This is a genomic window from Halorubrum sp. BV1 (assembly GCF_000746205.1).
Classification (GTDB): domain Archaea; phylum Halobacteriota; class Halobacteria; order Halobacteriales; family Haloferacaceae; genus Halorubrum.
On sequence record NZ_JQKV01000002.1, the window covers coordinates 719,407 to 828,997 of the forward strand.

99 protein-coding genes, 2 tRNA genes and 2 pseudogenes (1 of these 103 cut by a window edge) are annotated in these 109,591 nt (G+C 67.4%); 57 read left to right on the top strand and 46 right to left on the bottom strand.

The window, feature by feature from the left end; genetic code table 11:
- From EP28_RS08175 to EP28_RS08195, 5 genes are all read left to right on the top strand, one after another.
- Nucleotides 1-1,548: the 3' portion of a hydantoinase B/oxoprolinase family protein gene (locus tag EP28_RS08175; RefSeq protein ID WP_049983504.1), read on the top strand. Its footprint begins 66 nt before the window's first position; the window shows 1,548 of its 1,614 coding nt (coding positions 67-1,614); the start codon falls outside the window, past its left edge; it ends in the stop codon at nucleotides 1,546-1,548.
- Nucleotides 1,549-1,676: 128 nt separating this feature from the next.
- On the top strand, nucleotides 1,677-2,942 hold the full coding sequence (locus EP28_RS08180) for an outer membrane protein assembly factor BamB family protein (RefSeq protein WP_049983505.1): 1,266 nt from the start codon (nucleotides 1,677-1,679) through the stop codon (nucleotides 2,940-2,942).
- 84 nt (nucleotides 2,943-3,026) lie between these two features.
- Nucleotides 3,027-4,682, top strand: coding sequence for a CTP synthase (locus EP28_RS08185; protein WP_049983506.1), 1,656 nt, complete (start codon nucleotides 3,027-3,029; stop codon nucleotides 4,680-4,682).
- Complete coding sequence (gene guaA / locus EP28_RS08190) at nucleotides 4,683-5,600, top strand: glutamine-hydrolyzing GMP synthase (RefSeq protein ID WP_049983507.1); 918 nt, start codon at nucleotides 4,683-4,685, stop codon at nucleotides 5,598-5,600.
- Nucleotides 5,600-5,971, top strand: coding sequence for a DUF7126 family protein (locus EP28_RS08195; RefSeq protein ID WP_049983508.1), 372 nt, complete (start codon nucleotides 5,600-5,602; stop codon nucleotides 5,969-5,971). Before guaA ends, EP28_RS08195 begins: the two co-directional genes overlap by 1 nt.
- A 37-nt stretch (nucleotides 5,972-6,008) precedes the next feature.
- Here the strand turns inward: EP28_RS08195 and EP28_RS08200 are convergent, their stop codons facing one another.
- Entirely contained in the window at nucleotides 6,009-6,212 is a 204-nt protein-coding gene (locus EP28_RS08200; protein ID WP_049983509.1) for a hypothetical protein, read from the bottom strand.
- 87 nt (nucleotides 6,213-6,299) lie between these two features.
- The gene (gene larE / locus EP28_RS08205; RefSeq protein ID WP_049983510.1) at nucleotides 6,300-7,259 is read right to left on the bottom strand and encodes an ATP-dependent sacrificial sulfur transferase LarE; all 960 of its coding nucleotides are present in this window, start codon (nucleotides 7,257-7,259) and stop codon (nucleotides 6,300-6,302) included.
- 147 nt (nucleotides 7,260-7,406) lie between these two features.
- On the opposite strand from larE, the gene EP28_RS08210 reads away from it, so the two are divergent.
- Complete coding sequence (locus tag EP28_RS08210; RefSeq protein WP_049983511.1) at nucleotides 7,407-9,437, top strand: MutS-related protein; 2,031 nt, start codon at nucleotides 7,407-7,409, stop codon at nucleotides 9,435-9,437.
- Nucleotides 9,438-9,457: 20 nt separating this feature from the next.
- Here the strand turns inward: EP28_RS08210 and EP28_RS08215 are convergent, their stop codons facing one another.
- From EP28_RS08215 to sucC, 5 genes are all read right to left on the bottom strand, one after another.
- Entirely contained in the window at nucleotides 9,458-10,759 is a 1,302-nt protein-coding gene (locus EP28_RS08215) for a tRNA (N(6)-L-threonylcarbamoyladenosine(37)-C(2))-methylthiotransferase (RefSeq protein WP_049983512.1), read from the bottom strand.
- Nucleotides 10,760-10,817: 58 nt separating this feature from the next.
- Complete coding sequence (locus tag EP28_RS08220) at nucleotides 10,818-11,126, bottom strand: helix-turn-helix domain-containing protein (protein ID WP_049983513.1); 309 nt, start codon at nucleotides 11,124-11,126, stop codon at nucleotides 10,818-10,820.
- Nucleotides 11,127-11,305: 179 nt separating this feature from the next.
- A complete protein-coding gene (locus EP28_RS08225) occupies nucleotides 11,306-13,801 on the bottom strand; it encodes a GAF domain-containing protein (RefSeq protein WP_080506087.1) in 2,496 nt (831 codons plus the stop codon).
- A 97-nt stretch (nucleotides 13,802-13,898) separates the two neighbouring features.
- Nucleotides 13,899-14,768, bottom strand: coding sequence for a succinate--CoA ligase subunit alpha (sucD, locus tag EP28_RS08230; RefSeq protein ID WP_049983514.1), 870 nt, complete (start codon nucleotides 14,766-14,768; stop codon nucleotides 13,899-13,901).
- Nucleotides 14,765-15,910 carry an ADP-forming succinate--CoA ligase subunit beta gene (gene sucC, locus EP28_RS08235; RefSeq protein WP_049983515.1) on the bottom strand — a complete coding sequence of 382 codons (1,146 nt, stop codon included), beginning with the start codon at nucleotides 15,908-15,910 and terminating at the stop codon, nucleotides 14,765-14,767. The genes sucD and sucC overlap by 4 nt, the downstream gene beginning before the upstream one ends.
- A gap of 149 nt (nucleotides 15,911-16,059) precedes the next feature.
- Here sucC and EP28_RS08240 point away from each other — a divergent pair, with 149 nt between their 5' ends.
- A complete protein-coding gene (locus tag EP28_RS08240) occupies nucleotides 16,060-17,388 on the top strand; it encodes a cytochrome P450 (protein ID WP_049983516.1) in 1,329 nt (442 codons plus the stop codon).
- A gap of 79 nt (nucleotides 17,389-17,467) precedes the next feature.
- On the opposite strand, the gene EP28_RS08245 is transcribed toward EP28_RS08240, so the two are convergent.
- The 4 genes from EP28_RS08245 to EP28_RS08260 form a co-directional block, all read right to left on the bottom strand.
- Nucleotides 17,468-18,877, bottom strand: coding sequence for a class II fumarate hydratase (locus tag EP28_RS08245; RefSeq protein WP_049983517.1), 1,410 nt, complete (start codon nucleotides 18,875-18,877; stop codon nucleotides 17,468-17,470).
- Nucleotides 18,878-18,964: 87 nt separating this feature from the next.
- Nucleotides 18,965-19,288, bottom strand: coding sequence for a BolA family protein (locus EP28_RS08250; protein ID WP_049983518.1), 324 nt, complete (start codon nucleotides 19,286-19,288; stop codon nucleotides 18,965-18,967).
- A gap of 74 nt (nucleotides 19,289-19,362) precedes the next feature.
- Nucleotides 19,363-19,956 carry a class I SAM-dependent methyltransferase gene (locus tag EP28_RS08255; RefSeq protein WP_049983519.1) on the bottom strand — a complete coding sequence of 198 codons (594 nt, stop codon included), beginning with the start codon at nucleotides 19,954-19,956 and terminating at the stop codon, nucleotides 19,363-19,365.
- Between the two features lie 62 nt (nucleotides 19,957-20,018).
- Nucleotides 20,019-20,264 carry a DUF8151 family protein gene (locus tag EP28_RS08260; RefSeq protein ID WP_049983520.1) on the bottom strand — a complete coding sequence of 82 codons (246 nt, stop codon included), beginning with the start codon at nucleotides 20,262-20,264 and terminating at the stop codon, nucleotides 20,019-20,021.
- A 150-nt stretch (nucleotides 20,265-20,414) separates the two neighbouring features.
- On the opposite strand from EP28_RS08260, the gene eif1A reads away from it, so the two are divergent.
- A complete protein-coding gene (gene eif1A, locus EP28_RS08265) occupies nucleotides 20,415-20,705 on the top strand; it encodes a translation initiation factor eIF-1A (RefSeq protein WP_049983521.1) in 291 nt (96 codons plus the stop codon).
- Nucleotides 20,706-20,762: 57 nt separating this feature from the next.
- Here eif1A and tmcA read toward each other — a convergent pair whose 3' ends face one another.
- The gene (gene tmcA / locus EP28_RS08270; protein WP_049983522.1) at nucleotides 20,763-23,144 is read right to left on the bottom strand and encodes a tRNA(Met) cytidine acetyltransferase TmcA; all 2,382 of its coding nucleotides are present in this window, start codon (nucleotides 23,142-23,144) and stop codon (nucleotides 20,763-20,765) included.
- 185 nt (nucleotides 23,145-23,329) lie between these two features.
- Here tmcA and EP28_RS08275 point away from each other — a divergent pair, with 185 nt between their 5' ends.
- Nucleotides 23,330-23,776: a UPF0179 family protein gene (locus tag EP28_RS08275; RefSeq protein ID WP_049983523.1), complete on the top strand. Its 447-nt coding sequence runs from the start codon at nucleotides 23,330-23,332 to the stop codon at nucleotides 23,774-23,776.
- Nucleotides 23,777-23,806: 30 nt separating this feature from the next.
- On the opposite strand, the gene EP28_RS08280 is transcribed toward EP28_RS08275, so the two are convergent.
- Together EP28_RS08280 and EP28_RS08285 are read right to left on the bottom strand one after the other, a co-directional pair.
- Nucleotides 23,807-24,532, bottom strand: coding sequence for a nucleoside phosphorylase (locus EP28_RS08280; protein ID WP_049983524.1), 726 nt, complete (start codon nucleotides 24,530-24,532; stop codon nucleotides 23,807-23,809).
- Nucleotides 24,533-24,828: 296 nt separating this feature from the next.
- Nucleotides 24,829-26,121, bottom strand: coding sequence for an amidase (locus tag EP28_RS08285; RefSeq protein ID WP_049983525.1), 1,293 nt, complete (start codon nucleotides 26,119-26,121; stop codon nucleotides 24,829-24,831).
- A 338-nt stretch (nucleotides 26,122-26,459) separates the two neighbouring features.
- Here EP28_RS08285 and EP28_RS08290 point away from each other — a divergent pair, with 338 nt between their 5' ends.
- The 11 genes from EP28_RS08290 to EP28_RS08340 all read left to right on the top strand — a co-directional run bounded on the left by EP28_RS08290 (nucleotide 26,460) and on the right by EP28_RS08340 (nucleotide 39,727).
- Entirely contained in the window at nucleotides 26,460-27,410 is a 951-nt protein-coding gene (locus EP28_RS08290; RefSeq protein WP_080506088.1) for an ABC transporter permease, read from the top strand.
- A gap of 2 nt (nucleotides 27,411-27,412) precedes the next feature.
- Nucleotides 27,413-28,450, top strand: coding sequence for an ABC transporter ATP-binding protein (locus tag EP28_RS08295; protein ID WP_049983527.1), 1,038 nt, complete (start codon nucleotides 27,413-27,415; stop codon nucleotides 28,448-28,450).
- A 1-nt stretch (nucleotide 28,451) separates the two neighbouring features.
- On the top strand, nucleotides 28,452-29,747 hold the full coding sequence (locus EP28_RS08300; protein WP_049983528.1) for an oligopeptide/dipeptide ABC transporter ATP-binding protein: 1,296 nt from the start codon (nucleotides 28,452-28,454) through the stop codon (nucleotides 29,745-29,747).
- 102 nt (nucleotides 29,748-29,849) lie between these two features.
- Complete coding sequence (locus EP28_RS08305) at nucleotides 29,850-30,833, top strand: ABC transporter permease (protein WP_049983529.1); 984 nt, start codon at nucleotides 29,850-29,852, stop codon at nucleotides 30,831-30,833.
- Nucleotides 30,834-30,947: 114 nt separating this feature from the next.
- Nucleotides 30,948-32,762, top strand: a complete 1,815-nt coding sequence (locus EP28_RS08310; protein ID WP_155118444.1) for an ABC transporter substrate-binding protein — start codon at nucleotides 30,948-30,950, stop codon at nucleotides 32,760-32,762.
- A 135-nt stretch (nucleotides 32,763-32,897) separates the two neighbouring features.
- Nucleotides 32,898-34,403, top strand: coding sequence for an amidase family protein (locus EP28_RS08315; RefSeq protein WP_049983531.1), 1,506 nt, complete (start codon nucleotides 32,898-32,900; stop codon nucleotides 34,401-34,403).
- A 39-nt stretch (nucleotides 34,404-34,442) separates the two neighbouring features.
- On the top strand, nucleotides 34,443-35,138 hold the full coding sequence (locus tag EP28_RS08320) for a thioredoxin family protein (RefSeq protein WP_049983532.1): 696 nt from the start codon (nucleotides 34,443-34,445) through the stop codon (nucleotides 35,136-35,138).
- Nucleotides 35,139-35,185: 47 nt separating this feature from the next.
- The gene (locus EP28_RS08325; protein WP_049983533.1) at nucleotides 35,186-36,427 is read left to right on the top strand and encodes a Zn-dependent hydrolase; all 1,242 of its coding nucleotides are present in this window, start codon (nucleotides 35,186-35,188) and stop codon (nucleotides 36,425-36,427) included.
- A 125-nt stretch (nucleotides 36,428-36,552) separates the two neighbouring features.
- The gene (locus tag EP28_RS08330) at nucleotides 36,553-37,737 is read left to right on the top strand and encodes a hypothetical protein (protein WP_049983534.1); all 1,185 of its coding nucleotides are present in this window, start codon (nucleotides 36,553-36,555) and stop codon (nucleotides 37,735-37,737) included.
- A gap of 110 nt (nucleotides 37,738-37,847) precedes the next feature.
- Nucleotides 37,848-39,191, top strand: a complete 1,344-nt coding sequence (gene hmgB / locus EP28_RS08335; protein ID WP_049983535.1) for a hydroxymethylglutaryl-CoA synthase — start codon at nucleotides 37,848-37,850, stop codon at nucleotides 39,189-39,191.
- Between the two features lie 80 nt (nucleotides 39,192-39,271).
- Nucleotides 39,272-39,727, top strand: a complete 456-nt coding sequence (locus EP28_RS08340; protein WP_049983536.1) for a 30S ribosomal protein S19e — start codon at nucleotides 39,272-39,274, stop codon at nucleotides 39,725-39,727.
- 176 nt (nucleotides 39,728-39,903) lie between these two features.
- On the opposite strand, the gene ppc is transcribed toward EP28_RS08340, so the two are convergent.
- Nucleotides 39,904-42,606: a phosphoenolpyruvate carboxylase gene (gene ppc / locus EP28_RS08345; RefSeq protein WP_049983537.1), complete on the bottom strand. Its 2,703-nt coding sequence runs from the start codon at nucleotides 42,604-42,606 to the stop codon at nucleotides 39,904-39,906.
- Nucleotides 42,607-42,815: 209 nt separating this feature from the next.
- Between ppc and EP28_RS08350 the strand changes: the two genes are divergently transcribed.
- Nucleotides 42,816-43,652, top strand: coding sequence for a Rieske (2Fe-2S) protein (locus tag EP28_RS08350; protein ID WP_049983538.1), 837 nt, complete (start codon nucleotides 42,816-42,818; stop codon nucleotides 43,650-43,652).
- Between the two features lie 53 nt (nucleotides 43,653-43,705).
- Nucleotides 43,706-44,116 carry a DUF8113 family protein gene (locus tag EP28_RS08355; RefSeq protein WP_049983539.1) on the top strand — a complete coding sequence of 137 codons (411 nt, stop codon included), beginning with the start codon at nucleotides 43,706-43,708 and terminating at the stop codon, nucleotides 44,114-44,116.
- Between the two features lie 45 nt (nucleotides 44,117-44,161).
- Here the strand turns inward: EP28_RS08355 and EP28_RS08360 are convergent, their stop codons facing one another.
- From EP28_RS08360 to EP28_RS08395, 8 genes are all read right to left on the bottom strand, one after another.
- Nucleotides 44,162-44,620, bottom strand: coding sequence for a DUF8060 family membrane protein (locus tag EP28_RS08360; RefSeq protein WP_049983540.1), 459 nt, complete (start codon nucleotides 44,618-44,620; stop codon nucleotides 44,162-44,164).
- Nucleotides 44,617-45,630: a DUF7490 domain-containing protein gene (locus tag EP28_RS08365; RefSeq protein ID WP_049983541.1), complete on the bottom strand. Its 1,014-nt coding sequence runs from the start codon at nucleotides 45,628-45,630 to the stop codon at nucleotides 44,617-44,619. Before EP28_RS08365 ends, EP28_RS08360 begins: the two co-directional genes overlap by 4 nt.
- A 96-nt stretch (nucleotides 45,631-45,726) precedes the next feature.
- Nucleotides 45,727-46,257 (bottom strand): DUF5817 domain-containing protein, encoded by a 531-nt coding sequence (locus EP28_RS08370; RefSeq protein WP_049983542.1) that lies wholly within the window; start codon nucleotides 46,255-46,257, stop codon nucleotides 45,727-45,729.
- A gap of 96 nt (nucleotides 46,258-46,353) precedes the next feature.
- Complete coding sequence (locus EP28_RS08375) at nucleotides 46,354-47,643, bottom strand: ATP-dependent ribose-1-phosphate kinase (protein ID WP_049983543.1); 1,290 nt, start codon at nucleotides 47,641-47,643, stop codon at nucleotides 46,354-46,356.
- On the bottom strand, nucleotides 47,640-48,605 hold the full coding sequence (locus EP28_RS08380) for a ribose 1,5-bisphosphate isomerase (RefSeq protein ID WP_049983544.1): 966 nt from the start codon (nucleotides 48,603-48,605) through the stop codon (nucleotides 47,640-47,642). The genes EP28_RS08375 and EP28_RS08380 overlap by 4 nt, the downstream gene beginning before the upstream one ends.
- A gap of 67 nt (nucleotides 48,606-48,672) precedes the next feature.
- Complete coding sequence (locus tag EP28_RS08385) at nucleotides 48,673-49,350, bottom strand: class II aldolase/adducin family protein (RefSeq protein WP_049983545.1); 678 nt, start codon at nucleotides 49,348-49,350, stop codon at nucleotides 48,673-48,675.
- Entirely contained in the window at nucleotides 49,347-50,060 is a 714-nt protein-coding gene (locus EP28_RS08390) for an HAD family hydrolase (protein WP_049983546.1), read from the bottom strand. Before EP28_RS08390 ends, EP28_RS08385 begins: the two co-directional genes overlap by 4 nt.
- A gap of 212 nt (nucleotides 50,061-50,272) precedes the next feature.
- Nucleotides 50,273-50,346, bottom strand: a tRNA-Val gene (locus EP28_RS08395).
- Nucleotides 50,347-50,406: 60 nt separating this feature from the next.
- On the opposite strand from EP28_RS08395, the gene EP28_RS08400 reads away from it, so the two are divergent.
- From EP28_RS08400 to EP28_RS08410, 3 genes are all read left to right on the top strand, one after another.
- The gene (locus EP28_RS08400; protein ID WP_049983547.1) at nucleotides 50,407-50,883 is read left to right on the top strand and encodes a DUF192 domain-containing protein; all 477 of its coding nucleotides are present in this window, start codon (nucleotides 50,407-50,409) and stop codon (nucleotides 50,881-50,883) included.
- A gap of 67 nt (nucleotides 50,884-50,950) precedes the next feature.
- Nucleotides 50,951-51,379 carry an SHOCT domain-containing protein gene (locus tag EP28_RS08405; protein ID WP_049983548.1) on the top strand — a complete coding sequence of 143 codons (429 nt, stop codon included), beginning with the start codon at nucleotides 50,951-50,953 and terminating at the stop codon, nucleotides 51,377-51,379.
- Nucleotides 51,379-52,035 (top strand): DUF4013 domain-containing protein, encoded by a 657-nt coding sequence (locus tag EP28_RS08410; RefSeq protein WP_049983549.1) that lies wholly within the window; start codon nucleotides 51,379-51,381, stop codon nucleotides 52,033-52,035. The genes EP28_RS08405 and EP28_RS08410 overlap by 1 nt, the downstream gene beginning before the upstream one ends.
- Nucleotides 52,036-52,088: 53 nt before the next feature.
- Here EP28_RS08410 and EP28_RS08415 read toward each other — a convergent pair whose 3' ends face one another.
- Genes EP28_RS08415 through EP28_RS08430 form a run of 4 tightly spaced genes read right to left on the bottom strand, consistent with a single transcriptional unit; the run spans nucleotide 52,089 to nucleotide 56,524 of the window.
- The gene (locus EP28_RS08415; protein ID WP_049983550.1) at nucleotides 52,089-53,237 is read right to left on the bottom strand and encodes an ABC transporter ATP-binding protein; all 1,149 of its coding nucleotides are present in this window, start codon (nucleotides 53,235-53,237) and stop codon (nucleotides 52,089-52,091) included.
- Nucleotides 53,238-53,239: 2 nt separating this feature from the next.
- A complete protein-coding gene (locus EP28_RS08420) occupies nucleotides 53,240-54,121 on the bottom strand; it encodes a carbohydrate ABC transporter permease (protein ID WP_049983551.1) in 882 nt (293 codons plus the stop codon).
- Nucleotides 54,118-55,170 (bottom strand): carbohydrate ABC transporter permease, encoded by a 1,053-nt coding sequence (locus tag EP28_RS08425; protein WP_049983552.1) that lies wholly within the window; start codon nucleotides 55,168-55,170, stop codon nucleotides 54,118-54,120. Before EP28_RS08425 ends, EP28_RS08420 begins: the two co-directional genes overlap by 4 nt.
- Nucleotides 55,171-55,174: 4 nt before the next feature.
- Nucleotides 55,175-56,524, bottom strand: coding sequence for an ABC transporter substrate-binding protein (locus EP28_RS08430; RefSeq protein WP_049983553.1), 1,350 nt, complete (start codon nucleotides 56,522-56,524; stop codon nucleotides 55,175-55,177).
- Between the two features lie 257 nt (nucleotides 56,525-56,781).
- Between EP28_RS08430 and EP28_RS08435 the strand changes: the two genes are divergently transcribed.
- The 6 genes and pseudogenes from EP28_RS08435 to EP28_RS08455 all read left to right on the top strand — a co-directional run bounded on the left by EP28_RS08435 (nucleotide 56,782) and on the right by EP28_RS08455 (nucleotide 61,715).
- The gene (locus EP28_RS08435) at nucleotides 56,782-57,831 is read left to right on the top strand and encodes an AAA family ATPase (RefSeq protein WP_049983644.1); all 1,050 of its coding nucleotides are present in this window, start codon (nucleotides 56,782-56,784) and stop codon (nucleotides 57,829-57,831) included.
- Between the two features lies 1 nt (nucleotide 57,832).
- Nucleotides 57,833-58,465, top strand: a complete 633-nt coding sequence (locus EP28_RS08440; RefSeq protein WP_049983554.1) for a protein sorting system archaetidylserine decarboxylase — start codon at nucleotides 57,833-57,835, stop codon at nucleotides 58,463-58,465.
- An 82-nt stretch (nucleotides 58,466-58,547) separates the two neighbouring features.
- A complete protein-coding gene (locus tag EP28_RS08445; protein ID WP_049983555.1) occupies nucleotides 58,548-59,876 on the top strand; it encodes a serine-tRNA(Ala) deacylase AlaX in 1,329 nt (442 codons plus the stop codon).
- A complete protein-coding gene (locus EP28_RS08450; protein ID WP_049983556.1) occupies nucleotides 59,873-60,874 on the top strand; it encodes an AIR synthase family protein in 1,002 nt (333 codons plus the stop codon). The genes EP28_RS08445 and EP28_RS08450 overlap by 4 nt, the downstream gene beginning before the upstream one ends.
- 89 nt (nucleotides 60,875-60,963) lie before the next feature.
- Nucleotides 60,964-61,101: pseudogene (locus EP28_RS14115) on the top strand (acyl-CoA dehydrogenase); the annotation flags it as partial.
- Nucleotides 61,098-61,715 (top strand): HAD family hydrolase, encoded by a 618-nt coding sequence (locus EP28_RS08455; RefSeq protein WP_049983557.1) that lies wholly within the window; start codon nucleotides 61,098-61,100, stop codon nucleotides 61,713-61,715. The pseudogene EP28_RS14115 and the gene EP28_RS08455, both read left to right, overlap by 4 nt.
- A 15-nt stretch (nucleotides 61,716-61,730) precedes the next feature.
- Here the strand turns inward: EP28_RS08455 and EP28_RS08460 are convergent, their stop codons facing one another.
- Complete coding sequence (locus EP28_RS08460; RefSeq protein WP_049983645.1) at nucleotides 61,731-62,036, bottom strand: DUF5822 domain-containing protein; 306 nt, start codon at nucleotides 62,034-62,036, stop codon at nucleotides 61,731-61,733.
- Between the two features lie 168 nt (nucleotides 62,037-62,204).
- Here EP28_RS08460 and panB point away from each other — a divergent pair, with 168 nt between their 5' ends.
- The 3 genes from panB to EP28_RS08475 all read left to right on the top strand — a co-directional run bounded on the left by panB (nucleotide 62,205) and on the right by EP28_RS08475 (nucleotide 66,219).
- Nucleotides 62,205-63,011 (top strand): 3-methyl-2-oxobutanoate hydroxymethyltransferase, encoded by an 807-nt coding sequence (panB, locus tag EP28_RS08465; protein ID WP_049983558.1) that lies wholly within the window; start codon nucleotides 62,205-62,207, stop codon nucleotides 63,009-63,011.
- A gap of 56 nt (nucleotides 63,012-63,067) precedes the next feature.
- Nucleotides 63,068-65,125: a DUF460 domain-containing protein gene (locus EP28_RS08470; RefSeq protein ID WP_049983559.1), complete on the top strand. Its 2,058-nt coding sequence runs from the start codon at nucleotides 63,068-63,070 to the stop codon at nucleotides 65,123-65,125.
- 107 nt (nucleotides 65,126-65,232) lie between these two features.
- Nucleotides 65,233-66,219, top strand: coding sequence for a tyrosine--tRNA ligase (locus EP28_RS08475; RefSeq protein WP_049983560.1), 987 nt, complete (start codon nucleotides 65,233-65,235; stop codon nucleotides 66,217-66,219).
- A gap of 6 nt (nucleotides 66,220-66,225) precedes the next feature.
- On the opposite strand, the gene EP28_RS08480 is transcribed toward EP28_RS08475, so the two are convergent.
- Both EP28_RS08480 and EP28_RS08485 read right to left on the bottom strand, forming a co-directional pair.
- The gene (locus EP28_RS08480) at nucleotides 66,226-66,984 is read right to left on the bottom strand and encodes a PDDEXK family nuclease (protein WP_049983561.1); all 759 of its coding nucleotides are present in this window, start codon (nucleotides 66,982-66,984) and stop codon (nucleotides 66,226-66,228) included.
- Between the two features lie 71 nt (nucleotides 66,985-67,055).
- Complete coding sequence (locus tag EP28_RS08485) at nucleotides 67,056-69,395, bottom strand: DEAD/DEAH box helicase (RefSeq protein WP_049983562.1); 2,340 nt, start codon at nucleotides 69,393-69,395, stop codon at nucleotides 67,056-67,058.
- A gap of 221 nt (nucleotides 69,396-69,616) precedes the next feature.
- Here EP28_RS08485 and EP28_RS08490 point away from each other — a divergent pair, with 221 nt between their 5' ends.
- The 10 genes and pseudogenes from EP28_RS08490 to pheT all read left to right on the top strand — a co-directional run bounded on the left by EP28_RS08490 (nucleotide 69,617) and on the right by pheT (nucleotide 81,363).
- Nucleotides 69,617-69,979 carry a hypothetical protein gene (locus EP28_RS08490; protein WP_049983563.1) on the top strand — a complete coding sequence of 121 codons (363 nt, stop codon included), beginning with the start codon at nucleotides 69,617-69,619 and terminating at the stop codon, nucleotides 69,977-69,979.
- Nucleotides 69,980-70,064: 85 nt separating this feature from the next.
- Nucleotides 70,065-74,102, top strand: coding sequence for an LAGLIDADG family homing endonuclease (locus tag EP28_RS08495; protein ID WP_049983564.1), 4,038 nt, complete (start codon nucleotides 70,065-70,067; stop codon nucleotides 74,100-74,102).
- A pseudogene (locus EP28_RS14570) lies at nucleotides 74,103-74,357 on the top strand (hypothetical protein); the annotation flags it as partial. It abuts the gene before it with no gap.
- 186 nt (nucleotides 74,358-74,543) lie between these two features.
- Nucleotides 74,544-74,882, top strand: a complete 339-nt coding sequence (locus tag EP28_RS08505; RefSeq protein ID WP_049983565.1) for a DUF7855 family protein — start codon at nucleotides 74,544-74,546, stop codon at nucleotides 74,880-74,882.
- 113 nt (nucleotides 74,883-74,995) lie between these two features.
- The gene (locus tag EP28_RS08510; RefSeq protein ID WP_080506102.1) at nucleotides 74,996-75,748 is read left to right on the top strand and encodes a DUF7856 family protein; all 753 of its coding nucleotides are present in this window, start codon (nucleotides 74,996-74,998) and stop codon (nucleotides 75,746-75,748) included.
- Nucleotides 75,749-75,772: 24 nt separating this feature from the next.
- Nucleotides 75,773-76,552, top strand: a complete 780-nt coding sequence (locus EP28_RS08515) for a DUF7857 domain-containing protein (protein ID WP_049983567.1) — start codon at nucleotides 75,773-75,775, stop codon at nucleotides 76,550-76,552.
- The gene (locus tag EP28_RS08520; protein ID WP_049983568.1) at nucleotides 76,549-77,199 is read left to right on the top strand and encodes a MinD/ParA family ATP-binding protein; all 651 of its coding nucleotides are present in this window, start codon (nucleotides 76,549-76,551) and stop codon (nucleotides 77,197-77,199) included. The genes EP28_RS08515 and EP28_RS08520 overlap by 4 nt, the downstream gene beginning before the upstream one ends.
- 177 nt (nucleotides 77,200-77,376) lie before the next feature.
- Nucleotides 77,377-78,021, top strand: a complete 645-nt coding sequence (locus EP28_RS08525) for a M48 family metalloprotease (protein WP_049983569.1) — start codon at nucleotides 77,377-77,379, stop codon at nucleotides 78,019-78,021.
- Between the two features lie 52 nt (nucleotides 78,022-78,073).
- Nucleotides 78,074-79,582, top strand: coding sequence for a phenylalanine--tRNA ligase subunit alpha (locus EP28_RS08530; protein WP_049983570.1), 1,509 nt, complete (start codon nucleotides 78,074-78,076; stop codon nucleotides 79,580-79,582).
- Nucleotides 79,582-81,363, top strand: coding sequence for a phenylalanine--tRNA ligase subunit beta (pheT, locus tag EP28_RS08535; protein ID WP_049983571.1), 1,782 nt, complete (start codon nucleotides 79,582-79,584; stop codon nucleotides 81,361-81,363). Before EP28_RS08530 ends, pheT begins: the two co-directional genes overlap by 1 nt.
- Before the next feature lie 10 nt (nucleotides 81,364-81,373).
- On the opposite strand, the gene EP28_RS08540 is transcribed toward pheT, so the two are convergent.
- On the bottom strand, nucleotides 81,374-82,537 hold the full coding sequence (locus tag EP28_RS08540) for an aminopeptidase (RefSeq protein WP_049983572.1): 1,164 nt from the start codon (nucleotides 82,535-82,537) through the stop codon (nucleotides 81,374-81,376).
- Nucleotides 82,538-82,667: 130 nt separating this feature from the next.
- On the opposite strand from EP28_RS08540, the gene EP28_RS08545 reads away from it, so the two are divergent.
- A complete protein-coding gene (locus EP28_RS08545) occupies nucleotides 82,668-83,057 on the top strand; it encodes a DUF2237 family protein (protein ID WP_049983573.1) in 390 nt (129 codons plus the stop codon).
- Between the two features lie 28 nt (nucleotides 83,058-83,085).
- Here EP28_RS08545 and pepF read toward each other — a convergent pair whose 3' ends face one another.
- From pepF to EP28_RS08560, 3 genes are all read right to left on the bottom strand, one after another.
- Nucleotides 83,086-84,885: an oligoendopeptidase F gene (gene pepF / locus EP28_RS08550; protein WP_049983574.1), complete on the bottom strand. Its 1,800-nt coding sequence runs from the start codon at nucleotides 84,883-84,885 to the stop codon at nucleotides 83,086-83,088.
- Between the two features lie 67 nt (nucleotides 84,886-84,952).
- A complete protein-coding gene (rimI, locus tag EP28_RS08555; RefSeq protein WP_049983575.1) occupies nucleotides 84,953-85,426 on the bottom strand; it encodes a ribosomal protein S18-alanine N-acetyltransferase in 474 nt (157 codons plus the stop codon).
- Nucleotides 85,427-85,535: 109 nt separating this feature from the next.
- A complete protein-coding gene (locus EP28_RS08560) occupies nucleotides 85,536-86,762 on the bottom strand; it encodes a mechanosensitive ion channel family protein (protein WP_394297599.1) in 1,227 nt (408 codons plus the stop codon).
- A gap of 102 nt (nucleotides 86,763-86,864) precedes the next feature.
- On the opposite strand from EP28_RS08560, the gene EP28_RS08565 reads away from it, so the two are divergent.
- A complete protein-coding gene (locus EP28_RS08565) occupies nucleotides 86,865-88,247 on the top strand; it encodes an ABC transporter substrate-binding protein (protein ID WP_049983576.1) in 1,383 nt (460 codons plus the stop codon).
- Between the two features lie 94 nt (nucleotides 88,248-88,341).
- Here EP28_RS08565 and EP28_RS08570 read toward each other — a convergent pair whose 3' ends face one another.
- The 8 genes from EP28_RS08570 to gpmI all read right to left on the bottom strand — a co-directional run bounded on the left by EP28_RS08570 (nucleotide 88,342) and on the right by gpmI (nucleotide 96,898).
- Nucleotides 88,342-89,193 (bottom strand): ABC transporter ATP-binding protein, encoded by an 852-nt coding sequence (locus EP28_RS08570; RefSeq protein ID WP_230455281.1) that lies wholly within the window; start codon nucleotides 89,191-89,193, stop codon nucleotides 88,342-88,344.
- Complete coding sequence (locus tag EP28_RS08575; protein WP_049983577.1) at nucleotides 89,190-90,152, bottom strand: ABC transporter ATP-binding protein; 963 nt, start codon at nucleotides 90,150-90,152, stop codon at nucleotides 89,190-89,192. Before EP28_RS08575 ends, EP28_RS08570 begins: the two co-directional genes overlap by 4 nt.
- The gene (locus EP28_RS08580) at nucleotides 90,145-91,464 is read right to left on the bottom strand and encodes a branched-chain amino acid ABC transporter permease (RefSeq protein ID WP_049983578.1); all 1,320 of its coding nucleotides are present in this window, start codon (nucleotides 91,462-91,464) and stop codon (nucleotides 90,145-90,147) included. Before EP28_RS08580 ends, EP28_RS08575 begins: the two co-directional genes overlap by 8 nt.
- Nucleotides 91,461-92,582: a branched-chain amino acid ABC transporter permease gene (locus EP28_RS08585; protein ID WP_049983579.1), complete on the bottom strand. Its 1,122-nt coding sequence runs from the start codon at nucleotides 92,580-92,582 to the stop codon at nucleotides 91,461-91,463. The genes EP28_RS08580 and EP28_RS08585 overlap by 4 nt, the downstream gene beginning before the upstream one ends.
- 140 nt (nucleotides 92,583-92,722) lie before the next feature.
- Nucleotides 92,723-93,661 carry a lipoyl synthase gene (gene lipA, locus EP28_RS08590; protein ID WP_049983580.1) on the bottom strand — a complete coding sequence of 313 codons (939 nt, stop codon included), beginning with the start codon at nucleotides 93,659-93,661 and terminating at the stop codon, nucleotides 92,723-92,725.
- Nucleotides 93,662-93,748: 87 nt separating this feature from the next.
- The gene (locus tag EP28_RS08595) at nucleotides 93,749-94,306 is read right to left on the bottom strand and encodes a cysteine hydrolase family protein (RefSeq protein WP_049983581.1); all 558 of its coding nucleotides are present in this window, start codon (nucleotides 94,304-94,306) and stop codon (nucleotides 93,749-93,751) included.
- Nucleotides 94,299-95,201, bottom strand: a complete 903-nt coding sequence (locus tag EP28_RS08600) for a YqcI/YcgG family protein (protein WP_049983582.1) — start codon at nucleotides 95,199-95,201, stop codon at nucleotides 94,299-94,301. Before EP28_RS08600 ends, EP28_RS08595 begins: the two co-directional genes overlap by 8 nt.
- Nucleotides 95,202-95,296: 95 nt before the next feature.
- Complete coding sequence (gpmI, locus tag EP28_RS08605; protein ID WP_049983583.1) at nucleotides 95,297-96,898, bottom strand: 2,3-bisphosphoglycerate-independent phosphoglycerate mutase; 1,602 nt, start codon at nucleotides 96,896-96,898, stop codon at nucleotides 95,297-95,299.
- Nucleotides 96,899-97,019: 121 nt separating this feature from the next.
- Between gpmI and EP28_RS08610 the strand changes: the two genes are divergently transcribed.
- The 3 genes from EP28_RS08610 to EP28_RS08620 all read left to right on the top strand — a co-directional run bounded on the left by EP28_RS08610 (nucleotide 97,020) and on the right by EP28_RS08620 (nucleotide 99,402).
- Complete coding sequence (locus EP28_RS08610; protein ID WP_049983584.1) at nucleotides 97,020-97,703, top strand: ArsR/SmtB family transcription factor; 684 nt, start codon at nucleotides 97,020-97,022, stop codon at nucleotides 97,701-97,703.
- Between the two features lie 59 nt (nucleotides 97,704-97,762).
- On the top strand, nucleotides 97,763-98,683 hold the full coding sequence (locus EP28_RS08615; RefSeq protein ID WP_049983585.1) for a DMT family transporter: 921 nt from the start codon (nucleotides 97,763-97,765) through the stop codon (nucleotides 98,681-98,683).
- Between the two features lie 128 nt (nucleotides 98,684-98,811).
- The gene (locus tag EP28_RS08620; protein WP_049983586.1) at nucleotides 98,812-99,402 is read left to right on the top strand and encodes a DUF7978 family protein; all 591 of its coding nucleotides are present in this window, start codon (nucleotides 98,812-98,814) and stop codon (nucleotides 99,400-99,402) included.
- Nucleotides 99,403-99,436: 34 nt separating this feature from the next.
- Here the strand turns inward: EP28_RS08620 and EP28_RS08625 are convergent, their stop codons facing one another.
- A complete protein-coding gene (locus EP28_RS08625) occupies nucleotides 99,437-99,889 on the bottom strand; it encodes an RNA-binding domain-containing protein (RefSeq protein WP_049983587.1) in 453 nt (150 codons plus the stop codon).
- On the bottom strand, nucleotides 99,886-100,524 hold the full coding sequence (locus EP28_RS08630; RefSeq protein WP_049983588.1) for an AAA family ATPase: 639 nt from the start codon (nucleotides 100,522-100,524) through the stop codon (nucleotides 99,886-99,888). Before EP28_RS08630 ends, EP28_RS08625 begins: the two co-directional genes overlap by 4 nt.
- Before the next feature lie 104 nt (nucleotides 100,525-100,628).
- On the opposite strand from EP28_RS08630, the gene EP28_RS08635 reads away from it, so the two are divergent.
- The 8 genes from EP28_RS08635 to EP28_RS08670 all read left to right on the top strand — a co-directional run bounded on the left by EP28_RS08635 (nucleotide 100,629) and on the right by EP28_RS08670 (nucleotide 108,322).
- Nucleotides 100,629-100,703: transfer RNA gene (locus EP28_RS08635), tRNA-Arg, on the top strand.
- 580 nt (nucleotides 100,704-101,283) lie between these two features.
- The gene (locus EP28_RS08640; protein WP_049983589.1) at nucleotides 101,284-103,329 is read left to right on the top strand and encodes a hypothetical protein; all 2,046 of its coding nucleotides are present in this window, start codon (nucleotides 101,284-101,286) and stop codon (nucleotides 103,327-103,329) included.
- A gap of 101 nt (nucleotides 103,330-103,430) precedes the next feature.
- Entirely contained in the window at nucleotides 103,431-103,778 is a 348-nt protein-coding gene (locus EP28_RS08645) for a hypothetical protein (RefSeq protein WP_080506091.1), read from the top strand.
- A complete protein-coding gene (locus EP28_RS08650; RefSeq protein WP_049983590.1) occupies nucleotides 103,778-104,182 on the top strand; it encodes a DUF8023 family protein in 405 nt (134 codons plus the stop codon). The genes EP28_RS08645 and EP28_RS08650 overlap by 1 nt, the downstream gene beginning before the upstream one ends.
- Before the next feature lie 148 nt (nucleotides 104,183-104,330).
- Nucleotides 104,331-105,998 (top strand): Env/VP5 family phage fusion protein, encoded by a 1,668-nt coding sequence (locus tag EP28_RS14120; RefSeq protein ID WP_049983591.1) that lies wholly within the window; start codon nucleotides 104,331-104,333, stop codon nucleotides 105,996-105,998.
- Between the two features lie 5 nt (nucleotides 105,999-106,003).
- Entirely contained in the window at nucleotides 106,004-106,537 is a 534-nt protein-coding gene (locus tag EP28_RS08660) for a DUF8063 family protein (RefSeq protein ID WP_049983592.1), read from the top strand.
- Nucleotides 106,534-107,370 carry a DUF8125 domain-containing protein gene (locus EP28_RS08665; protein WP_230455283.1) on the top strand — a complete coding sequence of 279 codons (837 nt, stop codon included), beginning with the start codon at nucleotides 106,534-106,536 and terminating at the stop codon, nucleotides 107,368-107,370. The genes EP28_RS08660 and EP28_RS08665 overlap by 4 nt, the downstream gene beginning before the upstream one ends.
- Complete coding sequence (locus EP28_RS08670) at nucleotides 107,363-108,322, top strand: hypothetical protein (RefSeq protein ID WP_049983593.1); 960 nt, start codon at nucleotides 107,363-107,365, stop codon at nucleotides 108,320-108,322. The genes EP28_RS08665 and EP28_RS08670 overlap by 8 nt, the downstream gene beginning before the upstream one ends.
- Nucleotides 108,323-108,494: 172 nt before the next feature.
- On the opposite strand, the gene EP28_RS14125 is transcribed toward EP28_RS08670, so the two are convergent.
- Both EP28_RS14125 and EP28_RS08675 read right to left on the bottom strand, forming a co-directional pair.
- Nucleotides 108,495-109,265, bottom strand: coding sequence for a hypothetical protein (locus EP28_RS14125; RefSeq protein ID WP_155118445.1), 771 nt, complete (start codon nucleotides 109,263-109,265; stop codon nucleotides 108,495-108,497).
- Between the two features lie 35 nt (nucleotides 109,266-109,300).
- Nucleotides 109,301-109,525 (bottom strand): hypothetical protein, encoded by a 225-nt coding sequence (locus tag EP28_RS08675; RefSeq protein ID WP_049983594.1) that lies wholly within the window; start codon nucleotides 109,523-109,525, stop codon nucleotides 109,301-109,303.
- Nucleotides 109,526-109,591 lie beyond the last annotated feature (66 nt).

The window sequence follows — 109,591 nt, forward strand, 5'->3', positions numbered from 1 at the left end:
ATGGGCCATGTGCTCATCCGGGGGGCGTACTCGCCGAACATCAAGGAGCGGCAGGACTGCTCGACGGCGATTTTCGACGCGGCCGGCCGGATGGTCGCGCAGGCCGAACACATCCCGGTTCACCTCGGCGCGATGCCCGACGCGGTCGGCGTCGTCCTCGACGAGGACCCGAAACCGGGAGACGTCTTCGTCGTCAACGACCCCTTTGCGGGCGGAACCCATCTCCCGGACATCACGCTGGTCTCGACTATCGCGCCCCGCGGCGAGGTGATCGGGTTCGCGGTGTCGCGGGCGCACCACGCCGACGTGGGCGGCAGCGCGCCGGGGAGCATGCCGCCGGGCGCACGGGAGATATACGAGGAGGGGGTACGGCTGCCCGCGGTCCGGCTCGTCGACGGCGGCGAGCCGAACGAGGCGGTGTACGATCTGATCCGCGCCAACGTCCGGACGCCGGACGAGCGCACGGCCGACCTCCGTGCGCAGCGCGCGGCGAACGACCGCGCCGAAGCGCGGATCGGCGAGCTGCTCGACGAGCACGGCTCGACGCTTCTCGACGCGTTCGACGCCGTCATCGACTACTCCCGCGAGCGCGTCGAAACCGAACTTGCGGCGCTCCCGGACGGCACGTACCGCGCGCGTGACATCCTCGAAGGCGACGGCGTGACGGACGACGACGTGCCGATCGCGGTGACCGTCACCGTCGACGGGAGCGCACTCGACGTCGACTTCGCCGGAACGGCGGACCAGGTCGACGGCAACCTCAACGCGCCGCTGTCCGTCGCGAAGAGCGCGGTCTACTTCGTCGTCCGCGCGGTGACCGACCCGGACATCCCGCCGAACCACGGGTGTTACGAGCCGGTGTCGGTGTCGGTTCCCGAGGGGTCGGTCCTCGACCCGGACCCGCCGGCCGCGGTCGTCGGCGGCAACGTCGAGACCAGCCAGCGCGTCATGGACGTGACGCTCGCGGCGCTCGCCGCGGCCGTTCCCGACGCGGTACCGGCCGGCGGACAGGGGACGATGAACAACCTCATCATCGGCGACCGTTCGGGCGAGTTCACCTACTACGAGACGATCGGCGGGGGTTTCGGAGCCCGCCACGACAAAGACGGCATGGACGGCGTGCAGGTCGGAATGACGAACACGCTCAACACGCCGGTCGAGGCGTTAGAAGCCGAGTACCCGCTCCGGGTCGAGCGGTACGCGCTGCGCCCGGGAAGCGGCGGCGACGGCCGACACCGCGGCGGACTTGGGCTCGAACGGACCGTCACCGTCGAGACCGACGCCACCGTGTCGCTGCTGACTGAGCGGCGGCGGACCGCCCCCGCGGGGCTCGACGGCGGCGAGGACGGGGCGACCGGGGCGAACCTCGTCGACGGCGATCCCGTGCCCGCGAAGGTCTCAATCGACGTCGCGGCCGGATCGACCGTCTCGGTCCGAACGCCCGGCGGCGGCGGACACGGCGACCCGGACGAGCGCGACCCGGCGGCAAAAAAGCGGGATCGACGCGACGGAAAAGTCGGTGGCCGGCGCGACGAAAACGGCGAATGACCGACGAGAGACTCGCCGATCGGTGACGACGACGCTGGCGCGGTGACCCCGCCCGACTCGCACATCGAGACGTCGCGCCGCCGAGTCGACCGAGGTGGATTTTTATCTCCCCCCTCGAATCACCGTCCATGCCCGAACTCACGCGCCGCGGCTGGCTCCGCGCCGCCGGCGGCGTCGGCCTCGCGGGACTCGCCGGCTGTAGCGCCCTCCGAGACACAGGCTCGCCCGACGTCGGCCCCGCCGACGGGACCGACGCGCCCGGCGACGGGATCGACCTGTCGAGCCGTCCCGAGTCGCCCGACGGACTCACGACGCAGTTTCGTCGGGGGCTGCGGAACGCGGGGACCGTCGACGCGACGATACCGGACCGCGTCGAGGTCGACTGGGCCGTCCCGGCCAACCGCGGCGACCACACCGCCTCGAAGGGCAGTCCGATGCGGGCACCGAGCGGCGCGATCCTCGTTGCCGACGACACGGGCCGGGTTCAGTCGCTCTCGCCGGACGGCGAGACGAACTGGTCGACCTCGATCTCCGATGACGACCGCGGCAGCCACGGGACGCCCGCGATAGCCGATGGCATGGCGTACGTGGGCACCTACGACGGCGTCGTCTCGGCGGTGGCGGTCGAGAGCGGCGAGATAGACTGGCAGACCACGGTCGGCGGCTCCGCCGCCGCCAGTCCGACCTACTACGAGGGGAAGCTGTACGTCGCCGTCGAGCACCCGACGCCGAGCGGGAGCGTCGTCGTGATGGACGCCGAGAGCGGCGAGGTCGAGTGGCGCGACCGCCGGCCGACCGACCACCCGCACTCGACGGTCGCGATCGACGTCGACCGCGACCGGTTCCTGTTCGGGTCGAACGACGGCTACTGTTACGCGTGGTCGCTCTCGGACCGCGAGCGCGTGTGGCGGTACGACACCGGCGGCGACTCGAAGGCCCCGATAGCGATCAGCCGCGGCATCGCCGTCGTCCCGTCGTGGGCGGAAACGGTCACCGCGGTCGACGTCGAGGACGGCTCGCAGATCTGGGAGTTCGAGACCGGCGGCTACGTCATGTGCGCGCCCGCGGTCCGCGACGACACGGTGTACGTGGGCAGCCACGACGGCAACTGTTACGCGCTCGATCTCGCGTCCGGCGAGGAGCTGTGGTCGACGCCGACGGACGGCTGGATCACCGGGAGCGCGGTCGCGACGACCGATCACGTCCTCGTCGGCTCGTACGACGCGACCCTCTACGCGCTCGACCGCGCTGACGGCTCGGTGACGTGGTCGATCGAAGGGCGCGGCGACGTGACGAGCGCGCCGCTCGTCACCGACGACGCGATCTACTACACGGAACGCGCGCCGGAGGACACGGACGAGGCCGGGATGTGCTACAAGCTGGTCGGCGTCTGAGTCGGGACGGGAGAAAACGACACGAACGTCCACCCGAAACGGAGGGTCCGAAACGGTTTTGCCGGGGCCTGACGGACGGTCGATATGCCAACGGATCCTGACACAGGGTACGACCCGTCTCTGGGTCGGAAGTTCATGTTCGTCACCGGCGGCGTCATGTCCGGGCTGGGTAAGGGGATCACCGCCGCCAGCACCGGGCGACTGCTCGCGAACGCCGGCTTCGACGTCACCGCGGTGAAGGTCGACCCGTACCTCAACGTCGACGCCGGGACGATGAACCCCTACGAGCACGGCGAGGTGTACGTCCTCAAAGACGGCGGCGAGGTCGACCTCGATCTGGGCAACTACGAGCGGTTCCTCGGAACCGACATGACGTTCGACCACAACGTCACCACGGGGAAGACCTACCAGCACGTCATCGAGCGCGAGCGCGCCGGCGACTACCTCGGCAAGACCGTCCAGATCATCCCGCACGTCACCGACGACATCAAGCGACGCATCCGCGAGGCAGCCGAGGGGAGCGACGTCTGTCTCATCGAGATCGGCGGCACCGTCGGCGACATCGAGTCCATGCCCTTCCTCGAAGCCCTCCGCCAGTTCGCCCACGAGGAGGACGACGAGGATATCCTCTTTACGCACGTCACCTTAGTCCCCTACTCGAAGAACGGCGAGCAGAAGACGAAACCGACCCAGCACTCGGTGAAAGAGCTTCGCTCGATCGGCCTCCAGCCGGACATCCTCGTCGGGCGCTCCGAGGACCGACTGGATCCGGAGACGAAAGAGAAGATCGCCCTGTTCTGTGACGTGCCCACCGACGCCGTCTTCTCGAATCCCGACGTCGAGGACATCTATCATGTTCCCTTGATGGTCGAAGACGAAGGGTTAGACGAGTACGTGATGGAGCGGCTCGGCATCGCCGACGAGGCGCTGCCGAAGGCCGACCGCTCGACGGAGTGGCGAGAGCTCGTCACCCGCGATCGCGACCGCGCGATCGACGTGGCGCTCGTCGGCAAGTACGCCTTAGAGGACGCGTACATGTCCATCCACGAGGCACTGAAGCACGCCGGCATCCAGACGGAGACGGAGGTGAACGTGCTGTGGGTCGACGCCGACGAGACGCGCGCGGAGCACGAAAAGCGGCTCGCGAGCGCGGACGCCGTCGTCGTCCCCGGCGGCTTCGGCTCCCGCGGCACGGACGGGAAGATCGAGGCGGTCCGGTACGCCCGCGAGAACGACGTCCCGTTCCTCGGACTCTGTTTAGGCTTCCAGATGGCGGTCGTCGAGCACGCGCGCAACGTGCTCGGTCTCGACGGCGCACACTCCGCGGAGATCGACCCCGACACGCCGCACCCGGTCATCGATCTGCTCCCCGAGCAGTACGAGACGGAGGACATGGGCGGGACGATGCGGCTCGGCGCACACGAGACCGACATCGAACCCGACACGCTCGCGGCGCGAGTGTACGACGCGGACTCCTGTACCGAGCGTCACCGCCACCGCTACGAGGTGAATCCCGAGTACATCGACGATCTCGAGACCGAGGGCCTGGTCTTCTCCGGACGCGCCGACAACCGGATGGAGATCGTCGAGCGCGAGAACCACCCGTTCTTTTTCGGGACGCAGGCGCACCCCGAGTTCCGGTCCCGCCCGGACCGCGCGAGCCCGCCGTTCGTCGCGCTGGTTGAGGCCGCGCTGGGATCGACGGACACAACCGAGCGGAACGCGGACGTGAGGCTATAGATGGTCGAGACGGAGGAGTTCATCGCGGAGGCGAAAGCGGAGATTCGGGAGGCGATCGGCGACGCCAACGCCGTGATCGCCTTATCGGGCGGGGTCGACTCGTCGGTCGCGGCGACGCTTGCGTACGAGGCGGTCGGCGACCAGCTCACGCCGGTGTACGTCGATACCGGACTGATGCGAAAAGGCGAGACCGCGGAGATCCGCGACACGTTCTCGTTTATGGAGTCGCTGCGGGTCATCGAGGCGCAAGACCGCTTCTTCGACCGACTCGCCGGCGTCACCGACCCCGAGGAGAAGCGCCACGTCATCGGCGAGGGGTTCATCGACGAGTTCGAGACGGTCGCGCGCGACGTGGACGCCGACTACCTCGTGCAGGGAACGATCTATCCCGACCGGATCGAATCGGAGGGGAACATTAAATCACACCACAACGTGGGCGGCCTCCCCGAGGTCGTCGACTTCGAGGGGATAGTCGAGCCGGTGCGCGACCTCTACAAAGACGAGGTGCGCGAGGTCGCCCGCGCGCTCGGCCTAGAGGAGATCATCTCCGAGCGGATGCCGTTTCCCGGTCCCGGGCTCGCCGTCCGGATCGTCGGCGAGGTCACGCCGGAGAAGGCCGCCGTCGCCCGCGAGGCGACCCACGTCGTCGAGGAGGAGTTAGAGGAGTACGACCCGTGGCAGGCGTTCGCCGCCGTCCTCGGGAAGGCCACGGGAGTCAAGGGCGACAACCGCGTCCACGGCTGGGTCGTCGCCGTGCGCTCGGTGGAGAGCCGCGACGGGATGACCGCCCGCGCACAGGAGATCGACTGGAGCACGCTCCAGCGCATTCAGAGCCGGATCACGGGCGAAAACGAGAACGTCGCGCGCGTCGTCTACGACGTGACGCACAAGCCCCCGGCGACGATCGAGTACGAGTGATGGCGGGGACCTCCTCCCGGTCCGACGGTCGGATCGCCATCGTCGCCGGTCCAGACCCGCACGGACTCGGAGACGAACTGACAGACTGCGGCGTGACGGTCCGCCGAATCGAGGGACTCGTCAGCGCCGAGACGCTCCGCGACGCCGGGATCGACGAGGCCGCGTACGTCGTCTTGACCGACGTCGAGGAGGCGACCGGCATCCCGGTCGCCAAAGAGATCAACCCCGACGTCCTCGCCGTGACGTACGCGGAGCGGTCGCTGCCGGAGTTCGTCGCCGGCGTCGCCGACCTCGCCGTCGACCCGGCGCTCATGGACGCAGAGATGGTCGCCGAGGAACTGACGCACGACGCGGCCGCAGACGACTCGTAGCCGGCCGGACTCGCCGCGTGCGGTTTCGGGTCCCTCCTTACTCACCGTCTACGTCCGCGAGAAACTCCACATCGCCGGCGATCACCGCGCTCGCTATCACTCCCACGCCGATCAGGAGCGCGACGACGCTGGTCGTCACCGCCACCGAGAGCGCGCTTCCGCCGACGGCGACGCCCACGAACGCACCGACGGCACCCCCGACGCCGCCCGCAATGATCGCGAGCGTCTGCGCCTCGCTCATAGCTGTAACTGTGCCAACATCCGGTATAAACGTTCGCGTCAGGTTCTCTCCGGTGATAACGGGTCCCGTCCGTGGACCGCCCGATCCTCAGCGCGGGTACGTCCGACCGATGTCGAGGTCATCAGGACCGTCCGCGGTGTCGGTGGCTGCGTCCTCCTCGTCGTCGCCGGGCGATACGTCCTCGTCACCGTCCGCGTCCGCGTTTCCGCCCGGACTCACGCTTCCGGTCCGGTAGCCGGCCATGTCGAGCGTGACGTACTCGAAGCCGACGTCGGAGAGGTGCTCGTGGACGGCCTCGGCGAAGGCGGGATCGAGGGCGCGCTCCAGTTCGTCGGGCGCGATCTCGACGCGCGCGAGCCCGTCGTGGTCGCGCACGCGGAACTGTTCGAAGCCCCACTCGCGAAGGATCCGCTCCGCCGTCTCCACGCGTGTCAGCCGCGCCTCGGTCACCTCCAGTCCGGTCGGGATCCGCGAGGAGAGACACGCCATCGAGGGTTTCTCGGCCACGGAGAGGTCGTACGCGTCTGCGATTTCTCTGACCTCCGCCTTCGTGATGGCCGCGTCGAGAAGCGGCGAGAACACGTCCAACTCCTCGACCGCTCGCAGCCCGGGGCGGTGCCCCTCGCCCGGGTCGTCCGCGTTGGTGCCGTCACAGACGGTGTCGATGCCGAGGTCCGTGGCCGTCTCGTACATCCGCCCGAGCCGCATCGTCCGGCAGTGGTAACACCGGTCGCCGTCGTTGGCGACGAAGTTCGGGTCGTCGAGCTCGGAGAAGGTCACCGTCTCGTGGCGGATGCCGATCTCCGTCGCGACCCGCTCCGCGTCCGCCAGCTCCGCGGCCGGGAGCGTCTCGCTTCGGGCGGTGCAGGCGACGGCGTCGTCGCCGAGGGCCTCGTGGGCGAGCGCCGCGACCACGGCGGAGTCGACGCCGCCGGAGAAGGCGACGAGGACGCCGTCGCGGGCGGCGAGCGCGTCGCGGGCGGCCGCCGCCTTCGCCGCCGTCTCCGCCGGGAGGTCGTCGCCGGCGGCGAGGGTGTGCTGACTCATGACCCCGGGTTCGCAGTCTGCGGGAAAAAACGCGTCGGCCGGGGCGGGACAGACGGCGACCGGCCGCAGGCGTGCAAGCGGACCGCTCCGGTCCGCGACCGTCCCGACCCACACGCTTTAGAGCGTTGCCGCGATATCCGCGGGTAGATGGAGTTGGAGGCGATCCCCGGCGTCGGCGCGAAGACGGCGGCGGCGCTGTCGGAGCTCGACGACCCTGTCGAGACCGTCGAGTCCGGCGACGTGGCCGCCATCGCTCGCGCGCCGGGCGTCAACGAGGCCCGCGCGGCGCGGATCGCCCGCGGCGCGATCCGACGACGACACGGCGACACGGGGCGCGTACTCGCGACCGACCGCGCCCGCGAGGTGTACCGCTCGGCGATCGACCTGCTGCGCGAGCGCACCGTCACCGACTACGCCGCGAAGCGGCTGGAGACGTTTTACCCGAGCGCGTCGGCCTCGCGGATCGCGGAGGCGCAGTCGCTCGCGGCCGCGGCGACGGAGCGCGACCCCGACCCCGACGTCCGCGACGCGCTCGCCGGCGTCGAACCGCTCTCGGACCCGCCGACCGTGCGCGTCCGCGACCGCTGTCTCGCGACCGCCGACGCCGAGACGCTCGCGCGCGCCGAGCGCGCGGTCCCCGAACTGTCGGTCGAAACGGTCGAAGACGCCCGAGATATCTCCGAACTCGCGCGGTCGTACGCGACGGTGATCGTGACAGACGAGGCGTTCGCCGGCCTCGACGTGGAGGGCGACGTCAAGGTCCGGCCGGACGCGTTGGAGACCCCCGCCGAGACGGTCCCCGAGCGGTTGCTCGCCTTCTTCGCGACGAACCGCGAGCGGCTGGAGGCGGCCGCCGCGGTCCACGAGGCGGCCGCGGCGGCCGACGACCCGATAACCGTGGACGGCCCCGCCGTCGACCTCGACCGGCTCCGGGACGCGCTCGCGCGGCTCGACGACGACGGGACGATAGTCGGGGACGAGGAACTCGCGCGGCTCTCCGACGCGGTCGACGATCTCGACGCGGCGGTGTCGACGGCAGCGTCCGTCGCCGACGACCGCCTGCGCGAGGCGATCCGCGAGCGCGACGTGACTATCGAGGGGACGGACTTCCTCTCTCTCGTCGAGCAGGGCGCGCGCGTCGACTCCCTTCTGGACCGCGAGCTGGCCGACGAGTACGACGAGGCGATAGCCGCCGCCCGCGAGCACCTCGCGGACGCCCTCCGGTTAGCGCCCGAGGAGGCCGAGCTCGCAGAGCCGATCTTCGACGGCGAGCCGTCGTTCCCGGTCGAACACGACGAGGACGCGGTCTCGCGGCTCCGAACCGAACTCGCCGCCGCCCGCGACCGGCGGGCCGCCCGCCTGAAAGCCGACCTCGCGGCCGACCTCGGCGATCTCAGAGAGCCGGTCGAAACGCTGGTGCGCGACGCGCTCGAACTCGACGTGGAACTCGCGATCGCGCGGTTTGCGAGCGACTTCGACTGCGTGATGCCCGCGGTCGTCGACCCCGAATCGAGCGGCGGTTCGGAAGACGCGACGGACGGCGGCTTCCGGATCGAGGGCGGGCGCTCGCCGCTTCTCGACGTCGCGTTCGACGACGTCGAGCCGATCGACTACGGGGTCTCGGGCGCGACGCTCCTGTCCGGGGTCAACTCCGGCGGGAAGACCTCCACCCTAGATTTGGTCGCGCTCGTCGTCGTGCTCGCGCAGATGGGGCTTCCCGTGCCCGCCGAGTCGGCAACCGTCGAGCGCTGCGAAGAGATCCACTACTACGCCAAATCGCAGGGCACTCTCGACGCCGGCGCGTTCGAGGCCACGCTCCGGGACTTCGGCGACCTCGTCGAGGGCGCGGACGGCCGGCTCGTCTTGGTCGACGAACTGGAGTCGATCACGGAGCCGGGCGCGTCCGCGAAGATCATCGCCGGCATCTTGGAGGCGCTCGACGACCAGCACGCGACCGCGGTGTTCGTCTCGCACTTGGCCCGCGAGATCCGCGACGCCGCCGACTTCGCGGTCGCCGTCGACGGCATCGAAGCGGCCGGGCTCGTCGACGGCGAACTCCGTGTGAACCGCTCGCCGAAGAAGGGACACCTCGCGCGCTCGACGCCGGAGCTCATCGTCGAGAAGCTCGCCGGCGACCGCGGCGGCGAGTTCTACGACGATCTGTTAGAGAAGTTCTGAGCGACGAGGAGGGAGCAAAGCTATGCCGTCGTCCGGGGGTGCTCCGCCGCATCGTCGGCGGAGCGGTCGCCGTCGACCGGGTCGCCGAACGCGTACACCGTGTTGTGTCCGGTCACGGTCACGGTCAGGACGTCGCCGACCGCGACGCCGCGTTCCGTCGCATTCTGGACGATTATCTGTCTGTAGGCGCTGTCGCGGCACTTCACCGAGTCGCCGGTCCCCTCCTCGACGACGAGCACCTCGAACTCGTCGCCGACCATCGACTCGTACGCCTCGCCGACGACCGTCATCTTCAGCGCCGACATCGCCTTCGAGCGCTCCTTTTTCACCGTGCCCCCGAGCCCCTTCATGTCCGCGGCGTCGGTGCCGGGGCGCTTTGAGAAGCGGGTGACGTTGATCTTCTCGGGGCGGACCTCTCGGAGCAGGTCCATCGACTGCTCGTGGTCGGCGTCGTCCTCGGTGGGGAAGCCGACGATGAAGTCGGTCGAGAGCGTCCAGTGGTCGAGCCGGTCGTCGAACGCCGCGACGACTTCGCGGAACTTGTCGACGCGGTGTTGCCGGCGCATGTCTTCGAGCACGTCGTCGGAGCCGGACTGGACCGGGGCGTGGATGAAGTCGTACAGCTTCGGGTTGTCGGCGAACACGTCGGCGAGTTCCTCGTGGATCCCGTGGATCCCGCCGGGGTTCGCCATCCCGAGTCGAACCCGGAACTCGCCGTCGATGTCGCAGATCCGATCGAGCAGCTCCGGGAGCTTTCGGTCGCCCGTGTCCCAGCCGTAGACGCCGGTGTCTTGTCCCGTGACGCGGATCTCCTTTGCGCCGGCGTGAACCAGCTCTCGGGCCTTCTCGACGTTCTCCTCGACGGGCGGCGAGTCGACGCGGCCGGTCGCGAACTTCGTGATGCAGTACGAGCAGTTGCTCATGCAGCCGCGCGCGATGGGCAGGATGCCGACGACGCCGTCTAAGACGGGTTCTGCGTCGGGCGTGGTCGTCGGACACTCGCCGTTGAGCGCGTACGACGGGACCTCGTCCCAGTGGAGGATCTCCGCGTCGAGTCCGGCCGCCTCGAACAGGTCGCCCTGCGCGAGCGCCATACAGCCGGTGACGACGAGGTCCGTGGTCTCTTCGGCCAGTTCCTCCGCTCGGCGCAGCATGTTCTGCTCCGTCTTCTCGACGACCGTGCAGGTGTTGAGGATGGCGACGTCTGCGTCCTCGGGGCTCGCTGCGGGGCGGTGGCCGCCGTCTCGGAGCGCCCGCTCGATCTCTCGGCTCTCGCCTCGGTTCGAGCTACAGCCGTAGGTTTCGATGTGATACGTCGCCATCGAGTACGCACGTTACCCGTCCCGCGGGCAAAAGCGCGACGGATCGGCGGAGATCGGATCAGTCCTCGGCGACCGCGGTCGCCGTCGGGGCCTCCACGTCGGGGTCGCCCGCGGATCCCGGATCGCTCGCCTCGGCCGCGTCGACCGCCTCGTACACCGACCGGCGCGCGTCGGTGGGACAGAACCCCTCTTCGACGAGGCCGACGTCGATCAGCTTCTCGACCGCGAACCGGACCGTGCGCGTCGAGAGCCGAGTCTCCTCCGCGAGCCCCGTCTGGTCGAAGCGGCCCTCGGCTTCGAGGACGTAGTAGACGAGCTTGGCGCTCGGCGGGAGCGGCGAGAGCAGTTCGCGGGTACCTTCGTCCATGTACACGCACACGGGCGAGTCGGTCATAATCGTGGTCCGGGTGTGCGCGACCCCCACACGTCCACGAATTGTTTATATACGGTCGCGGATCGCGGGAGACCCACACGGTCTCTCGCCGGCCGAATTCTGAACGCCGAACGACGTCCCAAACGCCGAACGACGTCCCGAACGTCGAACACCTAGCCGCTCGATACAAACTCGAAGCGCGCGCCGGACGCGGCCTCGTCGATCGCGAACTCCCATCCGTGCGCCGCCGCGATCTCGCGGACGATCGCGAGCCCGAAGCCCGTCCCCCCGGGGTTGTCGGACGTGCCGTACTCGACCGCCGCCTCGGGATCGATATCGAAGCCGGTGCCGTCGTCCGCGACGTAGAACCCGTCCGGGAGCGATCCCACGGTGACGGAGAGGCAGTCGGTTCCAGTCGAATCGGCCCGTGCCGGCGTCGCCGAGGCGTCGCCGTGGTCGAGTCCGTGTTCGACGCTGTTCGTAAACAGGTTCTCGAACAGCGTTCGGAGGCGCTCCGGGTCGGCCTCGATCGCGGCGTCGCCGTCGCGCACGTCGAGCGTCGCTCTCGTGGTGTCGACGGTGCGCCACGCGCGCTCGGCCGCCGCGGCCAACGAGACGGGCTCGGGATCGTCGACGGTCCGTCCCTGTCGCGCCAGCGCCAGGAGGTCGTCGATGAGCTCTTCCATGCGGTCGTGTGCGTCTGTAGCCTTGTCGAGGTTCGCGAGCGCGTCGGCGTCGTCGACGCGCTCACAAGCGAGTTCGACTCGCCCCGTGGCGACGTTGAGCGGGTTTCGGAGGTCGTGAGAGACGAGTCCGGCGAACTTCTCGAGGCGCTCGACCTCCCGTTTCAGGTCGTCGTCGCGCTCTCTGAGCTGTCTCGTCCGGTCGGCTCGATCGAGTGCGACCGTCACGTTCGCTCCCAAGACGCGCGCCAACTGGACCGCCGTGTCGTCGAAAAACCCCGCCTCGTCGGAGCCGAGCGGCATCACGCCGTGGTCACCGAGGGGAACGACGAGGATGCTTCGGAGGTCGCCGTACTCGATGACGGTCTCCGTCGCGTCGAGGTCGTCGACGGCGATCGGTTCGCCTCGCTCGAACGCCTCCCAGATGATCCCGTCGCCCGGTCCGAACGCGGGGCGGTCGCCGAGCGACGCCCGCGCCTCCGCGCTGAGCGCCGTCGGCAACAGGGCGTCTCGGTCGTCGTCGTACAGCCGAACGCCGCTGCTCGGGAACTCGAGGATGTCGATCGCCGCGCGGGTGGCGATCTCCGCTATCGCCTCGCAGTCGTCACCGCGGAGCATCGTCCGGGTCGTCTCGTGGAGCCTCCGGAGGATCCGTTCGACTCGTTTCTGTTCGCCGATGTCCGCGTAGACGGTGTAGACGACCGTCTCCCTCGGACGCTCGACGGGGATTACGTGTAGGATGAAGTCCCGAACTCCTTCGGTCGTGTGGCGGCGAACCTCGACTCGCGAGGCGGTCCCGCCGTCCGCGACGCCGGCGAGATCGACTCCGTCTGCGTCGTCCGGGACGATCGCATCGCAGATCGCCTGATAGCCGCGGTCGCTCGCGGCGTATCCGAACGTTGCCTCGAACGCGTCGTTCGTGGCTTCCAGCCGCCGACCGGCACCGGGTCGACTCACCGTCCGCGCGGCCGGCAGCGGCAGGTCGTCGAAGAGCGCGCTCAGCCTGTCGCGTTCGCCTCGGAGCTCGTCTTCCGTCTCGATCTGTTCGATGGCGTCGGCCGCGTGTGCGGCCACCAGTTCGGCGAACTCGACGTCGCGAGCGTCGAAGGCGTCGCAGTCTGCCGCGACCGCGTAAAACACGCCCTCTGAGCCGATCGGGACCCGGATAACCGATCGCTCCTCGACGTCGACCCACGTCTCGACGCCCTCGACGTCCGCCGGCGTCTCCACTCCGCGGTCGGCGTCTCCCGTCCGAACGCGCTCTGCGGGCTCGAACGCCGCGATCTCGTCCGGGTCGGCGCGCTCCGACCGCGCGGCGGGGCGGAGCCGATCCCCCTCCAGACGAGCCGTGACGCAGCGGTCGAAATCGAGGATCTCCTCGACCGCGTCGACGACCCGCTCGAACACCTCGGTCGTGTCGTGGACCGACGTGAGGTCACTCGCGAACCCGTGTATCGCCGTGACCTTCGCGTTCACTTCCCGGAGGTCTCGCTCGGCGCGGCGGCGGTCGAGAGCGTTCGCGACGCTGTTCGCGAGCACCTCGTACCGGTCGCGTCCGACCCCCTTCTGGAGGTAGTCCGTGACGCCGGCTGAGATCGCCTCGCTCGCGATCCCCTCCGATCCCCTGCCGGTGAAGAGCACGAACGGGAGGTCGGAATCGATCGACCGGACGGCCTCCAGCAGTTCGAGTCCGTCCAGCTCCGGCATGTTGTAGTCGCTGACGACACAGTCGACGCACTCGTCGCGCACGACGCCAAGCGCCGCTTCCGGGTCCGTGCGAGCGACGGTCTCGACGCCGTCGACGAGGCGGTCGACGTGGACGGCGGCGAGGTCGGCGGCACCCGGCTCGTCGTCGACGACGAGGATCCGACACCGGCCGTCGTCTCCGGGCGGCGGTCCGCGGTCCGTGTCGCGTCCGGATTGCCCCGGCCCGATCCCGAACTCACCGTTCGGTCCGTCGCGGCCGCCGCCGGATCCGGGGTTCATGCGATCTACAGACATCATGTGCTGTTTTATTTTTTCGCCCCGGAGACCAGTATTGAGAATCGGTCGAAAACGGACGTTTCGGCCGCCCGGCGGCGCGCTACAGGAAGTCCTCGACGTGGTCTGCGACTTCCTCGGGGGTGTCGCCGACGGGGACACCCGCATCGTTGAGCGCGTCGATCTTCGACTGGGCCGTGCCCGTGCCGGAGCCGGAGACGATAGCGCCCGCGTGGCCCATCCGCTTGCCCGGGGGCGCAGTGCGGCCGGCGATGAAGCCGGCGACCGGCGTGTCCATGTGCTCGCCGATGAACTTCGCGGCCTGCTCTTCGTCCTCGCCGCCGATCTCACCGCACATCACGACCGCGTCGGTCGCTGGGTCGGACTCGAACGCGTCGAGCGCGTCGATGAAGGAGGTGCCGATGATCGGGTCGCCGCCGATGCCGATCGCGGTCGACTGGCCGAGCCCGCGCTCGGTGAGGTTGTCGACGACCTGGTAGGTCAGCGTTCCGGACCGGGAGACGAGCCCGACGCGGCCCTCGCTGAAGATGTTGCCGGGGAGGATGCCGAGCTTCGCCTCGCCGGGCGTGATGATCCCCGGACAGTTCGGGCCGATGAGGCGGGTTTCGACCTCGCTCAGGCGCTTGTTCACCTTCGCCATATCTTGGGTCGGAATCCCCTCGGTGATCGCGACCGCGAGGTCGAGATCGGTGTCGAGCGACTCGAAGATGGCGTCGCCCGCGAACGCGGGCGGCACGAAGATGACGGACGCGTCCGCGTCTTCGGCCTCAACGGCCTCGTCGACGGTGTCGTAGACGGGGACGCCGTCGACCTCCTGGCCGCCCTTGCCCGGCACTGCGCCGGCGACGACGTTGGTGCCGTACTCGATCATCTGGCCGGCGTGGAACTTGCCTTCCCCGCCGGTGATTCCCTGTACGACCACTCTGGTGTCGTCGTCGACGAAAATGCTCATTGGGTCACCTCCTCCGCGTTCTGCACCGCGCGCTGGACGGCGTCCTCCAGCGTCTCCTCGACTTCGATCAGGTCGGTGTTTAAGATCTCCATCCCCTCCGCGGCGTTCGTGCCGGCGAGCCGGACGACGACCTTCTTCGGGATCTCGTCGAACTCGGCGAGCGCCTCGTTGATCCCTTTGGCGACCTCGTCGCCGCGGGTGATCCCGCCGAAGATGTTGAACACGACGGCGTCGACGTTGGGGTCAGAAAAGACCATGTCGAGCGCCTGCGTGACGCGCTCTGCTTTCGCGCCGCCCCCGATATCGAGGAAGTTGGCGGGCGAGCCGCCGTAGTAGTCGACCAGATCGAGCGTCGTCATCACGAGTCCGGCCCCGTTGCCGATGATACCGACGTTGCCCGAGAGGCGGACGTAATCGAAGCCGTACTCGCCGGCCTTCCGCTCTAAGTCGTCCTCGTAGGACTCCTCTGCCATCTCGGACAGGTCGGGCTGTCGGAACAGCGCGTCCTCGTCGATGTTCATGACCGCGTCGGCGGCGACCACGTCGCGGTCGCCCGTGATCATGACGGGGTTGACCTCGATCTCCGAGGCGTCGTTCGCCTCGTAGAGGTCGTACAGCGTCGAGAGGATCGACGCCACGTCGAGCGCGACGTCGGCGTCGACGCCGGCCTCGTAGACGACCTTGCGGGCCTGATACGGGTGAAGGCCGAACGCGGGGTCGACGTGCTCGCGGGCGATCGCGTCGGGGGTCTCCGCCGCGACCTCCTCTATGTCCACGCCGCCCTCGGTCGAGACCATCAGGACGGGTTCGCCCTCGCCGCGGTCCATGGTGACGCCGACGTAGAGCTCGTCGACGAAGTCGACGCCCGCCTCGACGAGGACCGAATCGACGGTGTAGCCCTTCAGATCCATACCGAGGATCTCCTCGGCGTACTGCTCGGCCTCGTCTCGGTCGGTCGCGATCTTGATTCCCCCCGCCTTCCCGCGGCCGCCGACGTGGACCTGCGCCTTGATCGCGGCCGGGTAGCCGATCTCGTCGACCGCGTCGAGCGCCTCCTCGACGGTCGTCGCGAGCCGGGACTCCGGCACCGGGATCCCGGCATCCGCGAAGATAGTCTTCGCTTGATGTTCGTGAAGTTTCATCCGTGTGGGATCGGTACCGACGGCGGCTTAAATGGTTCCGATCCGGCTCACGAACGGCCGGCCGACGCGGGGGCCGAGGCGACTCCGCTCTCGAACGGTGCCCCTGCTGACGGGGAAAGAGGTATACAGCACGCCCCTTGCACGAGCGTATGGGAACGGAACGAAGTGGGGAACCGCCGGGGCCGTCGGGCCTTCCGGTAGTGGGAAACGCTCGCCAGTTCGCGTCGGATCCACTGTCGTTCTACGAGGAGGTCGCGCGCGAGTACGGACCGATCGCCCGCTACGCGCTCGGCGGTCGGGTGTTCTACCAGCTGAGCGACCCGGAACTCGTCGAGCAGGTGCTCGTCCACGAAAACGACAGGTTCGACAAAGGCGAGGAGTACCGACGGATTCTCAACCCCGTCATCGGCAACGGACTGTTGATAAGCGAGGGGGAGTTCTGGCGCGAGCAGCGTCACCGGATGGAGCCGGCCTTCCACCCGGAGGCGCTCGCGGAGTACGCGCCGGTGATAGTCGAACACACGGAGCGGCTGCTGGACGACTGGCGCGACGACACGGTGCGAGACGTCCACGCGGACATGATGCAACTCACCGTCGAGATCGCGGCGAAGACGCTTTTCGACGCCGACATTCGGAAGTACGAGGCCAACATCTCCGACGCCCTCGAAGCGGTGATGGACCGGTCTGAAAAGCGGCTCGAACGGCCGATCGAGATACCCGATAGCGTTCCCACCCCCGGCAACCGACGGTACAAGCGCGCACTCTCGACGCTCACCGAGATCGCGACGGAGATAGTCGAGTCGCACGACGGGAGCGGAGACGACGTGGTCTCTCGGCTCCTGCGAGCGAAACCGAACGCGGACGGCCTCGACGACGAACAGATACGAGACGAGGTCGTGACGCTGCTTTTGGCGGGCCACGAGACGACCGCGCTCGCGCTGACGTACACCCTCTACCTGCTGGCGACGAACCCGGAACAGGCAGACCGGCTCGGTGCCGAACTCGACGAGACGGCGGGTCGCGGTCCGCTGTCGACGGACGTCACAGCGGAGCTGTCGTACACGAAGCGGACGCTCAGAGAGGGAATGCGCGTTTACCCGCCGGTACAGAGCGTGATACGGGAGGCCACCGAGCCGGTCGAGATCGGCGGCTACGAACTCGACGACGGGGTCGTCGTGACGGCACCGCAGTGGGTGATCCACCGCGACCCCCGGTTTTACGAGCGGCCCGAGGCGTTCCGACCGGAGCGGTGGGACGAGGCGTTCCGCGAGTCGCTCCCGCGGTTCGCGTACTTCCCGTTCGGCGGCGGGCCTCGGCGCTGCATCGGTGAGAACTTCGCCAAACAGGAGATGCGGCTGGCGCTCGCCACGATCGCGCGGGACTGGGAGTTCGAGGCCGTGACCGACGAGCTGTCGCTGTCGCCGTCGATCACGCTCCGTCCGGACGGGCCGGTGAAACTGCGAGTCGGCCGGCGGTAGCGAGCGTCGCCCTCCCGCCTCTGATCCACGTCCGGAATCGGTGCGGCTCGCGGAGGGCCGTCTCGTCCGTTCGCTCAGTTCAGTCGTCGTCGCCGAGGATGACGCGGTGGGTCATCGCCTCGGGGTCGAGCACGTCGTCCGCCTCCTCCTCGGTGAGGTAGCCGGCGTCGACGGCGGCCTCGCGGACGCTCTTGCCCTCTTTCAGCGCGGTCTTCGCCACCTTCGAGGCCTTGTCATAGCCGATCGCGGGATTTAGCGCGGTCGCGAGCGCCATCGACTGCTCGACGCGGGTCTCGCAGTGCTCCTCGTTGGCCTCCAGCTTCGCGACGAACCGCTCGCCGAACGTCGCCGCGGCGTTCGAGAGAAGCTCGGCGGATTCGAGGAAGTTGTGCGCGATCACCGGCTTGTAGAGGTTCAAATCGATCTCGCCGCGGGCCGCGCCGGCCGAGACGGCGGCGTCGTTACCGACCACCTGCTTGTGGACCTGGTTGACCGACTCGGCGACGACCGGGTTGATCTTGCCGGGCATGATCGACGAGCCGGGCTGGTTCTCCGGCTGTTCGATCTCGCCGAGGCCGTTTCGCGGACCCGACGCGAGCAGCCGGAGGTCGTTTGCCATCTTGTTCATGCTCCCGGCGATCGTGCGGAGCGCGCCGTGTGCCTCCGCCATCGCGTCGTGGGCCGCCTGCGCCTCGAAGTGGTTCTCGGCCTCGCGGAACGTCGTCCCCGTCTCCTCGGAGATGTACTCAGCGGCGAGCCCGGGGAACTCGGGATGGGTGTTGAGCCCCGTCCCGACGGCGGTACCGCCCAGCGCGAGTTCGCGCAGGTTCGACTGCACCGCCTCGGCGCGCTCTATTCCCTTCGCGACCTGCGTGCGGTAGCCGCCGAACTCCTGACCGAGCCGGATCGGCGTGGCGTCTTGCAGGTGCGTGCGTCCGGTCTTGACCACGCCGTCGAACTCCGCCTCCTTGGCTTCCAGCTCGGCGTGAAGCGTTTCGAGGGCGGGTACCAGGTCCTTCTCGACGGCTTCGAGCGAGGCGACGTGCATCGCCGTCGGGATCACGTCGTTCGACGACTGGCCGTAGTTGACGTGGTCGTTCGGGTGGACGACGCGGTCGCCGATCTCCGCGCCCGCGATCTCGGCCGCGCGGTTCGCGATCACCTCGTTGGCGTTCATGTTCGATGAGGTGCCGGAGCCGGTCTGGAACACGTCGACCGGGAACTGGTCGTCGTGCTCGCCCGCGATCACCTCGTCCGCGGCGGCGACGATCGCCTCCGCGGTGTCCTCCTCCAGCAGTCCGAGGTCGCGGTTCGCCTGCGCGGCCGCCTTCTTGACGACACCGAGCCCGCGGATGAACCGCCGGCTCATCGGAATCCCGGAGACAGGGAAGTTCTCGACGGCCCGCTGGGTCTGTGCGCCCCAATAGGCGTCGGCCGGGACCTGCATCTCGCCGAGGCTGTCCTCCTCCGTGCGGTAGTCTTCGCCCATGCCTGCGGCTTCCCGCGAGACCGGGTAAAAGCTACTGAAACCGCTCACCGTTCTCACGGCACGGGAGAGCGGCTACCATGGATCGGTTCAGGCCTCGTCGACCGGGAACAGCCCCGCGTCGCGGAGGTCGGCGTCAAGGCTTCCGTCGCCGTGTTCCGCGTAGGCGTCGGGCGTGTACGTCTTTATCTCCAGCGCGTGGACCGAACGCGTCATGTGGTCGCCGACGGCGTCGTACACGCGCTGGTGTTGGTCGACGAGCGACTCGCCCTCGAAGGCGGGCGAGACGACGAGGGCGGCGAAGTGCGCGTCCTCATCCTCGTCGTCGTGGATACGCGGATTGGTGACGCGAGCGACGGCGTCCGCGACGTTCGACTCGATGAGGTCTTCGACCGCTGCCGGATCGATGGTCATGGTCGGTTTCGGGTCCCGGCGGGCAAAAAGCGACCGCATGGGTCCAGCGTGCCGACCGGCTTCGCCCCGGTCGCCTAGCGCTCAAACACGAGGCCGTAGTGATACGGCGGGAGGTCGACCTCGCGGTCGAGCCGGAAGTCGGTCGCCGACTCGATGACGCGTCGCGTCTCTGCGGGACCGATCCGGAGGTCGGTCGGCGGGCCGCGCGGCTCTCCGCCGACCGTCGTCTCCGCTCGGGGGAGCGTCCGCCAGTTGACCACGACGAACCGACCGTCGGGCGCGAGCGCATCGCTCACGGCCGCGAGGAAGGCGTCGCGGTCGTCGATCCCGTGGAACGCGTTTGCGAGCAACGCGACGTCGACCGGCTCCGGGAGATGCGATCCGAGTTCGCGGGCATCCCCCCGGATCGGAACGACGGCGTCTATCCCCTGTTCGGCCGCGAGAGCCGCGAGTTCGTCGAGAAGAGTCTCATCGAGGTCGACGGCGTACACCGGTGCGGGGTCGACGATCCGCGCGGCCGGCAGCGCAAAGTAGCCGTTGCCACAGCCGATCTCGGCCGTGCGGTCGCCTCGTTCGAGGCCGAGCCGACGGAGCGTGTCCGCCGGCGTCGGCCAGAGCCGACCCCACCAGTCCCAGTCCGGCTGTCCGGTGTTCTGGAATCGTTCCATACCGGACGATAGCGAGGATGTCTGTGTTATGTGTTCCGGAGCGAAACAGCTCGGCGAACGACTCACTCCCCGGACGCGAGCCGACGCAGCCGCGGCAGCGCCTGCTCGTAGCCGAGTCCGACGACGCCGACGTACAGCGCGAGAAGACCCATCGCGATCCCCCACGCGCCGAGCACGAGGTCGCCGGCCGTGACCGCCGAGAGTCCGAACTGTTCGAGGACGACGCCACCTGCGGCCGCCCCCCCGGCACCGAGGGTGACGGCGACGAGTTCAGCGATCTCGACCGCGGCGGCGGGTACTTCGACCATGCTCCACCGACGGCGGCGGCGCAATATGACTCTTTTGGACCGACGGGATAGTGGATGAGCCGCGAACGCCACGCTGGAAGGAGAACGCCGTCGGCTTCGGCGACGGAGAGCGGCCCTTTTATTTTCGTGAGCGCGTATCACCGCGTACGCATGAGCAACGGAGACGGCGACGGTCGGAACGACCTCCGGATGCCCGACGACGACGAGGTGTTCGCGGAGGTCATAGAGATGCTCGGCGCGAACCGCGTCAGAGTCCGCTGTGCGGACGGCACGGAGCGGACCGCGCGCATTCCGGGGAGAATGCAAAAGCGCGTCTGGATCCGCGAGGACGACATCGTGCTCGTCGAGCCGTGGGACTGGCAGGACGAGAAGGCCGACATCTCGTGGCGCTACGAGAAGAGCGAGGCCGAACAGCTCCGCGAGGAAGGTCACCTGCAGTGATCTCCGCCGCCGCGACCGCAGCGAGTTGCTAACGACGTTTTTGTCCCCTGCGCCCCGTCACTCGGTCGTGAACCGCTCCCGCTCCGCGAGCGCGAGCTCCGTGCCGTAGCGTTCGACGAGCGGAACGTACGCGTCGCCGAGCGCGCGCATGCAGGCGGCCGTCGAGACGAACCCGAGGTCGTCTGCCACCGACGCCGCTTTCCGGCCCTGTAACACCTTCTGGACCAGCAGGCGCTCCTCGCGGTCGTCGAGTGCGGCGTCGTCCGCGCCGTCACCCTCGATCAGCGCCGCGAGCGCGAGGTCGCGGAACGCCCCCGGCGCGGTGTCGTAGGTTCCCGGCCCGAACGACGCGCCCACCACGGAGCGCCACTCCGCGTCCGTCAGGTCGATCGGGACCGGCGCGGCGCAGGCGCGCAGCGCGCCGCGGATCACGTCGGCGTCGACCTCGCGGTGAGCGTCCGAGAGGCCGTCTCGCTCCCGGTCACGGAAGGCGTCGGCGTGGCGATCGAGGAGAGCCGCTCCCGCCTCGCCGGCCGGCCGCAACATGACCGCCGAGTGCTCGCCGGAGGTGTCGTTACGGACGGTCGAGAGGTGTACCGTCCGGTAGCCCGCGCGTCGCCAGAACCGGAGCAGCCGAGGCGTCGCGCCGTACCCGACGGAAAAGTAGTCGACGCCGTCGCCGGCGGCGTCCGTGCTCCCGAACTCGGCGTCCGTACTCTCGACCCCCGCGTCCGTGCCCTCGAATGCTCCGCCCGTGCTCCCGAACTCGGCGTGTATCTCGGAGAGCAGCCGCGATCCGAACCCCTCGTCGCGGAGGGCGGCGTGGGTCGCGATCCGGACCGTCCGGATGCCCCGCGGTTCGGCGGCCGCCTCGTCGCGAAGCTGGCTCGTGAGCAGATCCGGCACCATGTTCCCGCGGACGCGCTCGCCCTCGTACATTTCGCTGCGGGTCGCCGCGTCCAGGCCCCCTTCACGCGCGAGCAGGGCGACCGCGACGACCCGGCCGTCGGCGACGAGCGCCCGCGCGAGAAGGTTCGGCGCGTCGAGTAACCGCGCAAGGTCGTTCGGCTCCGTTCTGTAGTGCGCGGCCACGAGCAGGCCGAACGCCTCGCCGAGGAGCGTTTCGTCCGCAACTAACTCGGTCGGATCGAGGGGCCGATACGTCGCGTCTGCAACCGCCGCCCCCGCGACCGCCTCCTCGACCGCCGGCCGCGCGTCGAGCAGGAGCGCGTGCGACGCCCACGCCTCGATCGGGTCGTCGCGCGCGTACCGGATCGGCTCGTCGAGCCGCACGTCTCGCACCGCGAGCCGGCTCGCGAGCAGGCGCTCGCGGAACCGGATAGCGAACCCCCGCCCGGACCCCTCGTAACCGTGGACCGTCGTACAGAAGGCGATCGACGGCGCATCGAGAAGGCGGTCGAGCAGTCGTACCGGCAGCGCGGCCGCCTCGTCGACGATCACGACGTCCGGGCGTCCGGGCATCTCCGACGCCTCCGCCGGCGGCAGGTAGCGGACGCGCCCACCGCCCGGGACATCGAGGTTGCGCGTCGCCTCCGCCGCCGCGGTCGCGGATGATTCTGTGTCGTCGGTGCCGTCGCGGCTCACAAGCTCTCGGGCGCGCGCGAACACCGCCGCGGCGTTTTGCGCCGCCGGCGCGGTGACGAGCACGTCCGCGCCCGAAAGCGCCAGCGCGCCGGCGGCGAGGCCCGCCGCGCTCGACTTGCCGCGACCCCGATCCGCCTCGACGACGACAGCGTTTCCGGGAGTCGAGAGCGGCTCGAACGCCCGCACGGCGCGCGCCTGATCGGCCGTGAGACAGGCCTCGTACGCCGCGGTCGGGAACGTCGCGTCCGGCGGTGCAGTCGGCGGCTGCGTCTCCGAGACCGTCTCGCCACCGCCCACGGAGTCCGCGGAGAGCGCGTCGCGGGAGAGCGCGTTGCGCCCCTCGGGACCGTCTCCCAGCGACACGATCGCGATTCCCGAGTGGGTTCGGAGCGTGTCGACCAGCCGCTCGCGGAAGCGGCCGGCCACGTCGTCGAGGGCGTACGGCGGAACCGCGAGCGACTCGTCGAAGCGGTCGCGCGTCGCGGGCCACGCGTCGAGCGCCGGCGCGACGAGGATCAAGAGTCCGCCGCCGTCGACCGCCCCGACACACCGGCCGAGCGCGTTCGGCACGAACTGCTCGTGGCAGTCGAGCACCACGGCTTCGCGGGTGCGACCGAGGAGCCCGTCAGCGCGCCGCGGCCGGTGCTCCTCGAACCGGAATCCCTCGCGCGTCGAGACGACAGAGACGTCGTCCTCGGTCGCTCCGAGGGCCGCCTCGACTGCCGTGTAGGCCGCGTCGATCCCGGTGTCGCGGTCGCCGGCGAGCACGAGGACGCGTCGCTCGTTCACCGCTTCGGCCGCTCGTTTCGCCCGCCGCGCCAGCGTCGCGATCATTCGTCGGTTGGCACTCGTTGTCCGGGACGGCGGATGTGTCTTGTCCTCCGCGGTGGGGAGATCGGATACAGCGGGTGAAGTGGGCGAAACAAGGTGGATACAGCGGGTGAGGCGGGCGGCACGAGAGACGATCCCAGCCGGGCCGAGGCGGGAGGCTTACGGCGGCGCGGAGCATCGGTTCGGGCATGACCACGGTCACGCTCGTCGGCACGCGGCTCGCAGACGTCGGCCGCGAGTTCGTCTACGAGGGCGAATCGCCCGACTGCGAGGGGTGTCCCTACCGAGGGCAGTGTCTCAACCTCACCGAGGGGACACGGTACCGCGTGACGGGGATCCGCGAGAACGCGCAGACGCTCGACTGCGCCGTCCACGACGCCGGCGTCCGCGCGGTCGAAGTCGAGCCCGCACCCGTTCCCGCCACCGTCCCGTCGAAACGAGCGTACGCCGGGAGCAAGGCCTCCCTCGCGGGACCGTGCCCGCACACGGAGTGCCCGAGCCACGGGTACTGCGTCCCCGACGGGGCCGACTTCGGCGAGGAGCGCGTGATAGATCAGGTGCTCGGCGAGCCGCCCCACGACGAGTGCGCGCTCGACCGCGACCTGACGCTGGTCGAGTTCCGCGCCGAAGAGTAGCCGCCGTGCCGATCGAATCGCGCCGCCAGACTACAGCGACGTGACCGCGTTCAGCGTGATCCGGATCGCGCGCTCGACGTTGTCCTTCGCTTTTTCGGGCAGTTCGTCGTTGGAGTCCGCGCCCTTCTGCGTGCCCGCGACGAGGTTGCCGTCGACGGTGCAGATGGCCCCCGCGCGCAGGCCTTTGCGTCGCGCGAGCGCGAAGACGGTCGCGGCCTCCATCTCGATGGCGAGCAGGTTTGCGTCGGTCCAGTCGTCGACGTACGCGTCGCTCTCGTTGTAGAAGGCGTCGTCGGAGACGATCGGCCCGACGTGGATCTCCTCGTCGTTGTCCTCGGCCGCCTCGACCAGACCGGTGAGTGCGCCGTAGTCGGGGACCGCGGGGTACACTTCGTCTTCGTACCGCTTGCTCGTCCCCTCCTCTTTGGCCGCGCCGGTCGCAACGACCATGTCGCCGACCTCCATGTCCGGCTGCAGCGCACCGCAGGTGCCACACCGGAGGAACGTCTCCACGCCGACCCGCGACAGCTCCTCGACGGCGATCGCGGCCGACGGGCAGCCGATCCCCGTCGAGCAGATCGTGAGGTCGACGCCCTCGTAGCTCGCGTTGACGACCCGGTACTCGCGGTTTTCCGCGACGAGTTCGCTGTCGTCACACAGGTCGGCGATCCGGTCGACGCGGCCCGGATCGCCCGGAATGATCGCGATCTCGTGTACGTCGCCGTCCTCGACAAGCAGGTGCGGTTGTTTCGCCATACGCGCGGAGACGCCCGCTCCGCGCAAAAACGGACCGGTCGGCGGACTGGTCGGATGGAGCTCGATTTCGGCGCGGCTCCGACCCGGACCAGATTCTGTATAGCGACATACTATACAAAATAGAATATCAGGTGTATGGGGAAAGTCATGTGTAATACTATCTAGCAAATAAATCTGCGTTCCCGGTTATCGCCGCGTCGGTCTACCCTGACGGAGTGACATCCGCCTCCGAAGTGCGAGGCGTTCTCTTCGATTCTCCGCAAGCCGAGTGCCTCGGGACGTGACCGCGAGGCGGTTCACAGACTGTCGGCGATGTCGTGTGCCCACGCGAGCAGACTCTCGTCGTCGCCGAACGGTGCGGCACACTGGAGTCCGAGCGGCAGGCCGTGTTCGGTCGTCCCAGCGGGCAGGCTGACGGTAGGAAGTCCCGCGTGCGTCCAGGGAAGGTTCATGACGGGATCGCCTGTGGTGTCGATTCCCTCCGGGGCCGGGCCGGGGGCCGACGGCGAGATCAGGAGATCGACCCCCGAATCGCGCATCAGGTCGTGTAGTGCCGAACGGAGTTGATCACGCCCGCTGCGGGCGGCGGCAACGTCACCGGTCGACACCTCACGCCCCTCTCGGAGGAGTTCGACAGAGGCGTCAGCGTACCCGTCCGAATGCGCCTCATACCACTCCTCGTGAGTGAGTGCGAACTCTGCGGCAACGAGGCGCTCGTGCCGGGAGTTGATCTCGTCGATGTGCTCGAACGCGTCGATCCGCTCAACGTCGTACCCCGCGCGTTCGAGCCGAGAAACGTGTTCCTCGAACGCGTCGAGTCCGATGTCACTCGCCTGCTGGAGGTATGGACCCTCCGGGACGCCGAGCGTCGGGCGATCGCGCGGTGCCGGTAGCGGTTGCCACTCATCACAGAGTAGTGCCGCGGCGATCGAAGCGCCCGCAGTGTCCTGCGTGAAGAACCCGACATGGTCGACCGAGGGCGTACAGGGAATCACGCCGTCGGTGGAAATCCGACCGAAACTCGGCTTCACCCCGACGATACCACAGAACGCCGCCGGACGGGTCACTGACCCGATCGTCTGTGTGCCGAGCGCGAACGGACAGAGCCCAGCGGCGACGGCTGCCGCCGACCCGCTCGACGATCCGCCGGGAGTGTGAGCCGGATCGTGCGGGTTCCGAGTCGGACCGGGTGCGAAGTAGGCGAACTCGGCCGTGACCGTCTTGCCGAGAACCAGCGCTCCAGCCTCGCGGAGGGTTCGCACTGCCGTCGACTCCTCGCCGGCCAGCACCTCGGGCGGGACGTCTGATCCCGCCCGAGTCGGCAGTCCGTCCACATGGAAGATGTCTTTCACCCCGATTGGAACACCGTACAGTGGCGGCCGCCTCGCGGGATCCGGGAACCGGGCTTCAAGATCCGCCGCAGCCGCCCGGAGTCGAACCCACCGGTCCTCCTCGGGGACGAGCGATTCGATCTCCGGTTCGACCGCCTCAACCCGTGATTCAACGGTATCGAGATGCTCGTCGATTCCGACCCGGTCTCGGCGCAGGTCATCTATCGCCGCCGCCAGCGGTGCGTCGTGAGTCACCATTTGACAGTGTTCCACGTAATTCGATTAATATGTTGTGACCCCGGAGGCACAGTATGGCACCTGCGTCCGCAAGCGTGCTGTTGCGGCAGGAGGAGTGGCCGTGGTGTTCGAGACGCTCGACCGGAACGTCCTTCACTGAACTGTCCCGGACGGCCACGGCGGCCGCAAACACCCCGTACCACTCTCGATGTCGACACCCATATTGCCGCTGATATGTTTGGTAGCCGCCTGAATATAATCCGGGCATGTGACCGGCACAGAATGTGGTAAAACGGATCCCAATCGACAGGATCAAACCAAGGACAACACTTTTGACTACCCTCGGGATTAGGTCGGGTATGCCAATACGTGACTTGGTCCCGACCACCAGCTCCGGGCCGGTGGACGCAGTAATGGACAACCACATCGTCCGAAACTTCGTCGGTGGATTGCGGGTGATGCTCAACGATAGAACGACCGCCGCGTACTTTTGGATACTCGTCGGGATCACGATCCTCGGCATCTTCGGTCCGATAGTCGCCCCCTACGGCATCGAGCAGACACACTACAGCCAGAGCGGCGAGGTACTGAGCGCCGCGTCGCCCTCGCTTGCGCATCCCCTCGGGACGACGTTCGCGGGCTACGACGTGCTTTCACGGCTCTTGGTCGGAGCCCGTCCGACCGTGATCACGGGCATTCTCGGTGGCGGGCTAATCCTCACGATTGGGACCACGATCGGGATCACTGCCGGCTACGTCGGCGGGCGCACCGAGACGATCCTGATGCGTTTCACCGACTTCGCGTACGGCGTGCCGCTCATCCCCTTTGGCATCGTGATGATCACCTTTCTCGGAGTCGGGTTTCTTTCTTCGATTCTCGTCATCGGCTTGATCTTGTGGCGGGGCGGGGCTCGGGTGATACGCGCTCAGACCCTACAGATCAAGCAGTACCCGTTCGTCAAGGTCGCCAAGGCGACGGGAGCGAGCAGACGGCGGATCATCATCAAACACATCCTCCCGAACGTAGCGCCGATGGCCATCTTCTTTCTGGCGCTCGGCGTCGGCTACGCGATCATGCTTCAGGCCAGCCTCACCTTCCTCGGCGTCGCGTCGCCGTTCACGCCGTCGTGGGGAGTCATGATCCGGAACGCGTTCAACTCCGGCTACATGTCTGAGGCGTGGTGGTGGTCGCTGACGCCCGGTCTCCTGATCGGTATCACGGTGCTCTCGACGTTCATGTTCGGACGGGGATACGAGGATCTCATCACGGCCGACGGCGAGTCGGTCGAATCTGATACGGTTGCCGCGTAAGTATGTCTGACACACTACTCGAGGTCGAAGACCTCACAATTCGGTACGAGACGGACGGGGGCGATATCACCGCGGTGTCCGATGCATCCTTCAGCATCGACGAGGGCGAGTTCTTCGGCCTCGCCGGCGAGTCCGGCTCCGGCAAGAGCACGACCGCGAAGGCGATTATCGGTGGACTCGATGACAACGGCTTCGTCGACAGTGGAACGATACGGTACCGCGGCGAGGAGATCCAAGACTTCAACGACGCACAGCTCAATGAGAGCCTCCGGTGGAAGGAGATCTCTTGGATCCCACAGAGTTCGATGAACAGCCTCGATCCGCTCCAGCGGGTGAGCAAACAGGCCCTAGAGATCGGCCAAGTCCACACCGACCTCTCCAACGAGGAGATTCGCGAGAAGCTCAAGGAGATGTTCGACGTGGTCGGGCTCCAGCAGAGCCGGATCGACGACTACCCACACCAGTTCTCCGGCGGGATGCAACAGCGCGCGATTATCGCGCTCGCGCTGTTTCTGGAACCCAGCCTCGTCATCGCCGATGAGCCGACGACGGCGCTGGACGTGATCATGCAAGACCAGATCTTCAAGTATCTCGGTCGGATGAAAGACGACGCCTCGACGAGCCTCCTCCTCATCACCCACGATATCAGCGTCATCTTCGAGTCGTGTGATAGCGTTGCGATCATGCACGCGAGTCAGATCGCCGAGAGAGGGTCGACGGAATCGGTCCACGACAACCCCCGTCATCCCTACGCCTTCATGTTCAAAGAGGCGTTCCCGGACATCCGCGAGCCGGACAGGGAACTGGAGGTGATCGAAGGCTATCCGCCAGAGTTGATCGGCGAGGTCTCGGCGTGTAGCTTCGCCGATCGCTGTCCGTGGGCGGTCGAAGAGTGTCACGAGAGCGCCCCGTCGCTCGAACCCGTCGGCGACGACGACGCGACCCACGCCGCGTCGTGTTTCCGATCCGACGAGGCGTACGAACTGTACGAGGAACACGGCGCGGTCGATCCGGCATCGCCGAAACAGGGGGACGACTGAAATGACGACTGACCCACCGCTACTGGAGATAGACGGACTGGAGAAGCACTTCGAAGAGAGCACGAACGTCTTCGATGTGCTCATGCGACGGGAGCCGTCGAAGATTCAAGCCGTCGACGGCGTTTCGTTCACCCTTGAACGGAACGACTCCATCGCTGTGATCGGCGAGAGCGGCTGTGGCAAGACGACGCTACTGTTGACGCTCATCGGCCTCCACGACATCACCGGCGGCGACGTGATGTACAAGGGAACGCCGATGTCGTCGTTCGACAAACGCGACTGGAAAGAGTACCGGAGCAACGTCCAGGTGATTTTCCAGGACCCGTTCAACTCGCTGGATCCGAAGATGACCGTCGAGGAGTCGCTGAGGGAACCGCTGGAGATTCACGGCATCGGTAACCGCGACGAGCGGGTCCGGGAGGTGCTGGAGGATGTCGAACTTCGCCCGCCGGAGAAGTACCTGCGTCGCAAGCCGATGAACCTGAGCGGCGGTGAGAAACAGCGCGTCGCCATCGGCCGTGCGCTGATGCTTGAACCCGATATCATCCTCGCGGACGAGCCGGTGTCGATGCTCGACGTGTCGACACAGGCGTCCGTCCTGCGGATGCTGAAGGGACTCATCGACGACTACGACGCCTCGATGATCTACATCTCACACGACCTCTCGACGGTGTCGTACATCTCGGAGGTCGTGAACGTGATGTACCTGGGACGGATCGTCGAGTCGGCGGCCACGGGGAGACTCCTCGACAACCCCAAACACCCCTACACGGAGGCGCTCGTCTCCGCAATTCCGGTGCCGGATCCCCACTACGACCGGCCGCGGACGGAGATGTCTGGCGCGCCACGCGACCCGATCGATCTGGGGGAGGGCTGTCGGTTCCGCGACAGATGCCCGGAGGTGATCCCCCCTGACGGGATCGATATCGATCAGTCGGCGTACCGAGAGGTAATGGCATTTCGCGAAGCGCTCGAACGGGACGAACTCCCGCTCGATCGCATCCGAAAGAGCCTGGATAATCCGAGCGATACGGACGCGTTTGCCACCGCCATCGGCGACGAGCACTTCTCGGCTGAGATGTCGGGCGAGAATGCGGTGACGGTCGACGCGGCGCTTGAAGACATCGCGGCCGGCAAGCCGGACGCCGCCATCGACCGCCTCAGTAAGCGCTTCGAGAGCGTCTGTGAACTCACACCCGACTCCATCGAGGACGAATCCGGTTGGCACGTCGCCTGCCACCAGTACTACGACCACGACCGACAGCCCACGGAAGACCATGCAATCACGACAGACTGACTCCCGACGACTCCGGGCGGCCGTACTCGACGGTCCCCGATCACGGAGCGCACGATCCGGCCGAACGACTCACGACGGCGGTTCGCGTCCGGAGGTGAGCCCATGTCGTCGATGAAACGATACGTCGCCGTTCGCAGTATTCAGACCGTCTTCACGCTGTGGCTGGTGCTCACCGCCCTGTTCGTGATGTTCCGGTCGATGCCGGGCGACTTCACGGCCCAGATGGCCGTGGCGGGCGCTAACGAAGAGGCGCTCGCGGCGCTGCGCGCCAAGTGGGGACTGGACCAGCCCCTCTACATCCAGTACTGGCAGTACATCACGAACCTCGCGCAGGGCAACCTCGGCGAGTCGCCGGTCTACCGCATCCCGGTCTGGGAGTTCGTCAAGATGCGGATATTTAACACGTTCATCCTCGTCGCGCCCGCGATGACGTTCACCTACATCCTCGGGGCGCTAATCGGGACTATCGCCGGGAGCAAGCGGGGCAGCCGGCTCGAGAAGTTCGGTCTCATCCCGGTCATCGGTGCGGGGTCGTTCCCGGCCTTTTTCATTTCGATCGTCCTGATCGTCGTCTTCGCGAGTTGGCTCAACATCTTCCCGACATCGGGGATGCTGTCGGCCGGCGGTAGCGACGCGGCGACGTGGTGGGGACCGTACGTCACTCCCGACTTCGGTATCCACTACATCCTGCCGTTCGTGGCTGTCGTCTGCCGATACCTGTTCATCCCCTCGCTTATCATGCGGACGAGCGTCGTCGAGGTGATGGACCAGGACTACACCGAGTACCACCGCCTGACCGGCCTGCCGATCCGGAAGCGACTGTCCCATATCGCCAAGCACGCTAGCCTCCCGGTGATCACCATCTACCCGGTCTCGCTCGCCCGGGCGCTCGGCGGCCTCGTGCTGATCGAGACCGTCTTCAACTGGCCGGGGATCGGGTTCACGCTCGTCGAGGCGGTGCTCGGTCGGGACTACCCCACCGTCCAGTTTGTGTTCTTCCTCGTTGCAGCCTTCGTCATCATCTCGAACTTCCTGATCGACCTGCTGTACGGCGTGATCGATCCGCGCATCCGCGTCGAGGACTGACACGCCTGCGCCGTTTTTTCGGCCGTAGAAGACATATAAATACATGCTATTATTTTATTTCCACCCACTCATGCCGGCGACAGTTTTATGCTTTCCGGGTATGCTTGTGAGCGTATGTCATGCGAAAATGACTCGAGTGGTGGCAGCGTGAACCGCCGCTCAGTCCTGAAAGCTATCGGTGCTGCAGGCGCAACCGGACTCGCCGGCTGTAGTGGACAGTCTGGCGGCGGTGGCGGGGGTGGCGGCGGCTCTGATGGCGATCTCGGCGAACGCGTCTCGACGCTGCAGATGGAATATTGGTCTGACTACGGCGGATTCACGACCACACAAGAGCAGATGGCACCGATCATCTCGAGCAGCGTCGAGGAACTCGGCGTCGGGATGGAGGTCGTTCCGGTAAGTATCACGACACAGCTCTCTCAGATGGCCAACGACGAGAACCGGGACAACAACATCTCGTTTACGTGGTGGGTGCCCGCGGCCGATCGGCTTGACCCGCAGGAACTCCTGAACAACATGCGCTTGGACTGGGCCGGGGCTAACGGGCAGAGCGGCTACTCCAACTACGCCGACTGTGAGTACACCGAACTGCTCCTCGAACAGACGAGAGCGGAGACATCGGAGGAGCGCCAGCAGGGCATGCACGAGGCCATCGCCCGACTGTCCGAGGACTGCGCCATCGGCAACCTCGCTCCGGTCGCCAATATCGGCGCGTATCGCACGGACATGGTCGAGATGGGCGGCATCGGCAACGGCGGGATCGCCCGGTCGAACGCTGAGTGGGCGTTCAAGTCCCAGACCACGAACGACGAGGATCTCGTGGTGGCGATCAACCCGATCGCCACCGAGACGTCGAACTGGCTGACCCACTCCGCCTCGATGCCGGAGGCGATGTGGCAGCACATGATCCACTCGCCGATCCATAAGTACAACGAGAACTTCGAACTCACAGAGCTGCTCGGCTCCGTCGACGTCATCGACTCCCAAGAGATCGTCGTCGAACTGTTCGACGACGCGACGTTCACCAACGGCGATCCCGTTACGTCCGAGGACGTAAAGTTCACCTTCGAGCAGATCCAGCGCGGCGGCGAGGCCGGCGCGTACCCCGGTGCAGCGCCGGTTCCGTACGACACCATCGAGACGCCCGACGAGCAGACGGTCCGCTTTACTTTCACGGAGCCGTACATCCCCTTCGCGCGCACGACGCTGATGCGATGGGGTATCCTTCACAAGGAGTCTTTCGAGGAGGCGGGTGCGGTCGAAAACCCCGGCGGTGCCCAGTTCGAGACGCCCATCGTCTCTTCGGGACCGCTCGAGGTGACCGAACTCCAGCGCGGGCAGCGCGTCGTCACCGAGCCGCACGACGGCCATCCGACCTACGAGGCCAGCCAGCCGATCGTCTTCGAGGCCTACCGCAACGAGGAGACGATGATCACCGCTCTCGAGGCCGGCGAGTGTATGATCACGCCGGAGATCTCGCCACCGAACGCCGAGCGCGTGAACAACAATATCGACAATGCCAGCGCGGAGTTCGCGGCCACGCACACGGCCTACAACCTCCAGTACGTCTGTCATACAGCGCCGTGCAAGTTCCCCGAGTTCCGCAAGGCGGTCGACGCCTCGATGAACCGCCAGCAGATGATCGGCGTGGCGCTGGCCGGCGAGGTCGAACCCGAGATGTACCCGACGTACATCTCCAAGAACCATCCGATGTACCCGCCCGAGGACATGCTCTCCGGGTGGGCTGAGTCACCACAGGGGAGCCCGGATGTAGCCCGGCAGCTGCTCGAAGACGCCGGCTGGGGCTGGGACGACAACGGCAACCTCCATTACCCCCCGGACGCCGACCTCGACCCGCTGTGGCCGCAGGGAGAAGTGCCTTCGGCCGAGGACTTCCCCTGTATCGAGGAACTGGGTCTCGACCCGTAGACGCCCGCAGTCAGTTTTCGCCCTGCCGTCGGGGCTGTCCTGTCATCGTGGTACCCGGACTCACTGTGCCGAGTGCCGACAGTCGGTCGGTAGTACACCGGTAACGACTTGGAGTAGACTGTCCGAGCCGTAGGTATGCGACAGCTTACCGAGGCCGAACTCGTGACGCTCGGCGACCGCTTCGGGATCGACGTCGATGCCGCGCGGGCGGCCGAACTCTCTGAGACGGTTAACACGATGCTCGCGGAACTCGACGCGCTTGAAGCGATCCCCGTTGTCGACGACGCGCCGTCGCCGACGGGTGCCGATCCCGGCGCGCGAAGCTGGTCGGATCCGGACGAGAACCCCCACGGCGCGATCGCAGCCGACTGCTCCGTCCCGCCGTCCGCGACTGGGACCCTCGACGGGACACGCGTTGGAGTGAAAGACGTGATCGCCGTCGCGGGCGTCCCGATGCGCTGTGGCTCGGCGACCATGCGGGGGTTCGTCCCCGCACGGGACGCGACAGTTATCGACCGACTCCGGGCGGCCGGGGCGTCTATCACCGCCAAGACGGCCTGCGACGAGTTCGCCGGGAGCGCCCGCGGAACAACCGGCTACGGAGCGCCAATCACCAACCCCCACGACGACGATCGGACGGCCGGCGGCTCCTCCGGGGGAAGCGCGGCGGCGGTCGCGGCCGGCCGCGTCGACGCCGCGCTCGGCACAGACACAGGTGGCTCCGTGCGCATCCCTGCGTCGTTCTGTGGCGTCATCGGTTATAAGCCGACGTACGGACTCGTGCCGCTGACCGGCGTCGTCGAGAACACCTACACCCAAGACCACGTCGGGACAGTCACTGACACCATCGCCGACGCGGCAGCGCTCCTCGGGGCGATGGCGGGCGCTGACGACGCCGACTCGGCGAGCGTGGCTGCTGCCGGACGGTCGGGGTACCGCGTTGGAGGCTACAGCGACGCGGTCGCCTCGCCACCCGCACCCTCGACGCTCCGGATCGGTGTTCTCGACGAGGGGATGGGAGAAGGTGTCGCCGACCGCGTCGAGGGGCGCACCGAGGCCGCCGTTGACGCTCTCAGCGACGCTGGCGCGACGATCCAGTCGGTCTCGGTCGATTCGTTCCACGACGCCCGCCCGATCAAGAACACCCTGAGTTTCGTCGAACTCGCCACCCACTGGCGAGACGGTGCCGCTCCGTATCGCCGCGGCGGCGTCGACGAGACGCTCCAGACCGGCTTTGCGCGCGCCCGCGCCGCGGCTAGCGGCGAACTGAGCGACTTCTACGCGAGCAAGCTGCTCGCCGGGGCGCGAATCGTCGAGGCGCACGACGGACGGCCGTACGTCCGCGCTCAGGCCGCGAGAGAGCGGCTCCGCGAGGCGTTTGAAGCGGCGCTTGACGGCGTCGACGTCCTTCTTTTTCCGACGATGCCGGACGTGGCTCCGCCGGTCGACGGCGTCGACGGCTGGGCGTACGACTACGCGCGCAACACGCGGGCGGCGAACGTCACTCGTCTCCCCGCGGTGACGGTGCCGAACGGCACAGCCTCGGGACTGCCGGTCGGCCTCCAATTGCTGGGTCCAGCGTTCCGCGACGCCGACCTCCTCGCGACGGCGGCCGCGGTCACGTCGGTGCTTCCGGCCTGACGGGGAACCCTTTATCAGTCCGTGAGGGAAGGTGACAACATGTCTCCGACCGACACCGTCGATCGACTCATTGAACGCGACGTGTTCGAAGCGACCGGTGACGACGAGTTACGCCCGACCGAATCGTTCCGGGAAGCCGTCGACCGTCACCGGCGGACGCTGACCGACCGCGCTGTCGACGAGCGGTCCGCGGCCGTCGCGGAGCTGACCGACGACCCCGATGTCGCGGACACGTTCGCGGCAGTCGAGGTCTCCGATGTCGACTTTCTCGCGCGGTACGTTGCGCTCCGGAACCAAACTGCCGACCTCTCAGCGACGCAGGCGCTTACGCTCACTGTTGTGATCGGACAGATCGAAACCGGCATGCCCCGCACGGAGGGCGCACCGGCGGCATTCCTCCCCGTCCACGGCGAGGATCTCGTGCGGCTCGTCCGTCTGCACGACCGCTGTGTCGTCTACGCCTGGCGAGATGACTGCCCGCCGTGTGAAACGATCAAAGCGGACTTCGACGACCTGTTCGGTGCTGACCCACCGGGCGACCTGCTCCTGCTCGCGGTGTACGGCCCGGACTGCTCTCGACTCCTCAACCGGGAGTTCGACGTAAGTGCCGCGCCGACGATGTTATTTACCCTCGACAGCCACGTCGATTCGCGGTTCGTCGGGACGCCGTCCACCGAGGGGCTCGAAAGGGAGATCGAGGCGCTCCGCGAGCGGACGCCGCCGTCGGCTGAGTGACCGCCGTCCACCGAGACGTTTAGTTACTCACCGTCCGTGGGTCGGCCATGCACGTCGACATCGACCGCGATCGACTCGTCGAGACGATGGAGACCCAAGCGGCGATCGGCGGGACAGAGGGGGGCGGGCTCCACCGCCTCGCGCTCTCCGACGCCGACCGCGAGGTGCGCGACTGGTTCGTCGACTGCGCTAGGGACGCCGGGCTGGATGTCCGCGTCGACGCCTTCGGCAACATCTTCGCCCGCCGAGCGGGTTCGGCCCCCGACGCCGAACCGATACTCGTCGGTTCCCACCTCGACTCTCAGCCGTACGGCGGCATCTACGACGGCGCGCTCGGCGTCGTGGCAGCCTTGGAGTTCGTCCGAAGCCTGAACGACCGGGCGATCGAGACCCGCCGACCGGTCGAGATAGTCAACTGGACCAACGAGGAGGGGTCGCGGTTTCCGCCCGCGATGCAGGGCAGTGGCGTCTGGGCCGGCGCTCACGACATCGAGGACGAATACGAGAAGACCGACGCCGACGGGACTCGCCTGCTCGACGAACTCGAACGTATCGGCTACCGCGGGGACGAGCCGGCTGAGCCGCGCGAGCCGTATCACGCGTACCTCGAACTCCACCCCGAGCAGGGACCGTTTCTGGAGGAGACCGGAGCCGAGGTGGGGATCGTCACGGGTATCGTCGGCCTCCGGTGGGCGGAGATCACGCTCCACGGACAGGCCAATCACACCGGGACGACGCCGATGGATTACCGAGAGGACGCACTTGTCGCCGCCTCCGACATCGTCACTGCGATCCGGCGACTGTCAGGGACACTCGGTGACAGAACCGTCGCGACGGTCGGATCGCTTATCGTTCACCCTAACTCGGTCAACGTCGTGCCCGAGACGGTGACGTTCACGACCGATATCCGCGACTCGGACGAGGCTGTCCTCGACGAGGGTGTCGCACAGATGGAGGCAGAGGTGGCCGCGGCGGCTGACCGCGAGGGCGTCGCGTACGAGATCGAGCACACGATGGCCTCGCCGGCTGTCGACTTCCCCGACCGACCGGTCGAGGCCGTTGCGGACGCCGTCGACCACCTTGGCTACGACGGCCGCCGAATGGTCAGCGGCGCTGGCCACGACGCCACACACGCCGCCGCCGTCTGTGACGCCGGGATGGTCTTTGCGGTCAGCGAGGGCGGCAAGAGCCACACTGAAGACGAGTTCACCAGCTGGGCGGACTGCTATCGATCATCGAACGTGCTGGCGAACGCGGCGCTGGATCTAGCCGAGCCGATCGTCGACTGACCAGTCGGTGAGACCGACCTCTCGACGCTAGAGCCATGTTGACATGGTTCACCTCTCAAGCGCGCGTATCACGACTGAGACGGCGGGCGGTGGCTTTTATACGTGTCCGGGTGTGTTTCCTCGTAATGCGTTTCAGTCGCGACCGTCGGGGCCAGTCGGTCGTGGTCGGAGCCGTGATCTTGTTCGGCTTTCTAATTTTGGCGATCTCGCTGTATCAAGTGCAGATCGTTCCCCAACAGAACGCGCAAGTCGAGTTCGAGCACTTCCAAGAGGTCCGCAACGACATGGTCGATCTCAGAGCGGGCATCCTACAGGCCGGAAGCACCGACCGGCGGCAGTACCAGACGGTGCGGCTTGGCACGACGTATCCGCCGCGGCTGTTCGCGATCAATCCACCAGCACCGAGCGGGACGATACGGACGGGCGACTCCTACCCGATCACGATCTCGAACGGAACGCCCGAGGGAACCGTGACCGTTCCGACGCGGTTCGTCCAGTACCGGCCGGGGTACCACGAGATCGAGGAGTCTTCGACGTGGTACGACGCCTCCGTGTTGTATCTCGACGCTCGCGGCGAGGGGGGTGAGGTCGCGGTGCTCGAAGATCAGGATCTCGTCAACGACGCCGGAGAGGTGCAGATCGTCGCCGTGCAAAACGAGTTCCGGCGAAGCGGCACCGGCCAGGTGACGCTCGAACTCTACCCCGCCGAAAACGTCACAGAAACGATTCCCGCGGGGGATCTGACGGTCACGGTCCCGACGCGACTGAGCGGGAGCGCGTACTGGGACGAGGCCGACATCCCGAGCGGTGTCTACGGGGGCGTCACGAGCGACGCGAACGACGACGGCGTCCACAACTTGACGCTTGAGACGACGAGCGACGATCTGACTGTGGACACGGTCGGGGTGCAGGAGGCTCCGGAGGAGGCCACGCAGGAGGGTGACGGTGTCGGTGGTGGCGGAGGCGGTGGTGGTACAACGCCGACGTTTGAGAGTGTAGAGGCGACGGTTACGTCTGAGCAAAAGTCGAATGGTATCGAAGACATAAGATTCGATTGGCAACTTTCTGAAAGTGCGGATATCCAACTTCGTATTCTGAACGATAATGGTGATCCGGTGGGGAGCAAAACGGTTAATTCTGCCAGTATGAGTGGTAGCACTATTGTTTCTGTCGCAAGCGGTTCTAATTCTGGGGGGAAACGAGAGCCTCGACCAGTTACTGTTGAGGCCACGATCTTCTCAACCGGTGAGACATGTGATGAGACAATTAGTTCCGGCGACGGAGATGGTCCATTCGCTATGTGTGCATAGGCGTCTGTAATCCCTAACCGGATGTTTTCAAATTCGACAGTCTATCAAATTCCACAATCGACGTAATCCCCATCGACACACCCATATGCCGGCCGCATGAACGACCGTGTATGACCGCAGTCGGCATCGACGGTGTCGGAATCTGGACCGGAAACCTCAAACTCGACCTGCCGGGCACGTTCGCGCCTGAGAAGGGCGACGACCCGGAAAAATACACGAAGGGGCTCGGCCTCAACAACTCCTCGTTCCCGGACGTGTACGAGGACATCGTCACGATGGGGGCGAACGCCGCGAAAGAGCTGATGGACCGCAAGGGCCTCGAACCCGGAGACATCGGCCGGATCGACGTCGCCACTGAGTCGGCGTTCGACCACTCCAAGCCCGTCTCGACGTACATTGCGGGCTGTCTCGAACAGGTGTACGACGGCGACTTCACCCACGCCAACAAAGGCGAGCGCAAGTTCGCCTGTCTGGCGGGGACGCAGGCCATCGACGACGCGTACAACTGGATCCGGGCTGGCCGGAACCGCGGCCGTCCGGCGATCGTCATCACGACCGACACGGCGCTGTACGAGCGCGGCGACCCCGGCGAGGCGACGCAGGGTGCCGGTGCCGTCGCGATGCTGATCGACGAGGACCCTTCCATCGTCGCGCTCTCGACGGATCAGGGGTACGGGTCGAAAGACGAGACGGACTTCCTGAAGCCGAACCAGCAGTTCCCGAGCGTCGACGGCAAGCGCTCTGTGCAGGTGTATCTCTCGCGGATGCGCGAGGCGCTCGAAGACTACGAGTCGGTCACGGACGACATCGCGCTCGACGACTTCGTGTACGCCCCGTTCCACACCCCGTTCCCGGGAATGGTCCGGAAGGCGGCGCTTTTAGCGTACCGCCACGTCATTCGCGACTCCCAGTACGAAGACGAGCTTGCGGACGAGATCGGTCGACAGCCGCGCGAGGCCGACTTCGCCGACCGAGAGTCCTACGAGGAGGCGATACGCGACTACATGGACGAGTTGAAGCGCACCGAGCAGTACCAGTCGTGGTACGACACCGTCGTCGAACCGACGCTCGGCCTCTCACGCGAGGTCGGCAACTGGTACACGAGTTCCGTCCACCTCGCCCGCGTCAGCGCGCTGCGTGACGCGCTCAAACGAGATGGGTCCTTCGTCGGCAACACCCTTCTCGTCGCCTCGTACGGATCCGGTGCGCAAGCCGAGATCCACGCCGAGACCATCCGCGATGGGTGGCGGGCGGAGATCGAGGGGCTTGACATCGACGACCAGCTCGCCGCCCGGTACGACCTGACGTGGAGCGAGTACGAGGACGTCCACGACGTTCACGAGTACGACATGGACGTCGACCGCGAGATAGAGGAGTTCACGCAGCCGGAATCGGAGTTCGTGTTCACCGGTTGGGGCCGGATGAACGAGCGGAAGTACGAGTACGTCGAATAGCCGTATCCCCGTGAAAACGGGTCACACGACGCCTCTCGAATACGATGGGTTTAAACGACGTTAGGCTGAATCTCACTGCAATGGTAACCATCTACGACGTGCCGGCCGACGCCCTGATCGAGGCGGTCGCCGCACGGCTCGAAGACCGGATCGACGAGCCGGAGTGGGTCGAGTTCGCGAAAAGCGGCGCAGGCAAGGAGCTTCCCCCGGAACAGGAGGACTTCTGGTACGTTCGCTCCGCGAGCCTGCTCCGCAAGGTCGCTCAAAACGAGCCGATCGGCATCGAGCGGCTCGCGACCGAGTACGGGAGCAAAAAGCGCGGCTCGAACCGGTACATCGTCCGTCCGGGCGAACACGAGGGGGGCTCGCGCAAGCTCATCCGCGCATCGCTGCAGGCGCTCGAAGACGAGGGACTCGTGACGACCGCCGCCGGAGAGGGTCGCCGCCTCTCCGACGACGGCGAGGCGTTCCTCACCGAGGTCGCGACCGAGGTCTTCGAAGACCTCGACCGGCCGGAACTCGAACGCTACGCGTAGATAGTGTCGATTTTTCTGTTGCATTGACCGCCTAGCCGTGGCTTTTCGACGCGGACGGATTCGTTATCGTTTCCAGAGTCGCATCTCTGGGAGCAGACGTATACTGTACTTCGCTATATCGAATCGTCTAGCCGGCGATCGGGTCGCGATTGGCGGCGGACCGCCGAGGGTGACCGCTATCCGGTGTTTTTCATGCCGGCAGCGATGCCGTTGACGGTGAGCCGGAGGGTCCGTTCTTCCTCGTCGGTGCGGTCGCTGCGGCCGAGGAGGTTCACCTGCAGCAAGTTCAACGGATCGACGTACGGGTTTCGGCGTCCGAGGCTCTCTTCGAGCCACTCGCGGCGAAGGAGCTGGTCGCGCTCGCTGATGGCGAGGACCAGTTCGCGGCCGCGCTCGTACTCGCCGACAAGTTCCGGGAAGAACCGCTCGCGGAGGTCGTCGTCCGCGAGGTCGGCGTACTCCGCGGCGATCTCCGGCTCCGTGCGAGCGAGCGCGAGCCCGGCGTTGTCGAGAGTCGTTTGGAAGAACGGCCACTCCTCGTACATCTCGCGGAGCGTGGCGAGTCCGTCCGCCTCGCCGACCGCATCGAGGTAGGCGTCGATTCCGGAGGCGAGCGAGTACCAACCGGGGAGAATGAGCCGCGTTTGCGTCCACGAGAACACCCACGGGATAGCGCGCAGATCCTCGACGGTGCGCTCACCGGACCGGGATGCGGGCCGCGAACCGAGATTTAGATCTTCGACGACGGAGATCGGCGTCGCCTGTCCGAAATACGAGACAAATCCGTCGCTGTTCAGGAGACCGCGGTACGTCTCGCGGGCGGCGGGAGCCATGATCTCCATCGCGTCGACCCACCGCTCGGGCACGTCTTCCGTAGGCTCTGCGGTGGCTTCGTGGCGCGCACGGATCTGCGCATCGAGCATCTGTTCGAGTTCGCGCTCTGCGATCCGCGGGTTGGCGTACTTCTCGGCTATCGCCTCGCCCTGCTCCGTGAACTTCACCTGTCCGGTGACCGTCTCGTTGGGGAGCGCGAGCAGCGCCTCGTTCATCGGGCCGCCGCCGCGCGAGATGGAGCCGCCGCGGCCGTGGAACAGTCGGAGCGTGACGTCTTCGTCCCTGCAGAATCGCGCAATCCGACGCTGATTCTCGTAGAGGTCCCAGTTCGCGGCGAGAAAGCCGTTCTCCTTGTTGGAGTCGGAGTAGCCGAGCATGACCTCTTGGACGTCACCGCGAGTATCGAGCGCCGCCGCGTACGCGTCGTTGTCGAATAAGGTTCCGAGGATGCGCTCGGCCCCGTTGAGCGCCGATTCGGTCTCCAGCAGGGGGACCACGTCGAGCCCGCAGTGATCCGGCAGCGAGACGACGCCGACCTGATCGGCTAAGAAGAGCACTTCGAGGACGTGGCTCGGCTCTTCGGTCATCGAGATGCAGTAGGTGTCTATCGCCTGTGCGCCGTACTCGTCTTGCCACTCGGCGAGCGCTTCGAACCGTCGGATCACCCGCTCCGTCGTCTCCGAGACGTCGCCGGGATCGTCGGCGTCGACGACCGGGTCCGCCTGCAGGATGGCCTCGGTGAGGAACGCCTGACGGCCGGATTCGTCCATCTCGCGGTAGTCGACGCCTTCCGCGGCGACGGCCTCGGCGACGGCTTCCGTGTGATTCTCGCGGTGGTCGCGGAGGTCGAGCGAGGCGAGCGTGAGCCCGAAGGTATCCACCTGCCGACGGAGGGGCTCGACGAACGACTCGCGGACTGCGTCCTGTCCGTCGGCAGCGAGCGAGTCGGCGATCACGTCGAGGTCGTCGAGGAAGGCGTCGCTGTCGGGGTAGCCGCCCGGACGCACGTCGTCGATGCGATCGAGCCGCTCGCGCATCAAGCGGAGCTTCTGCCGGTACGGCTCGTCGGGGTATCGCTCTCGCGCCTCCTCGACGACCGTTGGGAACCGTTCGGCGTCGGCGGCGAGCGACGCGGTGAGCGCGTCGCCGACCGCGTAGCGCTCGCCGTCCTGACTCAGCACGGCCGAGAGCCGCTTACACTGGTCGCGGTATTTCTCGACCGCGACCTCACGCTGGCGTTCGAGCGTCTCGTCCGTCACCTCGGGGGTGACGAAGGGATTGCCGTCGCGGTCGGAGCCCGCCCACGAGCGGAACTCGAAGAGCTTGGGACAGTCCACGTCGCCGTACTCCTGTGAGATCGTCTCTTCGAACTCCTCGTAGGCGTCGCCGACGACGTCGAACAGGGTGTTTTCGAGGTACCACTGGACGTTCCGAGCCTCGTCTTCCGGCTCCGGGGGTCGTTGCCGCACCTGCCGGGTGCCCCAGAGGCTCGTCACCTCGGCGGTGACGTCGCGCCAGATCGCGTTCCGCTCGCGCTCGGTGAGGTTCCGCTCGTCAAGCTCTCCGAGGTGGTTCGCGATCGATCGAAGCTTCGATTTCACCGTCGAGCGGCGGGCCTCCGTCGGATGCGCCGTGAACGTCGGCTCGATGAGCACGTCGGCGAGGAGCTCTTCGAGCTCTTCCGGCTCGACGCCCTGTTCCGCGAACTCAGCGATCGTGGCTTCGAAGGAGTCGTGGAGGGCTCCCTCGTCGTCGGCGTTTCGGATGGCGCGCACCCGCTCGCGCTCTTCGGCGAGGTTGATCAGTTCGAAGTAGGTCGTGAACGCCCGAGCGACGATGCCCTCGCGGACTTCGGAGAGGCCGCCTACTCGTTCGTGGAGACGGCCGCGGTCCGGCGCGTCGCCCCGCCGGTAGTCGATCGCGGCGTTTCGCAGTTCCTCTACGGTCTCGTACGCCTCGGTCGAGGCCTGTGCGGCGAGCACGTCTCCCACGAGCGCACCGAGCTCCCGGACGTCCGTGCGAACGTCTCTGTTGTGCAACTTCATACCACAGCACCTACCGGTCGAGTCGTGTAAAACCCGCGGTCTGGGCGAATGTTTGCCTCGGAACCGAGTGAATATCCGTATCGATCGTGCGATTCCCCGAGGCGACGCGTATCGAGAGGCCCGCGGCTCAGCGTCACGTACCTCGATTCGATTCTCGCTCCGGTGGAGGGTTCGTCACCCTTTTTACCGGGCCAACCCGAATAGCGTCTATGAGTCAGTCCGACAAATATCCGGCCGAGTCCGGACGGCGACGCTTCATCAAGGGCGTCGTCGGCGGCGCTGCCCTGGCGGGGGTCGGCGCGATGGGGTCGGCGACGGTGAACACGCTGACGACGGCGGGCGGCGTCGGCGGCGGATCGACAACCGCGATGACGATCGCCCAGACCGGCGGTCCGGCACCGCGCGGGCTCCCGCAGATTCCGCTGCAGGTGACAGACGACGGGTTCATCGAAGGCATCTGGCCCGAGACGACGACGGTCACGCAGGCGGGACAGGAGATAGAGGTCGCACAGGAGGATCTGGGTGGAAAGACGTACTCCGGCGCGTGGTTCCAGTACTGCGGCGTCGAATCACAGGAGAACATCCAGCCCGACTTCGAGTCGGACAACCTGTTCCGCTCGGCGAGTTCGCCGCCGTACTCGTGGCAGTCCGACACGTACTCCGCCGGGGACCGGATCCACGTCGACGACTTCGCCGACTACGAGGAGTGGGGCAACGGGATCGGCAGCGACGGCGTGGGCAAGCCGGCGAACGTCACATGGCGGTCACAGGACACCGATACCAGCCTGAACGTCGTCGTGGTGCGGTCGCCGCAGATCGAGGAGGCCGCACAGAACGACGAGTGGCTGGAGGCCTCGACAGATCAGGGATTCCTCGCGTATCTCAACGTCTGTACGCACTTCTGTTGTATCCCCGGGTACAAAGAACTCGAAGAGTCCGCCCGCTACGACGCGGCCGACGGGACGTACTGCGTCTGTCACCAGTCGACGTACGACCCGTTCACCCTCGAAGAGGCGCTGTTCGTCGCTCGGCCCCGCCCGGAGTAACCGTCGACGCGACGCCCGCCGCGCTTTTCTCCCGACTCCCCGTACGAGACGGCATGAGCGACGAGCCTCCCGATCGGTCCGACAACGGCGACGCAACCGGCAACGACGACGCAACCGGCAACGACGACGCAACCGGCAACGACGACGCAACCGGCAACGACGACGCGACCGACGAGCGGTTCGCCGCCGAACGCGCTCGCGCCCGCGAACTCCTCAACGACGAGGACGTCGACGCCCTCCACGTCGGGGTCGTCCGAGACGGCGAGGTCGACACCACGTTCGCACAGCGAGGCGAGACCGCGAGCGAGGAGGGGCTCCGCGCGCTCGCGCTGCTCGCGGCACACGTCCGCCTCGTCGCGAACGAGGCAGGCGTCGATCCCTCCACAGTCGCCGGCGACGCCGCGACGCTCGCGGGACAGGTCGAACGGATCCCGGCGAGCGCGGACGACCTCCCGGAGGAGTGAGTTCGCGGACGCGAGCGCCCGCGAGAACTGACCGCTCGCCCTCGCCTACTCGCTCGCGCGGATTCGCGCGAGTTGGTGGACGATGCCGGCGACCGCCACCAGAAGCACCGCGAGGTTGAACGCCGCGAGCGCGATGGGCTGATACGCCGGGTCCAGCCACGTCCGGATCGCGGTCCCGGCCTGTCCGTAGAAGCTCCATCCGGCGACCAACGCGAGCAGGACGAGCGCGGCGAGTCCGACCCGGTCGAGGATCGCACGGAGCCGGTCCGTGCCGAGGCGGTCGAGTCCCGACTCGGCGTCCGAGTCCTGTCGGTCGGCGTCGGCCCCGCCCGATCTGCGGCTCGCGTCGCCGCGGGCTGTGCTGTCGTCGGCTGCGTCGTCGGCTGTCGTGTCTGTCATGGTTCTCGTAGGGTCCGTCCGATCGCTCGATTCGCGGTTCGGGGAATCGCCCGCATCGGCCCCGGTCGATGGGTCGTCGCCGGCTGGTCGGTCGTCGGCCGTCATCGCCGCCTCCGTGCGACCAGCGCCGCGCTCGCGAGGGCGACGAGCGCGACGACGGGGCCGAATCCGGGCGTCGAGTCGTCCGTGCCCCCGCCGTCGTTTCCGCTCTCCGGCCTCTCGGCGACGCCGTCTCCGCCGGCGTCGCGCTCGAAGTCCTCGACGGCGAACTCGACCTCTTCGACCGTCTCGTCCGCGCTGATCGTCTCTCGTGGGTTCAGGTTGGCGACGCCCTGCGTCTCGTCGATAAGGACGTCGTCGCTCCACAGCGCGCCGTCGACGTAGTAGTTGTAGTCCGCCGGCACCGTCGCGGTGACGGTGACGGTGTCGGTCCGACCGGGGCGCACCGACCCCACCGTCTCCCCGGCGTCGGCGGCAACCACGTTCGACTCGGCCTGTCGCAGCAGCACGCGGAGTTCGAGCGGATCGGACGGCTCGTCGCCGCGGTTGGTCACCGAAAGCGATACGGACAGCGTGGCGGTCTCGGAGTCGGCCTCGCTGACGCTGACGGCGACGGTCGGCCAGACCCGCCCGTCCGTGAATCCGACGGAGGCGTCGGCGTACTCGGGCGTGAGCGCGCTCAGGCCGCTGACCCGCGTCGTCTGGCTCGTGCGGCGCTCGCCGTCGGAGAACACCACCGTCTCGATCCGGTAGCCGCCGGCGCGTTCGACGTCGACGGAGCCGTTTATGGTCTGTTCGCCGCCGCCGTCGACCTCGCCGACGTCGACCGTCGTCTCGTCGACGAGGAGGCCGGACTCTGCACCGATCGCGCGGTGTCGAACCGTGACGTTCTCGACGGGCGGACCCCGGTGTTGGAGGTCGACGCCGAGCCGAAGCTCTGCGGTCTCGCCGCGGACCTCGCCGGGAGAGACGACGGTGTCGACGATGCGAACGTGGCCGGAGCGCTCGTCGTCCGACCGCGGGTCGGCGAGCGCGTCCGGCGCGGCGACGGCCCCGATCGCGGTGAGCAAAAGCAGCGCGGCCGCGGCCGCCAGGAGGGCAGTTCGAGTGTCCATGTCCGACACGTCAAAATCGCGGCATATATGCTTTGTCTGGCGAGGCCGTCTCGCGGAGCGGTGTCGAGAACCCGGGTCCTCTGCCGCTCCTCAGTGTCAGAGGACCCGGTATCGCCCGCCGGACTCCGAGAGATCGCCGCGGCGCGTCAGCTTGGCGAGTATCTCACGGGCGGTCTCCGCGGGTATCCCCCGATCGGCCGCGCGTTCGACGACGGCCGCCTCGGTGGGATCGTCGGCCTCGGAGACGGCGGCACGGACGATCTCGGTGCGGCTCGGCGAGCCCGAACCCCCGCCCTCCGCGCGGGCTCCCGCGTCGGCGACCGCGTCCGCGTCGATTCCCGCGGCGTCGAGGTACTCGTCGTCGTCGATACCGGCGTCCGCGGCCGCGCGTTCCAGTTCGGAGACGTGCGCCACGTCGGCGAACGCCGCGCTCTCGCCGCGCTTTTTCGCGAGCAGCGCGGCGCGGGCCTCGCGGGCGGCCGCGCGGTCCTCGGACTCGAAGAAGCGCTTGAGCTTCGCCGTGCGATGGGTCTTCTGACAGCGCGGACAGGTCGCGCTGTCGCTCGTCTCGGGGTCGGAGAGCAGCCACATGGCCGCACACTCGTTGCAGCCGACGACCGCGTACATGTCCCCGGGTTCGGCGGGATCGGATTTGAACCCTCGGTCGCGGTCGGGGTGCGGCCGAGACGAGGGACGCGAACGCGGCGACCCGCCTCGGCCGCCTCACACCCGGATCTCGATCAGCAGATCCGACTCGGGCGAGTCGCCCATGGTCTCGCGGACTCGGTCCCACGAGAGGTCGACGCGGGCGGTCACGGCCTCGGCCGCGATCGCACCGCAGGCGTTGCCGACGAGGAGCGGCACCTGGTAGTCGCGCGGGTCGTGGGAGAACCCGCCGGCGGCCACTTCGGGATCGCGGAGCGCCGCGCCGAGGAAGCCGGCCGCGAACGCGTCACCGGCACCCGTGGTGTCGACGGGGTCGACGTCGAACCCGGGGTGAGAGACGTCGCCGTGGGGGGTTCGGATCGTCGCCCCGTCGCTCCCGAGCTTGATCGCGACGACGCGGTCGTCCGGTTCCCACGGGTCGATGTCGGTCGACGCCGCGAGCGCGTCGGCCTCGCGGTTATTCACGAAGAGCACGTCGGTCGCGTGGAGCGCGGCGTCGAACTCGCGGTCGCCGGCGCGTCGACCGGGGTCGAAGCTCCGCGTCGCATCCGCCTCGCCTGCGGCCGTCGCCAGCGCGGCGGCGGTCCCCGGCTGTTGGCCGGTGAGGTGGAGGTGATCGGCCGCTCGGAGCGTGTCCGGATCGAATTCGGCCGCCGAAAACGACTCGTTCGCGCCGTCGTTCGCCAGCATTAGCAGTTCGCCTTCGCCGTCGACGATGACGTACTTCACCGAGGTCGGCTCGTCTGCGGCGACGAGCACCTGTCCCGGGTCGACGCCGGCGCTCGCCAGTTCGCGGAGCGCCAGCGCCCCGGACTCGTCGCCGCCGACGCTCCCGTAGACGACCGACTGCCCGCCGAGGCCGACGAGGCCGACCGCGACGTTCGCGGCGCTGCCCCCGCCCGACTGTTCGAGCCGCTGGATTCGAGTTTCGCCGTCGGGCTCTGGTAGCTGGTCCACATGGATCGTCACGTCCCAGTTGATATGACCGGCCGAGACCACCTTCGGGACGCGGTCGGTCGATTCGGGCTCTAGATCGGGATCGTCGACGGATTCCGGTCCGTCAGCGGCGCGGTGGTCGGAGTCGCCGGTGGGGTGCTGGTCGGACCCCTCGGTTGAGCCGGCGTCATCGACCGTCTCGCCGTCCGTGGATCCGGCGTCTCCGACCGTCTCGCCGTCCGTGGATCCGGCGTCTCCGACCGTCTCGCCGTCCGTGGATCCGGCGTCATCGACCGAGCCGTCGCTGTCGGTTTCCCACTCTGCGACCTCCTCGTCCCACTCCGCCACTTCGGCGTCCCAGTCGTTTCCGTCCCCGTCGCTCTCGGTACCGCGTTCGTCCTCGCCGCTCATGGCTCTGCCCACGGCGTTTCGGCTCCCTCGCCGAACAGCTCTCGCATCAGCGTCACGATGCTCTCGGGGGGGAACTGTCCCTGTTCGGTGACGATCGCGTCCATGTACCGCGGCGGCGTCACGTCGAAGGCGGGGTTCTCGACCGCGACCTCGCCGATCTCCTCACGCACGTCGGCGGCTATCACCTCGCTCTCAGACCGCATCTCGATCTCGACGGTGTGACCCGTCAGCGTCTCCGGGTGGAGCTTGATGGTCTGGGCCGCAGTCATGATCGGCACGCCGCGCTCGCGGGCGTTGACGGCGAGTCCAGACGTGCCGATCTTGTTTATTACGCCGCCGTCGGCCGCGATCGAGTCGGCTCCGACGAGGACGTGATCGACCTCGTCGAGGTACCGGCGCGCCGCGGAGTCGACGATGAGGGTGACCGGAACGCCGGCGTCGCGAAGCTGCTCTGCTGTGAGATGGCCCTGCTGGCGCGGACGCGTCTCCTTTACGACCGCCGAGATCGACTTCCCTTGTTCGACGGCCGCCTCGATACACGCTAACGCGTCCGTCGAGTGGCAGTGCGTCATCACCGTGTCACCGTCGGTGAGGCGGTTCGCGCCGACGCGCCCGAGGTCCTCCTGTGCCCGGTCGAGTTGCCGGACGAACGCCTCGCTCGCGTCGACGACGCTCCGGCGGAGCGCCTCGACCGAGTCGCCCTCCATCCGCTGGAGGACGTATCGGAGGGCGTTGGGAAGCGACACCGCGGTCGGACGTGTCTCGCGGAGGGTTCGCGACGCCGCCCGCATCGACGCCCGGAAGGCCGGCGGGTCGCCCGCGTGTGCCGAGGCCGCCTCGCGGGCCTGCGCGGCGAGCGCCTCCGCGGCCGCCGAGGCGATGGTCGCCGCCCCGCGGATCTCCATCGTCGCGATCGAGTCGGCGGTCTCCCGCACCGCGGCCGCCGGTTCCGTGTCGGTCATACCGATCCGGTAGCCCGCCCGGTATTTATAAAATCGGGCGGCAAGCGCGACCCTGACCGGCGGGCGGCTACGCGCCGCCCTCCGGCTGTTGTCCGTACCCCTCGAACCGCTCCTCGGCGGTCGCCAACTGCTCGTCGGTGAGCACGGTCGGGGTTCCGACCGACGACGCCCGGAGGTAGAGTCGACAGAGGTCCTCGACGTGGCGGGTGTTCTCGACTGCGGTCTCCACGTCGGGGCCGGTGACGACGAGCCCGTGGTTCGCGAGGATCGCGGCGTCGGAGTCGGCCTCGGCCATCGCGCCCACGACGTTCGCCGCGAGTTCCTCCGTGCCGAACGGGGCATAGTCGGCAAGCGGGACCTCACGACCCACGGCGACTATCATGTAGTGGATCGGCGGAAGCGTTCGACGGAGCGACGCCATCGTCGTCGCCCACGGCGAGTGGGTGTGGACGACCGCGCCCGGGCGGTCGTGTCTGTAAATTCCCGTGTGCATCGGAACCTCGCTCGACGGAGCCATCCGCCCCGCCAGCCGCTCGCCGGAGAGCGAGACGACCGGCACGTCGGCCGCGTCGAAGGCGTCGTACGGGACGCCGGTGGGCGTGACCGCGATCGCGTCGCCGTCGCGGACGCTCAGGTTCCCGGTCCGCCCGGGCGTCAACTCGGCGAGCGCCGGCGCGTACTCGACGACCGCCTCGCGGGCGGCGCGCAGGCGGTCGGGATCCGCCGCGGGACGATCGCGGGTCAAAGCGCCACCTCGCGAAGCTCGTTGAACGCGTCCAGCCGAACGTCCGGACGCCGCGGCTCGTCGATCGCATCGTCGGGCGGCGCGTCGCCGTCGGCGACGAAAAGCGCCGTGTCGATCCCGAGGGCGTTCCCGCCGCCGATGTCGGCTCCGAGGTTATCGCCGACCACGAGCGCGTCGCTCGGCCGACAGTCGAGCGACGCGAGCGCCGTCGTGAACGGGAGTGCGCTCGGCTTCTCGCGTCCGACCTCCTCTGAGGTGACGAGCCGGTCGACCCGGTCGTCGATCTCGAGCCGCGCGAGCTTCTGTAGCTGGACGCGGGTGGTGAGGTTCGTGACGACCGCCACCGCGACTCCGGCGTCCGCGAGCTTGCCGAGGGTGGACTCGACGCCGTCACAGAGACGCATCGCGTCCGCGTATCCGTCCCAGTAGGCGTCGCCGGCCGCGAGCGCGGTCTCGGCGTCGTGGTCGTCCGCGTACGCTCTGATGGCGCGCTTGAAGTAGATGTGTCGCGAGTGAGAGGCCGCCGTGCCGCCGGTCTCGCGCTTCGCCTCTCGGCGACCCGCCGCGTACAGGTCGTCGAACGTCTGCCGGTCCATCTCGTACCCGCGCTCGCGGAAGGCGGCGAGCGCCGCCCGCTTTCCCGCCTCGTTGCACGGCGCGTACGGGTACAGCGTGTTGTCGAGATCGAAGCAGACCACCTCGTAGCTCATGACTCCCCTCGACGCGGCGGTGACTTAAGCGTGATTCGACGGCCACAGCGGGCTCACCGCACCCGGGGCTCGCGGATTGTTCGTCCCAGAAATGGGCTCGGGCGGGTTCGAACCGCAGTCGCTCCCGTTCGCTCGCTCCGCTCGCTCACCTCCCGCTCCCTGCTCCGAACCCGCTCCATACCTGCGGCTCGCAGAGTTGCTCGCCACAGGAATGGGCTCGGGCGGGTTCGAACCGCCGACCTCAGCCTTGTAAAGGCCGCGTCATGACCAGCTAGACCACGAGCCCCCACCGTTTCAACCGGTCGAGAGCGGAAAACGGTTTCTTTCTCCGCCTCGAACCGCGTCCGTGCGCCGCCGTGCCCTCACGATCGCCGCGACCGCGGCCGCCGTCACCCTCCTCGTCGGCCTCGCCGTCGCCGTCGATCCGACCCTCCTGATCGCGGGGTACGAGACGACGACCGTCGAGGTGGTCGACGGCGAGACGAACGCCTCGCTCGCGACCGTCGAGGCCCGTGTCGCCGACGGCCCGGTGAAACGCTACGTCGGACTCTCCGCGACCGACGCCCTGCCCGCCGACCGAGGAATGCTGTTCGTCCACGGCGACTCGGCCGAACGCGCCTACGTGATGCGGGACATGACGTTCGGACTCGACATCATCTTCGTCTCCGTCGACGGAACGATAACGGCGATCCACGACGCAGAGCGGGAGGAGCGGCCGCTCACGCGCTACCGCGGCGCGGGGCGATACGTCCTCGAAGTGCCGCGCGGCTGGAGCGATCGTCACGGCGTCGAGCCCGGAGACCGGCTCGTTTTCGACGTCTGAGAGAGCGACGCGCGGCCGCGCAGCCGGCGACGAAACCGATTTCCGCCTCGCAGGCGTCCGCCCGAACATGACCGGCCTCCTCCGGCGGATCGCGTGGAACCTGCGACACCGCTGGCGGCGGGTGTTCGCCCTGCTCGTGCTCGGTGGCGGCGTCGCGGCTCCCCTCCTCACCGGCGTCTGGTGGACGCTCCCGCTCGTCTGGTTCTTCGGCCTGTTCGTCGCGCTCCCCGTCTTCCACACGCTCACGAAACCCCTCCCCGACGCGGGCGGCGACTCGCGACGCGGAGACGCCGAGACCCTCGACCCCGCGCTCGACGCGCTCCGCGAGCGATACGCCCGCGGCGAGATAGACGACGCCGAGTTCGGGCGGAAGCTGGATCGGCTCCTCGAAACGGAGGACGCCGAGACCGCAGACGGCGTTCGACGCGCCGGTGACGGACTCACCGACCGCGTCCGCGAGGGTGTCAGACGCGAGATAGAGCGGGCCCGCGAGTGATGTCGAGCGTTCTGACGTTCCCGATTCGCGGGTCGCCCCGGTTCGACGCGCTGCTCGTCGGCGGCGGGCTCCACCTGCTCGCGGTGTGGATTCCGGTGCTCCCGTTCGTCGTCGTCGCGGGCTACCTCTCGCGGGTGCTCGCGGCGACCGCGGCAGCCGAGTCGCACGTCGATCCCGAGCGACCGGGGTGGCGACCGGTCGGGGCGCTGCTCCGCGACGGGCTCCGCGTGGCCGTGACGACGGTCGGCTACCTCGCGGTTCCGGTCGTCCTCCTCGTCGTGACGCTTGGCGGTCCGCTCGAAGGGTTCGACCCGACCGGCACGACGGACGGGCTCCTCTTTACCGTCGGCTCGACGGTCTCGACGCTGCTTGCGGCCGCGATCTGCTATCCGCTCCCGGCGGCGCTCGCCGCGGTCGCCCGCGAGGGAACGCTGCGCGCGGCGGTGGATGCGACGCTCGTCGGCGCGGCCGCACAGGACGCCGGCTACCTCGTCGCGACCCTGCTCGCCGCCGGCGGGCTCGGTGTCGCCGCCGCGGCGTACGGACCGCTGAACAGGGTCGCGCTCGGATTCGTCTGTCTGTTCTACGTCGAGGTCGTCGCCGCCGCCGCGGTCGGCCGGGCGACCGGTCGGGCGTGGCGACGCCGCGGCGTCTGAGCGTTCGGCGGACGCGACGGATCAGCGGGCGCGTGAAAAAGGAGGACGACCGCTCAGACGCGCGCGTCGTCCAGTTCGGCGTCGTCGAGCGAGCGGTTGTGGAGCGCGTCGCCGGAGTCGCCGTCGAACACGTGGATCGCGTTCTCGGGAATCTCGACGACCACGTCCGTTCCGCTCTCGATCTGGCGGAGCCCGTTCACCGTCGCGACGAGGTCCGGTCCGTCGGCGAGCGAGAGGTGGACGACGTTCTCGTCGCCCATCGGTTCGACCACGGTGACGGTCGCGTCGAACGCGTGGTCCGCGACCGCGTCGCCGCCGCTAGCGTCCGCGTCGACCGACACGTCTTCGGGGCGGATGCCGAGCGTCGCGTCGGCGGCAGCGTCGACCGCCCCGCCAACCTCGTCGCCGAGGGGGTAACGGAACGCCCCATCGACGAGGGTGGCCTCTTCGACCGCGCAGTCGACGAAGTTCATCGACGGCTCGCCGATGAACCCGGCGACGAACTGGTTCGCGGGACGGTGGTACGCCTCAAGCGGCGTCGCCACCTGCTGGAGTTCGCCGGCGTCGAGGATGGCGATACGGTCGCCCATCGTCATCGCCTCCGTCTGGTCGTGCGTGACGTAGACGGTGGTGGTGTCCAGGTCGGCCTGTAGCTGCTGTAGCTCCGTGCGCATCTGCGAGCGGAGCTTCGCGTCGAGGTTGCTGAGCGGTTCGTCCATCAGGAACGCCTTCGGCTCGCGCACGATGGCGCGGCCGAGCGCGACGCGCTGGCGCTGTCCGCCGGAGAGCGCGCCCGGCTTCCGGTCGAGGAGTTCGGTGATATCGAGGAGTTCGGCCGTCTCGTCGACGCGACCGTCCATCTCCTCGTCGCTGAGGTCGGTCGACTCCTCCAGTCCGAACCGCATGTTCTGGCGGACGGTCATGTGCGGGTACAGCGCGTAGCTCTGGAACACCATCGCGATGTCCCGCTCCGCCGGCCCCTGCTCGTTCATCCGCTCGCCGTCGAGACGGATCTCGCCGTCCGTGATCGATTCGAGCCCGGCGACCATCCGGAGCGTCGTGGACTTCCCGCAGCCGGACGGGCCGACGAGGACGAGGAACTCCCCGTCCGCGATGTCGACGTCCACATCGTCTACAGCGAGGACGGAACCGTCTCCCTCGCCGAATCGCTTCGTCACCGAGTCGAGTTCGAGTTGTGCCATGATTAGTCACCTGCGACGCCTTTCGCGAACTGTTCACCGAAGAGGACGTACACGACGAGCGTCGGTAGCGCCGCGACGAACGCCCCCGCCATCTGGAGATTGAACTGCTGGACGAACGAGCCCTGAAGCTGGTTCAACGCGACCGTCACCACCTGGTTCGACGGATTGCTGACCAGCACGATGGCGAACAGCAGATCGTTCCAGATCTGCGTGAACTGGTAGATGAGCGTCACCGCGAAGATGGGGATCGACAGCGGCAGGATGATCCGCCGGTAGATCGTCGCCGCCGACGCCCCGTCCAGCCGCGCCGCCTCGAGCATCTCGTCGTCTATCGTCGCGTAGTACGAGCGGAAAAGCACCGTACAGATCGGAATGCCGTAGGCGACGTGCGTGATGCTCAAGTTGATCAGCCCCTCGTTGTCGGCGACGATAGCGAGCGGGATCCGCCCCCCGAGGTCGACGAACGACCAGAACTGCGTCAGCGGCACCAGAACCGCCTGATACGGAATGAACACGCCGGCGACGAACAGGACGAGCACGCCGATCTGTCCGCGCCAGCTGAGGTTCGTCAGGCCGTAGGCCGCAAGCGATCCGAAGAGCGCGGACAGCACGGTGGCGGGCACCGCCATCAGCGCGCTGTTCAACAGGCCGTTCGAGAGCCGATCGAACGCGGTCCCCCACGCGGAGAGGGTGAACTCGCCGAGCGGCGGGAGCGCGAACGGCGTCGTCGTCCGGAACCCGTCCGGCGTCTTGAACGCCGTCATGAAGCCGGATTCGAGCGGCGCGAGATAGAACGCCACCATCGCGAGCAGCACCGCGTACAGCGCGATACGCGTTCGGTCGAGGCCCGCGATCGTCGTCTGGAGTCTGTCGGCGGCGCTCATAGCTCACCCCGCCGGTACTGCACGTAGAGATACGGACCGATCACGCCGAGCGTCATCGCGAAGAGCACCATCGCGACGGCGGAGCCGTACGCCCACTGGATCCGGTCGAAGGCGACGCGGTACATCATCACGGAGAGGATGTCCGCCGACTGTCCGGGGTTGACGCCGAACAGCACGAACAGGAAGTCGAACGCCTTGAGCGCGAACACGACGAGCACGACCGCCGCGGACATCGTGGAGGCCCGCAGCTGCGGGATGATCACGCGCCAGTAGAGTTTGATCGTCGACGCGCCGTCGATGCGGGCGGCCTCGTACTGCGACTCCGGTATCGCGCGAAGTCCCGCGAGGTACACGACCATGCAGTACCCCGAGAACTGCCACATCAGCGCGAAGATGATAGCCGCCAGCTTGAACTGCGGGTCCGCTAGCCACGCCTGCGTGAGTGCGTCGAGACCGATGCCACGCAACGCCTCGTTGATGAGCCCGTTCGAGGGGTTGTACATCCACGACCAGAAGATCGCCGTGACGACGAACGAGAGGCTCATCGGCAACAGGTAGATCGTCCGGAACGTGTTCTCGATGCGAATCTTCTGGTCGACGAGGATCGCCACGAGCAGTCCAAGGATGAGAGAGAGGACTGTAAACGCGACGAGAAGCACGAGCGTGTTCTGGAACGCCGCGGCGAAGGACGGGTCCGAGAGCAACTGCGCGTACATCTCCGTCGACAGCGACGAGTAGTCGGGGCTGCCGAGCCCCTCCCACCCCGTCAGCGAGATGACGAAGTTCCACGCGATGGCCCCGTACACGAAGAAGAACACCAGGAGCGCCGGCGGCCCCCAGAACGGGAGCGATTCGAGGAACCGGCTGCGACGGAGTCGACCGAGCGCGGTCGCGTCGTCTCCGACGGCCGCGGTCGTCGTGTCGCTCGCGCCGTCGGTGACGGTGCCGCCGTCGGTCCGGGCGGACGGCTCCGAGCGGCGTTGTGACTCGTCGTCGGATCGCGACTCGTCGGTGTCGCCCGTCAGCGCTGCAAAAATCGATGAAGCCATCGGCTCAGAACGAGTTGACGATGCCGTCGTAGGCGGCGTCGACGTCCCGGTTGCCGTTGAAGTTGGCGAAGACCTCATCGAGCGAGGACTGGATCGCCGGCGCGACCGCCGTGCCGTGTGCGATCGCCGGCGGCTGCGTGTTCGAGTTCTGGAAGTCCTCGAACTGCCGCGAGAGGAAGTCGCCGAACTCGTCCATCGGGACGTCGGTGCGCGGCGGGATCGATCCTTTGATCGGGTTGAACCGCTCTTGGGCGTCGACCGAGCCGGCGTAGTTGAGGAACTTCTCCGTCGCCTCGGGCGAGGGGTTGCCCGTGGGGAAGACGAACGAGTCGATGACGGACTGGTAGACGCCGGAGGTGCCGGGGAACGGCACCATGTCCCAGTCGCTCTCGAACTCGAAGTCCTCGGCGGAGCGGTACTGACCGGCCGCCCAGTCGCCCTGGTGGAGGAACGCGGCGTCGCCGGAGATCACGTCGTTGTTCCCCTGGTCCCAGCTGATCGAGCCGGCGTCCTCGGGGATGTACTCGAGGTAGTCGGCGAGCAGTTCCAGCGCCGAGCGGACTTCGTCTTCGAGCGAGGAGACGTCGCCGCCGATCAGCGTCTGGTAGGCGTCGACGCCCTGTTCGCCGACGAAGATGCTCTCCCACAGCTGGAGCGACGACCACGGGCTCTGGGTCTGGTGTGCCATCGGGGTGACGTCGGTCTCCGCGTCGAGCGTCTCGAAGACGCCGAGGAGGTCTTCCGGACCGTCGATGTCGGTCGGGTCGACGCCGGCGTCGTCGAGGACGCTAACGTTGTAAAACAGGTTGTTCAGCCGGTGGATGTTGATCGGGACCGCAACGAGGTTGCCCGCGGGCTGCGAGAGGTCGACGACGCCGTCGAGGTACGCGTTCCGCATCTCCTCGTCCCACACGGAGTCGCCGATGTCTTCGAGGAGGTTCTCGTCCGTGTACGGCGTGAGCGCCTGCCCGGGCCAGATCTGGAACGTGCTCGGCGGGTTCCCGTCGATGACGCGGTTCTGGACGACGGTGTCGATCGCGGAGCCGGCACCGCCGGGTGCCGGGTTGTCGACTATCTCGACGTCCGGGTGCTCCTCTCGGAAGCCGTCGAGGAGGGCCTGATACGCGTCCTGCTCGCCGCCGGCGGTCCACCAGTGGATGATCTCGAGTTCGCTGGAGCCGCCACCGCTGCCGTCAGACCCGTCTCCGCCGTCAGCGCCGTCCGATCCACCGTCGGACCCGTCGCCGCCACCCGAACACCCGGCGATCCCCACGGTCGCGAGGGTGCCAGCGCCGGCAACGTAGTGACGGCGGGTGAGTCGGTCGGCCTCGTCGGTTTCGCTGTCTCGTGTCATGTACAATTCCATTTCAAACCCCGCGTACTTAACGATTGATGTTCATTTACTCGGAAGGGTAATAAAAATCACATCTGGGGTGTTGAGGCATGACACGCTGATATAGTCCGTATAAGCGAACAGGAGATCCGCCGGTGTCGGCCACCGACCGAGTCGCGTTACCGGACTACACGTGTCGAGCTATCAAACACCATATGCGATCCGACGCCGTGTCGCCGACCGACCGATTCTTGAGCGCCCGTCACCCATACTCGGGCATGGAGGGACCGCTGTGGATCGACGCGCACGCTCCCGCGCTCGACGAGATCCGACAGGTCGAGGCGCGCGAGCGGCTGGAGCGCGCGGTCGACGAGCCGATGAACCTCGTGGTGCAGGGGCCGCCGGGGGTCGGAAAGACCGCGGCGACGCGGGCGCTGACGCGGGCCGCACACGACCACCCGGAGAGCGACCTGATCGAGATCAACGTCGCGGACTTCTTCGGGCGCACGAAAAAGGAGATCCGGACTGACCCCCGATTCGAGGGGTTCCTGCAGGGCCGCAGTCGGATGGCGAAACGCGACATGATAAACCGCGTGTTGAAGGAGTCGGCGTCGTACGCGCCGATGTCCGGCGAGTACAAGACGATCTTACTGGACAACGCCGAGGCGATCCGCGAGGACTTCCAGCAGGCGCTCCGGCGAGTGATGGAGAAACACCACCGAACCACGCAGTTCGTGATCGCGACCCGACAGCCGTCGAAGCTCATCGCGCCGATCCGCTCGCGGTGTTTCCCGGTGCAGGTCCGGTCGCCGACCACCGACGAGACGATCGACGTGCTCGAAACGATCTGCGAGCGCGAGGCGGTGCCGTACGACGCCGACGGACTGGAGTTCGTCGCCAGCGCGGCCGGCGGCGACCTCCGCGAGGCGATCCTCTCGACGCAGGCGACCGCTGTCGAGGGCGATGAAATCACGATGTCGACCGCCTACGAAACGCTCGGCGAGGTCGGCGACGACGACGCGATCCGCGAGGCGCTCGCCGCCGCGCGGGAGGGGAACTTCGGCGACGCGCGCTCGGCGCTCGACGACCTTCTCGAGGAAGGAGGATACGACGGCGGAGATCTGTTGCGGGAGACGCTCCGCGTCGCGCGCGCCGGGTCGGCGTACGACGGCGCGGACCTCGCTCGGCTACACATGCTCGCCGGGGAGGCCGACCTCGACCTGACGGACGGGCTCGACGACCGGCTCCACCTCACCCACCTGCTGGCGGCGTGGGCGGCCGGTCGCACCGAACTCGAACCGCCGCTTCGCGACCCCGCGGAGGCCTGACGTGACCCGGAACCCACCGCTCGCACGGGTGCTCCCGTTCCCGGTCGTCGACGCCGCGTGGCGGCTGGCGCTCGTGCCCGCGCTCGCGGCCGCCGTGACGCTACCGCTCGTTCCCCCCGCGGGGGTCGCAATGACCGCGCTCGCGCTCGGCGTGCTCTGGTTTCACCGCGACCCGGACCGCGTGCCGCCGGACGCCGAGGGCGTCGTCGTCTCGCCCGCGGACGGCACCGTCTCCGTGATCCGCGAGGAGGGAGACAGGCTCCGCGTCGGGGTGTTCATGAACGTCACCGACGTGCACGTGAACCGCGCGCCGCTCCCCGGAACGGTCCGGGAGGTCAGACACCGCCCCGGCGCGAACCGCCCGGCCTTCGACAAGGAGTCCGACCGCAACGAGCAGGTCGTCATCGACTGCGAGGAGTACGAGCTGCTGGTGATCGCGGGGTGGTTCGCCCGACGGATTCACCCGTCCGTCGAGCCCGGCGACACCGTCGACCGCGGCGAGCGCGTCGGCCACGTCTCCTTCGGCTCGCGCGCCGACGTGGTGTTGCCGGCGGACGTGCGCGAGTCCGACCTCCGCGTCGCCGAGGGCGAGTCCGTCCGCGCGGGCGAGACGATCATCGCCGAGCGGCCCTGACGCAGCCGACGGAGGCGGGACGCTCGGCCCGTCGGGGCTCCCGTCGGCCACCTATTTATTCGACCGCGCCCACGGCCCGTGCATGACCGCATCACGCGCGCCGGCCGACCCCGAAGTACGGGAGTTCGAGGCGACGGTCGACGCCGTCTCGGGACGCGAAGTCGTCCTCGACGAGACGTACTTCTACCCCGAATCCGGCGGCCAGCCGGCCGACCGCGGCACCGTCGACGGCGTCCGCGTCGCAGACGTGCGCGAGCGCGACGGGCGAGTCGTCCACGAACTCGACGCCGCGGGCGATGTCCCCGCGCCGGGAGCGACCGTCACGGGGATCGTCGACGACGCGTTCCGCACGTACTGCACGCGCGCGCACACCGCCTCGCACGTCCTCTACGGCGCGGCCCGGCGGACCTGCGAGGATCTGGGGTACGCCGGCTTCGACATCGCCCCGGAGAAGGTTCGCGTCGACCTGACGACCGCGGAGCCGCTCTCCGACGCCGACCTCGTCGAGCTGGAGCGGCTCGCGAACCGCGCGGTCTGGGACTCGCTACCCGTGTCGTGGGAGACGCATCCGGAGGGCGAGGCCCGCGCCATCGACGGGATCGCGTTCAACGCGAAGACCGAGGCGGGCGCGATGGGCGGGGACCAGGCCGTCCGCGTCGTGACGATCGGCGGGGACGGCGGGGCGACGGGCGGTGACCGAAAACCCGGCGTAGGCGGTGACGTGGGCGTCGACGCCGGCGACGGCCCCATCCCGTGGGACGTCGCCGCCTGCGGTGGCACCCACGTTCGAACCACGGCCGAGATCGGCCCGATATCGGTGCTCGACCGCTCGAATCCCGGCGAGGGCGTGACCCGCGTCGAGTTCGCCGTCGGGCCGACGGCCATCGACCACGACGCGGCGGTCCACCGCGCGGCCCTCGACGCGGCCGCCGCTCTCGACGCGCGGATCGCGGACCTCCCGGAGGAGGTGACGCGGGTTCGCACGGAGGCGGACCGGCTCGAAGCCGACCTCCGGGACGCCCGCGGCGATCTGCTCGCCGCCAGACTGCGCGAGTTCGAGACGACCGAGGTCGACGACACGACGTGGGCGATCGGAACGGTCGGCGACGCGGACCCGAACGACCTCCGCGGCCCCGCGGACGCGATCGTGGGCGGCGGCGTCGCGGACGAGTCGGCCGCCGCGTCTCCGGACGCGCTCGCCGCGGTCGGCGGGGGAGACGCGCCGTTCGTGGTCGTCGCGGTCGCGGACGACGCGAGCGGCGATGGGGCAGAACGCCCGAAGGCGGGCGAGGTCGTCGACGCGGTCACGGACGCGTTCGGCGGCGGTGGGGGCGGCGGCCCGACGTTCGCGCAGGGTGGTGGGCTCGACGCCGACCCGGACACCGTGGTCGCGTGGCTGCGGGAGCGATGACAGGCAAGCTCGACCCGGCGGCGCTGGCGGAGGTGCTCGCGGCGACCGGCGCGGACGACCCGTCGGTCTCGACCGGCCCCGCCTACGGCGAGGACGCGGCGGCGATCGACCTCGCGGGCGCGGCGGAGACGCTCGTCGTCGCCGCGGACCCGCTGTCGCTGGCGGCGGACGCGGTCGGGGAGCTCGCGGTCCACGTCGCCTGCAACGACGTCGCTGCGAGCGGCGCGGACCCGCGGTGGCTCACGCACACGCTCTTTTTGCCCGACGACGACCCCGAGCGCCGTCAGACCGTGACAGAGCAGGTCGACGAGACGGCAGGGGAGTTGGGCGTCGCGATCGTCGGCGGCCACACCGAGGTGTTGCCGGCGCTCGCGCGGCCGCTCTGTTCGATGACCGCGCTCGGCACCACGGACCGGTTCGTCGCCAGCGGGGGCGCAGAGCCCGGCGATCGGCTCCTGCTCACGAAGGGCGTGGGGATCGAGGCGACGGCGATCCTCGCGACCGACTTCCGCGAGGCGTGTCTGGACGCCGGCGTCTCGGACGCCACGCTCGATTCCGCCGCCGAGTTCCTGGAGGAGGTGAGCGTCGTCCCCGACGCGGCCGCGGTCCGAGACCTCGCCACCGCGATGCACGACCCGACGGAAGGCGGCTTGTTGACCGCGCTCGTCGAAGTCGCTCGCGCGAGCGAGACGACGATCGCGGTCGAGCGCGACCGCGTCCCGATTCGACCCGAAACGCGGGGGTGCTGTGGCGCGCTCGGCGTCGACCCGCTGGCGACGTTCGGCTCCGGAGCGCTGCTCGCCGCGATTCCGCCGGACCGCGTCGACGAGGCCCGGGAGTCGCTGTCGGCGGCCGGGATCGACGCGGGGGTAATAGGCGAGGTGCGGACGAACGAGCCGGCTGACCGCGGCGATCCGGGAGCGGCTGGCACCGTCCGACTCGACGGCGACCGGATCGCTGAGCCGCCGCGAGACGAGCTGTACCCGCTGTGGGAATAGTTTCCGAGCACGACGACGAACGCGACGCGGCGCTCGCGCGGCCCCGATCAGCGTTTTTGTGTGGGAGAAAATGGCACACCATGACCGGCGCGAGCGGTGCCGTGATGTCGATGACGAACGAGGCGGCCCGGATCCACGGCGACCGCGGGTACACGGCCGAGTTCGACGAGGGAACGACGGAGATCCAGAAGACGATTATCGCTAGGGACCTATTAGCCGAGCAATGACGGACCACGCCGCGGGCGACACCGGCGCGAACGACTCGGCGAGCACAGCCGATCCCGTCGTACCCTCTTTTCCGGCCTACGACGCGGTCGTTTACGACCTCGACGGCACGCTGGTCGATCTCGCCGTGGACTGGGGGGCGGTCGCCGAGGCGGTGCTCACCGTGTACGCGGAGCACGCGATCAAACCGCCGACCGCGGAACTGTGGGGGCTGCTCGGCGCGGCCGACGAGTACGGGATCCGCGATCCCGTCGAGACGACAATCGCGGAGTACGAGCGGGCCGGCGCGCGCGACTCGACGCTGCTCCCGCTCGGACGTCGGCTCGCCGAGGCGGGGCACAGCGCGGGGGTCGGGGTCTGCTCGCTCAACTCCGAGGCGGCCTGCCGGGTCGCGATCGAGACACACGGGCTCGGCGGGGCGCTCGAATCGGACGCGGTCGTCGGGCGCGATACGGCCGAGACGTACAAGCCCGAACCGGAGTCGCTTCTCGCGGCCGTCGAGCGCCTCGGGACCACGCCGGACCGGGCGCTCTTCGTCGGCGATTCCGAGCGCGACGCCGTGACCGCGGAGCGCGCGGGCACGGACTACGCGTGGGTGAGCGACCTCCTCGACTGACGCACCGACTGCGACTCAGTCGCCGGCGTCGTCGCGGTCGGCGTCCGCCGTCTCGCTTCCCGTCTCGGTCGCTCGGTCCGCGCCGCCGTCGCCGGCCTCGGTTCGTTTCGCGTAGAGCGCGACGACGACGGCGGTGAGAAACCAGATCGGCGCGCCGACGCGGACCGCGAACGCGGCGCGGGCCCCCCACGTTTCGAGTGGGACGAATCCGGAGAGGACGGCGACGACCGGCGCGCCGACGAGGATGGTGACGACGAACGTGGTCTGCATCACCCAGCCGTAGTCGACGCCTTCGTAGTCGGCCCGCTCGACGGGTTGCACGACCCGCATTCCGCGCCGAACGGACAAATCGGTGGCGGTCCGCGCCGCGGACGCCGCGGTGAGACGGGTCGCGGCGGCCGCCGCGGACGCCTAAGCGCGCGTGGCAAAAAGCCGGGTATCTGCGCCGAATGCGGCGATTTTAACCGGTCGCACCGGCGTGTTCGAGACATGACCACGACGCGGGGACTCCGGGATCGCGAGGAGCCGATCACGATGTTGACCGCCTACGACGCGCCGACCGCGGCGATCGTCGACGAGGCGGGTGTCGACGCCGTCCTCGTGGGCGACAGCATGGGCAACGCCGCCTTAGGCTACGACTCGACGCTCCCCGTCACGTTCGCCGAGGTCGCGAGCCGCACCGCCGCGGTCGCCCGCGCGACCGAGGACGCCCTCGTCGTCGCCGACATGCCCTTTCTCTCCTTCGGAGTCGACGAGGCGGAGTCGGTGCGCAACGCCGGCCGGCTGCTGAAGGAGGCGAACGCCGACGCGGTGAAAATCGAGAGCGGCTCGCACACCGTCGAGATGACGCGCCGCATGACGGACGTGGGGATCCCCGTGATGGCGCACCTCGGCTTGACGCCCCAGCACGTCAACCGCCTCGGCGGCTACACCCGGCAGGGGACCGACAGGGACGCCGCAGAAGAGATAATCGACCTCGCCGGCGCACACGCCGAGGCGGGGGCGTTCGCCCTGGTGTTGGAACACGTTCCCGCGAACCTCGCGGGAGCCGTCACCGAAGCGCTCGCGATTCCGACGATCGGGATCGGCGCAGGCCCCGACTGCGACGGACAAGTGCTCGTGATCAACGACGCGGTCGGACTGGACGAGTGGGCACCGCCCTTCTCCCGGCAGTTCGGCGACGTGCGCGGCGAGATGCTCGACGCCGTCGAGGCGTACAAAGAGGCCGTGACGAGCGGGGCGTTCCCGGCCGCTGAGCACTCGCACGTCGAAGACGATCTCGACGACTTGTACTGACACGGCGCGCCGCGGTCGGCGTGGGGTATATACGCGTCAGCGGCCTACTTTCGCGCGTGACAACCCGGACCATCCGCGCCCGCGACCGGCCGGTGTTCGGCGTCGACGTGCAAAGCGGCGACGTTCGCGGCGACGACCCCTCCTACGCCCTCGTGATACTGGATCCGGTCGACGACGAGGACCCGGACGCGGCGGACGTCGACTTCGACGGTCCCGTGGCGCGGGTGACTCGCGACGTCGTCTCGTTCCGAAAGCTCTGTCGGCTGATCGACGACCGCGAGCCGCTGTACGTCGCCACCGACAACGCCTACGAGCTGGCGGCCGACAAAGGCGAGCTGGTGGAGTTCCTGCGATCGCTTCCGGACGGCACCCGACTCGTGCAGGTGACGGGCGCCGAGCGCCCGGAGCCGCTCTCTCGGGTCGCCTCCAGACACGGGATCCCATACGGGAAAGATCCGATGGAGGAGGCGGAGGCGGCCGCACGGCTCGCCGCGGCCAACGTCGGCCACGAGGTGACCGCGTTCACGGACGAAACCCAAGTGAAGGTGTCGCGTGGCCGTTCGACCGGAAAGGGCGGGTGGAGTCAAGACCGGTACACGCGCCGGATCCACGGTAACGTCCGGAAGCGGACGCGACAGGTGCAATCGAAGCTGAAGGAGACAAACCTCGAGTTCGACCGCGAGGTGACGGAGAAGTACGGCGGCTACGCGAACGCCGTCTTTACCGTCGAGGCTCGACCGGAGGAGATCCCGGTCTCGAACTCGCGGGCGGGCGACGTGCGCGTCGAGGTCGAGCGCGAGCGCCGCGACGGGATCGAGTACGAGCCGCTGGTGCAGCGTCGCGACCGCGTCATCGTCGGTATCGACCCCGGCACCACCACCGCGGCCGCCGTGGTCGGCCTCGACGGCACCGTCCACGCGCTCTACTCCTCGCGGACGGCCGACACCGCGGACGTGACCGAGTGGATAATCGAGCAGGGGCGGCCGATCATCGTCGCCGCAGACGTGGTGCCGATGCCGGAGACGGTCGAGAAGTTCCGCCGCTCGTTCGACGCCGCGGGCTGGCGACCCACCACTGACCTCCCGGTCGACGAGAAGCTCCACCGCACCCGCAAGGCGAGCTACGCGAACGACCACGAGCGCGACGCGCTGGCGGCGGCGCTGTACGCGTACGACGACCACGCGGACCAGTTCGACCGGATCGCGGCGAAGACCCCGCCGCGACTCGACCGCGAGGCGGTCATCGCGGGCGTCGTCGCCGGGGACTCATCAGTCGAGGCCGTCATCGCCGACCTGAGCGAGGACGACGGGAGCGGCGGCGGAGAGGGCGACGCCGACGCGGACGAGTCAGATCCCACCGAACCAGAGCGCACCGAAGAAGAGGAGACGATCCGGCGGCTGCGCGAGCGCGTCGACCGGCTGGAGTCACACGCCGAGTCGCTCGAAGACGACCTCGCCGAGCGGGACGAGCGCGTCGAGGAACTGGAGGCCGAACTGGAGGAGGCCAAACGCGAAGAGCGGATCGAGGCGCGTACCCGGCGAGCCGTCTCCCGGCTCGAACGCGAGACCGACCGACTGGAGCGCGAGCGCGACGAGGCCCGCGAGCGCGTCGAGGAACTGGAGCGGAAGGTGGAGACGTTAAAAGAGCTGTGGCGGCTCGACCACTCCAACTTCGGCGACGTCGCCGAGGGTCGCGGGCTCGCGAGCGTGAAGGTCGTAGAGCAGTTCACTCTCGACGCGTTGGAGGCGGCCGACGAGGCGTACGGGCTCGTCTCCGGCGACGTCGTGTACCTCCGTGACGCCTCCGGAGCCGGTCGGCGGACCGCAGAGCGGCTGGCGGAGACGGAGCCGCGGGCCGTGATCCGCGACGGGAACCTCTCTGAGGTGGCCGATCAGGTCCTGTTTGATCACGACGTACCGGTCGTACCGGCCGACTCGGTCCCCGTCCGCGAGGTCGACGAACTGGCGGTCGCGGAGGAGGCCGCGCTCGACGCGGCGCTCGACGACTGGGAGAAGCGCGCGGAGCGGCGACGGACGGCGGAAAAACAGGAGCACCTCGATCAGATCATCTCCGAGCACCGAGCGGGGCGGACGCTGCCAGAGACGGAAGAGTAGCGGAGCCGGCGACGAGTAGCGAGGCGGTTCGGCGCGGGCGGGGCCGCCGCCGTCGCGTCGCAGTGCGCTTCCAGAAGTCATATGTCCGGTAACGCACAGTCGAGGGTATGGACGCACACGAGCTGATCACCCGGAACGCGGCCGAGGTGGTCACCGAGGAGGAGATCGAGGCGCTGGCCGACGACCCCGACGGGAAGCGGGCGTACGTCGGCTACGAGCCCTCGGGCGTGCTCCACATCGGGCACATGCTCACCGCGAACAAGCTCATCGACCTCCAAGCGGCCGGATTCGAGGTGACGGTCCTTTTGGCCGACGTGCACGCGTACCTCAACGACAAGGGCTCGTTCGAGGAGATCCGCCACACCGCAGAGCGGATGCGCGACCAGTTCATCGCCTACGGGCTCGACGAGTCGAACACCCAGTTCGTCCTCGGATCCGACTTCCAGCTCGACGACGACTATACCCTCGATCTGCACGCGTTAGAGCTGGAGACGACGCTCGCGCGGGCCGAGCGCGCGATGGCCGAGATCACCTCGGGCGACTCTGTGAAGGTGTCGCAGGCGGTGTACCCGCTGATGCAGGCGCTCGACATCCCGTACCTCGGCGTCGACCTCGCGATCGGCGGGATGGAACAGCGCAAGGTCCATATGCTCGCGCGCGACGTGCTCCCGAGCATCGACCGCGAGCCGCCGACGAGCCTCCACACGCCGCTCATCGCCGACCTCGCGACCGGACGCGGGAAGATGTCCTCCAGTACGGGCGTCACCATCTCGATGGAGGACTCCCGTTCGGACATCGAGTCGAAGGTGAACGACGCGTACTGCCCGCCGACGGCTGACCCCGAGCCGACCGACGAGGGCGAAGAACGGGAGAATCCCGTCCTGCAGGTGTTCGAGTACCATGTGTTCCCGCGATTCGACACCGTTCGCGTCGAGCGCCCCGAGGAGTACGGCGGAGACCTGACCTACGACGCGTACGACGCGCTCGAAGCGGATCTGGAGTCCGGGGAACTCCACCCTGCGGACGCGAAGGGCGCGCTCGCCGAGTACCTCGACCGACTCATCGCGCCGGGACGCGAACAGCTAGCAGAGTAGACGGCCTCAGTCGTGTGTTTTCGTCGCGGTGTGACCGCCGATCTGACAGGACCCGTCCAGACAGCTCCGGCCGGCGGCCGTCTCGAATATCGGTAATCCGCAGTCGCACTCGTCGACGACGACGCCGGAGGGGATAGAGAGCGTCGTCTCGCAGGCGGGGCTCTCGCAGGCGAGGTACACCCGACCCGGCGCGAACTCGACGGTCAGCGACCCCTCGCAGTCGGGGCAGTCCCAGACGCGGTCGAACCGCTCGCTGACGGCCGCTTCCATCGGGTCGCACGCCGGGTCGAGACAGAGGTGAAACGGCTCTCCCCGCTCGACGCGTATCTTCGGGAGCCCGCAGTCGTCACACGTCGCGTCCGTGACGCTCGCGCCCGCCGGGAGCCCCCAGCGGTTCTCGCAGTCGAGACATATCACGTCGCCGCGCGAGCGCACGAGCGGCCCGCCGTCTGCCGGACAGGTGCCGACGGGCACGCCAGCCACCGTGACGGGGAGCGCGCGGCTCGCCGTCGCCTCCGTCGAGACGATTCGGAGGCGGCGGCCGCCGTCGCGGACGGTAACGGAGAAGCCCGCGCCGTCGCCCTCGACAACGACGCTCTCGGGGCGGGTGAGCCACGCGACCGGCTGGTAGCCGTCGGCGTCGTGGACGAGCGTGGTGTCGTCCGGTTTGATCAGGACGACGACGCGCCCGCGATAGCTGCGCGAGCGGTCGCCCTGTTCGGTCACCTGACAGTCGCCTGCGAGCACGCGGAGTCGTTCCGGCATACCCCGGCTGGCCGCGGTATCGGTGTTAAGCGGTCGGCGGGGATCTGAGGGGTGGCCGCCGAGCCGGGACGCTACTCGACCCGAACCGTCCGGGTCGACCTGACCGGCATCAGCGGGAGGTCGGGGTAGACGACCTCGACGACGAACTCCAGTTCGTCTGCCTCTGGCGGCCCGAACACGCCGACCGGCACCGTCGTCTCCCCGTCGAGATACGTCGTCTGGGCGGTCATCTCCACGTCGTTGACGGTCACACGGATTCCCGTGCGGGCGTGGCCGGAGACGGTCGAAACCGCGATCTCACACAGCTCGTTTTCGCCGACCGCGACGGTGTCCGGGAACGACCCCCAGTCGACGTCGATCCGAGGACACTCCCGCGCGGCGTCGACGATCCGCTCGGCGACGGAGCCGCTCACGCCGGCGTTCTCAAGCGCGCTCGCGCCGGCGTCGACGACGGCTGCCGGCGAGGTGAGCCCGGCGTTCGCGAGCCGCTCGGCACGGCCGGACCCGACGCCGTCGATCGCCGTGAGCGCGACGGCCTCCCGGGAGACCCCGTGTTCGACGCGCGCTTCGACGCGGGCTGCGAGGTTGGCCGCGCGCGGGCCGGCGAACCGGTCGAGGAACTCGGCGAGCGCGGCGAGCAGCCGGAGCGCGTTCTGGCGGATCACCCACGCGTCGGAGCGGAGGTCCGAAGGGATCGAGTCTTCCATGCCCGCGATCAGGATGGCGAACACCTTGCGGTGGCCGTCTTCCAGATCGGTGTCGCGGCCGTCGAGGATCCGGTCTATCGCGTCCGACTCGGCCGCGCGCGCGGAGACCGAGTCGAACTCGCCGGCGGCCGCGACGGTCGCCAGCAGCCGGTCGACGGTCAGCGTCTCCCGCTCCGCGAGCCGGTGGAACCGCCGTGCCGTGTCGAGTCGGAGGTAGTACTTCGAGGCGAGCCGTCCGAGCGCCGTCGGTTCGATCGCGAGGTCGTCGGCGGTGAGGAACCCATCGTCGACGAGCGAGTCGAGGGTGTCGCGGACGCGGTCGCGCAGCGTCGCGAACTCGTACGACTCTGGTTCCGACTGCGCGCGGACGTAATAAAAGGTCGTCTCTAGCCACTCCATCACGTCTTCGACTCCCTGTATCGTCCCCATCGCGACCTCCGCGTTGAGGTGTGACTCCAGCTCGCCGGCGAGCCGCGACTCGATCGGCTTGCCCTCCGCCAACAGCTCGCGGTACCGGTCGGCGTCGCCGCGGTCACAGACGACCCAGCCGTAGCCCACGTCGTCGTAGCCCGGCCGCCCCGCTCGTCCGAGCATCTGGAGCACGTCGAGCGGCGAGATGTCCGTCTCGCCCTCCAGCGGGTCGTGGTACTTCGTGTCGCGGATAACGACGCAGCGCGCCGGGAGGTTCACCCCCCATGCGAGCGTCGAGGTCGAAAACAGTAGCTTGATCTTCCCCTGTTTGAACCACTCCTCGACGCGGTCGCGGTCGTCTTTCCCGAGCCCGGCGTGGTGGAAGCCGACGCCGTCGGTGACCGACTGGCGGAGAGTGTCGTTGGTGAGCTCTGTCGCCTCGGTGTGGAAGTCGTAGTCGCCGCGAGAGTCGATCGGGATGTCCCGTTCGGTGATCTCGTCGCGCGCCTTCTTCGCCGCCTGCACCGTGTCCTGGCGCGAGGAGACGAACACGAGCGCCTGTCCGTCCTCGCGGACGTGCGGCTCGGCGAGATCCAGCGCGCGGTAGAGCCGGCGGTACTTGTCGGCGAACGCGTTCGACCCGTGCGAGTACGTCTTCACGCCGGTTTCGAGGTCGACGGGGCGGTACTCGTCGCCGAACTCGTAGGTCGTCTCGGCGGGCGCGTCGAGCCACGCCGCCACGTCGTCGACGTTCGGCATCGTCGCCGAGAGCGCGACGATACGGGGGTCCTGCAGCCGCCGGAGCCGCGAGACGGTCACTTCGAGCACCGCACCGCGCTTCTCCGAATCGAGGAGGTGGACCTCGTCGATGACGACGCAATCGACGTCGGTGATAAACGAGTAGCGCGCGGAATCGTGTTTCCGGGTCGCACTGTCGGCTTTCTCCGGCGTCGTGACGAGCACGTCCGCGCGCTCGGCGCGTCGGGGGTTCAGGTCGCGCTCGCCGGAGACGACGTAGACGGAGTACCCGAGCTCCTCGAACCGGTCCCACTCGCTTTCCTTCTCGTTCGTGAGCGCGCGAAGCGGCGCGACGAACAGCGCGGTTCCCCCGGCGGCGAGCGTCTTGCAGATCGCGAGCTCGGCGAGCGCGGTCTTGCCGGACGCCGTCGGCGCGGACGCGACGACGTTGTGATCGGTATCCAGTATCCCGGGGAGCGCCTCTCGTTGCATCCGGTTGAACTCCTCGAACCCGAAGGCGTCGGCGAACTCCGGCACCGCGTCCGCGACCTTCACGGCGCATCACACCCGTGGACGAGTCGGCGACGGCCAAGGACGGGTCGACGGCGACCGGAGCTGTGTCGCATTGGATCGAACCCGGGGCTTCGAGAGCAAAGGGGTTTCTCATGCGGCCGCCCGCGAGCCGCGGCCCGCCGAGATGACCTCCCGAGCCCTCCGACGCCGATCGGTCGCACGATATCCCGGCCGTTTAGGTAACCGCGGGTGGACAGGCGGATATGATCCCGTCGTCACCGGTCGTCATCGCGGCCGCCGTCCTGTTGACACTCGTCGTCCTCCTCGCCGTCGTTCGCCGTCTCCGCGGCCCCTCCGGGGACGCTCGCGAGTCGAAACGTGCGCACGAGGCGGCGAAACAGCGCGATCCGCCCGTGGAGATCGGTGAGACGTACGAGTTCGGCGTCACGGACCTCACCGAACACCACTCCGGCGAGGAGGTCGCCGTCGGCAAGGTGGAGGGGTTCGTCATCTTCACCGAGGACGTTCCCGGCGATATCGGGAAAGGCGACGTGATCCGCGCGAAGGTGCTCTCGTTCAACGAGGGACGGACCTCGGCGGACGCGACGTTCGTGTCCCGGGCGTGACGTTCCCTCCGTCGCGAACGGGGAGATAGTTCGCGCTCCCGCCGAGCATGAGGTTCATAGGTGATGGCGACGAAGGAGTGTCGTAATGGCTCAGGCCGGGAATCAGGACCTCACGGAGCGGTTCATTCAGTTCTACCGCAACTACTACCGCGAGGAGATCGGCACCCTCGCACAGAACTACCCAAACGAACAGCGCTCGCTGTACGTCGACTACGACGACCTGTTTCAGTTCGACCGCGACCTCGCCGAGGACTTCCGCACGAAGCCGGACCAGATGCGCGAGTACGCGGAGGAGGCGCTCCGCCTCTACGACCTCCCCGCGGACGTCAGCCTCGGTCGCGCGCACGTCCGGATCGAGAACCTTCCGGAGAGCATCGACATCCGCGGCATCCGCGTCCACGACGACCACATCGGGAGCCTCGTCTCGGTCAGGGGCATCGTCCGCAAGGCGACCGACGTGCGGCCGAAGGTGACCGAGGCCGCCTTCGAATGCCAGCGCTGCGGCACGATGACGTACATTCCGCAGGGCGACGGCGGCTTCCAGGAGCCGCACGAGTGTCAGGGGTGTGAACGGCAGGGGCCGTTCCGCGTCAACTTCGACCAGTCCGAGTTCGTCGACTCACAGAAGCTCCGAATCCAGGAGTCACCCGAGGGGCTCCGCGGCGGAGAGACGCCGCAGTCGATCGACATCGACATCGTCGACGACATCACCGGCGAGGTGAGCCCCGGCGACCACGTCACCTGCGTCGGCGTCCTCCACATCGAACAGGTCGAGCAGGGCAACGAGAAGTCCGCCATCTTCGATCTGTACATGGACGGCGTCTCCATCGGCATCGAAGACGAGGAGTTCGAGGACATGGACATCACCGAGGCGGACAAACGCGAGATCATCGAGCTCTCCAACCGCGACGACATCTACGAGGCGATGGTCGGCTCCATCGCGCCCGCCATCTACGGCTACGAGGAGGAGAAGCTCGCGATGATCCTCCAGCTCTTTTCCGGCGTCACCAAACATCTCCCCGACGGCTCCCGGATCCGCGGCGACCTCCACATGCTTTTAATCGGTGATCCGGGGACCGGAAAAAGTCAGATGATTTCGTATGTAGAAAACATCGCGCCCCGGTCGGTCTATACCTCCGGGAAGGGTTCCTCAGCGGCGGGGCTCACCGCGGCCGCGGTACGCGACGACTTCGGCGACGGCCAGCAGTGGTCGCTCGAAGCCGGCGCGCTCGTCCTCGCAGACAAAGGGATCGCCGCGGTCGACGAGCTGGACAAGATGGACTGCGTCACGGGCGACACCCTCGTCACGCTCGCCGACGGCCGCGTGGAACGGATCGGCGAACTGGCGAGAGAGGCCGCCGAAGACGGCGAGATCGAGGAGCTCTCGAACGGTCGCCGAATCCGCAACGTCGACCTCGACGTCTGGTCGATGAACGAGGAGGGAGAGCTGGTCGAGCGTCCCGTGTTCTCGGTCCACGAGTACGACGCGCCCTCGGAGCTGACTCGCGTGACGATGGAGACGGGTGAGTCGCTGACGGCGACGGCGGACCACCCGTTCTTTGTCCTCGACGACGGCGAGCGCGTCGAGCGCGAGGCGGCCGCGCTCGACGCGGGCGACTGGGTGTACGTTCCCCGAGAAATCCCAACCAAATCGACGGACGGCGCCGGGGCGATCGCGGCGGCGGGCGCCGGCGTCGAAGTCCCCGACGAGAACGGAGCGGTCGACCCCGCGACCGCGCGCGTTCTCGGGTATCTCTCTGGCGACGGAAACGTCTACTACGACCGCGGCGAGGGCGTCTACGGCGTCCGGTTCACCAACACGGACGACGAGCTCTTGGACGACTTCGAGCGAGCGGCGCGGGCGACGTTCGGCTCGGAACCAACGCGTCCTCCGAGCGAAAAGCGTGAGGGCGGCGTCGAGACGGTCCGCATCACGGGAAAAGAGCACGCCGACGCCGTCCTCGACGCCGGGATGAACCTCGGCCGATATGACGAGAAGTGTTTTCCGACGGCGATTTCGACGGGGAGCCGAGCGGCGAAGTCGGCGTTTGTCCGCGCGCTGGCCGACAGCGAAGGACACGTCGACGAGTCGGCCGGGAACGTTCGGATCGCTTCCGCGAGCCGGGACCTGCTGGAGGGCACGCAAACCCTCCTCCTACAGTTCGGCGTGTCGAGCCAGCTCCAGCATCGCGGGCGAGACGAGAGTCGAGACGTGTACTACCTCACGGTGACCGACGCCGGCTCGCTCGCGGCGTTCCGCCGCGCTATCGGGTTCACCGCCTCTCGAAAGGCGGAAGCGCTCGACCGCGTTGTCGACTCCGCCGACGGCGACCGCACAATTCTGGACGTGATTCCGGAGATCGACGGCGTACTGGCGGAGTGTCGCGAGTCGCTCCGGCTTCACCAGAGCGAATGCGGACTCAACGCGGTCACGTATCACGACTTCGAGAGTGGAACAGCGAACGTGTCGCTCCACCGCGCCAGCCGGGTACTCGACGCGTTCGAGGAGAGAGTGGAGGCGGCGACCGCGGACCGATCGATGCTCGACGACGATCCGTCGTGGGGGACCCTCGCAGAGATGCGCGACCGGTACCACGTGTCGCAGTCCGAACTCGCGGAGGGAACGGCGCTGTCACAGCAACAGATCTCCCGCGGGTGGGGCGAGAGTGACGAGGTTCGCCAGACAGTGACGGACCGACTCCGAGAGACGCTCGTTGCGGTCGAGGAGACCGATCTCGGTAGCCTACGGGAGCTCGTCCGGGGAGACGTGAAGTGGCGCCGGGTAGAGGCGGTCGAAACTGTCCCGCCGGAGTCGGCCGAACACCGTAGCGAGGTGCTCCGGCAGCGGCTCGCTGACGTTCTCGGCAGCCCCGTCGAGAACGTTGAACAGCGCGCACGGAGTCTGCTCAAACGCGGTCCGGTCGAAGACACGAGAAGAGAGTTGGCGTCGGCGCTGGAGGCATACGGCGTCAGTCAAGGGGATGTCGCGTCGTCGCTCAACGTGGATCAGGCGACTGTCTCGCGGTGGCTTTCCGGTGCCGTTGAGACGGAGCGACTTGAGGAGCTACGAGACGCGATCGCGAGCGAAGTGGACGCCGTCAAGGCGGATCTCCGGTCGATCTTGGCCAGGATCGAGGACGGACGAACCCCGAAGGTGTACGACCTGACAGTTGAGGAGACACACAACTTCGTCGCGAACGGCGTGGTCGTTCACAACTCCTCCGATCGCTCCGCGATGCACGAGGGGCTCGAACAGCAGAAGATCTCCGTCTCGAAGGCCGGGATAAACGCGACGCTGAAGGCGCGGTGTTCGCTCTTGGGCGCGGCGAACCCCAAGTACGGTCGGTTCGACCAGTACGAGCCGATCGGCGAGCAGATCGACTTGGAGCCCGCGCTCATCTCGCGGTTCGACCTCATCTTCACGGTGACGGACAGCCCGGACCCGGAGCACGACTCGCGGCTGGCGAAACACATCATCAAGACGAACTACGCCGGCGAGCTCAACACGCAGCGCGAGGAGCTGGCGAGTTCGGAGTTCACCTCGGCGCAGGTCGCGGAGGTGACCGAAGAGGTCGCGCCGGAGATCGACGCCGACCTCCTCCGGAAATACATCGCCCACGCCAAGCGCTCCTGTTTCCCGACGATGACGGAGGAGGCAAAAGAGCTCATCGAGGAGTTCTACGTCGACCTACGCTCGAAGGGGGCCGACGAGGACGCCCCCGTCCCCGTCACTGCCCGGAAGCTGGAGGCGATGGTGCGGCTCGCGGAGGCGAGCGCGCGGCTCCGCCTGTCGGACACGGTCGAACGCAAGGACGCCGACCGCGCGACCGACATCGTCGAGTCGTGTCTCAAGGACATCGGCGTCGACCCGGAGACGGGGCAGTTCGACGCCGACGTCGTGGAGACCGGCACCTCGAAGAGCCAGCGCGACCGCATCAAGAACATCAAGGGTCTGATCGCCGACATCGAAGAGGAGTACGAGGAGGGCGCGCCGGTCGACGAGGTGCTCGACCGCGCCGGCGAGATCGGCATGGATCCCGGGAAGGCCGAAAAAGAGATAGAGAAGCTCCGCACCAAAGGCGAAGTGTACGAGCCGAAGCAGGGGCACCTGCGAACGACGTAGATGGACCGAATCTCAGCGATGCGGAACGTCGAGGACGCCCTCCGTGCGTTCGAGGACGGAGACGCTGATCTCGCCGCGACGGAGCGGCGAGTTGCGGCGGTTTTGCGGACGTACGCCAGCGAGTTTGAGGGCGAAGACGACGTGTTCCGTGCGGTGGGCGAACCGCCAGTAGACGGAACGGTCGTGGTCGCCTCCTCGAAGCCGGCGGCACGCGAGCGCGTGCTCGCGAGAACGGGGCCGTCCGTCGATGACGACACACTCGACGCGGACCCCACCGCTGAGTGCTCCAGCGACCGCCTCGACGACCAGTCAGGTGACCGAAACAACTCGGGTGAACTGACAAGAGAAGAAAACGACGCTGTCCCCGAGTTCGAGATCGAACGCGTCTGATAGGCGGAGGGGTTCGGAACCGCTAAGGTCTGGAGCCAACCACTGGCGGTCGTGTTGTTGGTCGTGACGTATTCGGCTGCGGCTCGAACCGCGCTCCGGAACCTGTGTCGTCGTCACGACGAGGTCGTAGTCAGGCGGTTCGGCCGCGCTGCGCTCGTCGACTCGACGGTGTACGCCGCGTTTCTGGCGCTCCGGCTCCGCGAGTCACATCGCGGAGACGTACAGATCGAGCGCACCGAGCCGTTCAACGAGTACGTCGCACTCGATGCGCCGGTCCGTGAGGCCGCGGTCGCGTACGCGGATCGGGAGTCGAAATCGACGCCGTACACCGCGTTCGCTGCGGGGACGTCACATCCCGACCCGGACACGATGCGAGGCGAACAGCTGTGAGCGATCCGCGGGGGAAACGGTATCAGCAGACCGAAAACGGCCGCGGCGGGTGCGATCGCGTCGGTACGAGAGACGGACCCGACAATCCGGAACCTGGCGATCCGGAAACAGCCGTGGCGGGCCCTGATGTCGTTTCGCCACCCGAAGCGGTCCTCGGACAGATTCCAACCGGGACGACGCTTCACCGCGAACTCGCCGCGGCGGCGCGGTCGCGCGGACGAACGGCGTCTATCAGAACGGAACTGATCGGTCTTCGTGAGCGGTTGGCGTCGACCGCGGCCCCGGCGGTCGACCTCGATTCGGCTCGGCGACGCGTCGCGGACGCCGGCGGCGAGGAGGAACGGCTCAAAGAACAGATCGCGGCACTCCGCGGCGACGTGCGGGCGCGCAGGAGCGTCGACGCCGACGCTACCGAGACGCTCGCCGAACTCGAATCGACGGCCGCGGCGCTGGCGCGTGCCCAGACGGACCGGATCGCCGCGGAACAGGCGCTCGACAGCGCACGGGGTCGGGCCGAGCGCGTCAGAGATGTTCGTGAGCGTCGGCTCAAGCTCCGCGATCAGGTGGAGAACCGCCGACGGGACGCGCGTCGGGAGCTCGCCCGTACGGTGTATCCGGCGTTTCGCGGGGCGCTGTCGGTCGTGCCGGGCGTCGTTCCAGACGACGCCGGCACCCGCCCGTCGACGTACGATGGTCCGCGCCTCGCCGCGTCGCTGGCGGCGGTTCGGATCGCCGAACTGGACGGCCCCGTCGCAGTCGGTGAGTCGGCAGCCGCGTGGGTCGCCGAGCACGGTGGCGAGATCTCGGTTGCAACCGTGATCGACGCCGAGGCGGTCGATCGGCACGGGGCGCCTGTGACAGATTAAATGTGAATCCGCGGGACTACCGATATGGATCTCGCGTGGACCGTCGAACAGGACGGCGGCGTGTCGCTGGTACGGTGTCGAGTGCACAACGACGAGGCGGTTCCGCGCCGCGTTCGGCTCGACAGCCGGCTCGACGGCCCGGTGTTACCGCCGCGGCGCGCGGGCGTTCCGGAAGCGGGCTGGGACGCGAGCGGTGTCTCCGTACGGCTCGATCCCGCAAGCTCCAGAGCCGTTGGGTTCGCCGTGCCTGCCGACCCGGTCGAACCGCCGGTTGAGATCAGCGAGGACGGATCAGATCGGGAGGACACACGCGTATCGTGTGAGAGAGATCCGCTCGCAGCCGTCCGCTCCGAGACGCCCGCGCTCGACGCGATCCGAACGCTCGGAGATCACAGGCCGCCGAGAGACGCCATCACAGACGGAACCACCGGACAGGACGCCGACACGGACGGAGAGACGGACGGCGCGGGCGGAGAGGCCGACCGCGGCGGTGACGCAGGCGGCGACCCGCTCATCGACGGACAAGTGGGCGGGGGTGACGCCACGGTGCCGGCGGCGGTCGACGAGTGGCTCGACACGGTAACCGCCCGAGTGGATCGGGCGGAGCGGCTCACGGACGCCGATCTCGGCGCTGCGACCGAAGTCGTCGAAGAAACGGACGGGCTGGACGGTGTGTCCGATCTTCGCCGGCGGGTCGAGACGGACGCGGAGCGCCTTCGTGCGGTGAGCGACCGGACCGCCGCGCTGGCCGCGCGCGCCGAGTCGGCGGACGTGCCGATCGAGGCGCTGGAGCGGCTGGCGTGATCCTCGCTGTCGCCGGCGGGAAGGGCGGCGTCGGGAAGACGACGCTCGCGTACAACGTCGCCGCCGCGCTCGACGCCGTCGTCGTCGACACCGACCTCGGGATGGCCGATCTCCCGCGCGGACGGGGACCGGATCTGCATGACGTGCTCGCCGGGCGCGCTGACCCGATCGAAACGCTGCGGTCGGGACCGGTCGAGATCGTTCCCTGTGGCCGGACGCTCGCCGGTGCGCGGGCCTGCGATCTGACGCGGCTCGAATCCGCGATCGAACGGCTCGAACGCGAGCACGGCACCGTCGTCCTCGACTGTCCCGCGGGACGCCGATCGGACGCCGGCGTTCCGCTGGCGGTCGCGGACGCCTCGGTCCTCGTCGCGTCGCCGCGGGCGTTCGCACTGGCGGACGCGGTCCGGACGCGCGAACTCGCGCGCGAACTCGACTCCGGGCTCGTCGGGTGCGTGGTCAACCGCGTCGTCGAGGAGCCGCCGACGGAGACGATAGCCGACGCCCTCGGTGCGCCCGTCGCCGTTGTTCCGGCTGACCCGCGCGTCGGCCGGTCGGTCGAAGACGAACGTCCCGTGATCGACGCCGCACCCGAAAGCGACGCGGCGGTCGCGATCCGGGACGTCACCCGTCGGGTGCCGCGGTAAGCTGGATACTACGGGCGGATCCGCGGCAGGCGCGGCGGCGAAACGACCACGAACCCGACGATTCGCTCGGTGATCGAAACCCGTTCGCCAGCCGTCGGTTTCCGACCGAATCACCGGCAGTTGCCGACCGAGCCGCCGGTCGAGACGTTTTATTCGGCTGGCGAGGAACGGATCCGCATGCTCACTGTCGCGTTTGTCTCCGGCACCGCCGTCGTCGCGTTTCTCGCGGTCGAGGTCGGGCCGCTCGTCGCCGCCGATCGCTTCCGCGACCTGCGCGACCCGACCGACGCGGAGCGAGGTCGCCTCGCGTCCCTCCGCCGGGAGGCCGGTCTCGACATCGACCGCGTGGCGATAGAGCGCGGCTCGGAATCAGTCGACGTGGCGGTGCGCGGGCCGCCGCGTCGCCGGGTGCTGTTCGTCGCGGAGGGCCTGCTGGACGCGTCGAACGAAGACCTCGCGATCGGTCTCCTCGCCGCGGAGGCCGGTCGTGTCGAGACGCGGTACACGGAGTTCCGGGCCGTCGCGGTCGCGTCGGTGCTCGCCGTGCTGGCCGCCATCGTCATCGCGGCGGTCCCGTTCGACGCCGGGTTTGCGTCGCTCGTCGCGATCGGACTCACCGCGTTCTGGGTGGGCCGCCGGGTGCAGTACGCGGCCGACGCCCGCGCGGCCGACGCGGTCGGGGGAGACCGCGTCGCTGACGCGTTCGAGCGCGCCGCCGCGATGCGGGGTGTCGAGCCGGAGACCGGCGACTGGTCGACGTGGTTCGCGGTCCAGCCGCCGCTCGGAGACCGGATCGAGCGACTTCGGGAGGACGCGTCGTGACCATGTCCCGGAACCGTTACCAACCAGCCCACCGCCTATACGGATAACTCGAATGCGACTCCCGGAACGACAGCTCGCGGTCCTCGAAGCCGCGAGCGCGACGGACGAACGAACCGTAGCCGAAATCGCCGCCGAAACGGGTCTGAAGCCGGAGACGGTCACCGGCGCGGCCTTCGGCCTTCGCGATGAGGGACTGCTGACGGTGACCGAAGACGAGACCGAGACGCTTGCTCTCACCGACGAAGGGCGAGAGTACGTCGACGACGGGCTCCCGGAGGTTCGGCTCTACCGAGCGGGGATTGCGCTCGACGCCGACGAGAAGCCGGTCTCGATGGGACGGGTCATCGGCGAGGCCGGTCTCGACGGTCCCGCGGTCGACATCGCGCTCTCGAACTTCGCGCGGAAGGGGTTCGGGCGGATCGACTCGGGAGAGCTGACCGTCGACGCGGACGCCGACCCCGACGCCGACACCGAAGCCGCCGCGCTCTCCGCGCTCGCGGCCGGTGAGACCCCCGAGGTCGATGAGGCGGTGATCGACCGGCTCGACTCCCGCGGGCTCGTCTCTGTCGAGGAGTCGACGACTCGGTCGGTCGGGCTCACCGACGCCGGCGTCGACGCGCTGATGGGCGGCGTCGAAGCGACGGAGACGGTCGCAGAGGTCACTCCGGAGCTGCTCGCGAGCGGTGAGTGGCGAGACGTGGAGTTCACTGAGTACAACGTCGAGGCCGAAGCGGAGACGACCCGCGGCGGACGCACGCACGTCCTCCGCCGGACCGCCGACCGCGTGAAGGACGTCTTGGTCGGGATGGGCTTTCAGGAGATGGAGGGGCCACACGCCGACAGCGACTTCTGGATCAACGACTGTCTGTTCATGCCGCAGGACCACCCGGCGCGGACACACTGGGACCGGTTCGCGCTCGACGTGGATCCGATGGACGAGATTCCGGAGGAGCTGATCGATCGAGTAGAGCGGGCGCACCGCGACGGCTGGGGCGAGGACGGCGACGGCTACCACTCGCCGTGGTCCGAGGCGTTCGCCCGCGAGGTCGCCCTTCGCGGTCACACCACCTCGCTGTCGATGCGGTACCTCTCCGGGATCGCGGGCGGGGAACTGGAGCCGCCCCAGCGCTACTTCTCCGTCGAGAAGGTGTACCGCAACGACACGCTCGATCCGACGCACTTACTGGAGTTCTTCCAGATCGAGGGGTGGGTCATGGCGGAGGACCTCTCAGTCCGCGATCTGATGGGCACCTTCGAGGAGTTCTATCGGCAGTTCGGTATCACAGACATCCGTTTTAAGCCGCATTACAACCCCTACACCGAGCCCTCCTTCGAGCTGTTCGGCGAACATCCCGAGACGGGCGAAGAGATCGAGATCGGCAACTCAGGGGTGTTCCGCGAAGAGGTCACCGGACCGCTCGGCGTCGACTGCGACGTGATGGCGTGGGGGCTCGCCTTAGAGCGGCTCGCCATGCTCACCACGGGCGCGGAGGACATCCGCGACCTCCACGGGACCTTGGCCGACATCGACTTCCTGCGGAACGCGGAGGTGAGCTACTGATGCCCGTCGTCGACATCGACACCGACGAGCTTCGGGGACTGACTGGGCGGACCGACACCACGGACGAGGAGTTCAAGACGGACCTGTTCGGGCTCGGCTTGGAGTTCGAAGGCGAGACCGACGACGGCCTCCTCCAGTTCGAGTTCGCGCCCGACCGGCTCGACAGACTCTCTGTCGAGGGGGTCGCTCGCTCGCTGCGATACCACTACGGCGACGACCGCGGCGTGTACGTCCCCGAGACGAACGATCCCGAGTGGACGATCGAGGTCGACGAATCCGTCCCCGACGAACGGCCGTACGTCACCGGCGCGATCGTCCGCGGCGTTGACCTCGACGAGAGCGGACTCGACTCGCTGATCCAACTGCAGGAGAAACTCCACGCGACGATGGGGCGCGGCCGCGCGAAGGGGGCGATCGGGATTCACGACCTCGCGATGGTGAAGGGCGCGGCGCTCCAGGAGGGCGCGGAGCCGTCGATCACGTACCGTGGCGTCGACCCCGACGGCGTCTCGTTCGTCCCGCTCGACTCGAACGACGAACTGACGCCGAACGAGGTGCTCGGCGAACACGACACGGGACAGACGTACGCCGACCTCGTCGCCGACCTCGATCGGTACCCCGCGATCTACGACGAGCTCGGACTCTTCTCGTTCCCGCCGGTGATCAACGGCAAGCGGACCGAGGTGACGACCGGCTCGCGCGAGCTACTCGTCGAGCTGACGGGAACGGACCAGTGGACGATCGACAAGATGTGTGCGATCATCTGCTACGCGCTCTCCGCCCGCGGCGCGACGATCGAAGAGATCGAGGTCGAGTACGCCGACGGCGCGACCCAGCCGGACGAGTACGGTTCCCGGCTGATCCGCCCGGACCTCGACACGACCGAGAAGTCCGTCACCCACGATCGGATCGAGACACTGCTCGGTGTCGACTTCGAACCCGAGGAGATCGTCGACTGCTTCGAGCGCGCCGGCCTCGACGCGAGCTACACGCTCGGCGAGTCGGTGTCCTACGAGGTGACGATTCCGCCGTACCGCGTCGACGTGCTCCACCCGCTCGATCTGGTCGACGACGTGGGGCGCGCGTACGGGTTCGACGAGCTGGAGCCGCGCTATCCCGACGTGGGGACCGTCGGCGGCCGCCACGAGCGCTCGCGGCTGGAGGATGCGGTCAGGTCGAGCCTCGTCGGCCTCGGCTTCGAGGACCTACTGAACTTCCACATGACGAGCGGGGCCGAGAACTACGACCGAATGAACGTCGAGCCGGGAACCGGCGGCGCTGCGGTCGCCGAGGGCGACGAGTCGACCGCGGGAGCCGGCGTCTTCGGCGGCGGCGACCCCGTGGAGATCACGGAGCCGTACAGCGAGGAGTACACCCAACTCCGGACGTGGGCGCTCCCGTCGCTCGTGATGCTTCTAGAGCGGAACACACACAACGCCTACCCGCAGGACGTCGCGGAGGTCGGATTCGTCGCCGAGCGTGACGACTCACAGAACTCGAACGTGGCAGAGGCCCGCCACGTCGCCGGCGCGGTCGCCCGACGCGACGCCTCCTACGAGGCGGCAAAGGGGCGGCTGCAGGCGGTGTGTGACGACTTCGACGTCGAACTGGAGACGCCCCGAACCGAGCATCCCACGTTCATCGACGGACGGGCGGCCGACGTGGTGATCGACGGCGACGCGGTCGGGGTGATCGGCGAGGTGCACCCCGCCGTGCTCGTCGAACACGACCTGGAAGTGCCCGTCGCGGCCTTCGAGTTCGATCTGGACGCGCTTCGGTAGGGCGCTCCGGTCAGTCTTCGAACCCGTCTTCCCACCGGAACCGACCGTTTCGTTGGATCACGTCGCCGTCGACTTCGAGTCTCGAATCCGCGCTCACGTCGCTTATCATGTCGACGTGGACGGCGCTGTCGGTGCCCGACTCGCCGTCCGGCAGGCAGGCGTCGTACGCGCGGCCGACGGCGAGGTGGACTGTGTCGCCCATCTTCTCGTCGAAGAGGATCGAGTCGGTGAACCGATCGATGCCGCGGTTCATCCCGATCCCCAACTCGCCGAGCCGACGCGCACCGGGGTCGGTGTCGAGCACGCTCGCGAGCGCCGCTTCCCCCGTTTCGGCCGCGAATTCGACGACCTCGCCGTCTTCGAAGACGAGGTGGACGTTCCGGACGCGGGTCGCGTCGATCGTCATCGGCACGTCGAAGAAGGCCTCGCCCTCCGTGTCGTAGGGAGCGGTGAACACCTCGCCGGAGGGGAGATTATGGGAGTCGTACGCGACGGAGGCGGCGGAGTTGACCGCGGTCCGACCCGCGATCGACATCCGAACGTCGGTGTCGGGCGCGTCCTCGCGCTCGGTGACGATCCGGACCGCCTCGCCCGAATCGAGGATCGCCTTCATCCGCGCCATCTCGTCGGCGAGCGCCTCCCAGTCGCGGAGGACAGCGTCGTAGACGAACTCTTGGTACTCCTCGTAGGCCATCCCCGCCTGTTGGGCGAGGCTGCGAGTGGGATGGACCGTCGACACCCAGTCGGTGTCCATGCGCGCCTCGCGAACGGCCTGTCGTGACTTGGCGTACGCCTGTCGCGTCTCGCGGTCCACGTCCGCGGTCGCGGTGGTGTTTCGGCCGCCGCCGAGCCGGAGGTAGGCGTCGGCGGCCTCGAAGATGGCGCGGTCGACGACGGGGTCGGAATCGAAGTCGTCGGCCTCGACTGCGGTGTTGCCATCTCCCGCGTCGCCGTCGGCGGCTCTCGCCTCGCTTCCCTTCAGGTACGCTCGCGAGAGTTCGTCGGAGCCGTACAGCGTCGTGACGTTCGCGCCTCGCTCGCCGAGCGCTTCGACGACGGCGACGCCGAGGTCGTGGGCGTCTTCGGCGACGCTCACGACGACGTCGTCGCCGGCTTCGATCCGCGCGCTCCAGTCGACGAGCACTTCGGCGTGTTCGCGTACGCGTTCGTCCATGTCGGGGCGTCGCGGGCGGGCGGTAAATCGGTGCCGACGCGGGACGTGCATGCGCGCCCACAGCAGATGGTTCGGGCCGGCGACGCCACCGCCCGCGGGGGTTTTTCCTTGCCCGCACCGATACGACGGTATGACCGACCGGAACGTCCTCGGGGAGGAGCTAGCGACCTGCAGCGCCGACCCGACGACGGGATTCGAACGCGACGGTTGCTGTGGAACCCACCCCGACGACCGGGGGCGACACGAACTGTGTGCGGTGATGACCGCGGAGTTCCTAGAGTTCAGCAGAGAGCGGGGGAACGACCTCGTGACGCCGCGGCCGGAGTTTTCGTTCCCCGGACTCGAACCGGGCGACCGCTGGTGTCTCTGTCTCGGGCGATGGACCGAGGCGCTCGCGGCCACGCGGGACCAGCGGCTCCCGGAGACGACCGTCCCGCCCGTCGTCCTCGACGCGACGAACGAGGCCGTGCTGGACGCCGTGGAGTTGGAGACGCTGGAGGCCCACGCGTACGACGGGTGAGAACTGGGGACGGAGCGCGGCCGGCGGTCTACTCTAGGTTCAGAAGCGCCGCGACCTCGTCGAGATACTCGTCGTAGATCCCGACGGCCGACTCGATCGGATCCGACGAGGCCATGTCGATGCCGGCGCGCTCGACGACCGCGAGGGGGTAATCCGAGCCGCCGGCGGCGAGCATCTCGCGGTAGTCCGCGGCGGCGGGCTCGCCCGCCTCCAGCACACGCTCGACGATGGCTGCCGCGGCGGAGATGCCGGTGGCGTACTGGTAGACGTAGAAATTATAGTAGAAGTGCGGAATCCGCTCCCACTCGCGTTCGATGCCGCCCGTCAGCTCGCCCGGCGCGTAGTAGTCGCCCTTCAGGTCGGCGTAGATCTCATCAAAGGCGTCGGGCGTGAGCGCCTCGCCAGCCTCCACGCGTTCGTGGATCCGCTGTTCGAAGGCCGCGAACATCGTCTGCCGGAACAGGGTCGATCGGAACCGCTCTAAATACTCGTCGAGGACGTGCGTGCGCAGTTCGTCGTCCTCGACGGTCTCCAGCAGGTGATGAGTGAGAAGCGTCTCGTTGACCGTGGAGGCGATCTCGGCGACGAAGATGTCGTAGCCCGCGTCGTGCCACGGCTGGGCGTCGCCGGCCAGTTCGGAGTGCATCGAGTGGCCGAGTTCGTGTGCCAACGTGTACATCGAAGCGATGTCGTCCTGGTAGTTCATCATGATGTACGGCTGGGTGTCGTACGTGCCCGAAGAGAACGCGCCAGAGCGTTTCCCCTGATTCTCGTACACGTCGACCCACCGCGAGTCGAGCCCCTCAGCCATCCGCTCTTGGTACGCGTCTCCGAGCGGCGCGACGGCCTCGATCACCCACTCGCGGGCCTGTTCGTACTCGATGTCAGGACCCTGATCCCCCGTCAGCGACATGTAGAAGTCGTGGCTCTCTAGCGTGTCAACGCCGAGCGCCGCGGCCTTCAACTCGGCGTGCCGGTGGAGCACGTCGAGGTTGTCGTCGACGGTGTCGACGAGCGTGTCGTACACCGCGACGGGGACGTTGGAGCCGTCGAGCGCGGCGGCGCGGGCGGAGTCGTAGTCGCGGATCTCGGCGCTCGTCACATGCTCTCGGACCGCTTTTTCGAGCGAGGTTCCGACCGTGTTCCGGACCCCTTCCCACTCGTCGTAGAACGTCTCGTGGACCCGTCGCCGGAACTCCCGATCCGGGTTCGTCTGAAGCTTGGTGAAGTTCGCCTGCGTGATCTCCACCTCCTCGCCGTCGGGATCCTCGACGACGCCGTAGCTCATGTCGGCGTTCGTCAGCATCGAGTAGATCTCGCTCGGCGCGCTCGTGACCTCCGATAAGTCGGCGATGACCTCTTCGACCTCCGCCGAGCGCGTGTGCGGTTTCATCCGCAACACGTCATCAAGGTAGTGCTCGTAATCGGCGAGCGCGGGCTCGGCCTCGAAGAACGCGTCGACGTCCGCTGAGTTGAGCGACTGCAGTTCGGGTTCGAGATACGAGAGCGCGCTCGACGCCTCGGAGCTGAGCGAGGAGGCCTTCGCGGACATCGCCTGGTACTCCTGGTCGCGGGTGTCCTCGGCGCTTCGGAGCCGAGCGTACGTCACGACCTGCTGGAGGTCGCGGAACACGTCCTCGCGGAGTTCGAGCAGCTCGAGGAGCGTTTCGGCGTCCGCCGTGGCCCGGCCCTCGTATTCCCGGAGGTCGTCGATGCGGTCCGCGACGTCCTCGTAGGCCGTTTCCCACGTCTCGTCGTCGGCGTAGATGCCGTCGAGGTCCCACTTGTACGACTCGTCGATCTCGGACCGCTCGGGAACCGAACTCATGTCCGTGGGGTGGAGTCGCCGCGCACTAAGCCTTGTCACACCGGACGGGTGCTTCGGCCGCCCACCGTCAGCCGCCGGCCGCCCACTCGGCGAGATCGACGACGAGGACGAGGGCGTCTTCGCCGTCGCGGTAGTACCCCTGCACGCGCCGTATCGGCTCGAACCCCTCGTCCACGTACAGCGAGCGAGCGACCTCGTTGCTCTCGCGCACCTCCAGCCGGACGACGGCCGCGCCTGCGGCGTGCACGCGGGCGAGCGCCGATCGGAGGAGCGTCCGGCCGATCCCCGCGCCCCGCGCGTCCGGGCGGACCGCGAGGTCTTTCACATGGCCGATGTCGCGGCCGTGGTTCGGGGTGACGTCCGCGACGACGTATCCCACCACCTCGCCGTCGCGGTCGGCGACGAGAAACGCGGGCTCGTCGATCAGCCGTTCGAAGGCGTCGTACGGCCACGGATCGGAGAAACACGTCCGCTCGATCCGCACCACGGCCAGCAGGTCCGCGCGCTCGACCTGTCTGACCACGGCGTCGGCGGGGATCACGGGCTCAGTTCACCCGCCGCCGAGGTGAATGTGTCGCTGGCCGTGGGGTGACCGGGTCGACGAGCCTCGCGACGCCGGACGCCGGGAACAGCGCGGCGTTCCCGCGCCGCTACTCCCCGCGTTCGGTCACGTCTGCGGACCGGTCGTCCGAGTCGTCGGGATGCTCGACGCGCTCGACGGTCGCGTCGCCGCCCGCGGTCTCGGGGGGGAACGACACCGTCCGCTGCGGGTACGGGATGGAGATGTCGGCCTCGGCGAAGCGGCGCTGGATCTCCTTGACCGCGGTCGCCTTCGACCGCCACCGGGCCTGCGGCGTCGGCGGGTCGATCCAAAAGCGGAGATCGAGTAAGATCGCGGAGTCGCCAAAGCCGGATGGGATCACGTACGGGGGCGGATTGTTTGCGATCGTGTCGATCTCCGCTAACACCGCCTCCGCGATCTCGCTCGCCTCGTCGGGGTCGTCGTCGTAGCCGATCCCCACCTCCATGTGGATCCGGAGCCGGCCCTCGCGGCTCCGATTTGTGATCGCCTGCTGGCTGACGAGGTCGTTCGGCACCACGACGTACTCGCCGTCGAAGTTGCGCATGTGCGTGTTCATGATCGTGATGTCGGTGACGAACCCCTCTTCGTCGCCGATCTCGACCCAGTCGCCGATCTCGAACGGCCGCGAGAACATCAACACGAAGCCCGCGATGAGCGATCCGAGAGTCTGTCGCGCTGCCATCCCGAGCACGATCCCTAAGAATCCCGCGCCGACGAGGAGCCCGCCGAGGTTGATCCCCCAGATCCCGAGGATGGTGATCCCGGCTATCACGAGCAGCCCGACCTGCATGATCCGGGTGAGAAGCTGCTCTTGGTGGGCGGTGATGCGGTCGCTGTCGTCGGACAGGTCCGAGACGTACTCGGCCAACACGTCGCTCGCGATGTATGCACTGCCGACGAGGAACACCGAGAGAACCGCTCGCGTCCCCACGACGACGGCGTTCTCCGCGACCGGCAGCACGGCCACGACGAGCGAGAATCGACCCCACAGCGCGAGGATCGCGACCGCGGCGAGCGCGAAAAGCGCAAGCTGCAGGAGGCCGACGAGGATTCGGAGGCCGAACGACAGCGGCACCGCCTCCCGCAGCGTCTCGATCGACTGCTCGCCGCGGCCGTCGAGGAACCGCTCTATCCAGCCGGCGACGATGCGTTTGCCGGCGCGGACGATCCGCGGAAGGAGCAGCCAGCCGACCGCCGCGGTCACAAGCAGTATCCCGGCCGTCACGGCCAGACGCGCTTCGGTCGTCGCGACACTTCCCAGCAGCGCGTCGAGCGTGGCACCCAGTTGCGTCACTGCCGACAACTTCGTCGTCGCGAGTATAAATCGTCGGATACGACTCGCGGAGCCGTCAGCCTCGCAGTCTTTATAATCGCCCGTATGGTACGACGTATCAGCATGACGCGACACGTGCGACGACGCGACGTTCTGAGCGGAGCCGGAGCGGTGGGCATCGCTGCGCTCGCCGGCTGTTCGACCGAGAGCGGCGACGGCGGCGACTCCGGTGACGGTGGCGACGGCGGATCAGGAGACGGCGGATCAGGAGACGGCGGATCGGGAGACGGCGGCTCCGGCGAGGCACCGGACGCCGTGATGATCGTCGGCTTCCCGCAGTCCGGCATCCAGCTGTTCCGCGACTACTACTCCGAGTTCGCCGAGGACACGCCCGACCTCGACATCATCGTCCCGGACGGCCTGATCGACGCCGACCTCCCCGGTGAGGTCGACAACGACATGAACAACGTGATCGGGACCGCGCCCTCCGCGGGCGGCCCCGGTGCCGACTTCTTCACCGAGTCGTACCAAGACGAGTACGGCCAAGAGCCCGGCGTGTTCACCGCACAGGCGTACGACGCGATGGCCGTCGAGATCCTCGCGGCCACCGCGGCCGGCGAGAACGACGGGGCCGCGATCCGCGACCGCGTTCGCACCGTCGCTAACCCGGACGGCGAGGAGTTCGGACCGAGCGACCTCCCCGACGCCGTCGAGGCGGTCGCCGCGGGCGATTCCATCAACTACATCGGCGCGTCCTCAAGCGTCGACTTCGACGTCAACGGCGACGTCGCGACCGCCGCCTACGACATTATCGACTTCCAAGACGGCGGATTGGAGACGCTCGACACCGTCGAGTTCGGAAACGAGCTTACCGAGGAAGACCGGAGTGCGACCGCGGCCGACCCCGTTGGACTCGACGGCGAGTTCACGGCCCGTATCGGCGTTCTAATGCCGGAGACCGGCGATCTCGGGCCGCTCGGCGGCCCGATCCGCGACGGTGCGCTGCTGGCGGCGACGCAGGTCAACGACGCCGGCCTGAACGTGAGTGTCGAGACGCGCGTCGAGGACACCCAGACCGACCCGCAGGCGGGTATCTCTGGCGCGAACGCGCTCGTCAACGACGGGTTCGGAGCCGTCGTCGGCCCGGCCTCCTCGAACGTCAACCTTCAGGTCGCCGATCAGGTGTTCATCCCCAACGGCGTGGTCGGCATCTCGCCGTCCTCGACCGACCCGAACGTGACCGACCTCGACGACAACGGCTTCATCTTCCGGACCGCGCCCTCCGACCTCCTGCAGGGCCCCGCGATGGCGGACCTTGCAGTGGGGGACAACGTCGGCGCGTCGTCGACCGGCACGCTGTACCTCAACGACGCCTACGGTCAGTCGCTCGAAGAGTCCTACGTCAACGCGTTCCAAGAGCGCGACGGGACGGTCGACCAGCGCGTCTCCTTCGAGCCCAACCAGCCGACCTACAGCAGCCAGTGGTCGGACGTGCTGAATCAGTGAGCCGGTAGCCGCGGTCGTCGGCTGCGGACGACCCGATTTTTCCGCGCACGAGCGGCCTGACGCCGACTCTCCGCCCGCCGAGCGACGCCGCCGACTACCCGCCGAGGAAGTCCTGCCGCACGTCGTCGTCGGCGAGCAGGACGTCGCCGGCGTCGGTGTAGCGATTCTCGCCGTTGACGAGGACGTAGCCGCGGTCACAGCGCCGCAGCGCCTCCTTCGCGTTCTGCTCGACCATCAAGATCGCCGTCCCCGAATCGTTGATCCGGTCGATTCGGTCGAACATGTCGGAGACGAGATCTGGAGCCAACCCGGCGGAGGGCTCGTCGAGCAACAGGAGATCGGGGTCGAGCATGAGCGCCCGGCCCATCGCGACCATCTGTCGCTGGCCGCCGGAGAGCGTGCCCGCCTTCTGGTCGCTCCGCTCCCGGAGGATCGGGAACCGGTCGTAGATCGCCTCGATCTGGTCTTCGGGGACGCCGTCGAGGATGTACGCGCCCATCTCCAGGTTCTCGCGGACGCTCAGTCCCGGAAAGACGTTGTCGGTCTGTGGGACGAACCCGATCCCCTCGCGGATGATCTGCTCCGGCGGGAGTCCCTGAATCTGTTCGCCCTCGAACTCGACGGTGCCGCCCATGTGGGTCGTGAGCCCGAACACCGTCTTCATCACGGTCGACTTGCCGGCCCCGTTCGGGCCGACGACGGTGACGTACTCGCCGTCCGCCACGTCGAGGTCGACGTCGGAGAGGATCTGGAGGTCGCCGTAGCCGGCGTCCACGTCCCGGAGCCTGAGGATCGCGTCGTCGCCGACGGTGTGGGTGGTGCCGGCGTCGACCGACGCCGTCGGCTCTGAGTCGTCCGAGGGCGTCACTTGTTCCGGCTCCGCCGGCACCGAGTCGGCCGGTTCCGTCGCCTCCGCGTCTGTCGCCGCCGTCTCGTCGTTGCTCATATGTCTTCCCCCAGATACGCCTCGATGACACGCTCGTCGTTCCGTATCTCGTCGCCGGTCCCCTCGGCGAGCACGCTGCCTTGATGCATGACGATGACGCGTTCGCAGTTCTCCATGATGACGTCCATGTCGTGTTCGACGAGGAGGAACGTGTAGCCGTCCGCCCGCAGGTCGTGGATGCGATCGAGGAGCTTCTCTTCGAGCGTCGGGTTGACGCCCGCGAGCGGCTCGTCGAGAAGCACCATCTCCGGATCCGTCATGAGCACCCGCGCCATCTCCAAGAGCTTGCGCTGGCCCCCGGAGAGGTTTCCGGCGTGTTCGGTCGCGAGGTGGTCGATCTCGAAGAAGTCGAGCGTCTCCCACGCGCGCTCTCGGAGCGTCTCCTCCTGTTCGACGACCTCGCCGCGGAGCCCCGGCGTGACGGCGCGTATCGCCGACTCGCCGACCTGTCCTTTCGGCGCGAGCATCAGGTTCTCCAAGACGGTCATCTCCTCTAACTCGCGGGCGATCTGGAACGTCCGAACGAGCCCCTTCCGGGCGATCTGGTACGGTTCGAGCCCCGTGATCGCCTCGCCCTCGAAGTGGATCGTCCCCGCGGTCGGCTCGTGGACGCCCGTGATGCAGTTGAACGTCGTCGATTTGCCGGCCCCGTTCGGGCCGATGAGCCCGGTCAGGCTCCCGCGTTCGACCTCGAACGTCGCGCCGTCGACGGCGGTGACGCCGCCGAACTGCTTGACGAGCCCCTCGACGCGCAGCGGAGCGTCCGTCGGCGTGTGCTTCGCAGCCTCCTCGACGGGGCTGTCCTGCGTCTCCGCGTCGGCCGTTGATCCGGCGTTCGCGGCGGCCGCAACCTCCGAAGCGTCAGCAACCTCCGCGACGTCCGCATCCTCCGCGACGTCCGTATCCTCCGCGACGTCCGCATCCTCCACGTCGCGTGGTGCGTCGGGGGGGCTACTCATTCGCGTCACCCCCGTTCGGCCGCTCTGTGAGGTCGACGGCAGCGGCCGTCTCGATCCGGTCGCCGAGGATGCCGTCGGGCCGCCGACGGATGATGAACACCAACACGAGCCCGAGGAATACGAACTGCAGCGGCGCGATGTTTTCTGTCGCGTACGCGAGTAGCGTGACCGGGTCGAGTGAGACGAGGGCGTCGGCGAACGACGGCGGCGTCTGCGCGTCGATCAGCCCGCGCACCGTGCTCCCGACACGTCGCGGTCCCTCGAAAAGCGCCGCCGCGAAGACGAGCCCGCCGATCACTGACCCCGTGTTCGAGCCGGAACCGCCGATGATGACGGCGATGAAGACGTAGAAGGTGAGAAGCGGCATGAACTGTGGCGTCGGGGAGACGTTGCCCTGACTGCCGAACCAGAGGATGCCGGCGAGTCCCATCAGCGCACAGCCGATGACGAACACCTTGATCTTCACGAGGTTCACGTTCTTCCCGAGCGAGTCGGCGACGATTTCGTCCTCCCGGATGGCCGTGAGCACCCGGCCGAACGGCGAGCGCCCGAGGCGTTCGAGGAGGAGGTAGTAGCCGGCGAGGACGACGGCGAGGACGGCGATGTACCCCCAGCCGATGAGTATCGGGTGGGCAATTCCGAGCCCGCCGTCGCCGAAGATTCCGAAGACGAGTTCGCCGAACGGGGTCGGCGACCCCGCCTGTCCGCCGACGAGGAACAGTTCGCGGACCGGGTTCGCGGGCATCCCCATCCCGCGACCGCCGCCGGTGCCGACGCCGATAGTCTCCCGCAGGAACGTGTCGAATGCGCTCGACTGGAGCGTGAGCCGGATGATCTCGGAGAGGCCGAGCGTGACGATAGCGAGGTAGTCGGCCTTGAGCCGCAGCGCCGGGAGCGCCGCGACGGCACCGAGTAACGCCGCCATCCCCATTCCGGCGAGGATGCCGACGGGAAGCGGGAGTCCGAGTCCGGGCGGACCGAACGCGGGATTCGGTGACCTGACGACCATTCCCATCGTGTAGACGCCGACGGCCATGAACCCCGCGACGCCGATGTTGAACAGCCCGGTGTATCCCCACTGGAGATTCAACGCGAGCGCGGAGAGCGCGTACACCAGCCCGAGGAACGTCAGCGTCTCCAGCAGGCCGACGACGCTGTTGAGTCCGCTCGTGGCGGTCAACACGGTCGCCGCGGCGTAGATGACGGCGAGCGTGGCGAGCACTAATCCGAGGTCGCTGCGTCGGGCAGCGTCTGCGAGCGCGCCGAACGCGCTGTCGGGGCCGCCGGCGGTCGCGGAATCTGCGTCGCTCATGCGGTCGAGACACCTCCGAAGAGCCCCTCGGGACGCAACAGGAGCATGAGGATCATCACGGCGAACGCCGCGGCCTGATTGAAGTCAGAGGGGATCCAGATGGTCGAGGTGGTGAACACGACGCCGATGACGAGTCCGCCCGCGATCGCGCCGTACACCGACCCGATACCGCCGAGGATCACGGCGGCGAAAATGAGGAGCAAGAGGAGCCACCCGAAGTCGAACTGGATCGTGCCGCGCAAGAGCACGTAAAGGTACCCCGACGCGCCGGCGAGTCCGCCGCCGATGATCCACGTCGCGGTGACGACGCGCTCGGCTGGGATCCCGGTGATGAGCGCGAGGTCCTTGTTGTCGGCCATCGCGCGCATCGCGGTGCCGAGCTTCGTGCGCTGGAGCATGAAGTGCATCGCGAGCATTAACCCGATCGCCGCCACGACGATCGTGAGTTCGTGGGCGTTGATCGAGACGCCGAGGGGGCCGAAGACGACGTTCGACGCGTCGACGCTCGCAGTGATTCCTCGGCGGTCGGAGCCGTAGACGAACTGGAGCAGGTATCGGACGACGAGCGCCGCGCCGATGGAGGCGATCAAAATCGAGATACCGTCGCGGTCGCGCATGGGCTTGTAGAACGCCCGATCGAGCGCCAGCGCGACAGCGGCGGTGACGACGAACGCGGCGACGAGGCCGACGAGTATCGCACCCGGCGTGGTGAGGATGTGCGCGCCGATGTCGCCCGGCGACGCGCTCCCGGCGTCGCGGACGGAGAGCAGCGTTCGAACCGGGACGTCGCCGAACCCGGCGATCAGGAAGGCGACGCCCCAGCCGGTGAACGCACCGGTCGAGACGAGGTCGCCGTGCGAGAAGTTCGCGAACGAGAGGATGCTGTACGTCAACGAGAGGCCGATTCCGGCGAGCCCGATCACGAGCCCGATCACGAGCCCGCTCCAGAGGTTCGACCGGAACCGATCGACGGAGAGCGCGCCCCCGATCGGGCCGACCGACACCCCTGCGAGCTTCGCGAGGAGGTCGACGAAGAGGAGGCCGGCGAGGACCGCGACGAGAAAGAGTCCCGGTCTGGCCCGTACCGTGTCGACCAGTGACGGTTCAGTTGTTCCCATGTGTGCGTCTCACTGACGCAGGTTCAGACACCGAGAGGTAAATAATTCGCTGTTTCGACGAACGTGCGGGGCGAAATCGTCAGCCAGCCGTCGGGTGTCGGCGTCCGCCGCCGGTTCTCGGCGGCCGCCGCGTTCCGCCGTCAGTCTCCGCCGGCGGCCCGCGCTCGTCGCCGCGCGTCCGTCTCCGAGCGCCCCTCCCGCAGCAGCGCCTCGACGAACAGCTCGCCGGCCTTGTACGAGGAGCGAACCATGGGACCGGACGCACAGTAGAGGAAGCCGAACTCCGACTCGGCGACCGCGCGCCACGTCTCGAAGACGTCCGGATGGACGTACTCGAACACGTCGAGGTGTGAGCGCGACGGCTGGAGGTACTGCCCGAACGTGACGATGTCGACGCCGACCTCCCGGAGGTCGCCGAGCGTGTGGTACACCTCGTGGCCGTACTCGCCGACGCCGAGCATGAGACTCGTCTTGGTGTGGATGTCGGACTCGCGGTCGACGAGATCGAGCACGGCGAGCGACTGCTCGTAGTCGGCCCGCCGGTCGCGGACCGGCCACTGAAGCCGCGCTACCGTCTCCACGTTGTGGGCGATCACGTCGGGACCGGCGTCGACGATCCGGCGGACGGCCTCCGGGTCGCCTTGGAAATCAGGCATCAGCGTCTCTACGAGGATCTCCGGGTCGCGCCGTTTGATGGCCCGGATCGTCTCGGCGAAGTGAGCCGACCCGCCGTCCGCGAGGTCGTCGCGGTCGACGGACGTCAAGACGACGTAATCGAGGCCGATCTCCGCGACCGCGTCGGCGACGTTTTCGGGCTCGTCGGGGTCGAGCGGCCCCATCCCGCCCGTCTCGACGTCACAGAAGTTACAGCCGCGCGAGCAGCGATCGCCCATGAGCATGAACGTCGCGGTTCCGGGGCCGTCGGCTCCCGACCAACACTCGCCCATGTTCGGGCAGTTGGCCTCCTCACAGACGGTGTGGAGGTCGCGCTCGCGGAGGCTCGCTTTGATCTCCGTGAACCGGCTTCCCGAGGGGGGACGCGACTTCAGCCAGTCCGGTTTCCGCCGGCCGCGTTGCATACCTACGACACAGCGAGCAGACGGCAAAAGCGTGCGGGTCGAGCGCGCGTCGATTTCGCGTTTCGTGAGCGCCGGTTTCGCGTTTCGTCAGTCCAGAAGCGTCGCGCTCTCTGTAACCGTCGCGAACTCGCCACGCAGGTGCGCGAGCGCGACGCGGTGTGAGGTCTCGGGATCGATCCGAGCGCCGTCGTGTTCCTCGCGGGCGTGCGCCGCGGTCGCGTCGGCGACGACCGTCACGTCGTAGCCGCGATTCTCCGCCATCCGGACCGTGGTCGAGACGCAGTGATCGGTGGTGAGCCCGCAGACGACGAGCGAGTCGTACCCCCGCTCGGTCAGCCACTCGTCGAGGCCGGTCCCGAGGAACGCGCCGTTGACCGACTTCTCGAACGTTGCCTCGCCCTCGATCGGGGCCGTCTCCGGCGTCCACGCGAACCCCGGCTCGTCGGGGGCAAGCGGCGAGTCCGGCTCGGTCGACGCGTGCCGAACGTGGGCGACCGGGCGGCCGTCGGCGCGCCACCGGTCGAGCAGCGCGGCGGCGACCGCCTCCGCGTCGGGGTTGTTTCGCTCGCCCCACCCCGGCTCGTCGAAGCCGGTCTGGAAGTCGACGAGGAGGAGGACCGCGTCCTCGGGGAGCGCCTCAGTCATCGTCGAGACCGGACGTGACGGCCTCGTCGCCGCCCGCTCCGGCCCGCTCGGGGGCGGCCGCCGAACCGCGGCCGTCGCTCCCGGCGAACGCGCGCCACGCGCCGGCTTCGAGCAGGTCGTCCGGCACCTTGGGGTGCTCGCGGGTCGGCTCCAGCGGGCAGGCGTCCGGGCTCGCGTCCTCGTCCTCGCGAAACAGGTACTGCCTCCACTCGCGGTCGCCCTCGACGCCCCAGTCGCCCAGATCGGCGTGCGGACAGACGCCGTCGTACTCACTCATGCGGTCGCGGATCGTCTCGCGGGCCTGCTGACCCGCCGCCGTGTCTGCCGTGATCCCCTCGAAGACGGCCCGCGGCTGGAAGGTGATCTCGAGGCCGACCGGCGAGTACCGGCTCTTCCTGTCGTCGTAAAACGGCGCTCGCGACGTGGGGAAGATCGGCTCGCCGCCGAAGCAGAACTCGAAGCGCGGCGTGTCCGGGTCGATCGGGATCGAGTCCGGCCACGGCTCGGGGTCGTGGACGTGGAGGAACTCCAAGACGTGCCAGAGCCGCTCGTGGTAGTGCGCCTCTCCCGCGTCGTCCGCCGGCGGACGGAAGAACACCGCGAGCGGAGCGCGGTCGGCGTGGTCGGGATAGGTGTCGAGGTACTCGACGAGCGTGTCGCGGAGCCGGAGCAGCGCCGCCGGGTCCGTCGTCGACTCGCAGGCGGCGTACAGCATCTCGCCCTTCCGCTCGACTTCGATCCCGAAATAACAGGGGAACGGCGAGCCATCGCGCTCGCCGAGCATCGATTCGCGGAAGGTCCGGTAGTGGGCTTGGAGCCACTCAGGCGCTTCGTCGAGCCGATCGTGGAGCGTCTCCTGGTCCAACAGCACGCCCACGGTACCGGGCTCGTTCATACCGCGAGTCAGTGCCGTGCGGGCTTTTGGCTTTCGGCGGTTCTCGCTCGGTACCGACGGGAACTTCGGCGGAACCGCATCCGTGGGAGTCGCCGCTACTCCGAGAGGAGGCTCTCCCCCGTCATCTCGGGGGGCAGGTCAAGACCGATCAGATCGAGCAGAGTCGGCGCGATATCACACAGCGAACCGCCGTCGCGGATCGCGGTCCCCCCGCCGTCGCCGTCGGGCGTCAGATAGACCACCGGGACGGGGTTGAACGTGTGAGCGGTGTGTGGGTCCGCCGGCGTCCCCATGTCGTCTGCGTTGCCGTGGTCGGCCGTGACGACCGCGTGACCGCCCGCGTCAGCGACTGCATCGAGGAGCCGGTCGAGCTGTGCGTCGACCGCCTCGACAGCGTCGACCGCGGCGTCGAAGTCGCCGGTGTGGCCCACCATGTCGGGGTTGGCGTAGTTGAGAACGACCAGATCGGGGTCGTCGGTCTCGATCGTCGCGATCGCCTCGTCGGTGAGGTCCTCGGCCGACATCGCCGGCTGCTGGTCGTAGGTCGGCACGTCCGGGCTCTCGACTATCGTCCGCATCTCGCCCGTGAACTCCACCTCGCGGCCGCCGTTGAGGAAGTACGTCACATGCGGGTACTTCTCCGACTCGGCGGTCCGGAGCTGGGTCAAGCCGGCATCGGAGACGACCTCGCCGACCGTGTTCGCCGGTTGTTGCGGCGGAAAGGCGACCGGGAAGTCGAACGTCTCGTCGTACTCGGTCATCGTCGTCAGCCGGACCTCAGGCTGGTCGAGATCGAACGTCCAGTCCGGCCGCGTGTCGGTGAGCATCCGGACGAGCTGGCGGGCGCGGTCGGCCCGGAAGTTGACGAAGACGACCGCGTCGCCGTCGGCGAGGGCGGGTTCGCCGGCGACGAGCGTCGGCTCGATGAACTCGTCCGTCTCGCCGCGAGCGTGCGCCTCCTCGGCGGCCGCGACCGCGCTCGCAGCCGTGTGCGGCGCGTCGCGCTCGACGATGGCGTCGTACGCCTTCTTCGTGCGCTCCCAGTTCTCGTCGCGGTCCATCGCGTGATACCGGCCCGTGACGGTCGCGACGTGGCCGGTCCCGCGTTCGTCGGCTTTGCTCGTCACGTCGTCGAGGAACCCGTCTGCGATCTCGGGCGCGGTGTCGCGGCCGTCGGTGAACGCGTGCGTGGTCGCCGGGACGCCGGCGTCCGCCGCCGCGTCGATGAGCGCGAGCAGGTGTTCGACATCGGAGTGGACGCCGCCGTCGGAGACGAGCCCCATGAAGTGGACTCGTCCGCCGGTCTCGGCGGCGTGGTCGAACGCCGCCGCGATCGCGTCGTTGTCGGCAAGAGAACCCTCGGCGAGCGCGTCCGAGATCCGCGTGTACGCCTGCTTTACGACCCGTCCCGCGCCGATGTTGAGGTGGCCGACCTCGGAGTTCCCCATCTGGCCCTCCGGCAGGCCGACCCGGCGGCCGTGGACGACGAGGCGGCCGTCGGCCCCGCGCTCGGTCGCCGCGTCGAACGTTGGCGTCTCCGCGGCCGCGACCGCGTCGCGCCCCGGCGGGCGTCCGGAGGGGTCGGCGGTTGCGGCGTCCGCATCGGTTCCGCGATCGTCGTCTCCGGTGTCCGGATCGCCGCCGTCGGCACCCGCACCGAGACCCCATCCGTCGAGAATGATGAGCGCCGTTTCCATGCACGCGTTTCCCCGCCGTGGGGTAATTACCCTTCGCTACCCGGCGGGGACCGCGGCTGGACGCGACGCCGACGCCATCGGGAAGTCAGCCTTATCAGCGCGCGACGCTAACCATACGTTAATGGACTCCGCAGTACTGCTCGATCTCCTCGGTAACGAGAACCGGCGGCGCATCCTCCGGCTGCTCGCCACCAAGCCCTGCTACGTCACGGAGATCTCGGAGTACCTCGACGTGAGCCCGAAGGCGGTGATAGACCACCTGCGGAAGCTGGAGGAGGCCGGTCTGATCGAGTCGACGACCGACGACCAGCGCCGCAAGTACTTCAGGATCACGCGCAGCCTCAGGCTGGAGGTAAGCGTCTCGCCCTACGGCTTCGGCGCGAAGAGCGCGTATCCTGCAAAGAGCAGCCTCGATATGTCCGGCCGGTGTCCGCACCTCTCCATCGAACTCCCCGACGGCTCGGGCGTCGGGCCGGCGACGGATCTACCCGACCTCGCGAGCGAGTTCTCCCGACTGCAGGATCTCGATCGCGAGCTTTCGCTGGCCCAGCGGTGGGTGCAGGGGCGCGTCGAGGACACGCTCTCGCGGATCGACGACCGGCTCGGGACCGAGGCCGACAGCCGCTTTTTCGCCGCGGTGCTCGCGGCGCTGGTCGAGACGGACGGCACGCCCGCCACCGTCGCCGAGGAGGTCGGCGCTCGCGAGCGAACCGTCGACGACGCGCTCTCCCGGCTCGCCGACGTCGGCGTGGTCGCCCGCGAGACCGGCGGTGACGCCGGTCCGGACCGCTACCGGATTCGATAGGTTTCGGCGGACCGGGTCGCTTCCGGAACCTTTTGGCTCGTTCCCGGGAGAGAGCCGACGTGAGCCGACTACGGACCACCTCGTTGTTCCTCCTCCTCGCCGCCGTCTGGGGATCGGCGTTCATGGCGATCAACGCCGGGCTGGCGTACTTTCCGCCGGTGTTGTTCGCGGCGTTCCGCTTCGACGTCGCCGGCGTCGTGATGCTCGGGTACGCCGCCTACGCCGTCGACGACCCGTTTCCCCGGGGCCGCGACGAGTGGAGCGTCGTCGCGGTCGGCGCGACGCTTATCATCGCCGCGTACCACGCGTTCCTCTTCGTCGGCGAGAGCGACCCGGCCGTGACGAGCGCCGTCGCGGCCGTGATCGTCAGCCTCTCGCCCGTCCTGACGACGGTGTTCGCGCGGGCGTTTCTCCCCTCGGAGCGGCTGACCGCCGTCGGCGTCGTCGGCCTGCTCGTCGGGCTCGCGGGCGCGGTCGTGCTCGCCGCGCCCGACCCGGCGAACCTGACCGGCAGCGGCACCGTCGCCAAGTTCCTCGTGTTGCTCGCGGCGGCCGCCTTCGCGCTCGGGTCGGTTCTGACCCGCGCCGCCGACACGGAGATGTCGATAGAGACGATGGAGGCGTGGTCGATGCTCCTCGGGGCCGTCCTGACGCACCTGCTCTCTTTGGGGCTCGGCGAGTCGACCGCCGACGTGACGTGGTCGACGGAGGCGCTCCTCGCGCTCGCGTACCTCGCCGTCGCTGCGAGCGGGCTCGGCTTCCTCATCTACTTCCGGCTGCTCGACCGGCTCGGCCCGATCGAGATCAACCTCGTCTCGTACGTCGCGCCCGTCTTCGCCGCGCTCGCTGGGTGGGCGTTCCTCGGCGAGGGCGTCACCCCAAACACGGTCGCCGGCTTCGCTATCATCTGTGTCGGCTTCGCGCTGGTGAAACGCGCCGCGCTCCGGGAGACGCTCCGCGAGTACGGCGTCGTCGGGTGAACGCGACCCTCGCGAAATTGATGCAGCGAGTTTCGACCGGCGAGCGGGAGGAACGCGGAGGAACGCGCTGATATCGGACACGACGCGAGCCACCAAACACTTACCGCGGCCGGCTCGACTCGGGGTACATGTCAGTCCCCGACAGATCGAGCCGACAGAGCGGAATCGTCGGCCGCGCCGCCGCGGGCGCGGGACTCGGTGCCGCCACCTACGTCCTCGGCTACCTAGTCACCTTCCTCACCCAGAGCGGTCGGGTCGAAGACCAGCTTCGCGGAGTCAACTTCTTCGCCGACCTGTTCGGCCGCGACCCGATCCCGACGTGGCAGGGCGTCGGGTGGGTGTATTATAATGCTCACTTCGTCGACACCGAGATTCCGGCGCTCGTGGGCGGTGCCCGGTCGATGAACCTTATCTCGCAGGCCGACGGGGGGTCGCTCGGGTGGCTGTTCGTCCTCCCGCCGCTGCTGCTTTTCGTGGCCGGGATCGCCGCGGGACGGTTCAGTGGCGCGACCGACGCGGTCGTGGGGGCGAGATCGGGCGCGCTCGTCGTCGCCGGCTACCTCCCGCTCGCGGTGATCGGCGCGTTCCTGTTCCGGCGCGCCATGGGCGACGGCACGGTCGCTCCGACGCTCGTCACCGCCGTCCTGCTTGCGGGAGCGGTGTACCCGGCTGTCTTCGGTTCGATTGGCGGGGCGGTCTCGTCGCTTTTGAGCGACTGAACCGGCGAGTCGCGGCGACGCCGAGCCGAACCTCTCAGTACTCCGCGTCCTCGGGATCGAACCGGTCGCCGTACTCGCGGACCGGATCGACCGGTCGCCCCTCGTCGGTCTCGGGCGCGACGTAGTCGATAAACGCCTCGACGTCGGGCTCACGGACGCGGACGTCGACGTCGATCTCGCCGAGTTCGTCGGATTCGCCGACGGCGAAGTTGACCACGCCCTCGAAGGCGGCCTGTTTCTTGAGCGAGAAGGAGAACCCCTCGTCCGTGGCGTTGTTCAGGAAGACCCGCCGAGCCGTATCGAGGATCTCCTGTTCGTGGAGCACGTCGGAGAAGGCGTCGAGGGTATGAGTCTCGGCGACGAGCGCGCCGTTCTCGTGGGTCAGCTCCGCGTCCGGGAAGACGTTCGACACCGCGTCGGCGACCCGGTCGGTCACTTCGGTGTCGCGGACCGGGGCTCTGATGTCGACGTCGACGCTGTAGATCACGCGCCGTCACCTCCGGCGTCGGCGGCCGTGGGGTCCGGGGTCGCGGAATCCGGCTCGTCCGCGCGCCCGCCGGTGTCCTCGCCCCCGTCGTCAATCCCGAGGACCTCTCGCACGCGGGTCCGAAACGCCGCCAGCGTCCCGGTGTTGTCGATCTCCGCGTCGGCGCGCTCCAGCGTCTCGCCGAGGCCGAGGTCGATCTCGCGGGCGTCGCGCTCGCGGAGGGCCTCCAGATCGGAGTCGGAGTCGTCGCGGTCGCGATCGTCGAGGCGTTCGGCGCGGAGTTCGAAGGGAGCGCGGACCGCGACGAGCGTGAAGTCGTCGCCGAACGCCTCGCGGAAGCGCTCCAGTTCGACCGTCGAGCGGAGACCGTCGACGAGGACGGTATCGCCGTCGCTCTCTGCCGCCGCCTCGCGGATCAGCGGGAGCGTGCGGGCGGCGATGGCGTCGTCGCCCTCCTCCTCGCGGAGCGCGCCGGCGATCCGGCCGTGGTGTTCCGCCGGGTCGAGACCGCGGCGACGACACTCCGCGCGGATCACGTCGCCCATCACGACCACGGGGATGCCCGCGTCCTCGGCCACGTTCGCCGCCTCCCCCTTGCCGCTCCCGGGGAGGCCGACGGTTCCGATAACGTTCATTGGCCGCGGCTAGTCCGCTCGCGGACTTAGGTCTGCTGTTGGGACCGCCGTCGTCGGCGCGAACCGTCGGCGTTTTTTATATCGGGCGCGCGAACTCCGAGTGAGGGCACGTAGCTCAGCCAGGATAGAGCGTCGGACTTCTAATCCGACGGTCGTGGGTTCGAATCCCACTGTGCCCGCTCCGAAACCCTCGGTTCTTGGGTCGTTCGTCAAATCCCGGAGAACGAGGTCGATAGGTCCTCTACTGCCAGATTCTCAAAACGGTTTAGCGACCGCTATTCGGATTCCGTTCATCAGCTTAACGCCCCCCTTCGCGGTCGCCCGGTTTTCATTGTTCTCGGGGGTGATCGGCGGTGAGCCTCGGCTCGCGAGCCAATTCCGACTGTCACCTCACCGCCAACGGTCCGGGTGAGTTCTGGTGTCCGGTCTGCGGCCAACGCTGCACGCGGAACTCGTCGAGTCAGATCGAGTACGGCCACGCGCTCGACTGTCCTGAGAGACCAGCTGAACTCTCGAACCCAAGCAAAAAGTGAACCGGTCAGCTGCGCGCCGGTCCACCTCCCAACGGTTCCGGCTCGATCTCGTCCGCCTCGACACCGCGCTCCAGGTCAAACTCTCCAAGCGGTCGGTGACCTTGTGGTCCGTGAGGTCCGCCGTACGCGGACCGAACGGCACCGACCGCGCACAGGCGACCGAAGGTCGCCAAACGAGCGGCGGTGCTGTCGCGGCTGCGGTCGCGCGCACATCTGGAGGTGAGCGATGAGCGCGCCGGACGAAGCGGGTGCGGATGCGGCTTGGCTTTCCAACGGGACTTACCCCGCGTCGAACGATACAGGCCCTAGCTCTCCGGAACTCTCTCACCGACCGGTCGATCTCCCGACTGTCGATGAACGAGTCCGCGGAATCATCGATCGATACGAAGATCGTGTCTTCGAACCGGTCTCAACAGTCCACGGTCGCAAGCTACGAGAAGAAGTTCTCAAAGAACCGGAGACTGTTCTCCGAACGGTCGAAATCGGTGAGACAGAAGAGAAAATCGTCGAGGAAACCGTTGCCCGTGGCTCCTTGCCGCTGATCGTTGCTATTCAAGAAATGCTGGAATGGTACGAGGGATACAGAGACAAATTCCTCCGGATGGCGCGCGGTTCCAAGGTCCGGAAAGACTACGAGTCGTTCCTCGTCGACATGGACAACAGCCTCACACCGGAATACCAATCCACGCAGTACGCTCGTCTAAAGGCACTCGAACGCCAATTTATGGGTGGAAATTACCCATGTGGACGGACCTGTGAAGCTGAGTTCGCCGAACCCGTGACCGTGCTTTTCGGTCTTACCGCGTCTTCGCTCGACCGCGATGGGTCGTTTCGACCAATCGCTGACCACGACCGGGAAATCCGCGACGCGTGGTCCGGCTCGTCGAACTCGGTGAAGCGAACCCTGCGATACGTGCTCGAAGACACACTCGGTCTATCACCCGGTGAATACGCGTGGTGGTGGCAGTCAGAACCACACCCTGGTCCGCAAAAACCCGCGACAGGATATTCTCACTCACATCCGGTCGTCATCTTTGACGCAGCTGCGATCGCTACCAGTACCAGCGTCGCAACCGACCCAGAAACCTATCGCCCGATCGTGGCGAAACACGTCTCGGAATGCGACGGCGCGGGATGGGCCGCGCACGACCTCGATGAATCAGTTACCGTCCGTAGAGACGACGAAATACAGGATTTCGCCAGTTACGTGTCCGAATATCTCGCCGTGGCTCCCGATCAGGACTTGCTCGAACGCTCCGACGAATACCTCATCTGGGCGGCCTCGCAGTGGGCGACGACGACGCAGAAATACAGTCGTTCGCGATGGGCGACCGCGGCGTGCAAAGCAGACGCCTGCCAGCAGCAGTATTTCGATGAAGAGACGGAGCAGTCGGTTCAACACGCTGATTCTATCGTTCCATCCTCGAAGCCCGGACTGGAATACGAATGTGCAGAGTGTGGCTCGCCGCACGGAATCGACCAAACTGAGAAATCGCTCGCTCGAACTCGGTTGTCGCAGTCGTCGCCTGACCAAGACTCTGAAACCGAGGAGGAACCCGAACGGACACTCGCAGAGCGGTGGCCTTCTGCTCGATCGGCCGGATCGCTCGGGTCTGAAACGCGGGCGCGCAGATGTGATCATCTCGAACCGGACACCTGCCCGCTGTGTGCGACCGAAACTGAAGCGCCGAATCACACGATATCGGGAGAGGTTCCGATACCAGAATCTGCCGAAGCCCCTCCCGCCGAGCGGCAGCGAGACGGGTTCGAACGCCCGCCCGAGTGGGAACCAGACGCTGTTGTGCAACTCTCCACCGAGGAGGAAACTGAAATCGGCTCTCCCGGCGGGACCGCTTACGGAAAGATCGTCGTCGAGGGCGTCGGCTCCATCATGGATACGACTGACCTCCCGTACCTTCCACAGCCAGATCTCCTCGAAGGTCCGAAGCCTTGGGAAAGTACCACATTATTCGATGAATCTGACGTTCGTGCCGGGCGCGTCCCGCCGCCGGAGCTGGTCGCTCGCGAATGGTCCGAAACGGTCCGCGCTAATGGCCGGGTGACTCCAAAACAGTGGTCTGACAGTTGGTACACCGAGCGGTTCGAGAGACAGTCATCGCCCGAACCGGAACTCGGCGAACGCGAACGGATTGCGATTAAAGAACTCGTGAAATCGACTGGCGAAACCTCGCCGATCTCCATCGCCGGGCAGCTCATGCTTCCGCCGTCCGCGCTCGACGAAATCCGCTTGACCGTCAAAAGTACCATATAAAAAGAATAGATGATCGCTTTGCTTGCTACTGTTTCTGAGTTTTACTTTCACTTCGCACAGGTCTCCCATTTATCTACAAATCTCGCACACTAACAATTGTAATGGCGAGCGAAATGCCAAGTGCGCCGGACGGATTCGTTGACGCCGCCGCGCCTACGTCGGATGGATCGGAAGCAATCGAACTCTCGTCCGGTGAAACGTTGTTCGGGCCTGTGCTCGACATCACCGAGGGAGAGGGGGACTACGGCCCGTGGTTCCGTCTCACCATCAAGGACAAAGACCGGGGCGTTGAGGACTACTTCGCCAAAGACGAGGTGAAGACTGCCCTGAAACAGGGCAACCTCGAACGAGGCGATACAGTCTGGATCGCTCGCGGAACCGAGGAGGAGGAGCTGGACGACGGCGGGAGCTACCTCCCGACGTTCTGCAAGATTCAGGGTGATTCCTGATGGCGTCGTCGTACTCGAACTCGATGGGCGACATGGTGTCGGACTACACCAACATTCGCACGATTCCCGCGCTTCTGTCGGTCGCGTTCATCGCCTCCGGCCTCTACCAGTTCGGCGGCATCACCGACATCACGCTCGTGTGGCTCTCGAACTACACGCTCACGGCACAACACGCCACCTTCGTCTCACTCGGTGCGTACGCTGTCGCGTTCGCGTCGTCTGAGACGAAGGATTTCCAATACTACGAGCAGTGGGAGCAGGTCGCGATCTTCGCTGGCCCGCTCCTGATCCTCGGGTACCAGTACGTGCCGCAGATCGCCGACCTCGTGAACACAACCTCGAACGTCGGCCCGATCGTCGCGTTCCTCGTGACGGTCGGCGCATGGGGCGTCGCTGTTCGGTAACCACCCCGCTGTACTCACCATTATGAGTTCCAAAAATGACAACACAACCGCTAGCGGTAACGCCTCTCCGGGCGCTCCTCCTCGGGACGCTCTGGACTCTGACAGTGATGCTGTTCGGTCTGGCTCTCGTCTTGGTCGCCGGACCTTCGTGAAGGGCCTCGGGGCCTCCGCGGTCGCCGCGGCTGGCCTCTCGTACGAACACGGCCCCGTCGGAAACACCCAAGCCGTCGCCCCGCTCGTCGCTGGCGCACTCGCTGCTGGCGCGCTCGGTCTCGGCTGGTCGCTCCGCGACTACGAAATCATCGGTGCTGATGCTCCGGCTGAGGGGCTGACTGCTGATGCGCTTAGACAGCAAATCTACCAGACAGCCAAGACTCGCAAGTCGACGAACGCGAGCACGTTCATCGACAACCAGAACATCCTCGACGGTGTCGAACACACTGCCTACACCGATGCGAAGGTCGCCGCCATCGAGGAGCTAAACGCTGGCTCGGCTGAGTCTGCTGTGCTCGATGCTGCAACTTCTGCCATCGACACCTACGAGACAACAGTCAAAAAGAACCTCCTCAAGTCGTGGAATGAATCGCATCGGGAGTTCGAGGGCATGGTCGCTGCGGTCGCAAGTCACCCTGACCTGAGCCTTCAGACCGAAGATGCTGGCCCATTCTCTCGTGTCGAGCCGGGGGGAACCACGCCTTACGGCGGCTGGACTTTCTCAAATCCTCCGACTGCTGGCACGATTTCTCACACCCTACCCGATGGGTCTACAATCGACGTGCTCGACCGAGATGGTGGTGCTAACCCCTTAGAAGCAGATACTTCCACGTACTCTGTGATTCGGATCAATCCACAGTCCGGGATTCACGACGGACTAAACTACTTCGATCAGGCTGCGTGGCATAGCCTTTTCTCCTCTATCGATACGACGTTCCAAAACGTTCGTAACGGTATCTCGACGTGGGTGACTACTATTTACGGCGACGTTCAGTCCGGCTCGATCGAAGTCTCCGAACTCGTGACGCCTCGCGAACGCGCGTCGATGATGGCCAAAGAAGAGGGCACGAGTCAAGCCATTGCCGACCTCATCGCACTGAACCAGCCTGTCGACCTCAAACGCGAAGCGACCATCACTGTCGACAGCACTGGCGCGACCATGCGCGGATCGTTCGGACTCTCTGACGCCTCGGATGGTCCGCTCGAAGTCGGCGTGACCTACGATCCGTCGACGTTCACGGGTGATGTCTACTTCACCACGGACATGAGTCTCGTCGAGGGCGACTGGACAGCCATCAATACCGCCGTCGACGGCGGCACCATCACCATCACACAGGAACCCTACGAGGGCACTGCCATCGAGGTGGAAACCATCGCTGGCGAGACTGTCTCTGTCCCGGCTGCTGATTGGACGGACAACGGCGATGGTACATGGTCGTACGACGCCTCGGGCGACCTCGAAACCGCCATCACCGAAGTCGCGTCCGCACGGTTCCACGCAACCAGCACTGAGACGCAGTACGAGACGCTGAAACTCGACGGGACGTTCACCGTCGACGACATGGTGAACACCCAAACCGGGGAACCAGCAACCGCGACGACGTTCACCTCGTCGGAACCACAGACTGACAGCAACTACATCACGCAGGAAGAGTGGGACCAGCTCGAACAGCAGAATCAAGAGCTGATCGAACAGTTCGAGAACTCACAATCGAACGGAGGCGGCCTCGACCTCTCCGGCCTCGATATGTTCGGTCTCCCGGGCGAGATCGTCGCCGTCGTCGTGGCCGGAGCCGCCGCACTGTTCGCCTCCTCGAACTAACTCCAATGAACTCCCGTTTTATCCTGATCGCAGTCGTCGCAGTGGCAACCCTCTCCGGCGGCGTCGCCGCCCAAGACGCCACGAACGCGACTGTCCAAACCCCGAACGGTACCGCACAAGCTGACGCCTGTACCCAGCAAATCACTGAGCACATCGACCTCTGCTCGGCCGAGTATGACGGCTCCGCCGCCGTGCTCGTGCTCGACGGCGACCGACGCGAACGCATCACGGTCACCGAGGCCGTCGCCCTGACTGAGCCGCGCGAACTCAACAGGCAGTCGTACGTCGTCGACGGGCGCACGACGATCCGCTTCAGCGTCCAACCCTCGAACGGCGCGGCGGGCGTCACTATCGACGACGGAACCACACTGTACGGTGTCCCGCTGCAAGCCTCCTCGCCGATCGTCGCCGGTCCCTTCACCGCCTCGGACGCACAAGCCGCCGGTCTCGGCGGTGGTCTCGGTGTCGGTCTGGTCACTCTGTACGTCGTCGCGAAGGTCGTCTACGGACGAGATGAGAAATCGGAGCGCATAGCATGACTCAACACCCACAAACCAAACCCGAGACACCCAAGCATCGGCGTTTCATCGAGGCGGCCAAAACCCGCACCCCTGAGATAATCGCTGGTACGTCCCTGCTCGCTGCTGGCGCGATGGTCGTCGGGTTCGACCTCGAAGTCCCGCGCTTCTGGTACATCGCTGGGGTCGCCGCCGTCGCCGTCTCGCCGATCGGCTTCATGGTCGGCCAGAAGGTCACGTCGTGGCTTTACAATCCGTCGTGGATCTACCTGATGGACCTCGACGCTAGCGTCCTCGACGGCGCGATCTACCGACTCCCACCCGACGAGTTCCGCGAAATGGATATCCTCGACGGCGAGGAGTTCAAAAATCCCAGCTACGACATCACCCAGCTGTCCCCAAACCTCTACGTCGGCAAACAGGTTGACCTCGAAGACATGACCGTCGTGGGGACGTGGCGCGGCACACTCGACGATCGTGAGCTGACCCGCGCGCTTCGTGCCGTCCACGAGTGTCGCGGCCAGCTTCAGGACGACGCCCAGCGCGGATTCATCCTCGAAGCCTCCGCGTTCACCGTGGTCCGTCGGGCCACTCGCAACACGGTCGAAAGCGTGATCGACCTGTTTGAGGACGGGTCGCTTCCTGACTCGGGCGACGGTATCGGTCGCGCCATCGACCAGGAACTCGAAGCGTTCGGCCTCGACGACGCGACCGGCGACGATCTCTCCGACCTCGTCGACGATGAAGACCTCGCCGACCTTGACCACAAGTCGGGGTTCGACTTCGGCGACACCGAGCCGCCGACCGACCGCAACGGTCACAGCGAGAAAGTGGAGGTCTCCGCCGATGACTGACGTTGACGAAGGAATGCTCACGGCGGCGAAACTCGCCGAGCAGCTGGCGGGCAACATGGACACCGAACGCGACCTCGCCTCGGGTGCCGGTGCGCTCGACCCTGACGACGTGTCGGCGTCGGTGTTCCTCGACGAGATTCGCGCCGGGCGCGACCGGCCGTCTGAACTCCTGTCGCTCGTCGACCGGACCCAGCAGTCCCGGCAGGCCTCCGAAGCGATTCGCTCGGGGAACTCGATGCTGCTCTCGCATCTGGTCGGTATTACGGAACAGGACCTCGACGGCTCGGCGCTCCGGCTCCCGCTGCGGCTCGATGAGCTCATGACGAACAACGACGCGACCGCGTTCATCGGCGGTGCCGGGAACCCGAACACGGGGAAAACGAACCTGATGGCGTTGCTCGCTGAACTCCGCTCGGCGACCGTCGACGATCTCCTGATAATCTCGAACTCGCGGACGTGGCCGCTCACGGATATCGTCGTCACGAGCGCACACGACCTCGCGGTCACCTGTATCGAGCATCGCGACCGGCCGAAATTTGTCTTCATCGACGAGGGATCGACGCACTTCGACGCCCGAACGAACAGCTACGAGGTCGCGGCGCAGTTCTCGCCGCTCGCCAAGCGGATGGCGAAGGTCAACGTCGACGTCTTCGGCACCGTGTTCCACACGGGGAAGGACTGCCACCCGGAGCTGAAACGGCTGTTCACGACCGCGTTCTTCAAACACTCGAAGAAAGACGTCGACTTCTTCGATGACTGGCCCGCTGAGGCTGACAAACCGACGAACCAACTGTTCGGCGGGATGGTCGAAAACCTCGAACCGGCGGACGCTGAGCCTGATCCGAACGATGCGGCTCCGTGGGATTGGAACCTTCAATCGGACCTATTCGCGCTCGACCTCGACTGGCCCGATCTACTGGACGCTCTCCGCGATCGTGGTCCGGCCGAGTGACGTTGCTGCTGGTAGGCTGCGTTCGATACTCTGGTTAGGCTGGTCACCTGGTCCAGCTCACACTCACTCGGTCTGCCACCCGCCGACCCACCTCTCTCATGTGGTGGTTTCCATCCTGCGTTGCTGCCCGCGCGACCCCTCCTTGTGGGGGGTCGCGCGGAATCCTCACAGATTAGATAATGTCATCAAGATTTTCAATAAGGCTTTCAACGGTATATTTTCCAACAACTAGTGTTGAACATAAGTGGATGGTTTCTAATACAAAAAGCTCCCAGTCCGGTGTATTAGCTAAAACAGTATTTATCACGCTCATTGTAGTGAAAATCGGAATTATTGTTCCAATAGTCAACAAAAATAGAGAATTATATAGTACTGATTTGGATGGGTTTTTATTAACCATATCTGGCGTTAATATGTCGGAGCCATCAATTGCCATCACATTCATAAAGCCATCTATAAATAGATCTTCGGATATGTCATCAGGCAAATTGAGTTCATTTTGTTTGTCTGTCCCCAGATACAGAACTTGGGCAGCTTCTTCACTTGCTGTTTGTACCATATCGTGTGCAAATGCGTAATCACTCGTGTCTTTTGCTTTATTTAACTTAGCTTGTATCGAACAGATATATGTGAAAATGTGCTCGTATTCTGAATTGATTTCTGTTTGTGAAACTGTCAACTTTGCAGGCTGTTCAGGCCACCGGTCATCGTTAGAAAAATTTTGCACGATATTTATCACAAAATCGTCGTCAAAACTAGAACTATTTGTGAATTCTTGTTGTAATTCTCCGAGTTCTTCTGATAGCTCATCTATCTTTTCACTGAGCTTTTTATGTCGGACCTGCATCTGTGACTTCCTTACAACGTATATGGAGCCAGCAAATGCAAGTATAAATCCGACAATAGCTCCAACGACTTGTGCAACTGTAGTGAAATAGGTCATGATCAAGTTCTCACTCAATTATATATTGTATGTGTCTATTTCTCCCGTTCACTTTCTGCAAGCCACCAAGCTTTTGTCCCACCCAGTTTTTTTGATTCGACCTTTTCTTTCTCTTCAAGCTTAGTCAACCGCTTGAACATCCCCGGTTGACTATAGGAGAGTGCATCAGCAACTTCACCCGTAGAGAACACGAGATCCTCAGATTCTTTGAAAAAGTCGAGAATCTCCTTATCAGCCGCATCCTCCGGTCGTCCAGCCATACCGTCATCTACTATCACCACCCCTATAACTATCAGGAGTCCGAGATTAAGGGGCTATCAATAACT

What these genes read in the sequence shown, in the direction of transcription:
- EP28_RS08180 (WP_049983505.1), top strand. Translation starts at nt 1,677, where the DNA reads ATGCCCGAACTCACGCGCCGCGGCTGGCTCCGCGCCGCCGGCGGCGTC.
- EP28_RS08185 (WP_049983506.1), top strand. Translation starts at nt 3,027, where the DNA reads ATGCCAACGGATCCTGACACAGGGTACGACCCGTCTCTGGGTCGGAAG.
- guaA (WP_049983507.1), top strand. Translation starts at nt 4,683, where the DNA reads ATGGTCGAGACGGAGGAGTTCATCGCGGAGGCGAAAGCGGAGATTCGG.
- EP28_RS08195 (WP_049983508.1), top strand. Translation starts at nt 5,600, where the DNA reads ATGGCGGGGACCTCCTCCCGGTCCGACGGTCGGATCGCCATCGTCGCC.
- EP28_RS08200 (WP_049983509.1), bottom strand. Translation starts at nt 6,212, where the DNA reads ATGAGCGAGGCGCAGACGCTCGCGATCATTGCGGGCGGCGTCGGGGGT.
- larE (WP_049983510.1), bottom strand. Translation starts at nt 7,259, where the DNA reads ATGAGTCAGCACACCCTCGCCGCCGGCGACGACCTCCCGGCGGAGACG.
- EP28_RS08210 (WP_049983511.1), top strand. Translation starts at nt 7,407, where the DNA reads ATGGAGTTGGAGGCGATCCCCGGCGTCGGCGCGAAGACGGCGGCGGCG.
- EP28_RS08215 (WP_049983512.1), bottom strand. Translation starts at nt 10,759, where the DNA reads ATGGCGACGTATCACATCGAAACCTACGGCTGTAGCTCGAACCGAGGC.
- EP28_RS08220 (WP_049983513.1), bottom strand. Translation starts at nt 11,126, where the DNA reads ATGGACGAAGGTACCCGCGAACTGCTCTCGCCGCTCCCGCCGAGCGCC.
- EP28_RS08225 (WP_080506087.1), bottom strand. Translation starts at nt 13,801, where the DNA reads ATGAACCCCGGATCCGGCGGCGGCCGCGACGGACCGAACGGTGAGTTC.
- sucD (WP_049983514.1), bottom strand. Translation starts at nt 14,768, where the DNA reads ATGAGCATTTTCGTCGACGACGACACCAGAGTGGTCGTACAGGGAATC.
- sucC (WP_049983515.1), bottom strand. Translation starts at nt 15,910, where the DNA reads ATGAAACTTCACGAACATCAAGCGAAGACTATCTTCGCGGATGCCGGG.
- EP28_RS08240 (WP_049983516.1), top strand. Translation starts at nt 16,060, where the DNA reads ATGGGAACGGAACGAAGTGGGGAACCGCCGGGGCCGTCGGGCCTTCCG.
- EP28_RS08245 (WP_049983517.1), bottom strand. Translation starts at nt 18,877, where the DNA reads ATGGGCGAAGACTACCGCACGGAGGAGGACAGCCTCGGCGAGATGCAG.
- EP28_RS08250 (WP_049983518.1), bottom strand. Translation starts at nt 19,288, where the DNA reads ATGACCATCGATCCGGCAGCGGTCGAAGACCTCATCGAGTCGAACGTC.
- EP28_RS08255 (WP_049983519.1), bottom strand. Translation starts at nt 19,956, where the DNA reads ATGGAACGATTCCAGAACACCGGACAGCCGGACTGGGACTGGTGGGGT.
- EP28_RS08260 (WP_049983520.1), bottom strand. Translation starts at nt 20,264, where the DNA reads ATGGTCGAAGTACCCGCCGCCGCGGTCGAGATCGCTGAACTCGTCGCC.
- eif1A (WP_049983521.1), top strand. Translation starts at nt 20,415, where the DNA reads ATGAGCAACGGAGACGGCGACGGTCGGAACGACCTCCGGATGCCCGAC.
- tmcA (WP_049983522.1), bottom strand. Translation starts at nt 23,144, where the DNA reads ATGATCGCGACGCTGGCGCGGCGGGCGAAACGAGCGGCCGAAGCGGTG.
- EP28_RS08275 (WP_049983523.1), top strand. Translation starts at nt 23,330, where the DNA reads ATGACCACGGTCACGCTCGTCGGCACGCGGCTCGCAGACGTCGGCCGC.
- EP28_RS08280 (WP_049983524.1), bottom strand. Translation starts at nt 24,532, where the DNA reads ATGGCGAAACAACCGCACCTGCTTGTCGAGGACGGCGACGTACACGAG.
- EP28_RS08285 (WP_049983525.1), bottom strand. Translation starts at nt 26,121, where the DNA reads ATGGTGACTCACGACGCACCGCTGGCGGCGGCGATAGATGACCTGCGC.
- EP28_RS08290 (WP_080506088.1), top strand. Translation starts at nt 26,460, where the DNA reads ATGCCAATACGTGACTTGGTCCCGACCACCAGCTCCGGGCCGGTGGAC.
- EP28_RS08295 (WP_049983527.1), top strand. Translation starts at nt 27,413, where the DNA reads ATGTCTGACACACTACTCGAGGTCGAAGACCTCACAATTCGGTACGAG.
- EP28_RS08300 (WP_049983528.1), top strand. Translation starts at nt 28,452, where the DNA reads ATGACGACTGACCCACCGCTACTGGAGATAGACGGACTGGAGAAGCAC.
- EP28_RS08305 (WP_049983529.1), top strand. Translation starts at nt 29,850, where the DNA reads ATGTCGTCGATGAAACGATACGTCGCCGTTCGCAGTATTCAGACCGTC.
- EP28_RS08310 (WP_155118444.1), top strand. Translation starts at nt 30,948, where the DNA reads ATGTCATGCGAAAATGACTCGAGTGGTGGCAGCGTGAACCGCCGCTCA.
- EP28_RS08315 (WP_049983531.1), top strand. Translation starts at nt 32,898, where the DNA reads ATGCGACAGCTTACCGAGGCCGAACTCGTGACGCTCGGCGACCGCTTC.
- EP28_RS08320 (WP_049983532.1), top strand. Translation starts at nt 34,443, where the DNA reads ATGTCTCCGACCGACACCGTCGATCGACTCATTGAACGCGACGTGTTC.
- EP28_RS08325 (WP_049983533.1), top strand. Translation starts at nt 35,186, where the DNA reads ATGCACGTCGACATCGACCGCGATCGACTCGTCGAGACGATGGAGACC.
- EP28_RS08330 (WP_049983534.1), top strand. Translation starts at nt 36,553, where the DNA reads ATGCGTTTCAGTCGCGACCGTCGGGGCCAGTCGGTCGTGGTCGGAGCC.
- hmgB (WP_049983535.1), top strand. Translation starts at nt 37,848, where the DNA reads ATGACCGCAGTCGGCATCGACGGTGTCGGAATCTGGACCGGAAACCTC.
- EP28_RS08340 (WP_049983536.1), top strand. Translation starts at nt 39,272, where the DNA reads ATGGTAACCATCTACGACGTGCCGGCCGACGCCCTGATCGAGGCGGTC.
- ppc (WP_049983537.1), bottom strand. Translation starts at nt 42,606, where the DNA reads ATGAAGTTGCACAACAGAGACGTTCGCACGGACGTCCGGGAGCTCGGT.
- EP28_RS08350 (WP_049983538.1), top strand. Translation starts at nt 42,816, where the DNA reads ATGAGTCAGTCCGACAAATATCCGGCCGAGTCCGGACGGCGACGCTTC.
- EP28_RS08355 (WP_049983539.1), top strand. Translation starts at nt 43,706, where the DNA reads ATGAGCGACGAGCCTCCCGATCGGTCCGACAACGGCGACGCAACCGGC.
- EP28_RS08360 (WP_049983540.1), bottom strand. Translation starts at nt 44,620, where the DNA reads ATGACGGCCGACGACCGACCAGCCGGCGACGACCCATCGACCGGGGCC.
- EP28_RS08365 (WP_049983541.1), bottom strand. Translation starts at nt 45,630, where the DNA reads ATGGACACTCGAACTGCCCTCCTGGCGGCCGCGGCCGCGCTGCTTTTG.
- EP28_RS08370 (WP_049983542.1), bottom strand. Translation starts at nt 46,257, where the DNA reads ATGTACGCGGTCGTCGGCTGCAACGAGTGTGCGGCCATGTGGCTGCTC.
- EP28_RS08375 (WP_049983543.1), bottom strand. Translation starts at nt 47,643, where the DNA reads ATGAGCGGCGAGGACGAACGCGGTACCGAGAGCGACGGGGACGGAAAC.
- EP28_RS08380 (WP_049983544.1), bottom strand. Translation starts at nt 48,605, where the DNA reads ATGACCGACACGGAACCGGCGGCCGCGGTGCGGGAGACCGCCGACTCG.
- EP28_RS08390 (WP_049983546.1), bottom strand. Translation starts at nt 50,060, where the DNA reads ATGAGCTACGAGGTGGTCTGCTTCGATCTCGACAACACGCTGTACCCG.
- EP28_RS08405 (WP_049983548.1), top strand. Translation starts at nt 50,951, where the DNA reads ATGACCGGCCTCCTCCGGCGGATCGCGTGGAACCTGCGACACCGCTGG.
- EP28_RS08410 (WP_049983549.1), top strand. Translation starts at nt 51,379, where the DNA reads ATGTCGAGCGTTCTGACGTTCCCGATTCGCGGGTCGCCCCGGTTCGAC.
- EP28_RS08415 (WP_049983550.1), bottom strand. Translation starts at nt 53,237, where the DNA reads ATGGCACAACTCGAACTCGACTCGGTGACGAAGCGATTCGGCGAGGGA.
- EP28_RS08420 (WP_049983551.1), bottom strand. Translation starts at nt 54,121, where the DNA reads ATGAGCGCCGCCGACAGACTCCAGACGACGATCGCGGGCCTCGACCGA.
- EP28_RS08425 (WP_049983552.1), bottom strand. Translation starts at nt 55,170, where the DNA reads ATGGCTTCATCGATTTTTGCAGCGCTGACGGGCGACACCGACGAGTCG.
- EP28_RS08430 (WP_049983553.1), bottom strand. Translation starts at nt 56,524, where the DNA reads ATGACACGAGACAGCGAAACCGACGAGGCCGACCGACTCACCCGCCGT.
- EP28_RS08435 (WP_049983644.1), top strand. Translation starts at nt 56,782, where the DNA reads ATGGAGGGACCGCTGTGGATCGACGCGCACGCTCCCGCGCTCGACGAG.
- EP28_RS08445 (WP_049983555.1), top strand. Translation starts at nt 58,548, where the DNA reads ATGACCGCATCACGCGCGCCGGCCGACCCCGAAGTACGGGAGTTCGAG.
- EP28_RS08450 (WP_049983556.1), top strand. Translation starts at nt 59,873, where the DNA reads ATGACAGGCAAGCTCGACCCGGCGGCGCTGGCGGAGGTGCTCGCGGCG.
- EP28_RS08455 (WP_049983557.1), top strand. Translation starts at nt 61,098, where the DNA reads ATGACGGACCACGCCGCGGGCGACACCGGCGCGAACGACTCGGCGAGC.
- panB (WP_049983558.1), top strand. Translation starts at nt 62,205, where the DNA reads ATGACCACGACGCGGGGACTCCGGGATCGCGAGGAGCCGATCACGATG.
- EP28_RS08475 (WP_049983560.1), top strand. Translation starts at nt 65,233, where the DNA reads ATGGACGCACACGAGCTGATCACCCGGAACGCGGCCGAGGTGGTCACC.
- EP28_RS08480 (WP_049983561.1), bottom strand. Translation starts at nt 66,984, where the DNA reads ATGCCGGAACGACTCCGCGTGCTCGCAGGCGACTGTCAGGTGACCGAA.
- EP28_RS08490 (WP_049983563.1), top strand. Translation starts at nt 69,617, where the DNA reads ATGATCCCGTCGTCACCGGTCGTCATCGCGGCCGCCGTCCTGTTGACA.
- EP28_RS08495 (WP_049983564.1), top strand. Translation starts at nt 70,065, where the DNA reads ATGGCTCAGGCCGGGAATCAGGACCTCACGGAGCGGTTCATTCAGTTC.
- EP28_RS08515 (WP_049983567.1), top strand. Translation starts at nt 75,773, where the DNA reads ATGGATCTCGCGTGGACCGTCGAACAGGACGGCGGCGTGTCGCTGGTA.
- EP28_RS08525 (WP_049983569.1), top strand. Translation starts at nt 77,377, where the DNA reads ATGCTCACTGTCGCGTTTGTCTCCGGCACCGCCGTCGTCGCGTTTCTC.
- EP28_RS08530 (WP_049983570.1), top strand. Translation starts at nt 78,074, where the DNA reads ATGCGACTCCCGGAACGACAGCTCGCGGTCCTCGAAGCCGCGAGCGCG.
- pheT (WP_049983571.1), top strand. Translation starts at nt 79,582, where the DNA reads ATGCCCGTCGTCGACATCGACACCGACGAGCTTCGGGGACTGACTGGG.
- EP28_RS08540 (WP_049983572.1), bottom strand. Translation starts at nt 82,537, where the DNA reads ATGGACGAACGCGTACGCGAACACGCCGAAGTGCTCGTCGACTGGAGC.
- EP28_RS08545 (WP_049983573.1), top strand. Translation starts at nt 82,668, where the DNA reads ATGACCGACCGGAACGTCCTCGGGGAGGAGCTAGCGACCTGCAGCGCC.
- pepF (WP_049983574.1), bottom strand. Translation starts at nt 84,885, where the DNA reads ATGAGTTCGGTTCCCGAGCGGTCCGAGATCGACGAGTCGTACAAGTGG.
- EP28_RS08565 (WP_049983576.1), top strand. Translation starts at nt 86,865, where the DNA reads ATGACGCGACACGTGCGACGACGCGACGTTCTGAGCGGAGCCGGAGCG.
- EP28_RS08570 (WP_230455281.1), bottom strand. Translation starts at nt 89,193, where the DNA reads ATGAGCAACGACGAGACGGCGGCGACAGACGCGGAGGCGACGGAACCG.
- EP28_RS08575 (WP_049983577.1), bottom strand. Translation starts at nt 90,152, where the DNA reads ATGAGTAGCCCCCCCGACGCACCACGCGACGTGGAGGATGCGGACGTC.
- EP28_RS08580 (WP_049983578.1), bottom strand. Translation starts at nt 91,464, where the DNA reads ATGAGCGACGCAGATTCCGCGACCGCCGGCGGCCCCGACAGCGCGTTC.
- EP28_RS08585 (WP_049983579.1), bottom strand. Translation starts at nt 92,582, where the DNA reads ATGGGAACAACTGAACCGTCACTGGTCGACACGGTACGGGCCAGACCG.
- lipA (WP_049983580.1), bottom strand. Translation starts at nt 93,661, where the DNA reads ATGCAACGCGGCCGGCGGAAACCGGACTGGCTGAAGTCGCGTCCCCCC.
- EP28_RS08595 (WP_049983581.1), bottom strand. Translation starts at nt 94,306, where the DNA reads ATGACTGAGGCGCTCCCCGAGGACGCGGTCCTCCTCCTCGTCGACTTC.
- EP28_RS08600 (WP_049983582.1), bottom strand. Translation starts at nt 95,201, where the DNA reads ATGAACGAGCCCGGTACCGTGGGCGTGCTGTTGGACCAGGAGACGCTC.
- gpmI (WP_049983583.1), bottom strand. Translation starts at nt 96,898, where the DNA reads ATGGAAACGGCGCTCATCATTCTCGACGGATGGGGTCTCGGTGCGGGT.
- EP28_RS08610 (WP_049983584.1), top strand. Translation starts at nt 97,020, where the DNA reads ATGGACTCCGCAGTACTGCTCGATCTCCTCGGTAACGAGAACCGGCGG.
- EP28_RS08620 (WP_049983586.1), top strand. Translation starts at nt 98,812, where the DNA reads ATGTCAGTCCCCGACAGATCGAGCCGACAGAGCGGAATCGTCGGCCGC.
- EP28_RS08630 (WP_049983588.1), bottom strand. Translation starts at nt 100,524, where the DNA reads ATGAACGTTATCGGAACCGTCGGCCTCCCCGGGAGCGGCAAGGGGGAG.
- EP28_RS08640 (WP_049983589.1), top strand. Translation starts at nt 101,284, where the DNA reads ATGAGCGCGCCGGACGAAGCGGGTGCGGATGCGGCTTGGCTTTCCAAC.
- EP28_RS08645 (WP_080506091.1), top strand. Translation starts at nt 103,431, where the DNA reads ATGGCGAGCGAAATGCCAAGTGCGCCGGACGGATTCGTTGACGCCGCC.
- EP28_RS08650 (WP_049983590.1), top strand. Translation starts at nt 103,778, where the DNA reads ATGGCGTCGTCGTACTCGAACTCGATGGGCGACATGGTGTCGGACTAC.
- EP28_RS08660 (WP_049983592.1), top strand. Translation starts at nt 106,004, where the DNA reads ATGAACTCCCGTTTTATCCTGATCGCAGTCGTCGCAGTGGCAACCCTC.
- EP28_RS08665 (WP_230455283.1), top strand. Translation starts at nt 106,534, where the DNA reads ATGACTCAACACCCACAAACCAAACCCGAGACACCCAAGCATCGGCGT.
- EP28_RS08670 (WP_049983593.1), top strand. Translation starts at nt 107,363, where the DNA reads ATGACTGACGTTGACGAAGGAATGCTCACGGCGGCGAAACTCGCCGAG.
- EP28_RS14125 (WP_155118445.1), bottom strand. Translation starts at nt 109,265, where the DNA reads ATGACCTATTTCACTACAGTTGCACAAGTCGTTGGAGCTATTGTCGGA.
- EP28_RS08675 (WP_049983594.1), bottom strand. Translation starts at nt 109,525, where the DNA reads ATGGCTGGACGACCGGAGGATGCGGCTGATAAGGAGATTCTCGACTTT.